This is a genomic window from Martinezella sp. CNPSo 3957 (genome assembly GCF_057784395.1).
On record NZ_JBXSOU010000004.1, the window covers coordinates 286,329 to 401,671 of the forward strand.

104 protein-coding genes, 1 pseudogene and 1 riboswitch (2 of these 106 cut by a window edge) are annotated in these 115,343 nt (G+C 59.7%); of the genes and pseudogenes, 42 read left to right on the top strand and 63 right to left on the bottom strand.

Annotation, left to right across the window (positions count from 1 at the left end):
- The 3 genes from AC13QE_RS12730 to AC13QE_RS12740 form a co-directional block, all read left to right on the top strand.
- Positions 1-133: the 3' end of an ABC transporter ATP-binding protein gene (locus AC13QE_RS12730; protein WP_488483942.1), read on the top strand. It extends 1,538 nt beyond the left edge of the window; only the last 133 of its 1,671 coding nucleotides appear in the window; its start codon lies off the left edge, out of view; its stop codon occupies positions 131-133.
- 18 nt (positions 134-151) lie between these two features.
- Complete coding sequence (gene melA, locus AC13QE_RS12735; protein ID WP_488483943.1) at positions 152-1,522, top strand: alpha-galactosidase; 1,371 nt, start codon at positions 152-154, stop codon at positions 1,520-1,522.
- A gap of 177 nt (positions 1,523-1,699) precedes the next feature.
- Entirely contained in the window at positions 1,700-2,842 is a 1,143-nt protein-coding gene (locus AC13QE_RS12740) for a fumarylacetoacetate hydrolase family protein (RefSeq protein WP_488483944.1), read from the top strand.
- A gap of 82 nt (positions 2,843-2,924) precedes the next feature.
- On the opposite strand, the gene AC13QE_RS12745 is transcribed toward AC13QE_RS12740, so the two are convergent.
- The 11 genes from AC13QE_RS12745 to AC13QE_RS12795 form a co-directional block, all read right to left on the bottom strand.
- Positions 2,925-3,401, bottom strand: a complete 477-nt coding sequence (locus tag AC13QE_RS12745) for a cyclic nucleotide-binding domain-containing protein (RefSeq protein ID WP_015343447.1) — start codon at positions 3,399-3,401, stop codon at positions 2,925-2,927.
- A gap of 53 nt (positions 3,402-3,454) precedes the next feature.
- Entirely contained in the window at positions 3,455-6,169 is a 2,715-nt protein-coding gene (locus AC13QE_RS12750) for an ABC transporter transmembrane domain-containing protein (protein ID WP_488483945.1), read from the bottom strand.
- Positions 6,170-6,405: 236 nt separating this feature from the next.
- Positions 6,406-7,566, bottom strand: coding sequence for a glycosyltransferase family protein (locus tag AC13QE_RS12755; protein WP_488483946.1), 1,161 nt, complete (start codon positions 7,564-7,566; stop codon positions 6,406-6,408).
- Positions 7,548-8,813 (bottom strand): glycosyltransferase family 4 protein, encoded by a 1,266-nt coding sequence (locus tag AC13QE_RS12760; protein ID WP_488484097.1) that lies wholly within the window; start codon positions 8,811-8,813, stop codon positions 7,548-7,550. The genes AC13QE_RS12755 and AC13QE_RS12760 overlap by 19 nt, the downstream gene beginning before the upstream one ends.
- A gap of 11 nt (positions 8,814-8,824) precedes the next feature.
- Positions 8,825-10,039, bottom strand: coding sequence for a glycosyltransferase family protein (locus AC13QE_RS12765; protein WP_488483947.1), 1,215 nt, complete (start codon positions 10,037-10,039; stop codon positions 8,825-8,827).
- A gap of 100 nt (positions 10,040-10,139) precedes the next feature.
- On the bottom strand, positions 10,140-11,315 hold the full coding sequence (locus AC13QE_RS12770; RefSeq protein ID WP_132719278.1) for an ABC transporter permease: 1,176 nt from the start codon (positions 11,313-11,315) through the stop codon (positions 10,140-10,142).
- The gene (locus AC13QE_RS12775) at positions 11,312-12,310 is read right to left on the bottom strand and encodes an ABC transporter permease (RefSeq protein ID WP_015343453.1); all 999 of its coding nucleotides are present in this window, start codon (positions 12,308-12,310) and stop codon (positions 11,312-11,314) included. The genes AC13QE_RS12770 and AC13QE_RS12775 overlap by 4 nt, the downstream gene beginning before the upstream one ends.
- Entirely contained in the window at positions 12,303-14,225 is a 1,923-nt protein-coding gene (locus AC13QE_RS12780; protein WP_488483948.1) for an ABC transporter substrate-binding protein, read from the bottom strand. Before AC13QE_RS12780 ends, AC13QE_RS12775 begins: the two co-directional genes overlap by 8 nt.
- The gene (locus AC13QE_RS12785) at positions 14,222-16,129 is read right to left on the bottom strand and encodes an ABC transporter ATP-binding protein (RefSeq protein WP_488483949.1); all 1,908 of its coding nucleotides are present in this window, start codon (positions 16,127-16,129) and stop codon (positions 14,222-14,224) included. The genes AC13QE_RS12780 and AC13QE_RS12785 overlap by 4 nt, the downstream gene beginning before the upstream one ends.
- Positions 16,130-16,289: 160 nt before the next feature.
- Complete coding sequence (locus AC13QE_RS12790) at positions 16,290-17,627, bottom strand: adenylate/guanylate cyclase domain-containing protein (RefSeq protein WP_183711483.1); 1,338 nt, start codon at positions 17,625-17,627, stop codon at positions 16,290-16,292.
- A 349-nt stretch (positions 17,628-17,976) separates the two neighbouring features.
- Positions 17,977-19,152, bottom strand: coding sequence for a DUF3095 domain-containing protein (locus AC13QE_RS12795; RefSeq protein WP_488483950.1), 1,176 nt, complete (start codon positions 19,150-19,152; stop codon positions 17,977-17,979).
- A gap of 142 nt (positions 19,153-19,294) precedes the next feature.
- On the opposite strand from AC13QE_RS12795, the gene AC13QE_RS12800 reads away from it, so the two are divergent.
- The gene (locus tag AC13QE_RS12800) at positions 19,295-19,774 is read left to right on the top strand and encodes a class I SAM-dependent methyltransferase (protein WP_015343458.1); all 480 of its coding nucleotides are present in this window, start codon (positions 19,295-19,297) and stop codon (positions 19,772-19,774) included.
- Positions 19,775-19,776: 2 nt separating this feature from the next.
- Here the strand turns inward: AC13QE_RS12800 and AC13QE_RS12805 are convergent, their stop codons facing one another.
- Positions 19,777-20,655 (bottom strand): FkbM family methyltransferase, encoded by an 879-nt coding sequence (locus tag AC13QE_RS12805; protein ID WP_488483951.1) that lies wholly within the window; start codon positions 20,653-20,655, stop codon positions 19,777-19,779.
- A 72-nt stretch (positions 20,656-20,727) separates the two neighbouring features.
- Positions 20,728-22,452, bottom strand: coding sequence for an adenylate/guanylate cyclase domain-containing protein (locus AC13QE_RS12810; protein WP_488484098.1), 1,725 nt, complete (start codon positions 22,450-22,452; stop codon positions 20,728-20,730).
- A gap of 304 nt (positions 22,453-22,756) precedes the next feature.
- On the opposite strand from AC13QE_RS12810, the gene AC13QE_RS12815 reads away from it, so the two are divergent.
- Together AC13QE_RS12815 and AC13QE_RS12820 are read left to right on the top strand one after the other, a co-directional pair.
- Positions 22,757-23,854 (top strand): glycosyltransferase family 4 protein, encoded by a 1,098-nt coding sequence (locus AC13QE_RS12815; protein ID WP_488483952.1) that lies wholly within the window; start codon positions 22,757-22,759, stop codon positions 23,852-23,854.
- On the top strand, positions 23,844-24,590 hold the full coding sequence (locus tag AC13QE_RS12820; protein WP_488483953.1) for a polysaccharide deacetylase family protein: 747 nt from the start codon (positions 23,844-23,846) through the stop codon (positions 24,588-24,590). The genes AC13QE_RS12815 and AC13QE_RS12820 overlap by 11 nt, the downstream gene beginning before the upstream one ends.
- A 12-nt stretch (positions 24,591-24,602) precedes the next feature.
- Here the strand turns inward: AC13QE_RS12820 and AC13QE_RS12825 are convergent, their stop codons facing one another.
- From AC13QE_RS12825 to pcaD, 15 genes are all read right to left on the bottom strand, one after another.
- Positions 24,603-25,040 carry a VOC family protein gene (locus AC13QE_RS12825; protein ID WP_488483954.1) on the bottom strand — a complete coding sequence of 146 codons (438 nt, stop codon included), beginning with the start codon at positions 25,038-25,040 and terminating at the stop codon, positions 24,603-24,605.
- Between the two features lie 79 nt (positions 25,041-25,119).
- Positions 25,120-25,950: an MBL fold metallo-hydrolase gene (locus tag AC13QE_RS12830; RefSeq protein WP_488483955.1), complete on the bottom strand. Its 831-nt coding sequence runs from the start codon at positions 25,948-25,950 to the stop codon at positions 25,120-25,122.
- Between the two features lie 302 nt (positions 25,951-26,252).
- Positions 26,253-26,780 carry a winged helix DNA-binding protein gene (locus AC13QE_RS12835; protein WP_112335858.1) on the bottom strand — a complete coding sequence of 176 codons (528 nt, stop codon included), beginning with the start codon at positions 26,778-26,780 and terminating at the stop codon, positions 26,253-26,255.
- 84 nt (positions 26,781-26,864) lie between these two features.
- Positions 26,865-30,491 (bottom strand): hydantoinase B/oxoprolinase family protein, encoded by a 3,627-nt coding sequence (locus AC13QE_RS12840; RefSeq protein WP_488484099.1) that lies wholly within the window; start codon positions 30,489-30,491, stop codon positions 26,865-26,867.
- Positions 30,492-30,627: 136 nt separating this feature from the next.
- Complete coding sequence (locus AC13QE_RS12845; RefSeq protein WP_488483956.1) at positions 30,628-31,020, bottom strand: GFA family protein; 393 nt, start codon at positions 31,018-31,020, stop codon at positions 30,628-30,630.
- A 136-nt stretch (positions 31,021-31,156) separates the two neighbouring features.
- Complete coding sequence (locus AC13QE_RS12850) at positions 31,157-31,873, bottom strand: ABC transporter ATP-binding protein (RefSeq protein WP_488483957.1); 717 nt, start codon at positions 31,871-31,873, stop codon at positions 31,157-31,159.
- Entirely contained in the window at positions 31,854-32,618 is a 765-nt protein-coding gene (locus AC13QE_RS12855) for an ABC transporter ATP-binding protein (protein ID WP_132719254.1), read from the bottom strand. The genes AC13QE_RS12850 and AC13QE_RS12855 overlap by 20 nt, the downstream gene beginning before the upstream one ends.
- The gene (locus AC13QE_RS12860) at positions 32,615-33,619 is read right to left on the bottom strand and encodes a branched-chain amino acid ABC transporter permease (RefSeq protein ID WP_488483958.1); all 1,005 of its coding nucleotides are present in this window, start codon (positions 33,617-33,619) and stop codon (positions 32,615-32,617) included. The genes AC13QE_RS12855 and AC13QE_RS12860 overlap by 4 nt, the downstream gene beginning before the upstream one ends.
- A 1-nt stretch (position 33,620) precedes the next feature.
- Complete coding sequence (locus AC13QE_RS12865) at positions 33,621-34,484, bottom strand: branched-chain amino acid ABC transporter permease (protein ID WP_488483959.1); 864 nt, start codon at positions 34,482-34,484, stop codon at positions 33,621-33,623.
- 91 nt (positions 34,485-34,575) lie between these two features.
- Positions 34,576-35,748, bottom strand: coding sequence for an ABC transporter substrate-binding protein (locus tag AC13QE_RS12870; protein WP_488483960.1), 1,173 nt, complete (start codon positions 35,746-35,748; stop codon positions 34,576-34,578).
- A gap of 145 nt (positions 35,749-35,893) precedes the next feature.
- Positions 35,894-36,946, bottom strand: a complete 1,053-nt coding sequence (locus AC13QE_RS12875) for a 3-carboxy-cis,cis-muconate cycloisomerase (protein ID WP_488483961.1) — start codon at positions 36,944-36,946, stop codon at positions 35,894-35,896.
- 3 nt (positions 36,947-36,949) lie between these two features.
- On the bottom strand, positions 36,950-37,564 hold the full coding sequence (gene pcaG / locus AC13QE_RS12880) for a protocatechuate 3,4-dioxygenase subunit alpha (protein WP_488483962.1): 615 nt from the start codon (positions 37,562-37,564) through the stop codon (positions 36,950-36,952).
- Positions 37,564-38,313: a protocatechuate 3,4-dioxygenase subunit beta gene (gene pcaH / locus AC13QE_RS12885; RefSeq protein ID WP_132719242.1), complete on the bottom strand. Its 750-nt coding sequence runs from the start codon at positions 38,311-38,313 to the stop codon at positions 37,564-37,566. The genes pcaG and pcaH overlap by 1 nt, the downstream gene beginning before the upstream one ends.
- A gap of 12 nt (positions 38,314-38,325) precedes the next feature.
- Positions 38,326-38,730 (bottom strand): 4-carboxymuconolactone decarboxylase, encoded by a 405-nt coding sequence (gene pcaC / locus AC13QE_RS12890; protein WP_488483963.1) that lies wholly within the window; start codon positions 38,728-38,730, stop codon positions 38,326-38,328.
- Positions 38,730-39,536 carry a 3-oxoadipate enol-lactonase gene (gene pcaD / locus AC13QE_RS12895; protein WP_488483964.1) on the bottom strand — a complete coding sequence of 269 codons (807 nt, stop codon included), beginning with the start codon at positions 39,534-39,536 and terminating at the stop codon, positions 38,730-38,732. Before pcaD ends, pcaC begins: the two co-directional genes overlap by 1 nt.
- A 94-nt stretch (positions 39,537-39,630) precedes the next feature.
- Here pcaD and pcaQ point away from each other — a divergent pair, with 94 nt between their 5' ends.
- The gene (gene pcaQ / locus AC13QE_RS12900) at positions 39,631-40,557 is read left to right on the top strand and encodes a pca operon transcription factor PcaQ (RefSeq protein WP_488484100.1); all 927 of its coding nucleotides are present in this window, start codon (positions 39,631-39,633) and stop codon (positions 40,555-40,557) included.
- 186 nt (positions 40,558-40,743) lie between these two features.
- On the opposite strand, the gene pobA is transcribed toward pcaQ, so the two are convergent.
- On the bottom strand, positions 40,744-41,916 hold the full coding sequence (gene pobA, locus AC13QE_RS12905) for a 4-hydroxybenzoate 3-monooxygenase (protein ID WP_488483965.1): 1,173 nt from the start codon (positions 41,914-41,916) through the stop codon (positions 40,744-40,746).
- 113 nt (positions 41,917-42,029) lie between these two features.
- Between pobA and AC13QE_RS12910 the strand changes: the two genes are divergently transcribed.
- A complete protein-coding gene (locus AC13QE_RS12910) occupies positions 42,030-42,917 on the top strand; it encodes a helix-turn-helix domain-containing protein (RefSeq protein WP_488483966.1) in 888 nt (295 codons plus the stop codon).
- A 3-nt stretch (positions 42,918-42,920) separates the two neighbouring features.
- Here AC13QE_RS12910 and AC13QE_RS12915 read toward each other — a convergent pair whose 3' ends face one another.
- Complete coding sequence (locus tag AC13QE_RS12915) at positions 42,921-43,676, bottom strand: IclR family transcriptional regulator (protein ID WP_132719233.1); 756 nt, start codon at positions 43,674-43,676, stop codon at positions 42,921-42,923.
- Between the two features lie 151 nt (positions 43,677-43,827).
- Here AC13QE_RS12915 and AC13QE_RS12920 point away from each other — a divergent pair, with 151 nt between their 5' ends.
- From AC13QE_RS12920 to AC13QE_RS12940, 5 genes are all read left to right on the top strand, one after another.
- A complete protein-coding gene (locus AC13QE_RS12920) occupies positions 43,828-44,535 on the top strand; it encodes a 3-oxoacid CoA-transferase subunit A (RefSeq protein WP_488483967.1) in 708 nt (235 codons plus the stop codon).
- Positions 44,532-45,221, top strand: a complete 690-nt coding sequence (locus AC13QE_RS12925; protein ID WP_183873910.1) for a CoA transferase subunit B — start codon at positions 44,532-44,534, stop codon at positions 45,219-45,221. Before AC13QE_RS12920 ends, AC13QE_RS12925 begins: the two co-directional genes overlap by 4 nt.
- A gap of 93 nt (positions 45,222-45,314) precedes the next feature.
- Entirely contained in the window at positions 45,315-46,520 is a 1,206-nt protein-coding gene (gene pcaF, locus AC13QE_RS12930; protein WP_488483968.1) for a 3-oxoadipyl-CoA thiolase, read from the top strand.
- Between the two features lie 153 nt (positions 46,521-46,673).
- Entirely contained in the window at positions 46,674-49,004 is a 2,331-nt protein-coding gene (locus AC13QE_RS12935) for a cation:proton antiporter domain-containing protein (protein WP_488483969.1), read from the top strand.
- A 120-nt stretch (positions 49,005-49,124) separates the two neighbouring features.
- Entirely contained in the window at positions 49,125-50,324 is a 1,200-nt protein-coding gene (locus tag AC13QE_RS12940) for an MFS transporter (RefSeq protein WP_132719223.1), read from the top strand.
- Between the two features lie 21 nt (positions 50,325-50,345).
- Here AC13QE_RS12940 and AC13QE_RS12945 read toward each other — a convergent pair whose 3' ends face one another.
- Together AC13QE_RS12945 and AC13QE_RS12950 are read right to left on the bottom strand one after the other, a co-directional pair.
- Positions 50,346-50,732, bottom strand: a complete 387-nt coding sequence (locus tag AC13QE_RS12945; RefSeq protein ID WP_488483970.1) for an ester cyclase — start codon at positions 50,730-50,732, stop codon at positions 50,346-50,348.
- A 33-nt stretch (positions 50,733-50,765) separates the two neighbouring features.
- The gene (locus tag AC13QE_RS12950; protein WP_132719219.1) at positions 50,766-52,766 is read right to left on the bottom strand and encodes a GGDEF domain-containing phosphodiesterase; all 2,001 of its coding nucleotides are present in this window, start codon (positions 52,764-52,766) and stop codon (positions 50,766-50,768) included.
- A gap of 196 nt (positions 52,767-52,962) precedes the next feature.
- Between AC13QE_RS12950 and AC13QE_RS12955 the strand changes: the two genes are divergently transcribed.
- Positions 52,963-53,994, top strand: coding sequence for a class I SAM-dependent methyltransferase (locus tag AC13QE_RS12955; protein WP_132719218.1), 1,032 nt, complete (start codon positions 52,963-52,965; stop codon positions 53,992-53,994).
- 23 nt (positions 53,995-54,017) lie between these two features.
- Here AC13QE_RS12955 and AC13QE_RS12960 read toward each other — a convergent pair whose 3' ends face one another.
- The 6 genes from AC13QE_RS12960 to AC13QE_RS12985 form a co-directional block, all read right to left on the bottom strand.
- Entirely contained in the window at positions 54,018-54,638 is a 621-nt protein-coding gene (locus AC13QE_RS12960; protein ID WP_488483971.1) for a DedA family protein, read from the bottom strand.
- Entirely contained in the window at positions 54,635-55,225 is a 591-nt protein-coding gene (locus AC13QE_RS12965; protein ID WP_488483972.1) for a class I SAM-dependent methyltransferase, read from the bottom strand. The genes AC13QE_RS12960 and AC13QE_RS12965 overlap by 4 nt, the downstream gene beginning before the upstream one ends.
- 95 nt (positions 55,226-55,320) lie before the next feature.
- Complete coding sequence (locus tag AC13QE_RS12970) at positions 55,321-56,676, bottom strand: sensor histidine kinase (protein WP_488483973.1); 1,356 nt, start codon at positions 56,674-56,676, stop codon at positions 55,321-55,323.
- On the bottom strand, positions 56,673-57,347 hold the full coding sequence (locus AC13QE_RS12975; RefSeq protein ID WP_488483974.1) for a response regulator transcription factor: 675 nt from the start codon (positions 57,345-57,347) through the stop codon (positions 56,673-56,675). Before AC13QE_RS12975 ends, AC13QE_RS12970 begins: the two co-directional genes overlap by 4 nt.
- 355 nt (positions 57,348-57,702) lie before the next feature.
- Positions 57,703-57,945, bottom strand: a complete 243-nt coding sequence (locus AC13QE_RS12980; protein ID WP_488483975.1) for a DUF1127 domain-containing protein — start codon at positions 57,943-57,945, stop codon at positions 57,703-57,705.
- Positions 57,946-58,410: 465 nt separating this feature from the next.
- Positions 58,411-59,970 (bottom strand): B12-binding domain-containing radical SAM protein, encoded by a 1,560-nt coding sequence (locus tag AC13QE_RS12985; RefSeq protein WP_488483976.1) that lies wholly within the window; start codon positions 59,968-59,970, stop codon positions 58,411-58,413.
- A 357-nt stretch (positions 59,971-60,327) separates the two neighbouring features.
- Here AC13QE_RS12985 and AC13QE_RS12990 point away from each other — a divergent pair, with 357 nt between their 5' ends.
- Together AC13QE_RS12990 and AC13QE_RS12995 are read left to right on the top strand one after the other, a co-directional pair.
- Entirely contained in the window at positions 60,328-61,527 is a 1,200-nt protein-coding gene (locus AC13QE_RS12990) for an MFS transporter (protein WP_488483977.1), read from the top strand.
- A gap of 369 nt (positions 61,528-61,896) precedes the next feature.
- Complete coding sequence (locus AC13QE_RS12995; RefSeq protein WP_488483978.1) at positions 61,897-63,783, top strand: MFS transporter; 1,887 nt, start codon at positions 61,897-61,899, stop codon at positions 63,781-63,783.
- 80 nt (positions 63,784-63,863) lie between these two features.
- Here AC13QE_RS12995 and AC13QE_RS13000 read toward each other — a convergent pair whose 3' ends face one another.
- On the bottom strand, positions 63,864-64,013 hold the full coding sequence (locus tag AC13QE_RS13000; protein ID WP_488483979.1) for a hypothetical protein: 150 nt from the start codon (positions 64,011-64,013) through the stop codon (positions 63,864-63,866).
- Positions 64,014-64,349: 336 nt separating this feature from the next.
- On the opposite strand from AC13QE_RS13000, the gene AC13QE_RS13005 reads away from it, so the two are divergent.
- From AC13QE_RS13005 to AC13QE_RS13020, 4 genes are all read left to right on the top strand, one after another.
- Entirely contained in the window at positions 64,350-65,831 is a 1,482-nt protein-coding gene (locus AC13QE_RS13005; RefSeq protein ID WP_488483980.1) for a sugar ABC transporter ATP-binding protein, read from the top strand.
- A complete protein-coding gene (locus AC13QE_RS13010; RefSeq protein ID WP_488483981.1) occupies positions 65,831-66,865 on the top strand; it encodes an ABC transporter permease in 1,035 nt (344 codons plus the stop codon). The genes AC13QE_RS13005 and AC13QE_RS13010 overlap by 1 nt, the downstream gene beginning before the upstream one ends.
- Positions 66,866-66,905: 40 nt before the next feature.
- Entirely contained in the window at positions 66,906-67,949 is a 1,044-nt protein-coding gene (locus AC13QE_RS13015; protein WP_488483982.1) for a substrate-binding domain-containing protein, read from the top strand.
- 74 nt (positions 67,950-68,023) lie between these two features.
- On the top strand, positions 68,024-69,277 hold the full coding sequence (locus AC13QE_RS13020; RefSeq protein WP_488483983.1) for an LVIVD repeat-containing protein: 1,254 nt from the start codon (positions 68,024-68,026) through the stop codon (positions 69,275-69,277).
- A gap of 63 nt (positions 69,278-69,340) precedes the next feature.
- On the opposite strand, the gene mgrA is transcribed toward AC13QE_RS13020, so the two are convergent.
- The 5 genes and pseudogenes from mgrA to AC13QE_RS13045 all read right to left on the bottom strand — a co-directional run.
- On the bottom strand, positions 69,341-70,384 hold the full coding sequence (gene mgrA, locus AC13QE_RS13025; protein ID WP_488483984.1) for an L-glyceraldehyde 3-phosphate reductase: 1,044 nt from the start codon (positions 70,382-70,384) through the stop codon (positions 69,341-69,343).
- Positions 70,385-70,679: 295 nt separating this feature from the next.
- Positions 70,680-72,968, bottom strand: coding sequence for a xanthine dehydrogenase family protein molybdopterin-binding subunit (locus tag AC13QE_RS13030; RefSeq protein ID WP_488483985.1), 2,289 nt, complete (start codon positions 72,966-72,968; stop codon positions 70,680-70,682).
- A complete protein-coding gene (locus tag AC13QE_RS13035; RefSeq protein WP_488484101.1) occupies positions 72,965-73,948 on the bottom strand; it encodes an FAD binding domain-containing protein in 984 nt (327 codons plus the stop codon). Before AC13QE_RS13035 ends, AC13QE_RS13030 begins: the two co-directional genes overlap by 4 nt.
- Positions 73,948-74,421 (bottom strand): (2Fe-2S)-binding protein, encoded by a 474-nt coding sequence (locus AC13QE_RS13040; protein WP_132719191.1) that lies wholly within the window; start codon positions 74,419-74,421, stop codon positions 73,948-73,950. Before AC13QE_RS13040 ends, AC13QE_RS13035 begins: the two co-directional genes overlap by 1 nt.
- 271 nt (positions 74,422-74,692) lie before the next feature.
- Positions 74,693-74,785 (bottom strand): annotated as a pseudogene (locus AC13QE_RS13045) (IS5/IS1182 family transposase); the annotation flags it as partial.
- A gap of 167 nt (positions 74,786-74,952) precedes the next feature.
- Between AC13QE_RS13045 and AC13QE_RS13050 the strand changes: the two are divergent.
- Positions 74,953-75,300, top strand: coding sequence for an NIPSNAP family protein (locus AC13QE_RS13050; protein ID WP_488483986.1), 348 nt, complete (start codon positions 74,953-74,955; stop codon positions 75,298-75,300).
- Between the two features lie 155 nt (positions 75,301-75,455).
- Here AC13QE_RS13050 and AC13QE_RS13055 read toward each other — a convergent pair whose 3' ends face one another.
- A complete protein-coding gene (locus AC13QE_RS13055) occupies positions 75,456-75,659 on the bottom strand; it encodes a hypothetical protein (RefSeq protein ID WP_112336114.1) in 204 nt (67 codons plus the stop codon).
- Between the two features lie 335 nt (positions 75,660-75,994).
- Between AC13QE_RS13055 and AC13QE_RS13060 the strand changes: the two genes are divergently transcribed.
- The 4 genes from AC13QE_RS13060 to AC13QE_RS13075 all read left to right on the top strand — a co-directional run bounded on the left by AC13QE_RS13060 (position 75,995) and on the right by AC13QE_RS13075 (position 81,189).
- The gene (locus AC13QE_RS13060) at positions 75,995-76,714 is read left to right on the top strand and encodes a CDP-diacylglycerol diphosphatase (RefSeq protein WP_132719187.1); all 720 of its coding nucleotides are present in this window, start codon (positions 75,995-75,997) and stop codon (positions 76,712-76,714) included.
- Positions 76,715-76,991: 277 nt separating this feature from the next.
- A complete protein-coding gene (locus AC13QE_RS13065) occupies positions 76,992-77,453 on the top strand; it encodes a (2Fe-2S)-binding protein (protein WP_112335900.1) in 462 nt (153 codons plus the stop codon).
- Complete coding sequence (locus AC13QE_RS13070; RefSeq protein ID WP_488483987.1) at positions 77,450-79,714, top strand: xanthine dehydrogenase family protein molybdopterin-binding subunit; 2,265 nt, start codon at positions 77,450-77,452, stop codon at positions 79,712-79,714. The genes AC13QE_RS13065 and AC13QE_RS13070 overlap by 4 nt, the downstream gene beginning before the upstream one ends.
- Before the next feature lie 125 nt (positions 79,715-79,839).
- Complete coding sequence (locus AC13QE_RS13075) at positions 79,840-81,189, top strand: c-type cytochrome (RefSeq protein WP_488483988.1); 1,350 nt, start codon at positions 79,840-79,842, stop codon at positions 81,187-81,189.
- 102 nt (positions 81,190-81,291) lie between these two features.
- Here the strand turns inward: AC13QE_RS13075 and AC13QE_RS13080 are convergent, their stop codons facing one another.
- The 4 genes from AC13QE_RS13080 to AC13QE_RS13095 form a co-directional block, all read right to left on the bottom strand.
- Positions 81,292-82,479, bottom strand: a complete 1,188-nt coding sequence (locus AC13QE_RS13080; RefSeq protein ID WP_488483989.1) for an arabinose transporter — start codon at positions 82,477-82,479, stop codon at positions 81,292-81,294.
- 213 nt (positions 82,480-82,692) lie between these two features.
- Positions 82,693-83,322 (bottom strand): ParB-like protein, encoded by a 630-nt coding sequence (locus AC13QE_RS13085; protein ID WP_488483990.1) that lies wholly within the window; start codon positions 83,320-83,322, stop codon positions 82,693-82,695.
- A gap of 151 nt (positions 83,323-83,473) precedes the next feature.
- On the bottom strand, positions 83,474-83,650 hold the full coding sequence (locus AC13QE_RS13090) for a hypothetical protein (RefSeq protein WP_488483991.1): 177 nt from the start codon (positions 83,648-83,650) through the stop codon (positions 83,474-83,476).
- A gap of 188 nt (positions 83,651-83,838) precedes the next feature.
- Positions 83,839-84,600 carry a phosphatase PAP2 family protein gene (locus tag AC13QE_RS13095; RefSeq protein WP_488483992.1) on the bottom strand — a complete coding sequence of 254 codons (762 nt, stop codon included), beginning with the start codon at positions 84,598-84,600 and terminating at the stop codon, positions 83,839-83,841.
- 203 nt (positions 84,601-84,803) lie between these two features.
- Here AC13QE_RS13095 and AC13QE_RS13100 point away from each other — a divergent pair, with 203 nt between their 5' ends.
- On the top strand, positions 84,804-85,496 hold the full coding sequence (locus AC13QE_RS13100) for a response regulator (RefSeq protein ID WP_488483993.1): 693 nt from the start codon (positions 84,804-84,806) through the stop codon (positions 85,494-85,496).
- Positions 85,493-86,722, top strand: coding sequence for an ATP-binding protein (locus AC13QE_RS13105; RefSeq protein WP_488483994.1), 1,230 nt, complete (start codon positions 85,493-85,495; stop codon positions 86,720-86,722). The genes AC13QE_RS13100 and AC13QE_RS13105 overlap by 4 nt, the downstream gene beginning before the upstream one ends.
- An 86-nt stretch (positions 86,723-86,808) precedes the next feature.
- Here AC13QE_RS13105 and AC13QE_RS13110 read toward each other — a convergent pair whose 3' ends face one another.
- Positions 86,809-87,966, bottom strand: a complete 1,158-nt coding sequence (locus AC13QE_RS13110; RefSeq protein WP_488483995.1) for a patatin-like phospholipase family protein — start codon at positions 87,964-87,966, stop codon at positions 86,809-86,811.
- 36 nt (positions 87,967-88,002) lie between these two features.
- Positions 88,003-88,749 (bottom strand): acetoacetate decarboxylase, encoded by a 747-nt coding sequence (locus AC13QE_RS13115; RefSeq protein WP_488483996.1) that lies wholly within the window; start codon positions 88,747-88,749, stop codon positions 88,003-88,005.
- Positions 88,750-88,952: 203 nt separating this feature from the next.
- On the opposite strand from AC13QE_RS13115, the gene AC13QE_RS13120 reads away from it, so the two are divergent.
- Positions 88,953-89,741, top strand: a complete 789-nt coding sequence (locus AC13QE_RS13120; RefSeq protein ID WP_488483997.1) for a 3-hydroxybutyrate dehydrogenase — start codon at positions 88,953-88,955, stop codon at positions 89,739-89,741.
- Positions 89,742-89,949: 208 nt separating this feature from the next.
- A complete protein-coding gene (ppk2, locus tag AC13QE_RS13125; RefSeq protein ID WP_132719174.1) occupies positions 89,950-90,864 on the top strand; it encodes a polyphosphate kinase 2 in 915 nt (304 codons plus the stop codon).
- Positions 90,865-90,966: 102 nt separating this feature from the next.
- Here ppk2 and AC13QE_RS13130 read toward each other — a convergent pair whose 3' ends face one another.
- Positions 90,967-91,746 carry a class I SAM-dependent methyltransferase gene (locus AC13QE_RS13130; protein ID WP_112414218.1) on the bottom strand — a complete coding sequence of 260 codons (780 nt, stop codon included), beginning with the start codon at positions 91,744-91,746 and terminating at the stop codon, positions 90,967-90,969.
- A 336-nt stretch (positions 91,747-92,082) separates the two neighbouring features.
- On the opposite strand from AC13QE_RS13130, the gene AC13QE_RS13135 reads away from it, so the two are divergent.
- A complete protein-coding gene (locus AC13QE_RS13135) occupies positions 92,083-93,366 on the top strand; it encodes a cystathionine gamma-synthase family protein (RefSeq protein WP_488483998.1) in 1,284 nt (427 codons plus the stop codon).
- Positions 93,367-93,409: 43 nt separating this feature from the next.
- On the opposite strand, the gene AC13QE_RS13140 is transcribed toward AC13QE_RS13135, so the two are convergent.
- The 6 genes from AC13QE_RS13140 to AC13QE_RS13165 form a co-directional block, all read right to left on the bottom strand.
- Positions 93,410-93,793, bottom strand: coding sequence for a YybH family protein (locus AC13QE_RS13140; protein WP_488483999.1), 384 nt, complete (start codon positions 93,791-93,793; stop codon positions 93,410-93,412).
- A 300-nt stretch (positions 93,794-94,093) separates the two neighbouring features.
- On the bottom strand, positions 94,094-96,316 hold the full coding sequence (locus tag AC13QE_RS13145; RefSeq protein ID WP_488484000.1) for a DUF1217 domain-containing protein: 2,223 nt from the start codon (positions 96,314-96,316) through the stop codon (positions 94,094-94,096).
- Between the two features lie 146 nt (positions 96,317-96,462).
- Positions 96,463-97,740 carry an ABC transporter permease gene (locus AC13QE_RS13150; RefSeq protein WP_488484001.1) on the bottom strand — a complete coding sequence of 426 codons (1,278 nt, stop codon included), beginning with the start codon at positions 97,738-97,740 and terminating at the stop codon, positions 96,463-96,465.
- A complete protein-coding gene (locus tag AC13QE_RS13155; protein ID WP_488484002.1) occupies positions 97,737-98,423 on the bottom strand; it encodes an ABC transporter ATP-binding protein in 687 nt (228 codons plus the stop codon). Before AC13QE_RS13155 ends, AC13QE_RS13150 begins: the two co-directional genes overlap by 4 nt.
- A gap of 5 nt (positions 98,424-98,428) precedes the next feature.
- Complete coding sequence (locus AC13QE_RS13160; protein WP_488484003.1) at positions 98,429-98,893, bottom strand: hypothetical protein; 465 nt, start codon at positions 98,891-98,893, stop codon at positions 98,429-98,431.
- Positions 98,894-98,967: 74 nt separating this feature from the next.
- Complete coding sequence (locus AC13QE_RS13165) at positions 98,968-100,722, bottom strand: alkaline phosphatase (RefSeq protein WP_488484004.1); 1,755 nt, start codon at positions 100,720-100,722, stop codon at positions 98,968-98,970.
- Positions 100,723-101,021: 299 nt separating this feature from the next.
- Between AC13QE_RS13165 and AC13QE_RS13170 the strand changes: the two genes are divergently transcribed.
- The 10 genes from AC13QE_RS13170 to AC13QE_RS13215 all read left to right on the top strand — a co-directional run bounded on the left by AC13QE_RS13170 (position 101,022) and on the right by AC13QE_RS13215 (position 110,144).
- Complete coding sequence (locus AC13QE_RS13170; RefSeq protein ID WP_488484005.1) at positions 101,022-101,501, top strand: Lrp/AsnC family transcriptional regulator; 480 nt, start codon at positions 101,022-101,024, stop codon at positions 101,499-101,501.
- 140 nt (positions 101,502-101,641) lie between these two features.
- Positions 101,642-102,367 carry an SAM-dependent methyltransferase gene (locus tag AC13QE_RS13175; RefSeq protein ID WP_488484006.1) on the top strand — a complete coding sequence of 242 codons (726 nt, stop codon included), beginning with the start codon at positions 101,642-101,644 and terminating at the stop codon, positions 102,365-102,367.
- Positions 102,368-102,529: 162 nt separating this feature from the next.
- Positions 102,530-103,513 (top strand): TerC family protein, encoded by a 984-nt coding sequence (locus AC13QE_RS13180; RefSeq protein ID WP_488484007.1) that lies wholly within the window; start codon positions 102,530-102,532, stop codon positions 103,511-103,513.
- A gap of 70 nt (positions 103,514-103,583) precedes the next feature.
- A complete protein-coding gene (locus AC13QE_RS13185; RefSeq protein WP_488484008.1) occupies positions 103,584-103,895 on the top strand; it encodes a hypothetical protein in 312 nt (103 codons plus the stop codon).
- A gap of 36 nt (positions 103,896-103,931) precedes the next feature.
- Positions 103,932-104,555, top strand: a complete 624-nt coding sequence (locus AC13QE_RS13190; RefSeq protein ID WP_488484009.1) for an exopolysaccharide biosynthesis protein — start codon at positions 103,932-103,934, stop codon at positions 104,553-104,555.
- Positions 104,556-104,683: 128 nt separating this feature from the next.
- A complete protein-coding gene (locus AC13QE_RS13195; RefSeq protein ID WP_132719150.1) occupies positions 104,684-105,400 on the top strand; it encodes a hypothetical protein in 717 nt (238 codons plus the stop codon).
- A gap of 160 nt (positions 105,401-105,560) precedes the next feature.
- Positions 105,561-106,883, top strand: a complete 1,323-nt coding sequence (locus AC13QE_RS13200) for a flagellar hook protein FlgE (RefSeq protein WP_488484010.1) — start codon at positions 105,561-105,563, stop codon at positions 106,881-106,883.
- Positions 106,884-107,115: 232 nt separating this feature from the next.
- A complete protein-coding gene (locus tag AC13QE_RS13205) occupies positions 107,116-107,667 on the top strand; it encodes a hypothetical protein (protein ID WP_488484011.1) in 552 nt (183 codons plus the stop codon).
- A 394-nt stretch (positions 107,668-108,061) separates the two neighbouring features.
- Positions 108,062-109,069, top strand: coding sequence for a hypothetical protein (locus AC13QE_RS13210; protein WP_488484012.1), 1,008 nt, complete (start codon positions 108,062-108,064; stop codon positions 109,067-109,069).
- A gap of 109 nt (positions 109,070-109,178) precedes the next feature.
- The gene (locus AC13QE_RS13215) at positions 109,179-110,144 is read left to right on the top strand and encodes a magnesium transporter CorA family protein (protein ID WP_488484013.1); all 966 of its coding nucleotides are present in this window, start codon (positions 109,179-109,181) and stop codon (positions 110,142-110,144) included.
- A gap of 26 nt (positions 110,145-110,170) precedes the next feature.
- On the opposite strand, the gene AC13QE_RS13220 is transcribed toward AC13QE_RS13215, so the two are convergent.
- The 5 genes from AC13QE_RS13220 to AC13QE_RS13240 all read right to left on the bottom strand — a co-directional run bounded on the left by AC13QE_RS13220 (position 110,171) and on the right by AC13QE_RS13240 (position 113,438).
- A complete protein-coding gene (locus AC13QE_RS13220) occupies positions 110,171-110,755 on the bottom strand; it encodes a DUF4337 family protein (RefSeq protein ID WP_488484014.1) in 585 nt (194 codons plus the stop codon).
- A 176-nt stretch (positions 110,756-110,931) separates the two neighbouring features.
- A complete protein-coding gene (locus tag AC13QE_RS13225; RefSeq protein WP_488484015.1) occupies positions 110,932-111,345 on the bottom strand; it encodes a curlin in 414 nt (137 codons plus the stop codon).
- Between the two features lie 173 nt (positions 111,346-111,518).
- Complete coding sequence (gene csgH / locus AC13QE_RS13230; RefSeq protein ID WP_488484016.1) at positions 111,519-111,917, bottom strand: curli-like amyloid fiber formation chaperone CsgH; 399 nt, start codon at positions 111,915-111,917, stop codon at positions 111,519-111,521.
- 69 nt (positions 111,918-111,986) lie between these two features.
- Positions 111,987-112,424: a curlin gene (locus tag AC13QE_RS13235; protein WP_488484017.1), complete on the bottom strand. Its 438-nt coding sequence runs from the start codon at positions 112,422-112,424 to the stop codon at positions 111,987-111,989.
- A gap of 261 nt (positions 112,425-112,685) precedes the next feature.
- Entirely contained in the window at positions 112,686-113,438 is a 753-nt protein-coding gene (locus tag AC13QE_RS13240) for an SDR family NAD(P)-dependent oxidoreductase (protein ID WP_488484018.1), read from the bottom strand.
- 110 nt (positions 113,439-113,548) lie between these two features.
- Between AC13QE_RS13240 and AC13QE_RS13245 the strand changes: the two genes are divergently transcribed.
- Positions 113,549-114,448, top strand: a complete 900-nt coding sequence (locus AC13QE_RS13245; protein ID WP_488484019.1) for a LysR substrate-binding domain-containing protein — start codon at positions 113,549-113,551, stop codon at positions 114,446-114,448.
- A gap of 159 nt (positions 114,449-114,607) precedes the next feature.
- Positions 114,608-114,721: riboswitch (guanidine-I (ykkC/yxkD leader) on the top strand.
- A gap of 74 nt (positions 114,722-114,795) precedes the next feature.
- Positions 114,796-115,343, top strand: the 5' portion of a protein-coding gene (locus tag AC13QE_RS13250) for a putative urea ABC transporter substrate-binding protein (RefSeq protein ID WP_015343544.1). 526 nt of this gene lie beyond the right edge of the window; 548 of the gene's 1,074 nt are visible here — the first part of the coding sequence; its start codon is at positions 114,796-114,798; its stop codon lies beyond the right edge, outside the window.

Below are 115,343 nucleotides of genomic sequence, written 5' to 3' on the forward strand. Positions count from 1 at the left end.
CCTTTGCCATCGCGTGATCGTCATGCAGCACGGCAAGATCATGGAGGAAGGGCCAGTCGAAGAAGTCCTATCGCATCCCAAGACGGCTTACACCGAACGCCTTGTCAGAGCGGCGTTCGAGGTGGCTTCATAGCATTCAGGAGATTTTGACATGACAGGCACTCCCAAGATCACCTTCATCGGAGCCGGCTCGACCGTTTTCATGAAGAACATCATCGGCGACGTCTTGCAGCGCCCTGCCCTGGCAGGAGCCAGGATCGCGCTGATGGACATCAATCCGCAGCGGCTGGATGAAAGCGCCATCGTTGCTCGCAAGCTTGCCTCGACGCTTGGCGCTCCGGCCACGGTCGAGACCTTTACCGACCAGCGCAAGGCGCTTGACGGCGCACATTTCGTCGTCGTCGCCTTCCAGATAGGCGGCTATGAGCCCTGCACGGTCACCGATTTCGAGGTTCCAAAGAAATATGGCCTGCGCCAGACGATCGCCGACACGCTCGGCGTCGGCGGCATCATGCGCGGCCTACGCACGGTTCCGCATCTGTGGAAGATCTGCGAAGACATGCTCGCCGTCTGCCCGAATGCGATCATGCTGCAATATGTGAACCCGATGGCGATCAACACCTGGGCGATCGGCGAGAAGTACCCAACGATCAGGCAGGTCGGCCTTTGCCACTCCGTGCAGGGTACGGCCATGGAATTGGCGCATGATCTCGACATTCCCTATGACGAGATCCGCTATCGTTCCGCCGGCATCAACCACATGGCCTTCTATCTCGAATTCGAACACCGCCAGCCCGATGGTTCCTACCGCAATCTCTATCCGGATCTCGTGCGCGCCTATCGCGAAGGACGCGCACCGAAGCCCGGCTGGAACCTGCGTTGCCCGAACAAGGTGCGCTACGAGATGCTGACCCGCCTCGGCTATTTCGTCACCGAAAGCTCCGAGCATTTCGCCGAATACACACCCTACTTCATCAAGGAGGGCCGCGAGGACCTGATCGAGAAATTCGGCATTCCGCTGGACGAATATCCGAAGCGCTGCATCGAGCAGGTAGCGCGCTGGAAGAACCAGGCGGAGGAATATCGCACGGCGGAAAAGATCGAGGTCAAGCAATCGAAGGAATATGCCTCCTCGATCATCAATTCGGTCTGGACCGGCGAACCCTCCGTCATCTACGGCAATGTCCGCAACAACGGCTGCATCACCTCATTGCCATTCAATTGCGCGGCCGAAGTCGCCTGCCTGGTCGACGCCTCCGGCATCCAGCCGACCTATGTCGGCGACCTGCCGCCACAACTGACGGCCTTGATCCGCACGAATATCAACGTGCAGGAACTGACGGTAAAGGCTCTGATGACAGAGAACCGCGAGCACATCTATCACGCCGCGATGATGGACCCGCATACGGCAGCAGAACTCGATCTCGATCAGATCTGGTCGCTCGTCGACGAATTGCTGGCAGCTCATGGCGACTGGCTGCCGGAATGGGCCCGCGGCAATCGCAAGGTTCAGGCCGCCTGAAGCCACTCTCCCGGCTTGCGGCCCAAAGGCCTCGCGGTGTTGCCGCGAGGCCTTCCATTTTTACCGCACCGGAGAAAATGAAAATCCAAAACGCGGGCGAATATCGCCTCGATAACCCATGGCAAAGCACCCTCGCCTGGGTTAGAAAACACACGCAGTTTGGAGGAGACGAACGACATGGCGAGCTCAGACACATTCACCACCGGAACCTTTGTCGGCCGCATCTGGCGCCCGGATGTGGAAGGCCCTTCCCTCGTCACCGTTCGCGATGGCACGCTCTATGACATCACCTCGAAGGATGCGCCGACCATGCGCGACCTGCTGGAGAAGGACGACCCGGTCGCTTTCGTGCGCGCGCAAAAAGGCGAGGCCGTCGCAAAGCTTGATGATTTGCTGGCTGCCAGGGCTGATGCCGCATCCGTCCATCTTCTCGCGCCCATCGATCTGCAGGCGATCAAGGCCTGCGGCGTGACCTTTGCCCGCTCGATGCTGGAGCGCGTCATCGAGGAGCGCGCAGCCGGCAATCCGGATCTTGCCGAAGCGATCCGCGGCAAGGTGACGGCGCTGATCGGCGACAGCCTGCGCAACTTGAAGGCCGGCTCACCGGAAGCCGCCAAGGTCAAGGCAGCGCTGATCGAGGAAGGTGTCTGGTCGCAATATCTCGAAGTCGGCATCGGGCCGGATGCGGAAGTCTTTTCCAAATCGCAGGTCATGTCCTCCGTCGGGCAAGGCGCGGATGTCGGCCTGCATCCGATCTCCAAATGGAACAATCCCGAGCCGGAAATCGTGCTTGCCGTCGATAGCCAGGGCCATGTGAAGGGCGCCACCCTTGGCAACGACGTCAACCTGCGCGATGTCGAAGGCCGGTCTGCGCTATTGCTCGGCAAGGCGAAGGACAACAACGCTTCCTGCTCGATCGGGCCTTTCATCCGCCTGTTCGACGACACCTACACTCTCGACGACGTTCGCAACGCCGATCTCGACCTCAAGGTCGAAGGCGATGACGGCTATGTGCTGCATGGCCGCTCGTCGATGAAGGAAATCAGCCGCGATCCGCTCGATCTCGTCTCGCAGACTATCGGCCGTCATCATCAGTATCCCGATGGCTTCGTGCTGTTCATGGGAACGCTTTTCGCCCCTGTCGAGGACCGCGACACGCCCGGCCAAGGCTTCACTCATAAGGTCGGCGACATCGTCACCATCTCGAACGACAAGCTAGGATCGCTGAAGAACCGCGTGCTGCTGTCGACCGAATGCGCGCCATGGACGTTTGGCGCCTCGCATCTGATGCGCAATCTTGCCCGGCGTGGATTGATCTGAAACGCCAGCTACCGAGCGCGAGGCTATAGACACGTGTCCGACACCGGCTTGTAAGCCGGAGTGCGCGCCAGAGATCAAGATCTCAATGGGTAGACATCGACTGTGGCTGGTTGAGGCGGCTGCGGACTGCGGTCAGTTCCGAGGTCGTGTGGTTGAGGCGATCTGCCAGCACGCGCATGATCTCGACGGCCATTTCCGGGAAATCGCTGAGCAGCTTCAGGAAATGCTCCTTGCTGATCTTCAACGCCTCCAGCCTGGAAGTCGCTTTCACCGTGGCTGTACGGGAGACATCGCAGAGGATGGCGATCTCGCCAACGATGGAATTGAGGTCGACTTCGGCAACCTTGATCTCGCCGGCCGGGCTATCGACGAGAATATCAGCAGTCCCTGAAAGAACAACATAGGCCGCGTCGCCTTGATCACCCTGATGAAACAGGGTTTGGCCAGCATTGTAGCTGACCCGATCGGACGTAAACGCCAAGAGTTTCAATTTTGCGGGTGCGATGCGCGAAAAAATCGGCACCCGCTTCAGCATTTCAACTTCGTCCTTCAGAAGCATGAGCTTCGATACCCCCAGTGTTCGGCCCCAGACGCCACTGTCGAGATAGGATATTACGATAACAGTTCTTTGAACATACCGTTTTTCTCTAAAAGATCGGTGGTAGAGCCGTTTTCGACGAGACTGCCGTGATCGAAAACCAGCACACGGTCGAACAATTCGGCAAAACTGGGGTTGGAGAGAACCCATATGATCGCCGGCGCATAGTCGCCGCTATGGAGTTCGCCCAGAATGGCCCTCGCGATCTGATCCTGGACGCGATGGTCGAGCGCCGGCAGTGGGCGATTGCAGATGATGTAATCGGCACGTTTCAAAAGGGCGCGACCGAGATTGAGTTTCTGGCGCTGCACGTTTGTCAAGCGCTTGCCGCCCGAGCCGACGTCGAAATCCAGCCCGATCGACAGAACGCCGTCATGCATGCCGAGACGCCCGAACACATCATACATGATCTGGTGGATGCGCTCCGGCGCATTCGCCTGCTGATGCGCGATGCGACCGAACAGCACGTTATCCATCAGGGTTGCCGACGCAGTGAAGCGCTCCGGATCGTAGCGCTCGATGACCTTGGCAAGGTCGGCTGGAATATTCTCGTAGAACTTCGCGCGCGCCTGCACGATCTTTTCCATAAGCACCTGCGTCAGGAGACCAAAGCGGTGACGCGGCTCGATATAGGAGAAGCTCAGGCGGATGATGGCCGCACGCTCGTCGTCGTTAGCCGCCTCATAGCCCTTGCCGTTCAGCTTCTGTAGTAGGGCCTCATAGGTCGGGATGTCCTCCGCCGTCATGAAGGTCAGCTGCTGGAAGAACGGATGGTCGGGCGGCAGATCCGTGAAGAGTTCGACTGCGTTTTCGGCGATTTCCAGGCCCATATCGTACAAATCGGATACCAGACCCGTTTCGTCGAATATCTGCCGGAAATAGGGATGAGCCGCCAGTTTGCGATTGGTCATCTGCGGCCGTTTCAACGTACCAAAAAGCAGATTTTCACCGACCGTCGCCTGCGGATTGTAAGCATCGAACTCGAAGGGAACCACGAGATCCTCGAGCTTTTCCTCCTCAAGCCGGGACCGCAATGCCTGCCGCAATTCGACGATGCGCGACGTCAGATCCTGGTGTGTGGCCGCATCGACATTCGAGCGCAAGGCCATGTCGAAAATATCCTGCGACATGGCGACGGCATCGAGAACCGGACGGATTGCGGAATAGATATCATCCGGCCCCGTTGCGCCGGCGGCAGCATAATCTACCCAGTCGCTATTGAGATCGAATTCCGGATTGGCCGCACGACGCGCCTCGGCCATGCTCCATTTGACCTTTGCCGCCTCATCCTCGCTATAGACGGGGGCAGCGAGTGGCGCATGCTTGAGACCATATAGGAGATTGCTGCGCAAAGTGCCGTGAAAGAAAAATGTTTCGGAGGAGGCGTAGGCGATGCGTCGCCCGATGAGGGATTCCGGCAGTTCCAGAATATCGTGGCCGTCGATCGAGATGCGGCCGCTATCCGGCCAGGTCAGGCGGCCGAATGCCTCTGCAAGATATTCGCCGCCCGCGCCGCTCTCGCCAACAATCGCCACCCTTTCGCCGGGATGAATTTCAACCGAAACGTGATCCAGCACGCGCGCACCGCTGTCATCGACGATGGTGACGTTGGTTGCGACGAGAGAATGGGTTATGCGGGCCGCCGGTGCGGGCGAAATCGCCTGGATTTTCGGATCGATCAGATGGTCGACGCTGAACTGTTCGACCACCTGGTTGTATTTCACCTGAACGTCCTGACGCGACTGATCCCAGTCGATCAGCTCCTTCAGCGGCCCTGGCAGATCCTTGTAGGCATTGATGACGGCGACGAGCTGACCGATGTCCAGGCGCCCCTGCAGCGCCAGGAAACCGCCGATCAGGTAGAACAGAAACGGCGTCACCTGAGCGAGGAAGTTATTGATGAATTTGACCAGGAACTTCCACTGGTAGAGATCGTAGCGGATCGAGAAGATCAACCCGAGCCGGTGCGCAATATCGGCGCGCTCCAGGTTCGTCGTATCGTTAGCATGGATGGTGCCGATGCCATCGACGATTTCGCCGACGCGGCCGGAAAGCTCGCGTGCCGTCAGCTGCCGCTGGCGCCCGAGTTCCAGAAGCCGCTTGCGCATGCGCGGAATGACGATCGCCTGTACGGCGACAATTGCCGCGGCGATCATGCCGAGCCAGAAATTCTGCATGATGATGAAGACGAGCGCCGTCACCGCCTGGCCGCCGAGAAGCGCCGGCTGCACGAAGGCATCGCCGGTGAAGCCGCCCATCGGCTCCACCTCATCCTTGATCATGGTGGCGATTTCGGCGGGCTTGACCCGCTTGAAATGGGACGGCGGAAACCGCAACACGCGGTCGATCAGCTCGAATCGGATACGACGGAGCATGCGCTCGCCGAGCCGCCCCTTGTAGGTATTGATATAGAGCTTGAAGAGGCCGTTGAGCACGACAAGCGCCAGAAATACCATGCTCAGTGCAACGAGCATCGACATGCGTGTCAGCTGCACGCCCTGGAAAATTTCGATGTGGCCGATGAGCGGCACATTGAAGGCGATGTGCATGAAAGTCTGCGTGTCGCCAGGATGTTCGAAACCCTTGCCCTGGATAGGCCCGTTGACGATCTGCTTCGGCAAGTCGAAGGACAGGAAGTACGGGATCATCGAGGCCGCGACGACGAGCAGTATCCAGATCTGCTCCAGCCGGGTATTCGACCAAATGTAGCGTGCTAGGCTTTTTTCCATTGCTTACTGCAGGCTTTCAAATTCAACGCCCAGCACCGGCGTGATGCCGGCACCAATGTTGCAGAGATGCGGGAAGGTTTCGTTACGGATACGTGGCCCCATATGTGAAAAGGGACGACGCCCGGTCTTCGTCCACGCTCCTCCCGATTCATCGATTTTTCGATTTATATCACAAGATTGCGGGAATCCAGGAAGATAAAACGACAGGATGTCTCCAATATCAGCCGCACAGGCGTCTACCTGCCATCACGCAGAATGGCAGATGTTCTGGCGGCACCGCCGAGATCTATATCCGGGTTGCCTGGCTTGGGGCACGATAGCGCCGTCTTCACGGCGTCGACCAGCATATCCGTCGTCAATCCTGCCTCCGGCAGGGCCAAGGCCAGCCCCAATCTCTCCAGCCGTTCGGCCCTGACGGACTGCTCCGTCTCGCCGCCGGCAGTGAAAGGGACCAGAATGGCGCGGCAGCCGGCCACCAGAAGATCACCGACCGTATTATAGCCGGCCTGCGAAATCGAAAGCTCGGCGCCACGCAAAAGGGAGGGAAAATCCTTGCGGAAGCGAACGAGCTCGACATTGCCAGGCGCATCCATGGCGAGATCGGCGTAATCCTGCTCCGGCAGGTTCGGCCCGGCAATCAAGAGCCAGCGGCGATCGCTCGCCACGCGGCTTGCCGCTTCCAGCGAGGCGCGGATGAGATCGCGACCGACAGCACCGCCGCCGGCCGAAACGACGATGTCGAAGGTTTCGACCGGTTCCGGCGGCAAAGCGGGTGCGACAAGACCTGTATAGATGATCTTGTCGGCGATTGCCTCGGTCAGGGGAAAGGTCTCCTCCAGCCGGACAAAATGCGGATCGCCGTGAACGAGCACGCCATCGAAATGATTACGCAGGAGCCCGATCGTCTCTTCGTCGCGGCCCGGTTTCTTCTGCTGCTGCAAAATATCGCGCACCGAGGTGTAGAGCCTCGGCTTCGGATCGGCTTCAGAAATGGCATCGAGCAGCGGCAGGAGCTCGAAACGCATCTGCCTGCGGCCGAAGGGAAAGGCCTCGATAACAACGACATCGGGTGCAGCCTGCCGGAAGGCCTCGAGAAGAAGATCCCGCCGGCGGGACAGAAACTCTTCGCCGACCGGCTTGCCTGACTGATCGGCGAGGCCGGAAAAACCGGCACTGCTGGCAACCACGGCCGGCAACGTCACCGAGGTGACATCCGCGCCGGGAAATCCGTTGACCGGCACGCCACCGGTGACGACCGTCACCTGGCAGCCGTCTTTCGCCAGCGCGCTGGCAATGCGGCTGGCCCGCGCCAGATGGCCAATACCGAGCAGATGCTGAACGTAGAAAAAGACCCGCAAGGGTTGGCTATGCGGGGCCGTCACGCGGATTTCCGCCATTGATCTTCTTTCTGCCATTGCGCCTCGAACAGCCCGGTCAGCTGCCGGATGCTCGCGTGATAATCGAAATGTTCGCGCACCCGCCTTTCGGCCGCCTCGCCCAGCCTGTGGCGCTGCGCCGGGTTGCGAATGGCGGATTCCAGCGCCACGGCAAGTGCCTGCGGATCCTCCGGGGGAACGACGAGACCGTTCGTACCATCTTCGAGTAGTTCGGGGACGCCGGAAATATTGGTGGAGACGCAGACAAGACGCTGGCTCGAGGCCTCGACGAGCACATTCGGCAGCCCGTCACGATCGCCGTCGGCGGCCACTCGACAGGCGAGCGCGAAGATATCGGCCTGACGATAATGGGCGAGCACCTCTTCCTGTGCCAGCGCGCCCTTCCAGGTGATGCGATCGGCAATCCCGAGCGTATCGGCCAAGACTTTCAATTTCGCCAGACCGTCACCGCCGCCGATATGAGTGAAACGCCACTTGAGGTCGCCGGGAAGCAGCGCCAGCGCCTTCAGCAGCACGTCGTAACCCTTCTTCTCGACTGCACGACCGACACTGAGAAGGAAAGCGGGATCGGAAGCGTCGCTGCCATCGCGGCCAGAATGTTCGCCGGCGAAAGGATCGAAGCGATCGAGATCCAGGCCGTGATAGCTCAGATAGACCTTGTCGCCCGCCCCGATCAGATCGCGCATATGCTCGAAACCGGTACGCGTGCAGGTCACAGTCCAGCGGGCGCGGCCGAGTTTTTCCGAAAGCTCCCAGTCGGGCGACGTCCAGATGTCCTTGGCATGCGCCGAACACGTCCAGGGGATACCGGTCATGATGCTGGCATAGGAGGTTACCGAGGCCGGCGTGTGGATAAAGTGCGCATGCAGCCATTCACCGCCGTCAGGCCATTCATGCGCCAGCACCAATGCCTGACCGAAGCGCCGCACGCGGTTCGGTGTGATATCCCGTTTGAGATCGGCCCAGAACTGCTTCAGGAGCGGCTTGAACCCGGGCTTGCCGATGCCGGCAAAGAAGGCGCGAAGCACTCTCAGCGGTTCGTCGTGCAGATATTCCGGCAGATAGACCACGCGCGCCTTGATCTCGTCATGGACAGGATGGCGCTTCTTATCAGTGGGTTTGCGCATCGAGATCAGCGTCAGGTCGAAGCCAGCCTTCTCCAGGCCGAGCAGCTCTTGCGCAATGAAGGTTTCCGACAGGCGCGGATAGCCTTTCAGGACCACCAGTATTTTCTTCCGCATCGACAGGTTCCGGTGATCTACTCGGCAACGATCGATAGCGGCGTGTAGCGCTCGCGGTCATCGAACCATTCGCCGATGGTGTGCGAGATATGCACGAGCCCCTCGAGGCGCATATCACTGTTGCTCGCCGAGGGCGGCGCCCGGTTCGGCAGGCGCTTCAAGGCAGCTGCCAGCTGCTTCGGATCGGCCGATTCTTCCGGCAGCAGCATGTCGACGAGGCCGAGCTCGCTTGCCCGCTGCGCGCGGATGAGCTGCTCCTCGCGTGGCCGCGTCCGCGGAATGATCAGCGCCGGCTTGTCGAAAGACAGTATTTCGCAGTAGGTGTTGTAACCACCCATAGCCACCACCGCCTTGGCACCGGCAATCAGTTCTTCCATCTTGTTGTCGAACTCGATGACGTGCAGACAGTCGATCTTGCCGGCGCGCTCCAAAAGCTGGCTGCGCTCCTTGGCCGGCATATAGGGGCCAAGTACGATCAACGTCTTCTGCGTGAGAGAACTATCCTCCTCGAAAGCGGCGATGACGTCGCTCACGAGATCGGCGCCGTCGCCGCCGCCGCCTGTTGTCACCAGGATATAATCCTCGTCAGGCACATGTTCCGACTTCGTGCCCAACGTGGAAACGCTGCGCTGTAGAAAGCCGACGAATTCCATCTTCCGGCGCACGCCGGAGGGAACATCGAGGCCGACGAGCGGATCGTGAAAGTCCGGCGGGCCATAGACCCAGACGCGATCGTAGAATTGATCGATCTTCTGCAGGACGTTGTTCTTCTTCCATTCGGCTTCCAGCAGGTGTGGCGCATCCATCACGTCGCGCATGCCGAGAACGAGCGTGGTGCCGCGCGCCTTCAGATAGGTCAGCGTCTCTTCGACCTCACCTTTCAGCCCCAACGGCTCCTTATCGACAATGAAAACGTCGGGCTGGAAGGTTTCGGCCGTGTGGCGAATGATCGATTGCCGCATCTTCAGCGTTTCCTGCAGCGCGACATGGCTCGCCATAGACGTGTATTCACCGTCGCGCAGCTTGATGACGCTCGGCACTTTGACGAAATCGACACGGGCGCGATAATCGAATGCCCCGGCGATCGTTGCGCCGGATATGATCAGCACGTTCAGGCCGCGATAGTCCTCAACAAGCGCATGGGCAATCGTTCTGCACCGCCTCAGATGGCCGAGACCGAACGTGTCATGGCTATACATGAGGATTCGAGCATCTTCTAAGCGCCGCTTCATAGGCAAAACCTCTGGGGGTGAAAGTTATACGCGGTATGTCGACAAAGGACATCCGCGGGCCGCTTCTCGAATTGCAATCCTGTCTTCGCCGTTCACCCTGCTATTTGTAGGGATCGGCGGCATCGCGCAAGCCGTCTCCTAAAAAGTTGAACGCCAGAATGATCAAAATCACCGGGATCATAGGAAAAAGGAGCCATGGATAGAAGGCGATGACGCTAACGCTCCTTGCCTCGGTCAGCAAAATACCCCAGCTCGTGATTGGCGGGCGAAGCCCCAATCCAAGAAAGCTAAGTGCGGTTTCGCCGAGAATCATGCTCGGAACGGAGATCGTTGCCGACGCAATGAGATGCGACATGAAGCCGGGAACGAGATGCCGGCCGATGATGCGCGGCGTGCTGGCGCCCATCAATTGCGCAGCGAGAACATAATCCTCCTCGCGCAAGGACAAAAGCTTCGAGCGCACGGCGCGCGCAAGACCGGTCCAGTCGAGAATGCCGAGAATGATGGTGATACCGAAATAGACGATGATCGGGCTCCAGCTCACGGGCATGATCGCCGCCAGCGCCATCCACAACGGCAGGCTCGGCAGCGATTGCAGCACCTCGATCACGCGCTGGACGAGGAGATCGAAGAGACCGCCGTGATAGCCCGCCAGACCACCGATGACGATACCGAGCACGAAGCTGACCGCAATGCCGATCAGCCCGATGGTCAGGGATATGCGTGCGCCATAGATGATGCGCGACAGCACGTCGCGGCCCAAACGGTCCGTCCCAAGCAGGTACATTTGTCCGCCGACCGCAGGACAGACCAGATGGACGTTCGAATCCACCAGGCCCCAGAAGCGATAGGCGTCGCCGCGACAGAAGAAGCGGATCGGCTGCACATCCGAGGGATTATCGATATAGACCCGGCGCAGCGTATCGATATCGAGCGTCATCTTGCGGCCGTACACGAACGGTCCGACAAACTCTCCGTTGTTGAAGAAGTGCACCGCCTGCGGCGGCGAATGGATGTAATCGACATTGCGGGTATGCAGCCCGTAGGGGGCGAGGAACTCGGCAATGACGATCATGCCATAGGCCAGCAGCAGGAAAATGCCTGACGCAAGCGCAAGCTTATGCTTCTTGAACTTCCACCACATCAGCTTCTTTTGCGAAGCCATGTAATAGCGCTGCTGGCCGGCCGACATAGCCTCGAACTGATCCGGATCGAAATCCGCGCTCGAGACATAATGTTCCAGGGGGGCGCCGGGTTTTGGCAGGGATACGCTCACTTTGTGCTCCTGCCTTGCAAGCGGATGCGGGGGTCGAGAAAGCCAAGAGCGATGTCCGAGATCAGCACGCCGATGACGTTGAGGAAGGCGAGGAACATCAAGAACGAGCCGGCGAGATACATGTCCTGGCTCTGCAGTGCGCGGATCAACATCGGGCCGGTCGTCTCCAGCGACAGTACGATTGCCGTGATCTCGGCGCCCGAAATGATCGACGGCAGGATGGAGCCGATATCGGCAACGAAAAAGTTCAGCGCCATGCGCAGCGGATATTTCACCAGCGCCTTGAGGGGATGCAGCCCCTTGGCCCGCGCAGTGACGACATATTGCTTCTGCATCTCGTCGAGCAGATTGGCGCGGAGGCGGCGGATCATGCCGGCCGTTCCGGCCGTGCCGACGATGATGACCGGGATCCAAAGGTGCGACAGGATCGAACGCGCCTTTTCCCAGCTCATCGGTTGCGAAAGATACTTTTGATCCATCAGATGCCCGATCGACACGCCGAACCAGACATTGGCGAAATACATCAGGATCAGTGCCAGCATGAAATTCGGAATGGCGATCCCGAGCAGACCGAGGAAAGTCAGGCCGTAATCGCCCCAACTATATTGATGGGTTGCCGAATAGATGCCGATCGGAAAAGCGATCAGCCAGGTCAAAAGGATTGTTGTCATCGAGACGAGGATTGTCAGCCAGAGCCGGTCGCCGACGACATCCGATACCGGCAGCTGATATTCGAAGGAATAGCCGAAATCGCCGTGCAGCATGCCGCCGGCCCAATGCAGGTATTGAAGCGGCAATGGCTGGTCGAGCCCGTATTCGTGGCGAAGATTCTCCATATCCTGGAGATTGGCGGTGTCTCCCTGAGCGCGCAGTTCGGCGATCTGGCTGTCGAAGAAGTCTCCCGGCGGCAGCTGGATGATGGTGAAGACCAACATGGAGATGATGACCAGGGTCGGGATCATCACGGCGGTGCGCCAGAGGATATATTTAAGCATTCCGGCGATCCTCCTTCATCCAGAAGGTGTCCGGCATGTACACGCCGAGCAGGCAGGTCGGGTCGAAGCCGTACAACGCCTTTTCCGGTACATTCTGCATGCTGGCCGAATGCGCAATCGGCTGCAAAGTCGCGTTGACCAGACCGATGGAGAAGACTTGATCCGTATAGACCTTCAGCATCTTGTGCCAGATTTCGGCACGCTCGAATGAGGAGGCGGCCTCTTCCCATTCGCCTAGCAGCTTGATCAGCTCGACGGCTTCCGGCACATCGGGAGCCACCCCTTGCGTCTGGCGCGACAGATAGTACATGCCCCAAAGCGGCCATTGCATCTGGTCGCTGGTCGTCGGCGCCAGCTCGCCAGGATTCATGTCGGCCGTCGCCACACCATTATCGAGGCCGTACCATAACGACATCAAAATGCGGCCACCCATGGCGCGACTGCGGAAAACATCACGTTGGGATACGCGGATGAAAAGCGCGATGCCAATCTTGCGCCAGTGATCGGTCACCAACTCGAGCACGTCGGAATCGAGCGTACTTTCGCCAGGGGTCTCAACGGTAATCTCCATTCGCCGACCATCCGACAGCAAACGGACACCGTCTTCATCCCGCTTGTCCAGGCCGACAGCATCCAACAGAGCGTTGGCCTGATCCGGATCGTGCTCGATCCAGGCGGAGGCATATTCAGGTTTGAAAAGCGGACTGTCGGGCAACACCGTGTTGGCGCTTGCCGTGCCGAGACCGTAGAACACGGCCATGTTGATCTCGTGACGATCGATCGCAAGCGACAGCGCTCTGCGCACCCGAACATCGCGCAAGAGATCGCGCCAGACTGCATCGGCGCTATTCAGATTTGGGTACAGGGCAACGCGCGATCCACGCGCCGCCTTCCAGAGATCGACCTTGATCTTGCTCGGATCGCGCCTCTCCGCCTCCTTGAGGAACGTATAGTCGTTGAAGTCTATGCCGGTCGCCTGAAGATCGCTTTCCCCCGCGCCGGTTTTGGCAGCGATGATCGCCGAAGAACTGATGTTCAGGATCACGCGGTCGATATAGGGCAGCTGCCGCCCGTTCTCGTCAACGCGATGGAAATAGGGGTTGCGTTCGAATACGAACTGCTCGGCCGGCGGCGCTGTCGTGTTTTTCCATGGGTCGAGTACCGGCAATTTGGGATTTTCAGGCCGGTAGGAGCGGCCCATCTTGATATGCAGATCCTGCCATTTCTTCACGCGGCTTTCCTTCATCAGCGAGGAAAGGCGAATGTTGTCCTGGTATTTTTTGTGGAACTGCTTGAGATAATGTGCCGGCCCGGCGATGACGAGCGGCTGGGGGGCAGCCAGGATCGGCAAGAAATTCGGGTTGGGATCATCCCAGGAATAGCGCACCGTCAAGTCGTCGAGCAACTCGAAACGCGGCAGGCTACCGTGCGGGCGCAGCTCCAACGCACCTCCACCGGGCGTTAGCTCCTTGTTGAGGATAACGTCTTCCCACCAATACCGGAAATCATGGGCCGTAAATGGCTGCCCGTCGGACCATTTATGGCCCTCGCGCAGCTTGAAGGTGAACACCATATCGTTGACGGTGGAAAAGGATTCCAGAATATCCGGCTGAAGCGTCAGCGTGCTGTCATAACCAACCAGGCGGGCATAGCCATAGATGGTCATGAGGCGGATGTCGTTCTGGCTGCCGATGAGCGTGCGCACGGAGCCGCCGTAACGGCCCGCCACGCGGCCCATGCCCGCGACGTTGATGACGCGGGGGAACTTCGGCAGACGTTTGGCGAGGTGCGGCATCTGGCCGGCCCTCAGCCAATCGGCGAGGTATTCCGGCTCATTGTCGACATCGGCCGCCAGAACAGGCTGCGGCAAAACTGCGGAAGCCATCAGGCCAAGGAACGTACGCCGGCCGATCATTTGCGCAACTCCTGAGCATCGACACCCCGGCGCACGCGCACGAAATGTCCGCCGCCCAAATCCGCATAGGTGAGCTCCCCGTCGGCACCGTCCGAAAATTGCGGCCCCCATTTCTGCCGGGCAGCAGGGCCTTCGCTGTTCAGGGCGGAAAAATCCAGCGGTCGGTCGAGATCGGGAAACGGAACGGCGGCGAGCAGAGAACGCGTATAGGGATGGACGGGGGCGCGCAGAATGACCTCACGCGGAGCGATTTCGACGATGCGTCCTCGCGCCATGACGGCTATGCGGTCAGCCATGTAATCCACCACTGCGAGATTATGCGAAATGAACAGATAGGTCAGACCGAGCTCTTTCTGCAGATCCTTGAGAAGGTTCAGGATCTGCGCCTGAACGGACACATCGAGCGCCGAGACGGGCTCATCGAGGATCAGAAGCTTTGGTCCAAGCGCCAATGCGCGCGCAATTCCGATACGCTGCCGCTGGCCTCCGGAGAAGCTGTGCGGATAGCGGCTCAGATAGTGCTTGTCGAGCCCGATCGCCTGCATTAGTGCCGTAACCTTCTCCTTGCGCTCGTCGCTGTCGCCACGCCCATGGATTTCCAAGGGTTCGCTGAGGATGTTGCGGATGGTCATGCGCGGAGAAAGCGAAGAGACCGGATCCTGAAAAACCATCTGAATCTTCGTGCGCAGATCCATCAACTCGTCGCCCTTGACGGCAAGCACATCGATCTTGCCGCTGCCGTCGTCGAAGCTGACGGAACCGCTATCGGCAGTGACACCCCGCATCAGTATCTTGCTGACGGTGGTCTTGCCGCAGCCGCTTTCCCCAACCAAGCCAAGACATTCGCCGCGGCGAATGTCGAAACTGACATCATCGACCGCACGGAACTTCGTGCCATCGCGCCGCCCAAACAATCCGCCGGCCTTCGACGTATAGGTCTTGGTCAGATTGCGCACACTGAGCAGGACATCGGGCGCGGCGCCCGCAGCCGGCACGCCGCCGCCGATAAGCTTCTTCTTGCCGGAAAAGGTGCCGAGATTGACCGGAACGTCCCGCAGGGACTTCAATCTTTCTCCCGGCTTCATATCGAAATGCGGCACCGCCGACATCAGCGCCTTCAGATAGCGATGCTGCGGCTGGCGAAAGATCGTCTCGACCGGGCCTGCTTCCATGATCTCGCCGTGATAGATGACCACGACTTCGTCGGCCATATTCGCGACAACGCCGAGATCATGGGTGATCAGCAGCATCGCCATGTTGAACGTCTGCTGGAGATTGCGCAGCAGGCCGAGGATCTGCGCCTGAATGGTGACATCCAACGCGGTCGTCGGCTCGTCGGCAATCAGGAGCGCCGGGTTGCAGATCAGCGCCATAGCGATCATTGCACGCTGGCGCATGCCCCCGGAAAGCTCGAAGGGATACATGTCGAAAGTTCGAACCGGGTCCTGAAAGCCGACGAGATGCAGCATCTCTTCCGTCTTTTCACGCTGCTCGGCTCTGCTGGTATCTGCGCTATGAATGCGCAGCGCTTCGCTGATCTGGTTGCCGACCGTATGCAACGGCGACAGCGAGGTCATCGGCTCCTGGAAGATCTTTGCCATGCGTGCGCCGCGCAGCGCGCGGATAGCGACTCCGTCACGCGGCAGCTGGAGAATATCGGTGGTCTTGCCGTCGAGCGGATCGGTGAAGAGAATCCGTCCGGTCGCCTTCGCCGCCGCCGGAAGAATGCCCATAATCGATTGGCTGATGATCGATTTGCCGGAGCCGGATTCGCCGACGAGCGCCGTGACCTTGCCCGGAAGCACCCTCAAGCCGGCATTTTTGACGACGCGCAGACTATCCCCGTAGAGGGAAAACGAGACGTCGAGGTTCTCGATACGCAGTAGATCAGTCCCTGACGCCATACATATTACTTCCCGCTCACATGACCTTTGTGGCCTTATGCGGCACACTAACGTAGGCCATAACGGGTGTCTAGCTGGTCAAAGCGATGCGGAGACTGTAAAAAAACTGTCGCCTTTCCAGTGATATATCGGCTTATGCTGAAGCGTAAGGCATGTGCCGTCACGGAGCGAGGTTTTCGACTTGAAGACGGCCCTCGAACTTCTTGGCATCCCTGTGCAAGAGAATAACCTGTTCGGCCTCGGAGAGGCCGTCGGCCGCCGTCTCCTGAAAGATCTCCAGCGCACTGCTGGCTGCCGCCGCGGCCTTCGGAGAGACGACTGTGAAGCGCTGGCGCACGCCGCGCAGCTTTTCTTCTCCCAGCGTCCCCCATTCGCAATCGGTGTAACTTGAGAAAGCCTGGCTCGCGACGACCTCCGTCGAATATTTCTTGGTCAGCGACTGCAGCCGCTCGACCTCGTTGACCGCCGCGCCAAAGGCCGAAAAGGTCAGCCGGTCCTTCAATCCGACATTGCCGAACATGACGTTGCCGACATGCAGGCCGATCCCGTAGCGCACCTCGCTCAGATTACGCGACTGGCGATCGCTGTTGAGCGCGGCAACGCGGCGCTGCGCTTCGAAAACAGCCGACAGCGCGGCTTCGCACGCGACCTTGGATGGGTCCTTGTGCCGGCCGCACGGATAGACCGCCAGAAAACCGTCGCCGAGAAAGCTCAAGATCTCGCCACCGTTGCGGTTGAAAGGCGCAGCAATCGCATCGAAGAATTCGTTCAGCGTATCGATATAGGCTTGGCGCCCTTCCTTTTCGGCAAAAACTGTGGATTGCCGCATGTCGCCCATGACGAGCGCTGCTCGGATCGTCTCTCCATCGCCTCGGCGGATTTGGCCGTTTAGCACGCGCTTCCCTGCATCGCCGCCGAGATAGGTGGTCAGCATATTGTTGGCGAGCTTGCCGAGAACAGCCATCTTGGCAGCCATGGCGAGATGGTTCTGCATGCGCATCAACGCGCCGATCATATCCTCGCTGAAACCACCGATATTATCGGTGGACCAGGAGCCCATCATGCCCTGCATCGAACCAGCCCCGAAGGTCTGCACGAAGGCCATGTAGTCGGTCACCTTCTCCTTGCGCAGGTCCTCGAAGATCGGAAACTCGACCGCGCCGTCACTGTCGATCCGGCGACGCAGGTGCTGAAGATTGTTGGAGAGAAGATAATAATAAGGGCTGCGCATGAAGCGTTCCGGCTGCTCATTCCCGTGCCGGTAGCCCTCGATCGTCAGACCGCCACCCCGACGCCAGGTGAAGCCGAGCGCGTCATAGAGCGGATGAAGCATGGAGAAGGTCAGATGCACGCGCTTGAGCGGCATCCCGGTGGCGGCCATACGTTCGCAGAAACCGCGAACGACGGTTTCCAGGTTCTCGCCCGTCAGGGCGGCCTGCGTCAGCCATTCCGCAACTTTATCGATAAGAATATCAGAGACACCCGAATTGATTGCCATTATTCCCACGGCCCATCCTGCAATGCTTGATGCCTCCCCCGCCTATGGCGTACCGTCGATTTCGTCGGCATCCGTATCCGGGACTTCCAGCCCATCGTCAAAGACTGAAAGAAGCATCATGCGACGGCACCGACACGTTCCATTGCCACCTTGGATCGTGCAGGCACCCAAAATATCGACTGTATTTCCTCACACCCCGCACATGACATGCGGCAGAACGACAGCCGCCACAACCAACGACTCTCGTTTTGTTCTCATTGAGATAAGGCGCATATTCAGCTGACACAATGGGCAAAAAACAAATGGATCGATAAATTTGCGACTGCAGCCCTGCGCGCCGCGGATGAAATCATTCGCCCGCGGCAAGCGCGGGCGGCCGCTTTCCCCGCAACGCCATGGCTGCCATAGCATACCCCCCGCTCGCCCCATCGATGAAGTGCATATGGTCGCGCATGAGAGGCGTCGGAACGAAACAGGTCATCAGCGCACTGTCCTGCCGATGCAGACCGAAGCGACACACGCCTTCTGCCTCTGCCTGGCGTAAGCGTGCCTCGATACGTTCGAGATGTTCGGCGTCGACATCGATAGTCATTTTCAGACCGTCATCGAACTTGCGGAAATCGGAATTCGCAGCGAGATCGCGCCGATAGGCCTTGGCATCGAAGAATGCTGCCCTTACGCGGAACTTGTCGAGGCTCCAGAGCAGGATGACCTGGGCGTCGATAAGAAGCTTGCGCCACCAGCGATTGGCCGGAGCGGCAAGAGCCCGGGCTTCGATATCGACACCATCGAACCTCAATGCTGGCGTCGGGCCTTCGACCGGTACGGGGTGGCTGTCGCGGCTCTGCTCTGCAGAGATGGCGATGATGTCGGCGACCAATTGCTGAAACTGCGGACCGTTTCCATCCTCGCCGGCGATGGCGATGATGGAGATGATCTCGCCATTTTGCGCCTTTATCGGATTCCAGCGGCAGGAAAGCCCTGTTAGATCGGGCTCCGCCTTTTCCGGCGGCGCTTCGACGATGAAGCGTCCTTCCTTCATCTGCCGTTCTGCCCAGCTCGTGCCGCCACCCGAAAACATGGCGTAGGAAACATGGTCGTTTGGGTTGAAACGCGCGACCTGCACGTCGAACCCCTCGTCGCGGATGGCGGCCATCGGCACCAAGGCGGTGCGCAGATCGAGCTGCAGCTCTTCCATCACCCAGCCCCGCACCGCTGAAAGCGCCTGCCGCGCCCGCTCCTCGCCGGAGGGCGGGACTGCCACCAATGCGCCATCCCCGCCGAACGCGAAGGGATAATCACCTCGATCCAAAGCGTTCAGCACGGCGGAAATCACGCTGGCGCCGGCCATGTTGACCGACTTGTAATGACCCGCGGCAATCGCCTTTGTCGAGCTGACGATGTCGGCGATCGCAATCGACCAATCACCCGGCAGGGGCTGATAGTTGGCGCTGTCGGTCACACCCTCGAAACGGGTGAAACCCGAAAGCTTGTGGAAGAAATCATCGTTGGACGGCTCGGCCATGATATCCCCCTTCTGTGAGCGCCGCGACAATCTATCCCTACAACAAATGCGTCGAAAAGCCAGCGGGTGGTCGACGCCGCGATGCCCGCCATGCTAGGCCACGGCGGAAGAGGCATAGAACGCCAAGGATATTTCAAATACGATGAGCCGCCTGGATAGTTTCATTCGCCGCCTCAGTGCGCAGCGCGACATTCTCAACGCCGTTGCCGATGAGGTGAAAACGCTCGACGGCCCGGTGCTGGAGCTTGGCCTCGGCAACGGCCGCACCTTCGATCATCTGCGCGAACTCTTCCCCGATCATCGCATTGTCGCATTCGACCGGACGGTCAATGCCTATGGTCCTTCCATGCCGTCGGCCGAAAACCTTGTTCTCGGTGAGATCAAGGACACGGCGAGAACTTTCATCGGCGCCAACGCCTCGCTCGCCCATGCCGATATCGGCACCGGCTATGAAGACAAGGATGCGATAACATTGACCTGGCTGCCGGAAATCATGGCTGGCGTGCTGGCATCGGGCGGGCTTGCGGTCAGCGGCCTTCCCCTCGACCATCCGGATCTCGCTGTGCTGCCGCTGCCCTCAAGCGTCAAGGACGGGCGCTATTTCATCTATCGGCGCAGATAGGATCAGCGCAGAAACAGGACGTCGAACTGTTCGCCCGCCACCGGCAGTTCGACCACCTTCATGATCCGCTCGCCGCTTTCGAAGAAGGCGAGACATTCGCTATAGTGCCGGGCAAGATCGACAATGAAGTCTCTGGTCTGATCCTTGCCGTAGAAGGCCGGTGTGAATTCCATATAGAGCGGCACCTTGCGGGCCATCAGCACGCCCATCGAACGGCAGGCAACCGGCTCGTATCCCTCGATGTCCATCCAGATCAGCCCGACATCGGCGGGATCGACGCCTGCCTGCAGCAGGATATCGCCGACCGGCCGGACGGGCACCGAGATCTTCTCGTCGGTCGGACTTTGCCGCAGCGCGCTGCTTTTGCCATGGTTCTTGTGATTGAGATAGAAATCGAGCTGACCCTCGCGATCGCCGGCGGCGCAATTGACCGCAGTCACCATTTCCTTCAGGCCATTATCGGCAATATTGACCGCCAGCAGGCGAAAATTGCGCGGGTCCGGCTCGACGCTGACGATGCGGTCATAGGCGCCGCTGAAGGCAAAATAGCAGGTCTGCGTGCCGATATTGCCGCCGAGTTCCAGGAGCGCCGATCCCTTGCGCAACAGGCCGTGTTCGCGCAGGACGCTCAGCAGGCGATCGACATGGTCGCGCTCGAAATGCCCTTTGCGAAAAACCTTGCGGCCGATGTAGTCGGCCGGCGAGAAACTGAGGATGTGATCGCCGCAATCGACCGTCATCATCTTCACGCGGGGGCCGATCGCACTGACAAGGATATCCCGGCCGAGCCTGGTGTCGAACAAGCGCGTGGCGATCGCGTCCCGCTTGCGGCGAAAAGCTCGCTTCCAGTATTTTCGTGTGAGAATCTTGGCGTCAAACATGAGCGCCATCTCTACACCGGCGCCATTCCGTTGCAAACGGACAAGGGCGACGCCGCCGCCACTCTCTGAAAATCAGGCAAGGTGCGCGCTCGCCTCTTTCGAAACGATATAGACTCGCAAGGGCTCACCGCGGCCTCTGACGGCAATCTCGCGGCTTTCGGTGCTGGCGACATCGGCTTCCGAAAGCTGCGCCACCGGCTCCGAAAAGACCAGCGCGGCGTTGAATTCCTTGGCGACGCTTTCCAGACGGCTGGCGACATTGACGGTATCGCCGATCGCCGTCACGTTCTTGACGGTGCCGTATCCCATCGAGCCCACGACTGCGAGGCCGGTATGGATGCCGATGGCGATTTCGAGCGGGGCAGCCAGGTCATCAGCCAGCTCGGCACTGAGCTTGTCGATCTCGCGGATGATCGCGGCGGCCGCCTTCAGGGCCTGCCGATTGGCCTCTTTCGGGGTTGCGCGAAGGCCGAAGAGCGCCATCGCGCCATCGCCGATGAATTTGTCCAGCCGACCGCCATTTTCTTCGATGATGCGGCCAACGATGGCGAAATAGCGGTTGAGCAGAAAAACGATGTCGAAGGGCAGCCGCGATTCCGTCAGCGAGGTGAAATGGCGTAGATCGCAGAAGAATACGACGATCTCGCGCTCGCGGCCGGGACTTGCGGCCTGCGTGTAGACCGGGATCGCCGCCTCGGCCATCGGCGTCAGCAATGGCACCACGCTGACATTGCCGGTCGGGCGCAGCTGGCAGGCAAGCCTGACATCCGGCGTGGCGCCGATACGGTTCAAGGTCTTCAGCTCCAGCGGCTCGGGCGGCGGCAGATTTTCGGCTCCCTCGATGATCTGCACGCGGCAGGTGGAGCATTGCCCCTTGCCTCCACAGACCGAATAATGGGGAATGCCGCCAAGACGGCTTGCCTCGAGCACGCTGAAACCGCGTGGTGCATGGACGATTTCCCCACCTGCGTAACGAATGGCGACCTGATATTGCCGTTCTCGCAGTCTGCGATGCGCTCGGAAGGCAAAAAGAACGGCGATCGACAGACTGAAGGCGCCATAGAATCCGGCGCGGTAAGGCCACAAGTCTTCCGCCATCTTACCGCCGGGCGCCGAGCCTGTTTCGCCAAAGCTTCGTACGTCGCTGTAATAGCCGCCTGGATAGCCGCGCTCATCCTCCTGGGCGACCTCATGCGCCACCGTCTTGCCCATTGCGGCAAAGCCGAGCAAAGCGAGAATCGGCAGGACGATGGCAAGCGACAGCATGACGGGCGCGATCGCCATATACCAACGCCGGTAGCGCAGCCAGAAATGAACGCCGATGCATCCGTGAAGCCAAACGATCAGGAGGACGAACGACTGGCGCATCCCATTGAACGGCGAAGTCACCCAGAGGGTGCGCACGATCGCCTTATAGGTGTCGTGATAGCCGTAGACCTCATGAACGATGCGTGTCGCAACGATATGGTCGATCAGCAGGAGGGGGACCAGGAGACCGGTAACGATCTGGAAAGCCTCGCCGGCGGGCATGACGAGCGTCCTGCGCTTGTAGAGCATTCGCAGCACGAGCAGGATATGCAGGATCAGCGCCCCATAGAGCAGCACGGTTCCGACCGGATTGCGCCAAACCGCCATGAACCAATGTTGCGCATGCTCGGCCATGCCGAGCGAGATCAGGCCGAGGGAATGGTTGGCCAAATGCATGATGACGAAAGCAAAAACGATCAGACCCGAGCCGAGACGCAGCTTTCGCACGAGGCGATCGGTCATGATTGGCTTTCTTGCCTCTATGGTCATCAAACCCAATGTATATTGCCCGTTCACAACTGATCCGAAAACGGTTATCGCCTATTCATCTACAGCGCCGCGCGTCAAATATGACGCGCAAAGGTCGCTGTAGCACTTTTAACCTGCTGCATAGTTTTATCCTCAAATCGATTCCGATTTAAGGAATTATGCAGTAGCCGCAACGCCGCATGCTGTCGAGGATGCGGCTTTTTGAAGCAGGGATCTTATTGTCACGCAACCGGTCGGAATTCGGGCAATCCTTTCACGATTCGGGTTCCTGCCATCACTTAATCGTCAACCGTGTGACGACATCATGAAAATCGCCTTTTACGCTCCCTTGAAGTCACCTGCCCATCGGGTCCCATCCGGTGACCGGCTGATGGCGCGCCAGATCATCGCAGCATTGAAGATGGCGGGACATCAAGTCGAAGTCGCTTCCGAATTGCGCAGCTTCACGCCCACTCCGGACGCCGGCCCACGCGTGGAGATCGCCCGGCAGGCGAAAAGTGAGGCGGAGCAATTGCTGGAGCAGTGGCGGGATACGGCACCGCCGGATCTATGGTTCACCTATCATCCCTATTACAAGACACCCGATCTCATCGGCCCGTTCGTCGCCAGGAGGCTTAATATCCCCTATGTCACGGCCGAGGCTTCCTACTCCCGCCGTCATGACGAGACCGGCTGGCACGAGAACCAGCGCCTTATTGCCGATGCGGTAAGGCTGGCCGCCGTCAATCTGTGCTTCACCGAGCGCGACCGGATCGGTTTGCTCGATGCAATTCCCGAGAGCCGTTACGAGCGCTTCCCGCCCTTCATCGATACCGCGCCCTTTGCACGCTCCTTCGCCGATCCGCGACGGCTGATTACGGTGGCGATGTTGCGCAGGGGCGACAAGTTCGACAGCTACGCCATGCTGGCAAGTGCGCTCGATCTCATCCGCGATCAGGATTGGACCCTGACCATCATCGGTGATGGGCCGATGCAGGCCGAGGTCAGGTCGTTATTCTCCGCATTTAGCGAAGACCGCATCATCTGGCGCGGAGAGCGCTCTACCGCAGAGATCGCGCAAGAGCTGGCAACCGCCGGTCTCTACGTCTGGCCAGGCTGCAACGAAGCCTATGGCCTAGCCTATCTCGAGGCGCAGGCAGCGGGCCTGCCCGTCGTCGCGCAGGCGACGGCCGGTGTGCCTGAGGTGGTGATGGCGGACAAGACAGGCCTTCTAACAGCGGAGGGCGATATCGAGGCCTACGCCAACGCCATCGCTCGGCTTTTGAACGATCAGAACCTGCGGCAGACCATGGCAGACGCAACCTATGACTTCGTGCATCAGGAGCGTTCACTGCCCGCCGCATCGAAGCGGCTGGAAACCATTCTTCGAAAATATCTGGGAGACACCTATTATGAGCGATAGAGCCGATTGGCAGCCCCTGCGCGACGAGCTGCAGCGATGGAGCGAGGCCGGACGAAAGGTGAAATTCTGGTTCCGCGACGACGACGCCATCGAGCCGACCCCTGCCCTCGACCGGCTTCTATCGCTTGCCAATCGTTTCGACGTGCCGATGGCGCTTGCGATCATTCCGCAACCGACGGGCAAGGCACTCGCCGAACGGCTGGCGGGCGAAAGCCATGTCACCGCCACCGTGCATGGCTGGACCCACCAGAACTATGCGCCTGACGACACCAAGAAGCAGGAACTCGGCCTGCACCGGCCGCAGGCGGCCGTGCTCGACGAGTTGCATCGCGGTTTCGATAAACTCGAAGCTCTTTATGGCAAGCAGTTCGTACCGCTGCTGGTGCCGCCGTGGAACAGGATCGACGATGCGCTGCTGCCGCATCTCGCCCCCTTCGGCTATCGCGCCGTCTCCGTCTTCGGATTGGCAAAACTGGCCCCTGTCGGCTTGATCAACACGCATGTCGATATCATGAGATGGCACGGGGTGCGCGGCGGTCTACCGCATGCCGAAGTGATCGGACGTCTCGTGGAAGAGCTCCGGATCCGCTTCGACGGTCACGACGAACCGATCGGGGTGATGACGCACCATCTCGTCCATGACGATCTCGCTTGGGATTTTGTCGAGACACTGTTCGAAGAAACGGCCGACCATGCCGCCATCGAATGGCGGCCAGTCGGCAACTTCGTATACTAAAGCGCATTGCACTCAGCTGAGTTCCTGGGCAAGCCCGATGAGGAGCCCTTCAGGCCCGCGGATATAGCAGAGGCGATATGCGTTGCCATACTGGACGACTTCGCCGACGAGCTGCGCACCGCGCATGCGGAGCCTTTCAAGGGTGTCGTCGATGTCATCCACGGCAAACATGACACGGAGATAGCCCAAAGCGTTGACCGGGGCGTTGCGATGATCCGCGACGACAGGCGGCGCAAGGAAACGGGAGAGCTCCAGCCGGCTGTGGCCGTCCGGCGTTCGCATCATGGCAATTTCGACGCGCTGATCGCCGAGCCCGGTGATACGCCCGGCCCACTCTCCCTCAATCGTCGCCTGCCCTTCCAGCTCAAGACCAAGCTCGCGAAAGAAATCAATCGTCGCTGCCAGGTCTTCGACGACGATTCCGACATTGTCCATCCGTTTGACGGCCATGCTTGCAACCTCCCGAAAGTCGTTCCAGTCTACGGGGTGTGGCCCGGTCTAACGACGGACGCTTGCCGCCAAACGTATCTCAGAGCTGCAGCGATTGTCCGTCAAAGGCGAAGAACGCTTCAGGGAAGCTCTTCTGCGCATCGTGCTGCATGTCATCCAGTTCGCTGTCGGTGCGGCCGGGCGCATGGTGGAACATGGCAAGCCGCTTGGCACCGGCCTTCTTGGCGAGCTTGATGCCCTCCTGCCATGTAGAATGGCCAAAACCGAGATATTTCTGCATCTCCGTTTCGAGATAGGTCGCGTCGTAGATGGCAAGGTCTGCATCCGCCATCAGCTCAAGCGCGGCCTCGTCGAGTTTGCCTGCCACATGCTCGGTATCATAGACCATGGCGATCACCCGGCCCGCCCATTCGATGCGATAGCCGATACAGCCGCCGGGATGGTTCAGCCTCGTCGTATGGATGACGATGCCCGGATGCGGCTTCAACGTATCGCCGGCGGCGAAATCGCGGAAATTCATCGTCGCACGACAGATGTCGGGTTCAACAGGAAACCACGGCGGCCGCATGAACTGGCCGATCAACTGCCGCGTCGTCGTCTTGCCCGCCAGATGGCCCGACCAGAGATCGACGCTGACGCGCGGATCGTAGATCGCGTTGAAGAAAGGCAGCCCGATGATGTGGTCGTAGTGGGAGTGAGTGAAGAAGAGATCGATATCGCGGACCCCTTCCTTGGCAAGCGAGCCGGCCGCTTCGCGCAAACCCGTTCCGGCGTCGAATAAGATATGCCTGCCCGCATGCCGTAACTCTATGCACGACGTATTACCGCCGTACCGCTCAAATTCCGGTCCCGATACAGGGATGCTTCCCCGCACGCCCCAAAATTTCAGCTCAAAACTATCGTTGTTCATGGAAGTTTTTACACCATTCCCCTTTCGGTCAAAAAAAGCACACTTTTGCTATCGTGCGAAGCCAGCAATTTCTAAAAGTCGCGCAGTGGTAAAAACTGGATCTCATCGGTCGGCCGACATAGATCGTTGAACGGATTGCCGCCAACGGATCGCACAGACCTAATATAGGTATGAAATGGCAGAATAGATAAGAGGCGGGAATTTGCGTGTGACGCCGGCGACCCAAATTATATTAGCGCTCAATGAAAAGCGAACCTTGGGTAGAGCAAAGAAGATTTGGAAGAAACTTGGGCGCCTTTATCTTACAGCGTCGCGGCCGACCGTGCGGCCTGTTCGTAATAGCCGGACAATGCCCTGAGATGCGAGGCGATATCGGAGAGGTCATCTTGCGAGAGACCCGATACTTTCGTCGCCTCGACAAGCAGCCGCTCGCGAATTTCGGTATAGCGCTTCAGCGCGTCCAGGCCCTTGTCGGTGACCCGGATGGTCTTTTCCTTGCCGGCCTTGCCGCTTTTGACAAGACCTGCCGCCTCGAGCTTCTTGATGGCGTAATTGGCGACATGCGTGTCCTCAATGTCGAGGACGAGGCAGAGATCGGCAAGCGTTTTCGGCCGGTCGCGATGCCGCACGGAATGGATGATCAGGATCTCGATCGGCGAAAGGCCAGGCACGCCGGCCGCCGCCATGCAGCGCACCAGCCATCGATTGAAGGCATGCGAAAAGAGGATCGACCCGTATTCCAGCTCCGACAGGGCCGGCGAGCTGCCGCCGGCCAGATGGGCCGACGATACGATCAATTCACGCCGTTCGCTCTTTTCCTCGGACGTCACCTGAAACTCCTTCGAACCCGGATCAAGGCCCTGCAGATCAACAGGCCGAGCGGTCAATTGCCGCTCGGCTCCAACATTAGATTCCTATTCACTCCGCTTTCCGTAGCCACCGCCGGTGGGGGTGACGACGGTAAAGGCCTCGCCCGCTTCGAGCACGGTATGGGCCGAACCGATCAGCTCTTCGACCTTGCCATCGTTGCGGCGGACATAGTTGCGGCCGGTCTGGCCTGCCTCGCCGCCCTTGACGCCGAAGGGCGCTACGCGCCGATGTCCCGACAGGATCGCGAATTCCAGCTTTTCGCGTGTGCGGATGGTGCGCTGCGTGCCGTTGCCGGCATTCCACTTACCGCGTCCGCCAGAATTCGGGCGAATGTGGAAATCTTCCAGCACGACCGGGAAACGCGTCTCAAGGATTTCAGGATCGGTGAGACGCGAGTTGGTCATGTGTGTGTGAACCGCGTCCGCACCATTGAAGCCCGGTCCCGCCGGCGCACCCGAGCAGATCGTCTCGTAATATTGATAGGCGTCGTTGCCGAAGGTCAGATTGTTCATCGTACCCTGGGCAGCGGCGAGCGCCTCGACAGCGCCGAACAGGCAGTTGGTCACGGCCTGGCTGACCTCGACATTGCCGGCGACGACGGCCGCCGGATATTTCGGCGTCAGCATGGTGCCTTCGGGAATGATGATCCGGATCGGCCTCAGGCAGCCGGCATTCATCGGAATATCGGCCTCGACTAGCACGCGGAACACATAGAGCACGGCGGCCCGCGTCACCGGCTGCGGCGCATTGAAATTATCCGGGCGCTGCGCGGATGTGCCGGTGAAATCGACCGTCGCCTCGCGCTTGTCCTTGTCGATCGAGATCTTGACGACGATCTTGCAGCCCTGATCCATTTCATAGCTGAATTCGCCGTCGGACAGACGATCGAGGACGCGGCGCACGCTTTCGGCGGCGTTGTCCTGAACGTGACCCATATAGGCGTCGACGACATCTTCACCGAAGTGAACGATCATCTTCTTCAGCTCGGCGACGCCCTTCTCGTTGGCAGCGACCTGGGCCTTGAGATCGTTGATGTTCTGCGCCAGCGTGCGCACCGGATAACGCGCAGCCGTCAGCAGTTTGGTAAGTTCTGCCTCACAGAATCGGCCGCGATCAAGCAGCTTGAAATTGTCGATATAGACGCCTTCTTCCTCGATATGGGTGGCAAGCGGCGACATCGATCCCGGCGAAATGCCGCCGATATCGGCATGGTGGCCGCGGCTGGCGACCCAGAAGCGGATCTTCTCACCCGCATCGTCGAAGACCGGGGTGCAAACCGTCAGGTCGGGCAGATGCGTGCCGCCATTGTAAGGCGCATTGATCAGGAAGACGTCGCCCGGATGAATGACGGCGTTCTCGCGGATCGCGGTTGCGACGGATGCATCCATAGAGCCCAGATGAACCGGCATATGCGGCGCGTTGGCAACCAGATTGCCTTCCGCATCGAAGACGGCACAGGAGAAATCCAGCCGCTCCTTGATATTGACCGAATAGGCGGTGTTCTGCAGCGTCATGCCCATCTGCTCGGCGATCGACATGAAGAGATTGTTGAAGATTTCCAGCATGACGGGATCGGCCTTGGTGCCGATGGCACTGCGCTCCGGTAGCGCCTTGATGCGCTTGAGGACGATATGATCCTTGACCGTCAGCTGCGCCTGCCAGCCGTCCTCGATGACGATCGTCTGGTTCGGCTCGATGATGATCGCGGGGCCGGTCACGGTCTGGCCGGGCTTGATCGCCTGGCGCAGGACGACGGCCGCATCATGGCTATCGCCGTTCGAGTAGAAGGCGGTGCGCCTTGCCGCTTCAGCTTCACCTTCGGCGCTCGTCTCCAGCTCGACTGCGATATCGGCCGCAGCGCCGCCGATCGTTTCGATCTCGACGGCCTCCACGACCAAAGGCTTGTCCTCGGCAACGAAGCCGAAGCGGCGCTTATGCAGGGCCTCGAACTGACTGCGCAGCCGTGATGGAGCGTCGATTTCCGGGAAGGTCGTCTCGACCGCCAACAAGGTATCGGTGCCGGCATAGCGAATGTGGGCGCGCTGGACCGTCTTGATGTCGGCCGTTGCGACGCCCTGCGCTTCCAGTTCGGGCACGCATTCGCCGCGCAGTTCGCTGCCAAGCGCTGCGATAGCTGCTGGCGCGGCATCATCGAGGGAAACACCCAGCGCCTTTTGACGCGTTGCGCGGATATCGGCAAGCCCCATGCCATAGGCGGAGAGAAGGCCGGACATCGGGTGCAGAAGGATGCTCTTCATCCCAAGCGCATCTGCGACCAGGCAGGCATGTTGCCCACCGGCGCCGCCGAAGCAGTTGAGCGCATAGCGGGTGACGTCGTAGCCGCGCTGCACCGAGATCTTCTTGATTGCCTCGACCATGTTGGCAACCGCGATGCGGATGAAGCCGTCGGCGACGTCTTCCGGGTTGCGGCCATCATCGATTTCGGCTGCGAGCGCTGCGAACTTGGCGCGCACCGTCTCGACGTCGAGCGGCTGATCCTGGTTGGGTCCGAAGATCGAGGGGAAGAATTCCGGCAGAAGCTTGCCGGCCATCACGTTCGCATCGGTGACGGCCAGCGGGCCGCCATTGCGGTAGCAGGCCGGGCCTGGAAAGGCGCCAGCCGAATCTGGACCGACGCGGAAGCGATCGCCATCGAAATGCAGGATCGAGCCACCGCCGGCCGCAACGGTATGGATGAGCATCATCGGCGCACGGACGCGGACGCCGGCCACTTCCGTTTCAAAGGCGCGCTCATATTCGCCGTCGAAATGCGCCACATCCGTCGAGGTGCCGCCCATGTCGAAGCCGATGACATTGGCAAAGCCCGCCTGCTCGCCTGTCTTTGCAAGGCCAACCACGCCGCCAGCCGGACCGGAGAGGATGGCATCCTTGCCCTGGAACATGTCAGCGGCCGTCAATCCGCCTGACGACATCATGAACATGACGCGCGCGCCTGTGCGCTCGACATCGAGTTCATCGCAGACCTGGTGGATGTAACGGCCGAGCACCGGCGAGAGATAGGCGTCGATGACAGCCGTATCGCCGCGGCCGACAAGCTTGATCAGCGGCGAGACCTCATGGCTTACCGAGACCTGTTCGAAGCCGATCGATCGTGCGATCCGCGCTACCGCGGCCTCATGCGCCGGAAATTTATAGGCATGCATGAAGACGATGGCGACGGAGCGATAACCCCTAGCGAGAAGGTCGCGCAGAGCAGTTTCCGCAGCCTTTTCATCCAGAGCCAGTTCGACAGTGCCGTCGGCAAGCACGCGCTCCTCGATCTCGACAACATCTTCGTAAAGCGCTTCCGGCTTTACGATCTCGGTCGCGAAGATCTTCTTGCGCTCCTGGTAGCCGATGCGCAGCGCGTCCCGGAAGCCCTTCGTCGTCACCAGAGCAAGGCGCTCGCCCTTGCGCTCGAGCAGCGCATTGGTGGCAACCGTCGTGCCCATGCGGACCTCACCGATCGCACCTTCAGGAACCGGCTCGCCCTTGCCGAGACCGAGATGCAGGCGGATGCCGTGGACGGCCGCATCGCGATAGGCCTCGGGATTTTCCGAGAGGACCTTGCGGGCGTGAAGAGTGCCAGACGGATCGCGCCCGACGACATCGGTAAAGGTGCCGCCGCGATCGATCCAGAAATCCCAACGACCCGAAATATTCTCCGACAAACCCGCCTCCAGCAGAACGACGTCAACAACGATGATAATATATCGATAAATCGTCAACGTTTTATCGTCAACATGAATCTCGATACCCGTCGCCGTGGACGATTTTTGTCGGCATAACGCTTACGGCGAGCCCGACCTATTCCTCGAAGCGGCCCGTTCCCTCGCGATCGTGATCATATCGTCTTGCTAGCGGAAACGGCGGCAGCCAGGATTCGCGGCGGACGGTCCAGAGTTCGTAGGTCGGCCTCAACTGATCGGGAGCATCGAGAGACCCGAGGTTCACTTCGATTTCGTCCGCGCTTCGTGAGAAAACAGACGAGCCGCAGTGAGGGCAGAAAAATCGGCCGGCATAGTCGCGTGTTTCGCCTTCGATCGTCACCGCATCCTCGGGAAAGATTGCGGAGGCATGGAAAAGCGCGCCATGATGCTTGCGGCAGTCGAGACAATGACAAATGCCGACACGATAGGGGCGCCCCGACGCGACGATCCGCACCTTGCCGCACAGGCAGCCGCCGGTAAATCGGTCCATCTTGCACCTCCTCAGAAACAAGCAGGCGGACTGTCTACGATAAACGGAACAGTCGCCGCAACCGCAGGCGGCTGGTGAAAGCATAGCGTTTCATTATAAGGCCGCACTCCATTGGAATACAGCCGGAGTGGATGCGCTAATGTAGTCCACCGACGCCGAGCAGACGCTCGACCGCACCATGATCCGCAGCCAGAGCCTCGGGCGTCCCCTTCCAGGCAAGCCGACCGCGCTCCAGAATGATGACATCGCTGGCAAAATCGAGCGCGCTCTGGATGCGCTGCTCCACAAGCAGGATCGTCATGTCGCCTGATTTGGCAAGCTTGGCGAAGGCCGTCATCAACTCCTCGCAGATGACGGGCGCCAGCCCCTCCAGCGGCTCGTCGAGAAGCAGGACTGAGGGGCGGCCGAGGATCGTTCGGGCGGTCGACAGCATCTGCTGCTCGCCGCCGGAAAGCTGGCTGCCTAAATTTTTGCGACGCTCCTTCAGGCGCGGGAACATGTCATAGGCTTCCTGCAAAGCGCTCTTCGGCCGTTCCTTCAGCCCAACGGAGAGATTTTCCTCCACCGTCAGCGTCGGAAAAACGTCGCGCGTCTGCGGCACATAGCCGAGGCCCTGATGGGCGCGGCGGGCGCTTGGTAGGCCGGCGATATCGGCCGAGCCCAGCCGGATGCGGCCATCATAGCGCCGGGTCTGCCCGGCGAGCGTGGCAAGCAGCGTGCTCTTGCCCATGCCGTTGCGACCGAGCACGGCAAGCCGGCCGCCGGCCGGCACGGAAAAGGAAACCCCTTCCAGCACCCGCGTCGGCCCGTAGCCGGCCGACAGGTTTTCGACTTCAAGCGGCGTGGCCGGCATTGGCGTAGCTCCCAAGATAGGCTTCGCGCACCCGCGCGTCCTGCGTCACGTCTTTCGGCGAACCATCGAATATGATCGTGCCGGCGGCGAGCACGACCACGCGCTTGGCAAAACGGAAAACGAGGTCCATGTCATGCTCGATCATCAGCACGGCGAGATCTGCCGGCAGATCGGCCAGTGCCTGCTCGATGCGGCCGGTATCGCTCTGCGGCACGCCGGCGGCGGGCTCGTCGAGCAGAAGCACCTTTGGCTTCAAGGCCATGGCGACGGCGATTTCCAGAAGCCGCTGTTGGCCGTAAGCAATCTCGCTGACCTTGCGATGCGCGAGAGATGCGAGACCGAGCGTGCCGAGTAACTCCTCCGTCTCGGCCATGACATCGCGCATGGCGAGGAAATTGCCGAACATGCGACCGGAGCGACCCGTCCGCTGCAGCACCGCCATGCCGACATGCTCGGCCGGAGTCATATCCTGAAACAGCCGCGTCACCTGGAAAGAACGCACCAGCCCGCGCCTGACACGGCCGATGGCATCGACCTTGTTGACGCTCTGACCCCCGATGCGGACCTCGCCGGAATCCGCTTGCAGATTGCCCGTGACGAGATTGACGAAGCTGGTCTTGCCGGCGCCGTTCGGGCCGATCAGAGCGACGCGATCTCCCGGCGCCATCGACAGGCTGACATTGTTCGTCACCGTCAGGCCGCCGAACGCCTTCTTCAGATTGCTGACCTCGAAAATCGCACTCATGCCCGCGCCTCCCGGCGGCGGGCCACATAGGCGGCGGCCGTACCGTAAATACCCTTGGGCGCGAAGAGAACGACGAGGATCAGCAAAGCGCCGACGATCGTCAGCCAATGGAAGGGATTGGCGGCCGAGACGTAATCCTCGAACAGCATGAAGATCAGCGTGCCGACGAGCGCACCGAACAGCGACCCGGTGCCGCCGAGCACGAGCATGACAAGTGCCTCGGCCGATTGCGTGAAGGAGAGGCTGTCGAGGCCCACGACCTGCGTCGAGATCGCATTCAGCGCGCCGCCGATACCGGCAACGGCGCCGGAAATCATGTACATCTTGATCAGCGTCACTTTCGGCGATGCACCCATGGCGCGGATGCGCAAGGGATCCTGCCTGATACCGCGGCAGAGCATGCCGAAGGGAGAACGGACGAGAAAGCGCAAAAGCACGAGTGCGATCAGCAGCAGTGCCACGCCGTAAAGATAGGCCGTATGCCCATAGAGATCGAACTCAAAAACACCGAACAAAGGATCGGCCGATATGCCCGACAATCCATCGCTGCCACCTGTCCAGCTCGATGCCTTGTTGGCGAACTCATGGAAAAGATAGACCAGCGCGATCGACAGCACGAGTTGCGGCAATCCATGCGCTCTCAGGATGACGACGCCACAGATCAGGCCGGCGGTGGCTCCGGCGACGATGCCAGCAAGTGTCATCAGCAAGGGATCGTTGATGCCATAATGGGCCGATGCGATGCCGGCAGCGTAGGCGCCGGCACCGAACAGCGCTGCATGGCCGAGGGTCGCCACGCCGCAATAGCCGGTGACGAGATCGAGCGAGAGGACAAGAAGGGCGATCGCGATCAGCCGCGTGAGAAGAGCGAGGTTGTCCGGAAAAAGCAGGTAGCCGGCGGCAGCCACGACGATGATGACCGCTACCGCGACCAGGTCTTGCCCGAATGTACGATGTCTGGTCACGGTCGGCGCGGCCTCTCTTTCAAGGGTCAAAGCCATGTTACTTCATTCTCCCTGCAAAGCCGCGCGGGAAGACGCAGACAATGGCGATGACGGCCAGATAGAAGAAGAATTCCCCATATTCCGGCATGAGGTAACGGCCAGTCGTATCGATGCAGCCGAGGATGAGGCAGGCGAGAAGCGCGCCGGAAATCGAGCCCGCGCCGCCGACGGAAACGACAACGAGGAACGTTACCATATAGCGCAGGGCATAATAGGGTTCGACCGGTAGCAGCTCAGCACCCACGACCCCACCGAAGGCCGCAAGCCCGACGGCAATGGCGAAGCTGACCGCATAGACCACTTCCGTCCTGACGCCGAGAGCGGCCGCCATTGCTGCATTATCGACCGAAGCGCGCAGCTTCACGCCGAAGGAGGTCTTCTCAATCGTGTACCACAGCGCCAAAGCAACGATGAGGCCGCAGACGATCGCGAAGATGCGATGGGTGCCAATGGTACGGAAGCCAAGGTCGACAGAGCCTTGCAGGCCGCCCGGCAAGGGAACGGTCTTCAAAGTCGGGCCGAAGACGTAGTTGGCAATGCCGATGATGCAGAAGGTGATGCCGATCGTCATCAGAACCTGCGTCAACTCGGGCGCACCATAAATGCGCCGATAGAGCAGCCGTTCGATCGGGATGGAGATGATGACGGTGCCCACCACCGCCAGCAATACGGCGGCAGCATAGCCAAGGCCAAGATCGTGCGCGGCGTAGGAGGCGATATAACCGCCGATCATGGCAAAGGCACCATGGGCCAGATTGACGACGCGCATCAACCCCATCGTGACCGAGAGGCCAATGGAGATGACGAACAGCACCATCCCGTAAGCGAGGGCATCGACTGCTATGCTGAGCACGGTTTGCATTGAAATTGCTGGTCCGGTTGTTGTTGCGCGGCCGCTGTCGTCACACCCCTGATTGGAGGCTTCCGATCAGGGGTTGGAGCTTCAGGAGCGCTTACTTCGCAGCGGCAAGGCCGGGATCGCCCTGCTTCTCGAAGGTCTGGATTTCCTTGTTGTAGTATTTGCCGTCATCGCCCTTGGCGACCTCGCGCAGATAGATGTTCTGCGTGATATGCCGGCTTTCCGCATCGATGGTGACTGGGCCGCGTGGGCTGACCCAAGACAGGCCCTTCACGGCATCAACGGCCTTCTGCGCATCCTGCTTGCCGCCAGTCGCCTCGATCATCTTGTAGATGACATGCATGCCGTCGAAGGCGCCGACGGCCGGGAAGGTCAGCTCGGCAGGATTGCCGATCGCCTTGCCGGCAGCTGCGACGAAGGCCTTGTTTTCGGGCGAGTCATGCGAAATCGAATAGTGGAAGGTCGTCTGCATGCCGAGCGCCGCATCGCCAAGCGCCGGCAGATCGGATTCCTGCGTCAGGTCGCCAGGCGCGAACAGCTTGATGCCGGCCGCCTTCAGACCGTTCTCGTTATAGGCCTTAACGAAGCCGAGCGTCGTCGGGCCGGAGGGCAGGAAGGCGAAGACGCCTTGCGCGCCGGAATCCTTGATCCGCTGCATGATCGGGCTGAAATCATTGGTCGAGAGCGGCATACGGATCGCCTGGACCACCTGACCGCCCTGCTTCTCGAAACCGGCCTTGAAGGCATTTTCGGCATCGACGCCCGGACCGTAATCGCTGACGACGGAGATAACCTTCTTCACGCCGGCATCAAAGGCGACCTTGGCGATCGGCGTCGAGGTCTGCCAGGTGGTGAAGGAGGTGCGCACGACGAGCGGGCTCTTGGTGACGATCGCCGAGGTGGCGGCATTGAAGATCACCATCGGCACATTGGCCTGCTTGAGGATCGGCGTCACCGCCATCGCATCCGGCGTGAAGTAGAAGCCGGCGAGATACTGCACCTTCTCCTTGACGACGAGCTCCTGGGCGAGCGACTTCGATTGGGCGGGATCGGCCGCGGGCAAATCTCGGTAGATCACCTCCACCTCGTCATTGCCGACCTTCTTGCCATTGACAGCCATATAGGCGTCGATGCCGGCCTTGAAATTCTTGCCCTGCAGCGCGAACGGACCGGAAAACGGACCGATGACACCGACCTTGATGGTATCGGCATAGGCAGCGCCGCCAAGGGCAACGGCCGCAATGGCGGCCAAGACAAACCGTTTCATTTTTCTCCTCCCGGCAGCCGTCTTTTTAAGCCGCCCTTGATCATTCAAATTCTGATCATCGCCAATTTCTCATGTGAAATGGTGATGTAAAATGAAATAAAACCTTGCTTCCATACCGTTTCAGTTATGAATGGCGACGAATATCCTACTCGGCTGCCGTTCCCAAGTGCTTGATCGAACCGACCAGCTGCAACGCATGACGCAATGAGGCTGCCGTCGCCACTACCATAGGCGGCAACAGCAGCCATTCCAATGTCCAGGCGGCACCGGAGCGCTCCTGCTCGTGCACGAGCGACTGGTGAATGCCCGAAAGCTGCACCGCATTGAAGCGGGCAAGCGTGACCAGCGTTTCGGCCGCGACGGGGTTCTGCTTGTGCGGCATAGCCGAGGAGCCGCCGCCGCCGGCAAGCTCGATCTCGTCGCCCGCCTGCGCCAGAAGGGCAACATCCTGGCCGATCTTGCCGAGGCTGCCCGAGATCATCGATAAGAGCCCGGCAAGCTCAGCAATGCGCCCTCTCTGGCTTTGCCATTGCGGCTCGTCCGTCAGGCCAAGCGCTTGTGCCAGCGAACTCCTGATTTCCACCGCCTGCGGCCCGAATTTTTCCAGCGTACCCGCCGCCCCACCGAACTGCAGTGGGAAACTCTGCTGCGTCAGCCGATCGCGATATTGATCGAGCGGATGACGCCATGCTTGCAACCGATCGGCGACGGTGATCGCGATCGCCGCCTGCATTCTGGTGTGGCCCATGAGCCTGTTCGATCCGAAACGCTCATCCAACTTGGCGAGCGCGGACGATACGGCAAAGAGGCGGCCGCTCAGGATAAAGGCGACCGCCTTCAGACGCATCATCAAGCTGGTGTCGATGACATCCTGGCTGGTGGCGCCGAAGTGGACATGTTTGCCTGCATCCTCGCCGACCGCCTTGCGCAGTTGCCGAACAAGATCCGGCACGACGACGCCATCCGATGCCGTTGCCGTCTTCAGGCTGGGCAGGTCAGGCTCGAAATCCGTGCAAACCTCCACGATCCGCCCAGCCGCCGCTTGCGGGATCAACCCATGCTGCGCCTCGACCTCGGCAAGTGCCGCTTCGAAGGCCAGCATGGAACGAATATCGGCCTGGGCCGAGAAATAGGCCGCAATCTCCTCGTCACCGAGGAGGCCGGACAGGAACGGGTGATCGAAGGGAGAAACGCTCATGGCCTATATATCGAGGAAAACCGTTTCCTTGTCGCCCTGCAAATGGACATCGAAGGTGTAGACGGAGCCTTCCTTCGCGGCAATCAGCGTCGCGAGGCGATCCCGATGCTCGATGCGCGCCAGCAAGGGATCTTCAGCATTGGCTGCAACCTCTTCCGGAAAATACATCCGCGTGTGCAGGCCGATATTGATCCCGCGCGCAACGATCCAGACGGTGATATGCGGCGCCATCTTGCGGCCGTCCTTGAAGGGAACACGGCCGGGCTTGATGGTTTCGAAGCGGAAAACGCCATCGGTGGAATTGGTCGGGCAGCGGCCCCAGCCGGTGAAATTCGGATCGGCCGTGCCGCGCAGCTCCGATGGGCTATTGTACAATCCGGCGCTGTCCGCCTGCCAGATTTCGAGGACGGCATCCTTGACCGGCGCTCCAGCGCCATCGAGAACCCTGCCCGTCACCGTGATGCGCTCACCAAGCGTCTTGTCATTGACCATGACGGAGCCGAGGTCCGTTTCGTAGACGCCGCCGATTTCGCTGTAATTCGGCGTCAGGCCGATATGGACGTAAGGCCCTGCCGTCTGCGACGGCGTTTCCTTGAGGTAACCGAGATCCTGTACCATCAATTGCCCTCCAGCCGGTTTTCGAACAGGGTCGAACGGCGACCGCGCAGCACGATATCGAATTTATAGGCGCGGGCATCCATCGGGATCGTATTACCCCAGTCGAGCGGCGCAATCAGCTGCTCGATCGCCTGTTTGTCAGGGATCGTGCCGACGATCGGACATTTCCAGATCATCGGGTCGCCCTCGAAATACATTTGCGTGATCAGCCGTTGCGCAAAGCCATGACCGAAGACGGAGAAGTGGATATGGGCCGGGCGCCAGTCATTGACGCCGTTCGGCCATGGATAGGCGCCGGGGCGAATGGTGCGGAAAGCGTAGCGGCCCTCATCATCGGTGATGGCGCGGCCGCAGCCGCCAAAATTCGGGTCGATGGCGGCGAGATAGGTTTCCTTCTTGTGGCGATAACGCCCACCGGCATTGGCCTGCCAGAATTCGAGCAGCACGCCCGGCACCGGCCGGCCGCGTTCGTCGAGCACACGGCCATGCACGATGATCCGTTCACCGATGGCGCTTTCGCCGGGCTTGGCGAAATTATGGATCAGATCGTTGTCGAGCTCGTTCAATATCGAATGGCCGAAGACCGGTCCGGTGATCTCCGAGATCGTGCCGTCGAGCGAGAGCAATGCGCGCTGCGGCGAGCGCAGTACGGAGGTCTTGTAGCCGGGCGAAAATGCCGGCGGATGCCAGGCGCGGTCCCGGGCGAAAAAGGCGCCCGTTTCGGGCTTGCTGTTGCTTCTATCGGACATGTCTGCCTCGTTTCATGCCGCCCGTTCGGCGTCCATCTGTTCGAAAACCTGCTTGGCGATCTTGATCGCATGGTTTGCTGCCGGCACGCCGGCATAGATCGCCACATGCAGAAGCGCCTCGCAGATGTCCTCGCGCGTCGCGCCGGTGTTACGCGTGGCGCGCACGTGCATGGCCACCTCATCATCCTGACCGAGTGCGGCCAGAAGCGCGATCGTCACAATGGAGCGCTCGCGCCGGCTGAGCGTCGGGCGCGACCAGACGTGCCCCCAAGCCGCCTCGGTGATCAGCTCCTGGAAAGGCTGGTCGAACTCCGTCACAGCTTGCTGGGCGCGATCGACATGATCATCGCCGAGCACGGCACGGCGTGTCGCCATGCCCTGCAGATAGCGCTCGGACGGCGCGGTAGGGTCATTCATCAGGCTTGTTCTCCACGCAGGACGACATCGATGAAGGCACGGATGACTTCGGTCAACGCCTCGGGTTGTTCGACGCAGGGAATATGGCCGGCGTCCTTGATGACTTCATAGCGCGCATTCGGAATGAGCTTGGCCGTCGACAGTACCAGTTCCGGCGGGGTCGAGCCGTCCTGATCGCCGACGATGCAAATGGTGGGCACGGCGATCTTGGCCGCGGCTTCGGTCAAATCGGCATCGCGAAGGGCAGCACAAGTGGCGGCGTAACCGGCGACCGGCTGGCGGATCAGCATGTTGCAATAGCCGGCGAAGGCGATGTTTTCCGGACGACGGAAGGCCGGCGTGAACCAGCGCTCCATGATGGAATCGACGATGGATTCAATGCCATGTGCCTCGACCTGCTCGATGCGGGCATTCCAGCTGTCGGCCGTGCCGATCTTCGCAGCGGTATCGCAGAGGATCAGCGCTCTCACCAGATCCGGACGCCGCTGATAGAGCGACTGCGCAATCAGCCCACCAACCGACAGGCCGCAGATAATGGCATTCTTGACTGAAAGGAAATCGAGCAGGCCGGCAAGATCGGTCGCATGATCCTCGATGGAATAGGGCATCTGGCCGAGATCGGAGAGACCATGGCCGCGCTTGTCGTAAAGAACGATGGCGAAATCGCCGGCGAGCCGCACGATCACATCCCGCCAGATCCGGAAATCGGTGCCGAGCGAATTGACAAAGACAAGAACCGGCTTGTCGGCGGGGCCGCCAATAATCTGATAGTGGATCGTGACGTCGTTGATGCGGGCAAACTGCACTGGAAATCTCCTCGACCATGAGATTGGATGTATAATCTGGTTAGGTAAAATGATATTTCTTTGCCCTACGATAACTCCAAGGTTATGAATGAGCATGCTCGACGCGCGCATCAAGTTCCGCCATCTGCAGACCTTTGTCGAGGTTGCGCGTCAGAAAAGCGTGATCAAGGCAGCCGGACTGCTGAATATCAGCCAGCCGGCAGTGACGAAAACGATCCGCGAACTGGAAGAAGCGCTTGGGGTCGCCGTCTTCGAGCGCGATGGGCGCGGCATCCGCATCACCCGCTACGGCGAAGTCTTTCTCCGCCATGCCGGCGCGGCACTCACCGCCCTCAGGCAGGGGCTGGATTCCGTCTCGCAGGAGCGTTCCGGTGAAGCGCCACCGATCCGCGTCGGCGCGCTGCCGACGGTCTCGACGCGGATCATGCCGCGGGCGATGGACCTGTTTCTCAAAGAGGAGACCTGGAGCCGCATCAAGATCGTGACAGGCGAGAATGCCGTGCTTCTGGAGCAATTGCGCGTCGGCGATCTCGATCTGGTCGTCGGCCGATTGGCAAGCCCCGACAAGATGACCGGTTTTTCCTTCGAGCATCTCTATTCCGAACAGGTCGTCTTCGCCGTCCGGGCCGGCCATCCGCTGCTATCCGACAGGCAATCGCTGTTTTCCGATCTCAACCTCTATACGGTCCTGATGCCGACGCGCGGCTCGATCATCCGACCTTTCGTCGAGAGCTTTCTGATAGCCAACGGCGCCGGCGGATTGCCCAACCAGATCGAAACCGTGTCCGACTCCTTCGGCCGCGCCTTCGTGCGCTCCAGCGACGCCATCTGGATCATCTCGGCCGGCGTCGTTGCCGGCGATGTCGATGACGGATTGCTGGCGCTTCTGCCGATCGATACCAGCGAGACGAAGGGACCTGTGGGTTTGACCATGCGCACCGACGCCATTCCAAGCCTGCCCCTGTCCATCCTGATGCAGACGATCCGGGAAGCAGCAAGCGAGGTCGCCAAGAAGTTTTGAGGCGGCTTAGAAAACTGAAAATGCCCCTCACCTCAGCCCTCTCCCCGTTTTGACGGGGAGAGGGGGCGACAGTGCCAAACCCCTTCGCCCCGCGTGCGGGGAGAAGGTGGACTCGAACAGTTGAGCGAAGCGAAACTGGGAGAGGACGGATGAGGGGCTTACCTATCCATAGGCGATTGACCCGCTTCAGAACGGCAGGCCCACATAATTCTCAGCGAGCGCCGTCGAGGCTGCGCGCGAATGGGTGAGATAATCGAGCTCGGCTTCCTGGATCTTCTGATCGAAATCATTTGTCTCGGGAAAACGATGCATCATCGTCGTCATCCACCAGGAGAAGCGCACCGCCTTCCAGACCCGGGCGAGCGCCCGATGGGAATAGGCCTCCAATCCGGCATTCGAGCGATCCTGATAATGCTCGGCGAGGCCCGAAAACAGGTAATACACGTCGCTTGCCGCCAGATTGAGCCCCTTGGCACCGGTCGGTGGCACGATATGGGCGGCATCGCCGACGAGGAAAAGGCGGCCGAAACGCATGGGCTCGGCCACGAAGGAGCGCAGCGGCGCGATCGATTTCTCGAAGGACGGCGCGGTGGTCAGCGCCTCGGCATGATGGGCCGGCAGGCGGCGGCGCAATTCATCCCAGAAGCGATCGTCGCTCCAGTCCTCGACCTTCTCGTCGAGCGAACACTGAATGTAATAGCGACTGCGTGTCATCGATCGCATGGAGCATAGAGCGAAGCCACGGGGATGGTTGGCATAGATCAGCTCGTGATTGACGGGCGCCACCTCCGCCAGCACGCCGAGCCAGCCGAAGGGATAGACCTTCTCGAAATTGCGGATCGCCTTTTGCGGAACCGATTTGCGGCTGACGCCATGGAAGCCGTCGCAGCCGGCAATGAAATCGCAATCGATGCGATGCGAAATGCCGTCCTTCTCGTAGGTCAGATGGGGCGTATCGCCATCGAAGCCATGCGGCTGGACGTTGGCGGCGCTATAGATGGTTGGAGCGCCGCTTTCCTCGCGGCGGGCCATCAGGTCGCGGGTCATCTCCGTCTGACCGTAAATGACGACCCGCTTGCCCCCGGTGAGGCCGTGAAGGTCGATGCGATGATCGCGGCCGTCGAAGGCGAGCGAGAAACCATCATGCGGCAAGCCCTCGGCATGCAAACGTTCGCTTGCCTTCGCCTGATCCAGCAACCGGACGGTGCCTTCTTCAAGAACGCCGGCGCGCACGCGGCCGAGAATGTAATCCTTGCCGACGCGATCGAGAATGACGTTGTCGATACCGGCCTCCGTCAGCAACTGGCCGAGCAGCAGGCCGGACGGCCCGGAACCGATAATGGCGACTTGAGTGCGCATCGTCTCCTCCCATGCGTCTATCTTGCTTCAAGTCTCTTCAGCGCGAGGCGAGTCCGCAATGGACATTTCGGTCATGAAATTGCACAAATCGAACACGGCGAGGGAGATGGGCCATGACAAAGACTGTGCCGACCTATGAACTCTATGGCGAAAATACCGGCCGAAAGCCGGATTTTTGGCTGCATTGCGAGACAATTCCCTCCCGCAGCAGCCTTCACCACTGGGAAATCCGTGCGCACCGGCACGAGAGCTTCTTTCAAATCTTGTACATCGATGCCGGTTCCGGCGACGCCATCTTTGACGGCGTTGCGCATGCTTTTACGCCGCCCGCCGTGATTACAGTTCCGCCACGGCTCAATCACGGCTTCCGCTTTTCGCGGGATATAGACGGTTTCGTCATCACGGTGTTGATCTCGCATCTGAAGGCATCCCCGGGCGATCGCAGCCGACTGGGCGCATGGCTTGCCGAGCCGCATCTGACTTTGCTCGACACTCAAAACGAAGACGCGGCGTATGTCGCCAAGACGCTAAAACGCCTGGGGGAGGAATTTGCCAGCCATCGCAACGGCCGCAACGACTTGCTCGATGCCTATCTGACCTCGGCCTTACTGCTGATGGCGCGCATAGCCCAAAAGGCTGAAGAAGGATCGACGCCGGGCGACGAGAGCGAGCGCCGCATGGAGATGTTGCAGGGCCTCATTCAGCGCCACTTCCGTTCACATAAGCCAGCCGCCTTCTACGCCAAAAATCTCGGCATCTCGCCAGCCCATCTCAGCCGCATTGTTCGCAGCAAAACCGGGCACGGCGCGCACGAGCTGATCACGCGCAAGCTGCTGGACGAAGCCAAGCGCGAACTGGTCTTCACCTTCGCCACCGTCCAGGAAATCAGCTATCGCCTCGGCTTTGCCGACCCCGCCTATTTCTCCCGCTTCTTCGTCAAGCAGACGGGACAGACCCCGCGCGCCTGGCGGATCGAGGAGCGGGAGAGGCTGGGAATGTGATGGTTACGGCAACACCAACCGCAGCGCCTTCTGCGTCTCCTTCAGCAGCGGCAGAAACCGCTCCGCCATGTCGGAGGCCGCGACATAGGCAGCCGGTGCGCCGATATTGATCGCCGCCACGGTCTGGCCGCGGTCGTTTTCGACCGGCACGGCAATTGAGCAAAGGCCGATTTCCAATTCCTGGTCGATGACGGCATAGCCCTGCTCCCTCACCCGGCGGAACTCCGCCATCAATTCCTCCGGGTCTGTCTTGGTGTTCGGCGTGTTTGCCTTGAGGTCGGTTCGCCCAAGCACGGAGCGCGCCTCGCCTTCCGGCAGCGCTGCCAGCAGGACGCGGCCCATCGAGGCGCAGAAGGCCGGAAGCCGGCTCCCGGGCGTCAGGTTGATCGACATCACCCGGCGCTGCGAGGCGCGAGCGATATAGACGACCTCCGTGCCGTCGAGCACTGAGGCGGAGGCATTCTGCCCGGCGCGCTCCGCAAGCTGATCGAGATGCGGCTGGATGATGGTCGGTAGCGGCGTCGCCGCCAGATAGGCATGACCGAGCCTGAGGATCTTCGGCGTCAGCGTGAAGAACTTGCCATCATAGACGGCGTAGCCGAGTTCGGAGAGCGTCAGCAGCGAACGGCGCACCGTGGCGCGATCGAGGCCGGTCAGCTTCGATGCCTCGGCAATCGTCAGACGCTGCCGCGTCTCGCCGAAGGCTTCGATAACTTTCAATCCCTTGGCAAAGCCGCTGACGAAATCCGTTTCGCGCATTTCAGATCCTCAATTTCGGCCCCATTTTGTGCGATATACGAACAAATGTCAAATATCGCACAAATCGATTGCCGTCCAGCCCATGCTGATCTATTCGAAAGGAAGAGGACGGGCGTCATGGTCCGCCCGCATGGCAAGTGGGAGTTTCCGCATGGATAAGACAATCGCGAGCACAGCAGCCGCCGTCTCGGACATCGGCGATGGTGCGACCGTCATGATCGGCGGCTTTGGTGGTTCCGGCGCGCCGATCGAACTCATCCATGCGCTGATCGACAAAGGCTCGAAGAACCTGACCGTCATCAACAACAATGCCGGCAACGGGCATATCGGCATCGCTGCGATGATCGACGCGGGCATGGTCAGGAAGATGATCTGCTCGTTTCCGCGCTCATCCGATCCACGCGCCTTCACGGACCGCTATCTGGCCGGCGAAATCGAGCTGGAGCTGGTGCCTCAGGGAACTCTTGCAGAACGCATTCGCGCCGGCGGCGCCGGCATTCCGGCCTTTTACACCCCGACCGCCTATGGCACCGAGCTTGCCAACGGCAAGGTCATCGCAGAATTCGACGGTCGCCACTATGTTCAGGAGCGCTGGCTCAAGGCCGATTTCGCCATCGTCAAAGCTGCAGTCGGCGATGTGCAGGGCAATCTCATCTACAACAAGGCTGGCCGCAACTTTAATCCGCTGATGTGCATGGCAGCCGCCAGGACGATTGCACAGGTCTCGAAAATCGTTGCCGCCGGCGAGCTCGATCCCGAACATATTGTTACCCCGGGCATCTTCGTCAACGGCGTCGTTGAGGTCGCCGATCCGCAGCAGGAAGAAAATCTCATTCGAGCCGGAGTGGCCTACGTATGACCATCGACACACGCGAAGACATCAAGCTCTCCAACGCACAGATCGCCTGGCGCGCAGCTCAGGATATCGAAGATGGCGCCTATGTTAACCTCGGCATCGGTTTTCCGGAAATGGTCGCCCGCTACCAGCCTCCGGGCCGGCAGGCGATCTTCCACACCGAAAACGGCATCCTGAATTTCGGCGAGCCGCCGGCGGAAGGCGAGGAAGATTGGGATCTGATCAACGCCGGCAAGAAGGCCGTCACGCTGAAGCCCGGCGCCTCCTTCTTCCATCACGCCGATAGTTTCGCCATGGTGCGCGGCGGCCATCTGGATGTCGCGATCCTTGGCGCCTATCAGGTGGCGCAAAATGGCGACCTCGCCAACTGGCGCGTCGGCTCGAAGGGCGTGCCCGCCGTCGGCGGGGCAATGGACCTGGTTCATGGCGCCAAGCAGGTTTTCGTCATCACCGAACATGTGACGAAGGACGGTAAGCCGAAACTGGTGGAGGCCTGCACCTTCCCTCTGACCGGCGTCGGCTGCATCACGCGCATCTATACGAGCCATGCGGTCATCGACATTGGCAAGCAAGGTTTCGTCGTCCGTGAAAAGCTTGCCGCCATGACGATGGACGAGCTGCAGGCGATGACCGGCGCGCCGCTCCACATAGACCGTCCCGTTGCCGACCTCGTCGTGCCGAAGCTCTGAAGCCTGTTGCGATCTTTCAGACTCGCGCGCGATGCTTTAAGCTTATAATATTTCGCAAGCCGCTTTTACGCAACATGCCGTTGGGAGAAGACCATGACCGAAGCCTTCATCTGTGACTATATCCGCACGCCGATCGGCCGCTTCGGCGGATCGCTCTCCTCGGTTCGTGCCGATGATCTCGGTGCGGTGCCGCTGAAGGCGTTGATCGAGCGCAACGGCTCGGTCGATTGGGAAGCCATCGACGACGTGATCTATGGATGCGCCAACCAGGCGGGCGAGGACAATCGCAACGTCGCGCGCATGGCAAGCCTGCTGGCCGGCCTGCCGATTTCGGTGCCCGGCACGACGATCAACCGGCTTTGCGGCTCGGGCATGGATGCCGTCATCGCGGCTGCCCGCGCCATCCGCGCCGGCGAGGCTGATTTGATGATCGCCGGCGGCGTTGAGAGCATGTCGCGCGCGCCCTTCGTCATTCCCAAGGCCGAAAGCGCCTTTTCGCGCAATGCCGAGATCTACGACACCACCATCGGCTGGCGCTTCATCAATCCCGTGATGAAGAAGCAATATGGCGTCGACTCCATGCCGGAAACCGGTGAGAACGTCGCCGAAGATTACAAGGTCAGCCGCGAAGATCAGGACGCCTTTGCCGTTCGCTCGCAGGCAAAGGCTGCCGCAGCGCAGGAAAGTGGCCGGCTTGCCAAGGAAATCACGCCGGTCATGATCCCGCAGCGCAAGGGCGATCCGGTTATCGTCGGCAAAGACGAGCATCCGCGCGCAACCTCGATGGAAGCGCTCGCCAAGCTTGGCACGCCCTTCAAGAAGGAAGGCGGCACAGTGACGGCCGGCAACGCCTCCGGCGTCAATGATGGCGCGGCCGCGCTCATCATTGCGTCTGAAGCAGCAGCTAAAAAATATGGCCTCACGCCGATTGCCCGCATCCTTGGCGGGGCGGCCGCCGGTGTCCCTCCGCGCATCATGGGCATCGGCCCCGTACCGGCTTCGCGCAAGCTCATGGCCCGCCTCGGCATGCGCCAAGAGCAGTTCGACGTCATCGAATTGAACGAAGCCTTCGCCTCGCAGGGACTTGCGGTATTACGCGAACTCGGCATTGCCGATGACGACGCGCGCGTCAACCGTAATGGCGGCGCCATCGCGCTCGGTCATCCGCTTGGCATGTCGGGCGCGCGCATCACCGGCACGGCCGCCCTGGAGCTCAAGGAAACCGGCGGGCGCTATTCGCTTTCCACTATGTGCATCGGCGTCGGCCAGGGCATCGCCATTGCGCTGGAACGGGTCTGATCGTTCCGGCTTGCCCATGTTCCGCCGCCGGATGCGCGGCGGACCATGCCCGCTGCCGAGTGCGCGATATTAGCCTGCGACGGCGGCGATCAGCGATGATCTGGAACGGCAAAGGCTCTGGCGCGTTTTCCTGCTGCTCAGTGGGATCAGTCCATGCCGTCACGCCAGAACGTTTCGAAACCATTTTCGTCAAACGCCCTTATCATTCTCATCATCATCACCCCGTTGCTGTCGATGGCGCAATCCGCCTTCGCAGCAGAGGGGCAGAAAGCCAGCCACCCTTCGGAAGGGCTGTTCCTGATCCAGATCATTCTGCTTGTCGTATCGGGCAGGCTGCTCGGCGAATTGATGGTGCGCATCGGCCAGCCATCGATCATGGGCCAGATCATCGCCGGCATCATTCTCGGTCCCTCCCTTTTTGGCCTGATCTTCCCGCATGCACAGGCGAGCCTTTTTCCTTCGGAGGGCGCACAGAAAAGCATGACCGATGCGGTCGGCCAGCTCGGCATTCTCTTTCTCCTGCTGCTTGCCGGCATGGAGACTGATCTCGGTCTTGCAAGACGCCTGCGCAAATCCGCGGCCGGCGTCTCGCTGACCGGTATCGTCATTCCGTTTGCTGCGGGATTTGCCTTGGGCGAGCTCATCCCCGACGCCTTGCTTCCCGATCCTCAAAAGCGGTTGGTCACCTCTCTCTTCCTGGGCACTGCGCTTTCCATCTCCTCGGTGAAGATCGTCGCTTCCGTGGTTCGCGAGATGGACTTCATGCGCCGGAACATCGGCCAACTGATCGTCGCCTCCGCCATCATCGACGATACGGTCGGATGGGTCATCATCGCCATAACGTTCGGCCTTGCAGAAAAAGGCACGGTCGATCTCACGACGCTCGCGACCAGCGTCATCGGCACATTGGCCTTCATGGCCGTCAGCTTCACGATCGGTAGACGGGCGGTCTTCGAAATCATCCGCTGGACCAACGACAATTTTCGCAGCGACCTGCCCGTGCTCAGCGCCATCATCGCAATCATGGGTACGATGGCTATCATCACCAATCTCATCGGCGTCCATACGGTGCTCGGCGCCTTCGTTGCCGGCATTCTGGTCGGAGAATCGCCCATTCTCACACGTCAGATCGATGTGCAGCTTCGGGCTTTGACGACGGCTCTGTTCATGCCGGTCTTTTTTGGACTGACCGGTCTGCAGACCGATCTCACCGTGCTTGCCGACCCTTCCATCCTGCTGCTGACGGCCGCTGTCGTGATCATAGCGAGCGTCGGCAAGTTCGGAGGCGCTTTTGCCGCCGCCAGGTTCGGCGGCTATTCGGCCTCGGAGGCCCTGGCGCTCGGCTGCGGCATGAATGCACGGGGATCGACGGAGGTGATCGTCGCGACCATAGGCCTGTCGGTCGGCGTGCTGGACGAAAAACTCTTTTCCGTCATCGTCGCCATGGCCGTCATCACCACGATGGCTATGCCGCCGACGCTGCGGTGGGCGCTTGCCCGCCTCCCGCTGCGTGAGGAGGAGCGCAATCGTCTGGAGCGCGAACAGTTCGAAAGCGAGAGCTTCCTCGGAAATTTTGAGCGCATCCTGCTGGCTGTCGACGGTTCGCAAAGCAGCCGCCTGGCAACCTGGATAGCCGCTTTCTTCGCGGTGACGCGCAAGATGCCCGTCACGGTGATGGATGCACGCGGAGCCGATGAAACTCCAGACGCGCCCGGTGCTATGGGAGCCTTGCATCCAGCGTCGCACGCCAAGACAATCGCCGAAGATCTGCGCCAATACGCCACCGATCTGCTTGCGTCCGCGCCACCGGAGCAGAACCTGGCTGGCGAAGGCGATATCCATGTGACAATCCGAGAAAAGAGCGACAAGCTCGAAACCGTACTCGAAGACGTCTCGGATACAGGCCACGATCTTCTCCTGGCGGGCATCGAACCCTCCATGGGAGACGATGGCCGCTTTGGCCCGTCGCTGCAGGTCATGACATCGGCGTTCCAGGGAACTCCGGCGATCATCACGGCACGCGGCCCGCTTCCGAAGCATCCGGGCGATCTGCGGATATTGCTTCCCGTCAGTGGCACCGAGCGCTCCATCCGCGCTGCTGAATTCGGGCTCGCGATCGCAAAGGCGGCAAACGCCCATTGCGCGCTGCTATTAATCGTCGAGCCGCGCCGCGCCAGCGCTATTCCGCGTATCAGCGACCGAGGCAACGACCATCGGGATATTTTGAATAAGGTCGGCGCCATTGCAGATTATTATGGCGTGCAGATCGAAAAGGTCGTTCAGCAAGGACCCTCGCCGGAGCTCTCGATCCTGCGGCATGCGCGCAGCGGCGGATATAATCTGATCGTGCTCGGCGTAAGCAAAAGAGCCAGTGGCAGCCTGTCATACGGAAGCGTCGCCGACACGGTGCTGCAGACCGCCGACAGATCCTGCATTTTCATCGAAACCGATCTGGCCTCCTCCTCGCCGGCAATTCGCGAATAGGCCGACCATCAGCGGTGGGATGAATCAGGAGAATCAATGAAAGACATCAACGCTATTCATTTTTCCTATGCTACCCCCTAGTCCATATTGGCCGGCAATATGATTTGACCGAGCGCACCGATGTCCGACCTTGCCCTTTCGCGGGACCACGAAGAAGCCGATACGCGGGAGGGATGGAAGGTCGTTGCTGCGACCCATGTGCTCACCGCCGTGACCTTCGGCGCCGCCTATTCATTCTCCGCCACCTTGCCGGGGCTTGCCGCGGAGTTTAGCGCCTCTCGCGGCGAGATCGCCCTCGTCTTCTCCATCTCCGCATTCCTCTTCTACTCGCTCGGCGCGATTGCCGGGCCGCTTGCCGACAGATGGTCGCCGCGCAGCCTGGTTCTTCTGGGACTTGCGGCCATGATCCTCGGCTATATCGGCGCCAGCCGCGTCGGGTCTCTCGTGTCGCTCTATATCTGGTACGGCTTCGGCGTCGGTCTGGGGATCGGCCTCTCCTATGTTCCAGCCCTTGGCGCCGTACAATCCTGGTTTATCCGCAGACGCAGCCAGGCATCCGGCGTCGCGACCGCCGGAATTGGCCTTGGCACCTTGGTGCTGCCCTTTGCGATCGGCCAGGCGCTCCCCTTCATCGGCTGGCGCGGCTGCTTCATCGCGCTTGCGTGCCTATTTGCCGCCTTCGGATTGCCGGCCGCAATGCTCATCCGCAAAAGGCGTGACAATCTGGATCCATCTCGGAGTCGAGCGGACAAGCATGCAAATGCTGCCATATGGCGGGACGGGCGGTTCTATCTTTTCTATGCCGTGCTTGTTCTGTCGTCGTTTTGCACTTTCATTCCCTATGTCCATATCGTTGCAGCAGCCCAGGACATGGGTCTCTCGCTGCAAGACGGAACCACTCTTGTTGGTCTTATTGGCGTCGGCAACGTGGTCGGGCGCTTTTTCCTGGCCGGGCTCGGCGATCGCTTCGGCCGGCGCCGGCTATTGGCGTCTCTGACATTTGCCGTCGCCGCGTCCTTTGCTCTCTGGGCATCGGCATCAGGCATGATCCAGCTGGCGTTGTTCGCACTGACGTTCGGCATGAGCTATGGCGGCTGCGTCGGCCTTTATCCCGCTGTGGCGGCCGATCTGTTCGGGACGCGCAATATCGGCGCCGTCATCGGATATCTCTATACGGCGGTCGGTATCGCAGCCTTGATCGGACCGACGGCGGCCGGTTTTATTTTCGACCATACCGGCAGCTATTCCGGCCCGATTATCGCAAGCGGCCTCGCCGCTTTTGCGGCTGGTTTCATGGCACTGCGCCTTGGGCACGAATAGCACCATTGTTGGCAGTGATTGTCAGAGCTGGGCTGCGATGGCGGCCTTGTCGATGATTGACCAGACGTGCCGAATTCGTCCATCCAGAAACTCATAAAAGACATTCTCAGCGAATTGGACCCTTCTGCCGTTCACCGCCATGCCGAACAACAGCCCCGTCGGTCTGCAATCAAATTGCAGGCGACATGCGACACGCGGCGGCTCGCAGATGAGCAGAGCGATATCGAAATGAAGATCGGGGATGGCGCGAAAATCACCTTCGAGCATTTGCCGATAGCCTGACAGCCCGACATAAGCGCCATTATAGCACACGTCTTCATGGACGAATTTGCGCAGATTCGGCCAATCCTGCCCGTTGAGACAGGCAATGTACCCTCGATAGATCTCGGAAAGGTCGGTGCTTGCCATTCCATTACCCTCGGCTGGGTGACAGCCGGTTTCTCAGGCAGTCGCCTGCAGACGGCGGTGGCCGGCATTCCTCATTGCAATCGGATGCTTGAGCGCCGGTGCCGGTCGGCCGATATGGTATCCCTGAACGGCGTCGATGCCAAAGGATTTGACGAGATTGAGCTGCTCTTCATCTTCCACGCCTTCGACCAGGATGCGGTGACCGCGATTACGCACCAGGCCGATAATATCCTCGAGCAGAATCTTTGCGCCGTCGTTGTTTGCCGCATCATGCAGGAAGGATTTGTCGATCTTGACGGTTTCAAACTCCATCAGGCGAAGCCATGACAACCCGGCAAAGCCTGTGCCGAAATCATCCAGCCAGAATTTGATGCCGAGCTTCTTCAGATCCTGGATGCTGTCGAGCACATCCGGGCGTATCTCCATGTCGACGCCCTCGGTGATTTCGAACGCAACCCTATGACCCGATACACCCGTTTCCGCCAGAATGGCTGCGACCTGCGCGGCGAAGCCGGGGGCGCGCAGCTGGATCGGGGAAACATTGATGCTGACGGTGTCGACGATGTCGCGGGTGAGCAAATCGCAGCATGCTCTTCTGATTGCCCAGTAACCGAGCTCGATAATGGCGCCCGTACGCTCCGCGACAGGAATAAAGACAGCCGGCGAAGAATTCGACCCATCAAGCAGCTGCAGACGCATCAGAGCCTCATAGGCGCCGATCTCTCCGGTCCTGAGATATTGAATCGGTTGATAGACCAGCGAAACGAGATTTTGCTGAATGGCGATCTTCAGGATCGCCGCGATGTTTTCGCCTGCATCACCACCGGGCAGCTCGTTCGGATCGAAGATCCGCGCGCAATTGCGGCCGCTCGCCTTCGCGGAATAGAGCGCGCGGTCGGCCTCATTGATCACATTCTCCAGCTTTGCACCGGCGAGATCTCTGGTAATGGTCGCGCCGACACTAACAGTGACATGCCGGAAACCGTCCAGGCGCTGGGCGTGGACGATATCGAGAGCTTCGATCCCCTGGCAGATCGCCTCCGCCAGCGCCAGCGCATCCGAGCTGTTCTCCAGATCGAGAATGACGATGAATTCCTCACCGCCGTAACGCCCGACCGTCGCCCCCAGTGGCGCGACGATATTCGACAGCGCGTTGGCAACCGTGACGAGACAGTGATCGCCCTCCTGATGGCCATAATAGTCATTGTACTTCTTGAAGAAGTCGACATCGACCAGAAGAATGGCAAAAGGAGCGCGATCTTCGCGCCAACGATCCCAAAACTGCTTCAGCCTTATGTCAGCGGCTCTTCTATTTTCCATTCCAGTCAGGGAATCGGTAATGGAAAGCCGCAGAAGCGCCTCGCCACGCTCCGTCGCCTGCTGCTGCTGCAATTCGGCTTCCCGCGCATTGAGGAAGACGTTGAAACGTTCCTTGTTCAATTTCCAGTTCACATAGGAGGTGAACACGAAGCAGCAGAGATAGAAGGTCGTAAAGGCCAGGCAATAGGCGGCGCTGTAGTGAAATTCCATAAGCGACAGCAGGAAAAAGGCGAAGATCAGCCCCGACGAGGCAAGTGCAAGACCGAACTCGAGACTGAAGAACAGGTTAACGCCCATCATGAAGATGGCGCCGAACGCGGCGTAATAGGAGAATGCTTCCGCATTCGTCGTCTGCAATGCCGGCAGCAGCCACACGACATATCCGAGGACGACAGCGGCCGCACAGGTCGCCTCCAACTCGCCGGCACGACGCTGACGGGAAAACTGGATTTCCAGCACCAGAAGCGAAAAACCGCCGATCAGAAACCGTGCGGGAATCGTCACATGCGAGACATCCGGAATGAAGACCAGATCCGTGATGAGGAATAGGACATAGACGGGCACGGCAAGCCACAGACCGCTGCGAGCCAGGGCGCGCCGCGCATCGTTGCTATAGGCTTTGTAGAGCACACGCAGCTCATCGGGATGATCCGTGCCCAGAGCAGCACTCCGGCCAAGTTCGCTTCCTCCCGACAATTGACGCATGCTCATCATCACCCGAGTTAGCCGAGACTTCATGTCCACCGCGTTACCTTTGCGTCGCTCGAATGAACCAATCGCTCGCTTCACCACGGCGGCCAATTTGATCCGTTTGATAACGACAGCGTTGACGCAGCGACATTAACAAAACCATAGCGCTCAATTTTTATCTGAGATATGGTTTGCGGAGTGTTCACGGAATGATTTAAAATTGAAACAATTTCAAACCGCTCTCGATGGCTTCAGCCTCGTTACCTCCCAGTCCATCTCGGAACATACGAGATCGTCGGGTAACAACATTGCAACCGATCAAATAAAGGAGGGCGAGGCCGAACTCGCCCTCATTCTCTCCCTCACGCAACAGGCGTTCGAAGCAAACGCGCCCGTTCCAGGCACCATGCAAGCCTTGACGGAGCGTCTGCAGGCGCTGAAAAACAAGACGACACCCCTGACCTGGGCGCATCTGGCCTCGGTGGCGCAGGGACATCCCGTGTCGTCCTACCTGCTGCAGGACCCTCTGACGCGATGGTCTTTCGAAAAGCCGCGCGGCTATAGCGGGGACGCCTATCTGCTGGATTTCATCTATGAACATCCAGCCGTTGCCGCACAGGTGGCGGAAGCTTCGGCGCTGGGCGCAGAAGTTTACGATTTCACCCGGCGTGCAGCATCCGCCGTCGCCGTGCGCGAAAGGCGCGAGATCCTGGCAGCCCATGTCGATGCGGTGGCGGAGGCGACGGATGGCGCCGAAGTCCTGGCAATCGCGGCCGGCCATCTTCGCGAAGCCGAGCTCTCCCAAGCTCTGCAGAGCGGCAGGCTCAAGCGCTGGGTCGCACTTGATCAGGATCCGGTCAGCGTCGGGACGGTGGCCTCGGCCTTCCATGGCAGCTGCATCGAAGCGATCAACGGCTCCGTTCGCACCATTTTGGGACGCGCGCAGAAGCTCGGCACGTTCGACTTCATCTATGCAGCCGGCCTTTACGATTATCTGGCCGAAAGCGTAGCCGTACGTCTGACGGAGCGCTGCCTGCAGATGCTGAAGCCCGGCGGCAAGTTCCTGCTTGCGAACTTCGCCAAGGATATCGGTGTCGAAGGTTACATGGAAACCTTCATGAACTGGCCGCTGATCTGGCGAACGGATGAGGATGTCCAGTCGATCATCGACAAGGTCAAGCACCCGATCGCCGATGTTTCTCTGACACGCGGCGAAAACGGCGGCGTCATATACGCCGTTCTGACCGTATAGCCGACCGCAAGCGTGATAGCCGGCTAAGCCTCACTGCGGCTTGGCCGGCAAAGTCGCAGCAGCGCAAGCACCAGAAGATTGACCAAGATGATTGCTGCGATAGCGGCAGGCGCTGCTGTATCTGGCGCCAATATCTGTTGACGCAACAAATAACCCGATACCAGAAACGGCGTATTCCAAATCAATGCGCCGCAGAATGTCGCGATGGCAAAGCCGGACGCCGGCACGGCGAGCACGCCTGCCGGCAATGCCATATAGGCGCGAACGACAGGCACAAGCTGACCGAAGAACGTGGCCCGCACGGGATAACCATGATAATTGCGCTTCAGGCGCAGATACCAATCTTCTTTAATCTCCAGACGCCGGGTCATCCTCAGCACGAAGAGGTCGCCACGCTCAGGTCCCAGCCAACGGCCTATTCCATACCAGAACAGCGAACCTGCCATTGAACCGGCAGCGGTAACGGTGATCACTGCGGGCAGATCAACCGGGTGGGCGATGCCCAGCATGCCCAGCATCAAGAACAGGGCGATCGAAGGCAGGATGGGAATAAGCTTCTCGATTGCGGAACACAATGCAAGGCCGAACAGCCCCCATGCCGCCAGATCGGGCAGAGCATCCATCAGATAGGAGGAGCCGCTCATGTGGCAGCGGCCGGAGAATTTATCGGCCTGCGGCGGACGATCTTATAGACCCTGGCAGGCGGAAAGTTGCGCAGCACCTGGCCCTGCAGTGTTGCCTTGAAACCAAACCGGTCAAGCAGGCGATGCGGTATCGGACAGCGCAGGCCATAGGTGAACTGATAGAGCGCCCCGCCCTCGCGCAGTCTCGCCGAGACCGCGGTCAAAATGGCAATGACCGTCTTCGGCGACATGTTGAGCAGCGGCAATCCGCTGATGGCACAGCCAAACTGCTCTCCTTCCGGCAAGCCGTAAGCATCAAGCCGTGCAGCATCGGCGCAGATGACACGGGCATCAGGAAACCGCTGGCGAAGCAGGCTGGCAAAACTATCAGCGGATTCAATCAGCGTAATATCGCTTTCGCATATGCCGCGTGCGAGAAGGGCTCGTGTGAACACTCCCGTGCCCGGACCAAGCTCCAGAACCGGTCCCGCCGCAGGACCGATTTCGCTTGTAATCAGATTGGCCAGCACCGGACCGGAGGGGGCGATCGCTCCCACCATGCGCGGATTGGTCAGCAGAGTTCGCAAGAATAGTGATGTGTTTGACATGTGTTCCCGCCAATAGGCCTCAGGAGATTCGCCTGTACGACAGGCTTTTCCTAGGAGGAGCCGATTGCGAGAACATTGCATCGGGAGCCGATAGGCTATTCGGCCATCGGAAAGCTTAATCTGAAGGCCGCGCCACCCGTCGGTCCATCGAGGACACAAATCTTTCCGCCATGGAGCCTGGCAATTTCCTGAACGAGGTTCAGCCCGAGGCCGAATCCCTTAGTGCGTCCCTGGAGACGATGAAACGGCTCGAAGATGCGGTCGCGTTCCTCCTCCGGGATACCGCTTCCTTCGTCGCTTACGGTGATGCCGGTGGCGCGAGCGACATGGACGGTTATCCTGCCACGGCGGCCACCATGCTGGATCGCGTTCTGTACGAGGTTAGTAACGGCCCGCTCGATGGCCATGCGATCGCCAAGGACTTCCACGGCCTCCTCTTCCTTGATGAAGCAGGGTTCGTAATTGGCGGCGATCGCGAGCGCCGCCAGTTCTGAAACGACGTGCTCCGCGACCTCTACGAGATCGACCGAAACCGGCTCGAAACGGTGATTGAGGCGCTGAAGATCGAGGAACTGCTCGGCAAGCGTCGCAAGGCGGACAGTATCTTCGAAGAGCCGCTCCTTTAAAGGGCCTGCCGGCAGGCCATCGAGACGTGCCTGCAGGATCGCGACAGGGGTCCGCCATTCATGGGCAAGGTGGGAGAAAAGACGCTTCTGCCGCTCATAGCCTTCGTCCAGCCGCCTCAGCGCATCATTGACGGCTTCGACAAGCGGCAGGATTTCGCGCGGGACATCGTCGACCGGCAGCCGCGTCCCCTGGCGATTGATATCGATCTGCCCAGCGCGGGCAACGGCGGAATCCAGCGAGGAAAAAGCGCGGCGAACCACGAGCGGTGCTGCAATCATCGTTGCGATCGCCGTAACGATCAACAGCGGCAGAAGGGCGCTGAAGAAGACGATGCCCACGGCTCCAAGGATGCGGACCGTTGACACGCTGCCATCCATGCCCGTCAAAACCTGGATCTCGCCGGCCGGAGACGAAACCCATTGCATCCGGGCAGCAGGCACGGTGCTGCCGCCGAGATTGCTGCCGAAACGGGCCTGTCCGATACCGTCGAGCGCAGCGCCGAACGCTGCATAGGCCGGCGGCACGTTTCCGTCTTTGATCGTGGCGCCGCTGCGATCGCGCACGACGAACCAGAGACCTGGCAGGTTCTCGCGCCGCGCCAGAAGCGCCGGTGTTTCCGTGAGTACAAGGGCGCCATTCTGATCGCGGTCAATCGACTGGGAGATGGCATCGATGGTCTCGTCTTCCGGCTGAAGCGAGATAAAGCTGCCGGTCGCCCACAAGGCGGCGACGATCAGCACCGCAAGCAACGAGAGGAAGATCGCCTGCAGGAATGACAGGCGCGATACGAGACGCCATCGCAGGGAAGGCTGGCTTGCGCTCATGATTTCAGTCTCATCAGATAGCCGATGCCGCGAACGGGATGGATCTCCAGGCCGGACTCCACGGAGGCAAGCTTGCGACGGAGACGGGAGATATGCGCATCCAACGTATTCGACTGGATATCTTCGCTGAACCCGTAAACGGCCTCTTCCAGAGCATGGCGCGGCACCGTGCGGCCAAGCCGGCGCGCAAGAGCCTCGAAGACCAGAACTTCCCGGCGCGGCAATTCGAGCCGCTCGCCTTCAATCAGGATATCGTGGCAGCCGAAGTCATAGGACAGCCTGCCGAAATTCACCACCTCGGTCCGCAACTCGCCGGGGCGTCTCAGAATGGCGCGCAATCGCGCCAGCAGTTCTTCCACGGCAAATGGTTTGACGATGTAATCGTCGGCGCCGGTATCAAGACCACCGATGCGATCGCCGAGATCGCCGCGCGCCGTCAACACGATGACGGGCGTATCGATACCGGCAGCCCTCAGCTTTGGAATGATCGACAAGCCGTCTCCATCCGGAACCTGCCGGTCGAGAAGAATGACATCATAAGGGAGATTTATCGCAGCCTCTTCGGCATCGACCAGCATCGACACGTGATCGACGATGGCATCGCGAGCCTGCAATGCAGCGCTCAGCGCCGCAGCCATTTCCGGCTCGTCTTCTAGTAACAAGATCCGCAATGAACCATCCCCCAAATGGAACGACTGCATTGCATAAGCGGATTGCGGGAAGATTGCGACTCTATCCGGGCTACACTCTATTATTCATTGGAATTCGGACCGATATGCTTGCCAGCATACGAAGATCTCGGCCAGTTCGGCTTTCGACGCCAGTTAGGTCGCAGGGGAAGGCATCGCCTCCCCCTGCGATATCCGCCGTGCGGCGGCCGATAGGTAAGCTACAGCGAACGGAGCGGTGAACACACCACACAAATGGTTTCCCGTCCGCCGCAATTTCGCAGCCGTCCCGCCATTCTCGAACCAACAGAGGTCAAGAAGGACGAGCAGTAAAGTGTCCATCTGCATCAAGCCCACCTCATTTTAGGCGGCTCACATGCAACGCCAGCAAGCTGCGATAATCCAGCCCTTCCTCACGTTCGGGAAGGCCGATATCGCGAAGCTGATAATTCGATAATCCGGATACATCCTCATAGATCTGCCGCCGTTTCCAGGCGACAAACAACAGGGCACGTACAGTCCTCCAGGCACCGAATTTCTGGTACAGTTCATCGACCGTTGCCATCAAACTCTCGGCAACTATAAATTGTGAATGAGTCATCGTTTTTCCTGGCGCAATCACGCGACCAGGTCCTCTTGAAGCTTGACCGGCTTCAGGAGCGGATGCGTCAACGACGCACCAAGTCATTCCCTGGGCAGATCATATAGGTTTAATGGGAAAACGCCTAAACGGCGACAGATAAAGCTCTTTAAAGCTTTAATTATAGAGTCGTCGGGCAGTTGGTGCAGCACACACCAAGGCCATCGACTTCATTCCGCCGGAGACGTATGTAAACATATGTGGATTATGCATGTCACGCCTCCTTGTTCGATTTACGGATGAGCGTAATAATACGCAAGATCCGGAAATCGGCAACCCCACAATTTCGAATTGCAAATATCTGACGCAATATGTTGCAGCGAAGCAACAGTGGCAACGATGTCAAAGCGGCTGCTGACGCACTGTCAGTAGGCTGCCTCAAGGCAGGCTGCCGATAACCAAACTTACTGAGTTCAAAACTCTTCGCTAGAACGAATTGACGATACCGCCCCCGGTGCGCATCTGCTGCACCATGATATGGGCGTGGTAATGCATGGCGCATTTGATCGCGTAGATTTGCAGGACGACGGGAGAGCGCCGATGCCGCAGGAGATTGAAAAGCCGTGCACGGTAAGTGGCGCGCAGATCCGCCTCCTTCACCCCGCGCATTAGCCGGAGGAAAATCCCGACCGCCTCGAGCGCCCATGTCGCGTTGAGCGCCAGCAAACGCAGCGGGTGGCGGCGTAGGTGGCGTAAGCGGGTACTTTCCGGTTCGATACGCGCATCGATGTAAAGCGCATCCAGCCGATCGAAATAGGCGGCCGGCTCATGCAGATCGCTCAAGACCGAAAGATATCCGTCCCGCAAGGTCTCGCGCGAGAGCTTGAGCGGGATGACATTGGTGCCGTAAGCGGGCGGATCGTCATGATCGAGACGGCCTTCCTTAGCGAGACGTGTATAGAGCGGCGTCTTCGGGATCGCCGCCAGCATGCCGATCATGGCGTTGACGATGCGCGCATCCCTGATGAAGACCCGCTGCGCATCGAAAATGGTCGCGTCATCGCTGTCGAAGCCCAGGATCATGCCGCACCAGACTTCCATGCCGGTCTGCTGGATCGTGTGGATTTTCTCCAGCATCGTCCCGCCCTTCCGCAGGTTCTGCAGCTTCTTGGTTTCGCGCAGAGCCTCTTCGTTCGGCGTCTCGATGCCGATGAAGACGGTGCGGATATTGGCATCGACCATCAGCTGCATCAGTTCGGCATCGTCAGCAAGATCGATCGATGCCTCCGTCAGGAACGTCATCGGGTAATGATGGCGCTCCTGCCAGGCCACGACATCGCGCAGCACTTCCTTGATCGCCTTCTTGTTGCCGATGAGATTGTCGTCGACGATAAAAGCCGTATCCATTCCGGAAGCGAGCAGGGCCTCCATCTCGGCGACGATCTGTGTACTGGTCTTGATGCGCGGCTTGCGGCCGAACACCACGATGATATCGCAGAAATCGCAGGTAAACGGACAGCCGCGCGAGAACTGGATGCTGCCAACAGCATATTCGTCCATCTTCAGGAGATCGAAGCGCGGCACGGGCACCTTGCTCATATCCGTCTTGTCAGCCTGTTCATAGCGCCGGGCATGATGGCCTTCCTGCCATTCGGCCAGGAATTTGGGCCAGGTCTCCTCCGCCTCGCCGATGAAGGAGACATCGACGAGGTTGCCGAAATAATCCTCCTTGACCGTAACCCAAGGTCCGCCGACGACGGTGAAACAGTTGCGTCGTTTGAGCTCGGTCAGGATTTCCGTCATACGAAAGCGCTGGACGATCATCCCCGTCAGCGCAACGATATCGGCCTGCTCGCACAGGCCGTAGTCTATCGGCTCGATATTCTCGTCCACCAGAGTGACGGTATGTTCGGCCGGCGTCAGCGCCGCCAGCAAAGGCAGGCAGGCCACCGGAAGGTTGGCCTTCACATCGAACAGCGGCAGAGCGTGCTCCATGCCCCAGTAGGAGGTTTCGAAACGCGGATTGATGATGACGATATGAGCCATTGAATGGTCCGCTCCATGATATGAAGATCTGGTTCGGTATTGATTTGAGCCTGTATGTCATTTGCAGCTGCATGCGCCGCCTTCCGGCTGCGAAGCAGGGTCTTCCAGCATCAAGGCGGATGTCTTAGCAGCCCTATATGAGCTCAGGATTAAATTCGGGATGCTGACGACGCCATTGCCTCCTGGCGATCCCGTCGGCAGGTACTCATAAACATGGTTTGCGATGCCGATAAAAATTTTTACGGCGGTAATGTCGAAATCGTCCCGACGCAATCGTCTTTATTCCAGACAGCCGCGAAAGGAGATTATTCGATCTTTCGCGCCTTGAGCTGAACCGGATGAAGGGAGCTGCAAAAAATGAGTTCGTCCTATCGTTGGGTGATCGTTGGCGCCGGTGCGCTGATGACCTGCGTTGCGCTCGGCGCGATGTTTTCCCTGGCAATCTTCCAGGTGCCGATCGCTGCCGATACAGGCTGGTCGCATGCCGGCATCGCCGCAGCCATGACGCTGAATTTCCTGACCATGGGCCTCGGCGCCTTTGCCTGGGGAGCCGCAAGCGATCGCTTTGGCATCCGCATCGTGGTTGTGATAGGCGGGTTGCTGCTTGGACTGGCGCTTGTCCTGGCAAGCCGGGCGGGCTCGCTTCTGCAATTCCAGCTGACCTACGGCATTCTCGTCGGCCTTGCCGCCAGTGCCTTCTTCGCACCGATGATCGCGGCGACAACCGCCTGGTTCGACAAGGGCAGAGGTCTTGCGGTGTCCCTGGTCTCTGCCGGCATGGGCGTCGCACCGATGACGGTGTCGCCTTTCGCCCGCTACCTGATTTCGGCTTATGATTGGCGTTTTGCCATGCTTGTCATCGGCATCATGGCGTGGATTCTGTTGATTCCGGCGGCGCTGCTGGTGCGGCGAGCACCTGTCCTTGCCGAAACCACCCGCACAGATGGGCAAAGAGAAGAGCAGAGTCTGCCGCTCGGGCGGATCTTCCGCTCGCCGCAATTCCTCGTGCTCGGTGCGACCTTCTCTGCCTGCTGCGCAGCCCATTCCGGGCCGATCTTCCACATGGTCAGTTATGCCACCATCTGTGGTGTGGGGCCGATGGCCGCCGTCAGCATCTATAGTGTCGAGGGCCTTGCGGGTCTTGGCGGTCGTCTCCTTTATGGGACGCTGGCGGACAGGCTCGGTGTGAAACCGGTGCTGGTCGCCGGCCTCCTGGTGCAGGCGGCGGCACTTGCCACCTATCTGCTGGTCAGCGAACTCGGCCAGTTCTATGCGCTGGCGGTCGTCTTCGGCAGCGCCTATGGCGGCGTGATGCCGCTTTATGCCGTGCTGGCGCGCGAATATTTCGGGCCGCGCGTCATCGGCACCGTCTTTGGAGCGGCATCGATGCTCTCAAGCATCGGCATGGCCGCCGGACCTCTGATCGGCGGCTGGATCTTCGATACCTTCGCCAACTACTCCTGGCTCTTCATCGGCTCTTCGATGGTGGGGCTGGGGGCGGCCGCGATCGCGCTTGCCTTTCCGCCAATGCGGCGCCTGCAGCTGCAGCCGGCTTAAAACAAGCCGAAAACGGCCCGAATCCGCTTCTGTTAACCGTGCCGGGTGCGTCATATTTCGCCGCGCCCGGCAGCGCTTTTCACGGCGACAAGCCCCTGCCGTTACGCTGGGCGATGACACATTCATATTTCTTGACACTTACACACAGATTTCCATAAGCGACAGCGGTTGTAGCCTTGCAATTTTCAATTTTTGGCCAACACTCACATATGCATCAGGTGCGTGATCTTCTGGGGGAGGAAATCAGGAGAGCACCCACTGGCGCGACTTTCCGCGCCCATCGGCAGGAAAGTCCTGCGTAATGTCATTATGGGGGACATGACACGGGTCTTTTGACCATGTCCCTGGTGCAATTGGGAGGATTGATTCATGGCATCCACGTCCGTGGCCGAGACGACGAGTCGAGGCATGACCAGGGAAGAGAAGAAGGTCATCTTCGCCTCCTCCCTTGGAACCGTGTTCGAATGGTACGATTTCTATCTTTACGGTTCTCTGGCCGCCTTCATCGGAACGGCCTTCTTCAGCGACTATCCGGAAGCAACCCGCAATATCTTCGCTCTGCTCGCCTTTGCCGCAGGCTTCCTCGTGCGGCCGTTCGGCGCCCTCGTCTTCGGGCGCATCGGCGATCTTGTCGGGCGTAAATACACGTTCCTCGTGACGATCCTGATTATGGGTCTTTCGACCTTCCTTGTCGGCGTCCTTCCCGGATCGGCGAGCTGGGGTTTCGCCGCGCCTGTCATCCTGATCGTCCTTCGCCTGCTGCAAGGTCTGGCGCTCGGCGGCGAATATGGCGGTGCTGCAACTTATGTCGCCGAACATGCGCCCGACAGCAAACGCGGCTATTACACCTCCTGGATCCAGACGACTGCGACGCTCGGCCTGTTCCTGTCGCTGATCGTTATCCTGATCGTTCAGAATGCGCTGGGTAAGGAGGCTTTCGCGGCATGGGGCTGGCGTATTCCCTTCCTTCTCTCCTGCCTTCTGCTCGCCATCTCCGTCTGGATCCGGCTGTCGCTCAGCGAATCGCCGGCCTTCAAGAAGATGAAGGAGGAGGGCAAGGGCTCCAAAGCTCCACTCTCTGAGGCCTTCGGCCAATGGAAGAACGCAAAAATCGCCCTCATCGCCCTGCTCGGCCTCACCGCCGGCCAGGCGGTCGTCTGGTATGCCGGCCAATTCTACTCCCTGTTCTTCCTGCAGAACGTGCTGAAGGTCGATGGCCAGTCCGTCAACATCATGATCGCGATCGCGCTTCTGATCGGCAGCGGCTTCTTCGTGGTCTTCGGCTGGCTGTCCGACAAGATCGGCCGCAAGCCGATTATCATGGCGGGCCTTGCGCTGGCGATCCTCACCTATTTCCCGCTGTTCAAGGCGCTGACCCACGCCGCTAACCCCGCCCTCGCCCAAGCGGAGCAAACCATCCGCGCCACGGTGACGGCTGCTCCTGGCGATTGCACTTTCCAGTTCAATCCGGTTGGCCTCGCCAACCAATTCAACAATTCGTGTGATATCGCCACGTCCTTCCTTTCGAAATCGTCTGTGCCCTATACAATTGCCGAAGGTCCCGCCGGGCAACCGGCGAAGGTCCAGGTCGGCGACGCAACCATAACCTCCTACGACGCAACGGCGGCAGGTGCCGGGACAGCGGCCAAGAGCGCGGCATTCACGCATGACATGAACCTTGCTCTGCAAAAGGCCGGCTTCCCTCTGGTGCGCGACCCTGCCAAGGTGCCGGACGCCAAGCTCGACGCCTTCATCGCCGCCAACCCCGAACTGGGGCTTGACGCGGCGACCGTGCGGTCGGGCGACAAGACAGTCACCCCGGTTGCGGATCTCGTCAAGGCGAAGCTTCTGACGGCGGATCAGGCCGGTGGCGCAACTGATATGCCGGTCTACACCATCCCCAAGGGTGGCGCTTTCAAGGTGGTTGCCGATCCCTCAGCCATCAACTGGCCGCTGACCATCCTCATCCTGACCATCCTCGTCATCTATGTGACGATGGTCTACGGCCCGATTGCTGCGATCCTGGTGGAGATGTTCCCGACCCGCATCCGCTATACGGGCATGTCGCTGCCCTATCATATCGGCAATGGCTGGTTCGGCGGCCTGCTGCCGGCAACGGTCTTCGCCATGAGCGCCGCCAAGGGCGATATCTATTATGGCCTCTGGTACCCGATCGCGATCGCTGCGATGACCCTTGTCATCGGCCTAATTTTCGTTCGCGAAACCAAGGGCGTCGATCTGAACAGCATCAAGTAATCGCATAGAGGCCCGGCGTTCACATACAGAACGCCGGGCCTCTTTCTTCGCCTTATCCATTTCTGATCGAAGCTCGAATCTCAGCTTCCGCAAAGAGCGTGCAGCAGCACTACAAGCGAAAAGAGAACCATCAGAGCTGCCAGAAAATGCTGCAGGATCGACCAGATGCGTTTGGTCGCGGCAAGGCTTGGCCGCGTTGCGAAAGAGGCGAGATAAAGCACTGTATCCATGAAAACCCCTGGCGAATGTTTCCGCAGACGCGATGTGAACAACTCGCCATCGCGGAAATTACTGATATTTAATGGCTTTATATTGTCTACAAAATTAGTGGATTAAAGGAAGGGTTTTTCGGCTCTCTCGAAATTTCAGACAAATTAAACTCCCCGGTGACAGGCCTGGACAAGACTTGCACGGTCTCGCCGCCCACCTATCGAGACTCGAATGGAGGCGAACCAAAGCGCAGAAAAAATTTATTCTATAGATTAAATAAACAAAGCAAGGCTTGTCCTTTTAATTGAATGCCAGTGGCTTACGAGTACCGCTGACAATCGGTGACCCCTTGCCCCATGACCTTGCTGGATGCCCAAAATCTTTCTCTTGCCTTCGGCTCGACACAGGCTCTGGCTGGAGCGTCTCTGACCGTCGATCGCGGCGAGGTCGTCGCGCTGATGGGAGCCAACGGCGCGGGCAAGTCGACGCTGGTGAAAATCCTGTCGGGCATTCATCGCGCCGATTCAGGTAGCATCCTATGGAACGGAGCGGATTATCGGCCCGAAAGCCCGGCCGAGGCAACGGCGCGGGGCATCGTTACGGTGCATCAATCGACCGATGTCGTCGGGATCGCCGGCCTTTCGGTCGCGGATGCCCTGCTGCTCAACCAGTATGTTGACGGACGCCAGCCCTTCTTTCTGTCGAAACGTTCAGTGCGGCGGAAGGCGGAAGCAATCCTATCGGAAGCCGGCTTCGACCTGCCACTCGAGCGCGATTTTGGCGATCTGGGCACGGCCGACCGGCAGATGGTCGCCATAGCCCGCGCCCTTTCCAATCAAGCGCAGCTGCTGATCCTGGATGAGCCGACCGCAAGCCTCTCTGCGCGCGAAACGGCCCGGCTTTACGATATCGTCCGCCGGCTGAAGACCCGCGGCCTGGGCATTCTCTATATCTCGCACCGTACGGCCGATCTCGATGCGCTCGCCGATCGCGTTGATGTCCTGCGGGGCGGCCGCAATGTCGGTGCCTTCTCGCAGCCGATCGACTTCGACGTCGCCATCGAAACCATGATTGGCCGCTCTATGAAGGCGGCTCGCCCACATCGCCGTGAACAATTCGACCGGGCCATACTGGAACTTCAGGGTGTCCGGCTGCTTGCCGACAGCCCGCCGATCGATCTGAGGCTCCATGCCGGCGAGGTTGTTGCCATTACCGGCGTTCTCGGCGCCGGCAAGAGCCGGCTTCTGTCGACACTTTTCGGCCTTGAGCGCTTTGCCTCCGGCACGGCACTCCTGGACGGCATTGCATTTCAGCCCGGCTCACCCGCGGATGCAATCGCCCGCGGTGTCGTCATGGCCGCCGCTGACCGCCATCGCTCTTCTCTCATGCCATCGGACTGGCCGGGAGAGAGTATTGCGGCAACGATCAGCCTGCCGCATCTGAAACATTGGTATCCGTCGGGCTTCCTGTTTTCCGGGCGGGAAAGTCGCGAGGGAGAAAAGGCCATCCGGCGCCTCGGCATCAAGGCCCCCGGTCCGGAGGCATCCGTCTGGTCGCTTTCCGGCGGCAATCAGCAAAAGGTCGTACTCGCCCGCTGGGAGGCGGAGCCAAGCCGGCTCATGCTTCTCGACGAGCCATTCCAGGGGGTCGATGTCGGCGCCCGCCAGGACATTATCGCGGCCATACGCGCCCACACCGACCGCGCCACACTGATCGCGACATCCGATCCGGAAGAGGCGCTCGAAGTCGCTGATCGGGTGCTGTTGATGGAACATCATGGTCTCACAGACGTCGCTGACGCGGCCGCAGGCGACCGACAGAACAAGGGATATGCCTGATGAGTGAAGGTACCGCAGAAATCCCCGAACAGGTCAGGCCAGCAAGCAATACGGTTTCACCGCAGGAGTTCGTGCGGCGGGGGGCGGTATTTCTCCTCCTCCTTGCCCTCGTCATCATCTTCAGCTTCGCCCAGCCGGCCTTCATCAACATCAACAATCTGATGAGCATCCTGCAAGCAGTTTCGGTTGTTGCCATCATCGGTGCCGGCGTCACGGTGACGCTCGCCATCGGCGGCTTCGATCTTTCCGTCGGCGCGGTGGCTGCCTCCAGTGTCATGGCCGCGAGCTATGCGATGATCGTATGGGGTCTCAACGCCTATGAAACCGTGCCGCTGGTGCTTGCCTTCGGCGCGATCGTCGGGCTTGCCAACGCCCTGCTGATCGTCAGGCTCAAGGTACCGGATCTGCTGGCGACGTTGGCCACCATGTTTCTCCTGACGGGGCTGCAGCTGATCCCGACGGCGGGGCGCTCGATCTCGGTCGGCCTGATCCTTCCCGACGGGACGACGGCGTCAGGCAGGGTCGACCCCGCCTTTTTAACGATCGGACGATCGAGCCTGTTCGGCATCATTCCCTTTCCCGTCATCCTCATGCTGATCGTCGCGCTCGCGCTCTATGTGCTGACCGAGCGTACGCGTCTTGGTCGCCTTCTCTACGCCACCGGCGGCAATGAAGCGGCGACACGGTTGGCCGGCGCCAATGTCGCCCGTCTGAAGACCTTTGCCTATGTGCTTTCGGGCACTCTCGCCTCGCTGGGCGGCATCATCGTTGCCGCCCGCGTCGGTCGAGGAGACGTTTCCTCGGGTGCCTCGCTGCTGATGGATTCCGTCGCAGCCTCGCTCATCGGCTTTGCCGTGCTGGGACTGCGCCGTCCGAACGTTCTCGGCACGACAATCGGCGCCGTCTTCGTCGGCGTGCTCCTGAACGGCCTGACGATGCTGAACGCGCCCTATTACACGCAGGATTTCATCAAGGGCGCCGTTCTCGTCGGTGCGCTCGCACTTACCTATGGGATCAGCCGCGGCAAAGCGTGATTCCGCCATCCGTCCCAACTCAACACTCAATGGATTTTCAATGATCAAATTATTCAAAATCATCGCTTCGGCCGTTGTCGCCGGCTCGCTTTTCATGACCACGGCATCGGCGGCGGGACTTAGCGGCGCGCCCGCTCCTTTCGACAAGAGGACCGTCAATATCGCCGTCATCAGCTTCCTTGGCAGCGGCGACTGGCTGCAGGCCTTCGAGGCCGGCGTCAAGCGGCAGGCGGATGCGCTTGGCGTCAACCTCACGGTCTCGCAGGCCCGCAATGACAACGATACCCAGCGAAACCTCGTCGAGCAGGCGATCAATCTTGGTGTCGACGGCATCATCATCAACAATGGCCGTCCCGAGGTCCTGAAGGATGTCGCGCAGAAGGCGCTCGACAAAGGCATCAAGGTGGTCGCCTACGACGTCAACCTCGACAATCCGCAAATTCCGCAGATCGAACAGAGCGACAAGGATATGGCCAAGCTCGTGCTCGACCAGGCTGTGAAGGATAAGGGCGATGGCTTCACCGGCGGTGCCGTCTATGTCGCGGGCTTCGCGCCGCTCGACCGTCGCTATGCCGTGTGGAAGGATTTCATCGCCAACCACAATCTCAAGGAAAAGGCCGTTTGGGGCGTGGTCAATGACACCGTTCCCGCCTCCGTCGCCGATCAGACAAAGGCCGTCCTGCGCGCCAATCCGGATATTTCAGTGATCTTCACGCCATGGGATGAATTCGCCAAGGGCGTGAAGCTCGCCATCGACGAGCTCGGCCTTTCCGGTCAGGTGAAGATCTATGGAGTCGACACCTCGACCGCCGATATCCAGCTGATGGTCGAGCCGGACAGCGCCTGGGTCGTGACCGCCGCGACGAACGCTGCCGTCGTCGGGGAAGTTTCCGTTCGCGCCGTTTCGCTCGCCATTGCCGGCCAGTCTCCGGGCCGCTCCGTTCTCCTGCAGCCGACGCTGATTACGCGTGACGATCTCATCAACAACAAGATCGGCACGATCGAAGAGTTGCAGCAGAAATTCCCGGCCTTCCTGAAAAGCGATGCCGCGACGGCTGCCTGGATCCCGACGGCCAAGAACTAAGGCTTACCAGCCGCTTTCACAGGGGCCGCCGTCAAAGGCGCCCCTCTTTACTCTGTTTATGCATGAGAAGACCCATGGTGTCGACCGAACTGCCCAAACCCGACTTTGCCCGCAACATGACACTGATCGGCCATAGCGATATCGGCGGCCGTGGCGATGGGCTGCAATTGATGGTTCATCGCGGCTACGCCTATGTCGCCCATCCCTGGTCTCAGGGCTTCTCGATCGTTGACGTTCGCGACCCGAAAAGCCCGAAGACGGTCAAGTACGTGCCGGCGCCGGCCAATAGCTGGAACATCCATCTGCAGACACATGACGACCTGTTGCTGGTCATCAATGCGCTCGATCTCTTTGCCGACGTGGAAACCTTCACGGACGAGAAGGCCTACTACACGCAGTCCGTCGGCGAGACAGTCGCCTCCAGAAAGCGTGAGCGCGCCTGGACCGCCGGCATGAGCGTGTTCGATATTTCCGTTCCCGACAGGCCGCGCAAGATCGGCCAACTGGATGTCGAAGGCGTCGGCTTTCACAGGCTTTGGTATGTCGGCGGCCGCTATGCATATGCCTCGGCGCTGCTCGACGGCTTTGCCGACTATATCTTCGTCACCATCGACATGGCCGATCCAACCAGGCCCGAACTTGCCGGCCGGTGGTGGCTTCCCGGCATGAACAGGGCGGCGGGAGAAACGCCTGATTGGGGCGACGGCAAGCGTTATGCCCTGCACCATGCACTCGTCCATGGCGACACCGCCTATGCCTGCTGGCGAGATGGCGGACTGACGCTCCTCGATATCAAGGATCATTCCGCCCCTCGGCTCATCAAGCACCATAACTGGTGCCCGCCCTATGGCGGCGGCACGCATTCGCCGCTGCCGCTTCCCGGCCGCGATCTTCTTGTCGTGGCGGATGAAGCCGTGCTGGACAATGAGGAAGACGGCCGGAAACATACCTGGATCTTCGACATCCGCGTGCCCGAAAATCCGATCAGCATCTCGACTTTCCCCATCCCGACCGAAATCGACTACACGAAGAAGGGCGGCCATTTCGGCCCGCACAATCTGCATGAAAACCGGCCCGGCTCGTTCGTCTCCGAGACGCTGATCTTTGCGACATGGCAGAATGCCGGTATCCGTGCCTTCGATATTTCCGACCCCTATCGTCCGGTCGAAACGGGCGCTCTCGTGCCCGCGGGACCGACTGTCATGACCGACCGCCGTCCCGGCCGGCCGAAAGTCATCCAGTCTGCCGACGTCTTTGTGGACGCCGGGGGTCTGATCTATGCGACGGATTACAATGCTGGACTTGAGATCATAGAATATGGCGGCTGACGCGAGAGCTTAGCTCCCGCAAAAGAGATCTGCCCGTTGGTTCGGGCAGATCCTTCAATTGTATCAGACGGCCTCGTCATGCGAGGGCTTTTCCCAAAGATTGATACCGCCTTCGACGGCATAACGATCGATCTCCGCGAGTTCCTCGGGGCTAAACGTGAGGTCGTTCAGGGCGGCCACGTTTTCCTCGACCTGACGCGCCGAGCTTGCACCGATCAAGGCCGACGTCACGCGCGGATCCCTAAGAACCCAGGCGATCGCAAGTTGGGCAAGCGACTGGTCGCGACGCTTGGCGATCTCGTTGAGCGCCCGGGCGCGATCGATGTTTTCCTCTTTCAAATGCTCCGGACGCAGGAAGTCCCCGCCCGGCCGGTTGATGCGGGCATCCTGCGGAACGCCGTTGAGATACTTGTTGGTGAGCAAGCCCTGGGCGAGCGGCGTGAAGGCGATGATACCGGCTCCGACTTCGTCCGTCGCGGCAAGCAAATCCTTCTCGACCCAGCGATTGAAGAGATTATAGGCCGGCTGATTGATCAGAAGCGGCACCTGCCGCTCCTTCAGGAGTGCTGCGATTTCACGCGTCTTGTTGCCGGAATAGGACGATACGCCGACATAGAGCGCCTTGCCTTGCCGGACCGCCTGAGCAAGCGCATCGGCCGTTTCTTCCAGCGGCGTCTCCGCATCGAAGCGATGGGAATAGAAGATATCGACATAATCGACGCCGAGCCGGGTGAGGCTCTGGTCAAGGCTGGAGAGCAGCGCCTTCTTCGATCCGCCGCCTCGGCCATAGGGACCCGGCCACATCTCCCAGCCGGCCTTGGACGAGATGATGAGCTCGTCGCGATAAGCGGCCAGATCCTGTTTCAGGATATGACCGAAATTGATCTCCGCGCTTCCCGCCGGCGGGCCGTAATTGTTGGCGAGATCGAAATGCGTGATGCCGAGATCGAACGCCTTGAAAAGGATCGACCTTTGGACATCGAGGGGCGTCGTATCGCCGAAATTGTGCCAGAGGCCGAAAGAGATGGCGGGCAATTTGAGGCCGCTTCGACCAACACGGCGAAAATGGGCCGAGTCATAGCGTTCCGGATCGGGGCGGTAGGTCATGATTTTTGTCTTTCTGTCGATCAAATTGGTGCGGGTAGCGATACGGGGCACAGAATGGCAGAGAGGCATTCGATGAGAAGCCAATCCATATTTTTTATCGACGAAAGAAGAGAAGTTTTTTCCAGCGCAATGAGGTTGCTAATCGAGCGCCTCGAGAACCGCGCCGATCTCGTTTCGGCATTCTCGCGAACCGCACAAAAATCTGCGGTCGCCCATTCCTTTCCACCGGAACTGGGGGAACCTCGAAGCATTCGAGCCGCATGCTTTACGCAATGCGGCTCGAACCTGCCTGCCCTTAGAGCAGCTTTTCCAATGTGATCGGCAAGTCGCGAACGCGCTTGCCCGTGGCATGGAATACGGCGTTGGCAATCGCCGGCGCCACGCCGACGATACCGACCTCGCCGACCCCCTTGCCGCCAAGTGCCGAGGCATTGAAATCCGGCACACCGACGGAGATCACCTGGATATCCGGAATGTCGGAATTCGTCGGCACGAGGTAGTCGCCGACATTGTTGTTGACGGTTCGTCCGTTGCGCTGATCGATCAGGCCCTCTTCGAGAAGCGCCTGGCCGATGCCCATGATAATGCCGCCCCGCCACTGGCTTTCGACCAGCTTGGGATTGTAGAGGCGGCCGCAATCGAAGGCGGAGACCATGCGGGAGACACGCACCGTACCGAAATCCTCGTCGACCCGCACTTCGGCGAAATGGGCGCACCAGCTGTGCATGGAATAATCGCCCATGGTCGGCCCTTGAACTTTAGCCATGGTGGTCCAGGCCTGAAGCTGCTCCTGTGCGTTCGCACCGTCAGGCAGGGTGTTGCGCCGGACCTCGATCTCCTCACGTTTCAGCGCGGACATCAGTTCCGCCAGCGTCAGCGATGGCGTCTCGCCGCGCGGTGCTACGATGCGCCCCTCGGCGAAATTCAGCGTGTTCGCGCCCGTCTCGCGGAAGGGCGAGTTGGCATCGCTGAGGGCAAGGCCGATGAGTTCGTCGCGGGCCGCGACCGCTGCTTTATGGACGGCACCCATGATCGATCCGGCCAGCATCGAGCCACCAGCGATCGCTGAGCCCGGCAGGCGTGAATCACCGAGATGGACGTCTACCTGATCGACCGGAATGCCGAAGACTTCCGCAGCGCTCTGGGCGAGGATGGTATAGGTCCCCTGCCCCATGTCGATGGCGCCGCTGACAACCTCGACCCGGCCGTTCCCGAGAATGCGGATCATCGCCTCGCTCGGCGCCCGGATGACCGGGAAGGTGCCGCAGCCGATGCCCCAGCCGATCAGCGTCTTGCCGTCGCGCATCGAGCGCGGCGCGTGGCTGCGCCGCGCCCAGCCGAAGGCTTCCGCACCTTCCGTCAGCGCCTCGCGCAGCCGGCGTGTCGACCACGGTTTGCCGGACTGATAGTCGTGATCGGCATAGTTCTTCAGCCGAAGCTCAAGCGGGTCCATGCCGAGCTTGTAGGCCAGTTCCTCGATGGCGCATTCGATGCCGTAGGCGCTCGGGTTTTTGCCGGGACCACGCAGGGCGCCGGGCGTCACGCTGTTGACCGGCACGACCCGATGCTGCGAGGAGAAGTTCTCCACCTTGTAGAGGATCGACGTTGCCGCCCCCGTCTGCTCCGGCCAGTCGGCATCGAGCGAGGTTTCGCTGGCGCCGCGATGGACGATCGCCTGTAGGATGCCATCCTCCGTCGCGCCAAGCGCGATCTTCTGTCTGGTCCCTGCGCGTCCGCCGTAGCTCGTGAAATTCTGCGGGCGGGTGACCGCAAGTTTCACCGGCCGACCCAGCTTTCTGGCGGCCGCGACAGCCACCGCGCCATAGGCAAGCGGCTGCCCCTTGGAGCCGAAACCACCGCCGATAAAGGGCGAGATGATCCGGACATTCTCATAGGGCATGTCAAACCATTCGGAATACATGCGCGCCATGCCATGCGACCACTGGCTCGGCTCCCAGATGGTCAGCTGGTCGCCATCCCATTTCGCCGTCAGCCCGTGCGGCTCCATCGCGACGTGATATTCGCGCGGAGTGGAATATTCCGCTTCGATCCGCACCGGGGAAGCGGCAAGTGCAGCCTCGGCATTACCCCAGGCAACCGAGAGCGGCTCCATGAGCTTGCCCTCGCCGGCATTCGGATCGTTGAGATCGGCGACGTGCTTGCTCTCTTCATAGCTGATGCGCACCAGCCTGGCGGCTTCCGTCGCCAATTCCCGGCTTTCGGCAATGACGGCGGCAATCGACTGGCCGTTAAACTGCACCTCCCGCGGCAGCGGATAATACGGGCCGTCGGCAGGCTTGTTGCCGCCCCAATCAGCCGAAAGCTTGAGACCGAGATCGTCCTCCGGCGTCAGCACCAGCAGCACGCCCTGGATCGCAAGTGCTGCCGAAGCATCAACCTTGATAACGCGGCCAGCCGGAATCGTGCTCTGGATGAGGACGGCGTAGGCGGGGTTTTCGACCGGATATTCCAGGGCATAGGTCGCCGTGCCCGTCACCTTCATCTTGCCTTCGAAGCGCGACTGACGACCGCCGACCGTACCGTCGGAAGCATCGCCATGTTTACGGGGTTCCATCATGGTCATGCGAGACCTCCCACTTTGAAAATGGCGCGGGCAATGACGCGCGGCGCAAGTTCGATCTTGTAACGGTTGCCGCCATGATCGACGACCCCCTCCATGGCCAACCGGCTGGCTTTTTCGACGGCTTCCGAGGTGAGCGTCTTACCGATCAGCGCTTGCTCCACATTGCGTGCCCGCCAGGGCTTGGTGGCGACCCCGCCGATGGCAACGCGAATATCGCGGACCGTCCTGCCGTCGGCTTCAAGCTCGAGGCCGACTGCGGCACTCGCGGCAGCAAATTCATAGGACTGCCGATCGCGGATTTTGAGGTAGGTGGAGTTCCGGGCAGCGGCGGAGGCTGGAATAGTGACAGCGGTGATGATCTCGCCGCGCTGCAGGACGGTTTCCTTGTCCGGCGCATCGCCCGGAAGGAGGAAGAAATCATCGACGACAACTTTGCGGCTATCCGTCTCCACCACGGCATCGAATGCGACCAGAGCAACCGCCAGGTCGCCGGGATAGGAGGCGATGCAGGCCTCGCTCGTTCCAAGCACGGCGTGATTGCGAGTCACGCCGCCGATCGCCGAACAGCCGGAACCGGGATTGCGCTTGTTGCAGGCGGGAAAGGCGCCGGGATCGCGGAAATAGGAACAGCGCGTGCGCTGCAGGAGATTGCCCCCGATCGTCGCCATGTTGCGGAGCTGCGCCGACGCCGCCAGAGACAAGGATTCGGAAACGGCCGGGAAAGCTGCGCGGATATCCTTGTGATCGGCGACTTCGCTCATCCTGGCAAGCGCGCCGATCGTTGCACCATCGGCGGTAACGGTGATGCCGCTCATGCCGGAGAGATGAGTAATGTCTATGACGGTATCGGGCTCGCCGACACCGCATTTGGCAAGATCGAGCAGCGTCGTTCCGCCTGCAAGCAGCAGGGCGCCGGCCTGTTGCGCCGCCTGGGCAGCCTCCGCCGTCGATGTGGCACGCAGATAGGAGAAGTTTCGCATCATGCCACCTCCGCGGCCTGGCGCACCGCCGCAACGATGCTGTTATAGGCCCCGCACCGACAGAGATTGCCGGACATATATTCGCGGATTTCCGAATCCGAGCCGGCATGCCCTTCGCGAATGCAGGCAACCGCCGACATGATCTGGCCCGGCGTGCAATAACCGCACTGGAAGGCGTCCTGCTCGATGAAAGCCGCCTGGACCGGATGCAGATCGCCGGCTTCGCCAGTGAGCCCCTCGATCGTCGTGATCTCGCGACCTTCGGCCTGTGCAGCCAGCGTCAGACAGGATAGCACGCGCTTACCGTCAACATGGCAGGTGCAGGCGCCGCATTGCCCCTGGTCGCAGCCCTTCTTGGTGCCGGTGAGGGAAAGATGCTCACGCAGCGCATCGAGCAGCGTCACACGTGGCTCGATATCGAGTTCGTGGCGCTGCCCGTTAATGTCGAGCGCGATATGGATGGTTCGTGTCATGATAAGCTCCTGCCATCGTCACGAAGATGAGACCTACGAAATCTAGTAGAAACTCTTCGTCGGTCTACCGGTTGCTGTGGGTTTCTTTCAGGAAGACGGGGCCGATGGGATTGTGCTGCCACGGTCGGCTCTCATCTGAATTGGGAAGCAGAGGACACCACGAATAAACGGAGGCGCCTCCGTTTAAATTAATGCCTGGCTTGTTTTCGTCAAGCCCCGACAGAGGGGCAAATCTTGAACCGATCGGAGGATGAGAAGAGCCTCTGCTGCTTGTCCTACGTCGCCCACCACTGCATGCCGGCGGAATCAGGGGATCGATCAGCGCCCATTCCCGGCCCATAAAATCACTTGAAACATGAAGCCCGCTTCAGTTATGCTCAAATCGAGCAATAGTAGAGCACATCATCGAAAACGCCGTTTTGTTTCAGCACCACAAGGAATCACAACCCGCTGTTATCGCTCAACTAGTTTTAAGTCGGGCTCGCAGGGACATGCTCGGCCTGTTCTGAATTCACCCAAGGAGGATTTTTCATGATCCATGAAATGCGCATCTATACTTGCTTGCCCGGCAAGCTGCCAGCGCTCCAGGAGCGCTTCGAAACGGCGACACTGGCGATCTGGAGCCGGCTCGGCATCCGCCCCCTCGGTTTCTGGACGACGATGGTCGGGCCCTCCAGTAACGACCTCATCTATTTCCTCGAATGGCAATCGCTGGAGGAGCGCCAGCGGAAATGGGCGGAATTCGTGGCTGATCCGGCTTGGAAGGAGGCTCTGGCAAGGAGCGAGACGTCGGGCCCGATCATCGCCAATATCGCCAGTTCGATCCTGCAGCCGACTAGATTCTTTCGCCCCTTTATCTCCGTCGAGGCCGATGGCTGAAGACGAGTAGAAAATTGGTCGATGAGATCTACGTCAAGATCCGCGGTGCGATCGCCAGCTGTGGAGAGGATGCGGCAGCTATCGAGAGAATCAGAAAGCCGGGACATGCCCGGCTTTCAAAAATCTTTTCGACGCGCGCGCCTGCTGCTTTCCAGTCAGCCGTTCTGATCGCTGCTATTGTCGGCAGCCGGTTCCTGTTCTTTTTCCTTCAGCACGTCCGTCAGCTTGTTGACGCCTTCAAAGCCGGCGACGGCAGCGGCGGCCTTCGTCAGGAAACCGGCATTCGGGTCGACAGCCTCAACGGCCTCATCGGCAGCCACGGCACCTGCAACTTCTTCAATCAGCTTTCCGATACCCATTTCAAGCTCCTGATCGTTTTGTGTCAGCCGCAAATTGCGGCGATCGAGCGTTGCGAACACCTCGCAGCGGATGTTCAAAGGCCATTGCGAACGACCTCATCCCCTCCGGGTGCGAGACATGGACTTCCCCGGCTTCTGCCATTTAGGCAACCAAACTGAAAGCGGCCTTAGCCCGAGATGAAGCGAAGCTGATATCACGCAATCTCTACGGCACGCGCCTGCCCGCATTTGACACTTGCCGCCGTCAAGCCGTCACATCAGCCTAATAGGCCTGTGCTAAATCCTCCGGAATTTCGGACAATGCCAAACCGTTTGAACCTGGGAAATTTCCTGCCATGACATTCTCGCGCCGCGTCACGGCTCTTGCCGCATCCTTCCTCCCCTTCCTTTTCGCGCCGGCCTTCGCCGACTCCGACGTGCTCTGGAAGATCGTTCATGACAAGTGCGTGGTGCAGACTGCACCCTGCCTTTCGGTGAATACGGCCGAGCACTACGCGATGCTGAAGGATCTGCGGGGCGTTGCGCAAGTTCTGCTGATTCCGACCGATAAGATCACTGGCATGGAGAGCGCGGCACTCCTCGATCCTGCAACGCATAACTTCTTTGCCGATGCCTGGGCCGAGCGAGCCGATGTCGATGTCCGACTGCCGCATGCGCTCCCGCGCGACGGCCTCAGCCTGGCCATCAACGCGCAGCAGGCTCGTTCGCAGAACCAGCTGCATATCCACGTCGATTGCCTGAGCGCCGATGCACGGGCAGCCCTCAAGGCCGATGCCGACCAGATCGGCACCGACTGGGCACCCCTTCCCGATACCATCGCCGGCCACAAGTTCTTGGCGGTCCGGGTTAAGGGCGAGACACTGGGCGACTTCAATCCGTTCCTGGCGCTCGCCAAGACATTGAAGGACCCGGCGAAGGAAATGGGCGATCACAATCTCGTGGTTGTCGGCGCCAATTTCGCAGACGGCCCCGGTTTCATTGTCCTCACCGATGTCGCAGTGCCCGGCATGGGCGGCGAGGACGTGCAGGATCACAGTTGTGCGATTACGCATTAAAATCAACATATTATGGCTTAGGGTCAGGGCCGCATCGATCACCTCTTCGATCCGGCAGCCTCCCTTCGCGCGAGCGAAATGAGCCTGGAAACCGGATTTATGAATCCGGTTTCTAACGTCTATCGCGTTTCACATACTAATCTTTTTGATGCGGTCGGTTCAGTGTTATAGTCCGGGTTGTGAGCCTGAGCTATGCGTCATCCGTTCGTTGAGCATCCAGATCATCGAGCAGCACCGGCAATGAAGGTTCGCGATCGAAAGCCTCAGGAGGCGCCTCATGAATCTTCAAATCAATAACCAATCCTACCAAGTCGATTCGGAGGGAGATACGCCGCTCCTCTGGATCATCCGCGACGAGCTGGGCATGACCGGCACGAAATATGGCTGCGGGCTGGCACAATGCGGTGCCTGTTCCGTTCTTGTCGATGGCGAAGTGGTGCGCTCCTGCGTGACGCCGCTCGACAGCGTCGCCGGCCGCCAGATTACGACGATCGAGGCGATCGAGGCGGACCCGGTTGGAAAGCGTGTTGTCGCTGCCTGGGTCAAGCATCAGGTTCCGCAATGCGGCTACTGCCAATCGGGACAGGTCGTGGCAGCGACCGCACTTCTCAAGCAGATACCCAATCCTTCCGATGACGAGATCGCTGCGGCGATGATCAATCTCTGTCGATGCGGCACCTACAACGCGATCAAGACGGCGGTCAAAGATCTCTCTTCCAAGGAAGGAGAAACGCTATGACCGAAACCAGCCGCAATCTCGTTCCCGAAGATGAGTTTCCCGCAGGATCCCCGGTCAACATCTCACGCCGGCACTTCCTCCTGACATCAGCCGGTGCCGCCGCGGGTGCATTCGTGCTTGGTTTCGGCGTTCCGGTTGGCCGCGCGCGAGCCCAGCAGGCGGCAAGCCCAATGCCTCCAGGCACTCGCGTTCCCGCCTTTCTCGAAATTCGCCCGGACAGCACCATCCGCTTCATGAGCCCCTTCGTCGAAGGCGGGCAAGGCGTCTTCACTGCGATGGCCCAGATCGTCGGCGAGGAACTCGATGCAGATCCGAAAACCTTCGTCGTCGAAAACGCGCCCACGGGCAGCGACTATCTGGTCGTGCATGGCCAGATGCGCATCACCGGCGGCAGCATGTCGGTGCGCACCAGCTATGAGACCATGCGCCGGCTCGGCGCGCTCGCCCGCAACATGATCCTGCAAGCCGCCGCCAAGCGCCTGGATGCGCCCATTACCGAACTGACCACAGAGCCGGGCCGCGTGATCCATGCCGCATCGGGGCGCAGCCTTGCCTATGGCGACATAGCGAGCGAAGCATTGGATCTGCCGGTTCCTGCCCCTGAGAGCGTGGCGCTTCGGGACCCAAGCAAATTCCGCTGGATCGGCAAACCGGTCGAACGGCTGGATATGCATGACAAATCAACTGGTAAGGCAGTCTACGCCATAGATTGCAAGGTTGACGGCATGTTGCATGCCGCCGTCCAGCACGCTCCTCGCCTCGGCCTAACCATCGGCAAGATCCGCAACGAAGAGCAGCTCAAGGCAATGCCGGGTGTTCATTCCGTCCACAGCCTGCCCGGCGCTGTTGCAGTCGTCGCCGAGCGCTGGTGGAATGCCAAGCGGGCAGCCGAGGCCGCTCAGGTCGATTGGCGCGAGCCCGGCTCGGACGCCAATCCCGAGTTCCGCTATATGCCCGCCGATTTTTCAACCACGGCTTTCAACGACAAGCTCGCCAACGAACCGGGCAATGGCAAGGAAGCGGAGAATGTCGGCGATATCGCCAAGGCTTTCGACGGCGCCAAGACAGTCGTTTCCGCCACCTATAGGAGCCAGTATCTGCATCATGCGCAGCTGGAGCCGCCATCGACCCTGGCCCGCTTCAACCCGGACGGCAGTCTCGAACTCTGGATGCCCAATCAGGCGCCCGAGCAATTCCAGGCCGACATCGCCAAGCTGACCGGCCTCGATCCATCGAAGGTGATAATCCACAGCCCCATCCTAGGCGGCTTCTTCGGACGGCATTTCCTGTATCCATCGGCCAACCCCTATCCGCAGGCCATCCAGCTTGCAAAGGAAGTCGGGCGGCCGGTCAAGCTCATCTGGAGCCGCGAGGAAGAGTTTCTGCGCGATCCGATGCGTCCGATGGCGGCAGTGCGCTTCCGCGGCGCACTCGACGCCAGCGGCATGCCGGTGGCACTCGAGGCCATCAGCGCTTGCGAGGGTCCGACGGAAGGCGTTTACGGTCATAAGGAGGATTCACTCGATCCGACAGCCCTGGAGGGCCTTGCCGGCAAATCCTATGCAATCCCGAACTACCGCATCGCGCAGATCTACGTCAAAAACCCGACGACGCTCGCCTATTGGCGCTCTGTCGGCAATTCCATGAACGACTTCTTCTACGAGACGTTCCTGGACGAGCTGGCGGACAAGGGTGGGCAGGACCCCTATGAGCTGCGCCTCAAGCTGCTGCAAAAGAACGAGCGGCTGAGCAATCTCCTGAAAGCGGCCGGCGATCTCTCCGGCGGCTGGAAGCGGGGGCCCTTCACGGCAGACGACGGTTCGCGGCGCGCGCGCGGTGTGGCGATGGCCTCTCCGTTCGGTAGCCATACGGCTGCGATCGCCGAAGTGTCGATCCGCAACGGCCAGGTCGTCGTCCATGACGTCTGGGAAGCGATCGATCCCGGCAGCATCGTCAATCCGGCAATCATCGAAGCTCAGGTCAATTCGGCGACCGCACTCGGCATGTCGCAGGTGCTGATGGAGGAGGCCGTCTACAAGAACGGCGAACCGGTGGCGCGCAATTACGACCTCTATCCGATCCTGCCGCCGGATCGCATGGCGCGCGTTCACGTCCGCATCGTCGAAAGCGGGGCGGAAATGGGCGGCATCGGCGAGCCGGGCCTGCCAGCCATCCCGCCTGCGGTCGCCAATGCGGTGTCCACGCTGACGGGCAAGCGAATACGCAGCATGCCTCTCTCCAACTACACCTTTGAAAGCTGAGGCGCGGCACTCGCTGCGCCAAGCACATATCCGGCTCTCGGCTCATTTCTGGTCCGAGAGCCGGCTTGGTCGGCTTCCGCCTGACAGAATACGAAATCCCGAAGCAAAGACATGAGGGCACCCTCTTGAAGAAACTTCTTCTGGTTCTTCTCCTGATTATCGTGCTTGTGGCCGGCGGCGTCGCATGGTTCGTAACCCGCACGCCGGCATCTCCCTTCGACAATGTCGCCGCGATACAGGCGCCCTCGGAGGACCTGCTGCAGCAGGGCGAATATGTCGCGCGCCTCGGCGACTGCGTCGCCTGCCATAGCACGCCGAAGAGCGCTCCCTTCGCCGGCGGGCTGGAAATGGGGACGCCGCTCGGCTCCATCTTCACGACCAACATCACTCCAGACAAAGAAACCGGGATCGGCAACTATACGCTTGCCGATTTCGACCGTGCCGTGCGCCAGGGTGTTGCACGCGACGGGCATCGCCTCTATCCGGCTATGCCCTATCCCTCCTATGTGAAGATGAGCGACGACGACATTCGTGCGCTCTACGCCTATTTCATGAATAGGGTCGAGCCTGTGAAGCAGGCGGACAAACCCTCCGACATCAAATGGCCGATGAACATGCGCTGGCCTCTGGCGCTCTGGAACGCGGTCTTCACCGAAGGCGGCACCTATCAGCCGAAAACGGCCGGCGATGACCAGTGGAACCGTGGCGCCTATCTCGTTCAGGGGCCTGGTCATTGCGGCAGCTGTCATACGCCGCGCGCCATCACCATGGCGGAAAAGGCGCTGGATGAGAGCAGTCCACTCTATCTTTCCGGCGCCCTTCTCGACGGCTGGTATGCACCGAGCCTGCGTGGCGACCCCAATACCGGACTTGGGCGCTGGAGCGAGGACGATATCTATGCCTTCCTCAAGAACGGCAGGAACGGTCATGCCGTGGTCTTCGGCTCGATGGCAGATGCCTTCAACAATTCGACGCAGTTCATGAATGATGACGATCTGAAGGCGATAAGCCACTACCTGAAATCCCTGCCCGGCGATCCCGCCCGCGACGGCACCCCCTGGCAATATGACGAAGGTACCGCCCAGAACGTATCGCTTTCCAACCGCGAGCAGATTCCCGGCGCCCAGACTTTCGTCGCCAAATGCAGCTTCTGTCACGGCGTCGACGGACGCGGAAAGCAGCAATGGATACCGCCGCTCGCCGGCTCTGCCGCGTCGCTTGCGAAGGAAAACGCTTCCCAGATCAATGTAACGCTGAACGGTTCCAGCCGCGTCGTGGCGAACGGCATTCCGGACGCCTATCGCATGCCTCCATTCCGTCAGCAGCTTTCGGACCAGCAGATTGCCGATGTCCTGACATTCGTGCGCTCATCCTGGGGAAATCACGGCGGAGCGGTTTCGACAAACGATGTGAAGGCATTGCGCGAGCATACGGATCCGGCCAGCAGCAGCCCGATCATATTGCAAATGCGATAGTTTCCCACCGGGGCCTGGCCGTTACCGGCGACAAAGGGGCGCATCGCGCAACGTCACGAAGCGTTTATGCGGTCCCTGCCGGCAGCAGGAACCGCATATCATTCAGTTGAATGCGACGGTGCGTATTCTGCGGAGCGAGAGCGCGATCAACAGGCCAGCGATCGCAGCGGCAGTGCCCGCCAGGAAGACGCTGCCATAGCCGGCCCGGTCGGCCAAAAGGCCGGCAAATGGCCCGGTCAGCCCGTAGGCGAGGTCCTGAAAGGCCGAGAAGCCGCCAAGCGCCGTGCCGCGCAGATGCGGCTCCACCCGCCGGACGACCTCGCGGCCGATGGAAGGATAGATCAGCGAGCATCCGAAACCGGTCAAAAAGGCACCCGCCAGGGCGAGCATGGGATCGGTGGCACTCCAGATCAACAATTGGCCTACCGCTTCGACGGCCAGTGACCCGAGCGCGACCGGTAAGCCACCGATACGATCAGGCAGATGGCCGAAGAACACGCGCACCAGAACGAAGCCGACGCCGAAGGCGGTCAAGCCCAGCCCAGCGTAGTTCCATCCCTGGTCGAGGAAATAGAGCGTGAAGAAGGCGCCGATGGCGCCAAAGCCTATCCCCTGAAGGCACACGATCGCCCCATACAGCCAGACCCTGCTGACGATATTCCAAAATGGCGGGCGCTGCTCACCGGGATGCGGCGCAACGCTGGGAACCCTCCAGATCGCCACCAGCCCGAGGAACGGCAGGACGGCGCTGATCGCCATCGTCCCGGCAAAGCCGAACCGGCTGAACAACATCAACCCGATCGGCCCGCCCACCGCAAGCGCTCCATAGATGGCAGCGCCGACCAGCGCCAGGACCCGGCCCGAACGCGCCGGGCCGACGAAACCAATGCCCCAGGCGATGACGCCGACGGCGACCAGACTTTCGCCCAGCCCCAGAGCCAAGCGTCCCAGAAGGAGGAGCAGGAAGGATGGCCATGGCATGTGCGCCAGCAGGCCGGCGGCCAGAGCCGTCAAAGCGCCGGCGACATAGAATGCAAGCCCCTGTGCCACCGCGACCTTGGCGCCGTGGTGGTCCGAGAGCCCACCGGCATAGCCGCGCGTGAGGATCGTCGTCAGAAAGGCGATGCCGACGCCGAGCCCCGCCCAGACATTGCCGAGCTGCAGTTGTCCGCTCACGTAAAGCGGTACGATCGGAAACGAGATGCCGATGCAAAGATAGGAAATGAAGAGAATGGCGCTGAGCAGCATCAGCCGGCCGCGCGCCTGATCAGGTGTCGATTGAAAAGCCATGATAATCTCCAGGCTTTTCCTCGATCGGCGAAGGCATAAAAAAACGCACTCCGACCGACGAGGATCGTTGAGTGCGTTGCTTGACGTCAAACGCTTACGGCCAGCAAGGCTGGCTGCATCTGCAATATGCGCTTGCTGAATCAGAGTCAATCCGAGCTCGCGAAACTGAGCGGTCGGCCAACGAAGCTTCAGGCTTGCGAGATCGGTTCAGAGTTATTCGGCGACCGGGCCGCACCAGCCGGGCAGATAATCGGCATCCTTGTGCTTGGCAAGATCATGCGCCTTTTCCACCGCGGCCTTGAAATTCTTCTCTAGATCTTTGCGCTTGATGCGGCGGCGCAAGAAATCTGCCCAGAGAAATTCGCTGAACGGCGTCGTGTCCTTGGCATAGCCGCCGACATGCCGCAGTTCGCCAGCCAAAGAGCGATAGGGATCGTCGATCAGATCCTTGATGCTCTTCGGGATGTCTTCATAGCCACGACGCTTCCCCTCTTCGTCAAAGGGATGCATCCAGTCATGACAGTCCATGACGAACCAGAAGGATTCCCGGTCAAGTCGCGAAAGATCGGCAACCGTCGTGACGAGAACATTCTTCACCCCTTCCTCATAAAGCGCGAGCGAAAGATGGTGATGATCGATGACATAGTATTGGCCCCGCGGTCCGCGAATGGTCGGCACCATGTGATTTCCGAGGAACTCACCGGCCTTGTCGCCCGCGGCTTCCGCCTTGAGGCGCCAAGCCTTACGCTTGGCCTTGACCTCGCGCATGCCGACGGTGATCTGGGTGGGTCTCAATTCTTCGATGGGAACTGGATGCAGGATCGGTTCGCGCAGCGTAACCATTTGAAAGCTCTCCGCAAAGGCAGGACCATCCGAGCCTAGCATAACCGGCCGATCCGGCAAGGTCGGCGCTATATGCTCGTCGGCAAACTGTATCGGCTGAAGGCGAACCTGCCGTGAGAAGCACAGCTCATGTTCGGAGATTCATTGCCTGTCATGCGGCTTTCTTGATCACCGTAAACTGCGAACGCCTGTAGAAGGCCAGCATTTCCCGCTCGAAACTCTCGACGGCAAGTAGGACCCACGGCTCGTAATGGTCTTTGCGGGACCGCATCCTGCGTCGGCCATCCATGTCGAGCATTCCCCGCAACGCCCAATCTACCAACCCCATCCCATCACTCTCACCCTGACCAGGTCCATTCGCCGTCCGCCTTACCGGCCTCGATCGCGTTCGGCGGCATGGCGAACGCTAAATAGGTAAACGCTGATCGAAGGAAAGGTGAAGAAACGTTGTGTTAAGGTTTGTAACATCCGTTTGCTTGGAACTGTCGCATTGCGGAGACACCCTGGCGATAGGGGTCACCTGAACATAAGGCGCGTGACGTAGCGATCGATGGCCCGCGAATTCGCGCCGATCCAGCGCCAGATCATGGCCATGGCGAACATGGTCAAAAGCCAGCCGAGCATGACATCCGACAGGAAATGAGCACCGAAGATCACGCGGTTGAATGCCACGAACAGCGAGCATGGCACCATGATCGCCGCGGCAATCCATCTGCGCCGTGCAGGCACGAGAATCAACAGGGACAACGCCGCCGCAGCCGCGGCGGCTTCACCGGAAGGAAAGGAACAATTGCGGCTGCATGCCCCAGAAAACTGCCATACCGGCGTAAAGTCGGCCTTGCCCCCGAATTCGATCAGGTCACGGGGGCGTACACGTCCGATTGCGACCTTCAGTGTCTGCACGATCAATAGCGGCCCGGCGGCAAAACTCAGAAGCACGAACAATGGCTTGTGGGAAGGGCAGAACCGCAGTCGCCGCGGCAGGAAGACATGCAGAACCACGGTGACAGCCATGGCGCCGACAATATAGGGCTGGCTTTGGCGAGCGATGTCCCTCACCGCTTTCAGCCAGGGATTCTCCACCAGCCAGAAAGCATGCCCATGGGCAAACAAGCGCGCGACCGCCAGATCGAGCTTCGGAAAAACCACAAAGACGAAGCTGGTCCAGACGATCAGCATGCCGATAACAGCCAATTCGCTATCCGCAGTTGCCTGCAGCGGACGCGGCCGCATTTGACCGGAGCCGGCGCTCCAAGAATTTGATGCAAATTTCCACATGCCATGTCTCCAGAGGCGGAACGGCGCCAAGCTGAAGCCCGATTGTCAAGGAATGGCGAAGATCGCATGAAGGCTCTGTTCAGAGTCGGCCATCGGACGATCGGAAAACTGTTTGGAAATTGCGGAAGCGGGCTTAGTCCGCAATAGTAAGGTTCGGGCGACAAAGTCGAACGGAAAAACGGAAGAAGCACAGGGCGCTAGGGGTGGATAACAGTCTCGTTCTTATTGTCGAGGATGAACCAGCGATCGCGCAGATACTCGAGGGCTATCTGACGCGGGACGGCTTTCGCACGGTTCGCGCCGGCGACGGCGAAACCGCGCTGCAGCACCATGCGCTTTTGAAGCCGGATCTCGTGCTGCTGGATGTTCGTTTGCCAAAACTGAACGGCTTCGGCGTGCTCGGCCGCCTGCGCCAGGCCGGCTCGACGCCGGTCATCATGGTCACGGCCGTTGCTGACGACATAGACCGCCTGAGCGGGTTGCGCCTCGGTGCCGACGACTACATCGTCAAGCCGTTCAACCCGCAGGAAGTCGTCGCCCGCGTCAGAGCGGTCTTGCGCCGGACGCAGGGCGAGCGAGCAGAAGCCATCAAGCGCTTCGGCGCGCTGGAGGTCGACTTCGGCAGCTATACGGTCTTCATCAACAAGGATGAGCGCCGTATTGCATTGCCGCTGACGCTCAGCGAATTCCGCATCCTCGCCTATATGATCCGCCATCCCACCCAGGCTTTCGCGCGTGCCGATATTCTCGATGCCTGCCTGCCGGAAAGCGATGCTCTGGTGCGGACCGTCGACACGCACATTTCCAATCTCAGGCGCAAACTGGAGGAAATGGGGCAGATCGGCTTCTTTCCTGCCGTGCGCGGCATCGGCTATCGCTTTTCGGACCCGAGATGAAGAAACCGAGATTTCCCAGCGCGCCGCTTGCCACGCTCACGGCCGTCGTCATCACGATCATGCTGCTGCTCAGCGTCGGCCTCACCTATGTGGGGGTCAACTGGTACGCGACCTATCTGGAGCAGGGTATTAGCGATGCCCTGCCACCGCGAGCCGCAACAGCCTACAAGATGCTGAGCGAAAACAAGATCCCCGATGGGGATTCGCTCAAGCTGCTTGTCGAACATCTTAATTCGCTGACGGAGCCGACGGATCTCAAGGTGCAGCTTTCCGTGCTCGTCTTCGGCCTCATGTCAGCGCTCCTCTGCGCCGTGATCGGCGTCTTCCTGGCGCGTCGGCTCACACATCCGCTCGAAGAGCTCACCTCTGCCGCCGAGGGCCTTAAATCGGGCGACTTCTCCGTCCGCGTCCCCGCCTCCTATCGAAGCGCCCGCGAAGTCGCGAGCCTTGTCGAAACCTTCAACGCTCTTGCGACCAGCCTGGAGACGATGGAGGAACGATTGCGTTTCAACAACATGGCGGTTGCACACGAGCTGCGGACGCCGTTGACCATCCTGCAAGGATCATTGCAAAGCATGCTCGACGGCGTATTTCCAATGGACCGGAAAATCATTTCCGATCTCCTCCTGCAGGTCGAAGGCCTGGGGCGGGTTGTCGAAGACCTGCGCACCCTGTCGCTCGCCATCGGCCAGAAGCTGGTGATCGAGCGCCAGCGCATCGACACATCGCGATTGGTCGAGACTGTCATCGCCGCGGCAAAGCCCATGCTGGAAGCCAGCAGGATGCAGGTGGAAACGGAGCTGAAACCCGCCTGGATTTCAGCCGACTCTCCCCGTATCCGCCAGGCTGTATTGGCGCTTTTCGAAAATGCATGCCGCTACGCTGCAGAGGGCGGCTCGCTGCGATGCGAAACCGAACAGGTCGCGGACGATAGCGTCATCATCCGCGTTCTCGATCGCGGCCCGGGATTTCCGCTGGATATGGATGCCGTCGCGGTTAACCCGTTCTGGCGTGGCGACCCCTCGCGTTCGCGCGCGACCGGCGGCACCGGACTGGGGCTATCCGTGGTGCAGGCAATCGCGCTTGCGCATGGCGGGCACCTGGAATTCGCAAACCGGCCGGAAGGCGGCGCGATGGTGTCAATCCATTTGACGGACAGCACGCCAGGAGAAACACATGGTTTCGATGAGCTGGAAACAGCCTCCCGCCAATGCGGGCTTTGTTGAGCAAAACCATCGCGGCCGGGCGGACCCTGAAAATCTCTCCGGACCGGCGCAATCGTCTGCGGTAGCGATCTAGCGCAACATTGACCTCAGGCCGGATCTTCCCGGTGTAAATCGTGGATAGCGACGGCGTCGTCGGTAAACGGCGGCAACAGCCAGTCGGTATGGCGCAGCGTCCGCTTCGTATCCTCGAGGCCCATATCCCAGTGCTCTCGCATCGAGGTGCCCGAAAACTCGTAATCCTTGGCGTGACCTTCGTAGTTCTTGTGCTGATAGATCAGGTGCACAATGTTGACGACACCGGCATCGGAATAATCGGCGATCAGTTCTTCCTCTTCCGCGGTCAGCTGATCCCTGGGGACACGCTTCAGCGCACCCAGAAGCTTCATCTTCAGTCCATGGATGCGCTTGAAATTATCGGTGTTCTGCCGCGTGCGGCTCGAATACATGATGTCTTTATGGCGTGAAAGGACATCTGGCATGCTGCGCGGCAGGACGCCGCGCGCGCTGAACAGATCGACCTGGAAGACCAGCGAACTGCGGTCTTCTTCCTGATCGAGCAGATATTGCAGCGGCGTGTTGGAAACGATGCCGCCGTCCCAGTAATATTCGCCCTCGATGCGGACGGACGGAAGTGCGGGCGGCAGCGCGCCACTTGCCATGATGTGCTCGGGGCCGATGCGCATATTGTCGGTGTCGAAATAGACGAAGTTGCCGGTGCGGACATTCACCGCACCGACGCTGAAGCGCTTCTTGCCATCGTTCAGCACGTCGAAATCGATCAGCATTTCCAGCGTCTTCTTGAGCTCTGCCGAGTCATAGAAGCTGGTGGCACCTTCCGCACCCGGCAGCTCCAGCCAGGGATTGGGAAAGCGCGGCTTGAAGAAGCCGGGCTGGCCCATGGTCATCGTCATCCACGAGCTGGTGCGGTTGCGGATATCGCGAAAGAAATCACCTTCGGGCGTATAGGCCCAGATCTTGCGGCCGGAGATGATCTGCCAGAATTGCTCCAGACGCTGCAGCCGCCGACCAGGCTCGTTGCCGGCGATGATCGCGGCATTGACCGCGCCGATCGAGACGCCGGAAAGCCAGGTCGGCTCGCATCCCGCTTCGGCAAGCGCTTCGTAAACGCCAGCCTGATAGGCGCCGAGCGCGCCGCCCCCCTGGAAAACCAGGGCGACGCGATCATATTGAGCGGCAATTTCCGGGATAGTCGGGGCTGCGGCCTTGGTGTTTCGTTCAAGCACGATCCGTCTCCAGCATGAAATAGCAATGAGGTTTGGTTATCTGCGCTCTGCGAGATAGTCGTGAACGACTTCGCCGAGGCCGAGCGTCAGATCGGCGGTGAAATGAACTGCGGAAACCACTTCCAGCACAGGCAGCCGTGCGACGTCGGCCATGACATGCGGCCGAAGATCGAGGGCAGCCGGCGAAGTCCAGGCTTCCTTGATGGCGATATCGGTCAAGTAGTAGCGCACAAGCTCGCAGATGCGCGGGGTGGCGTCGACATGCGGCACGATCTTGATCAGGAAGTTAGGTTCCGAGAGAGCGGACAGAAGCGGTCCCTGGTCGATCGGCTTGTGCTTGTAACCCATCGTTCCCGTGGCGCAAAGGACGCTGCCATAATGCAGCGTGCCGACGATGACCTCGCCCTCGTTGACGATCTTCGGGCTGGCAAGCTTCTTCGGAAAACCCCAGATCTCGCGGCCGCCGGTGATCGGCGCATCGTCATCCAGATACATGGAGTGGACATAGCCGCCCTTTTGTCCGCGATAGGTTACCGGGATCACCTGTCCGGTCTCGGTATAATCGCCGAAGCCGGTGGAATCGGGCATGCGGATGAATTCGTATTTCACCAGCGGCTCGTCGATTTCGAGCGGCGCGGGCACGACGGCCTCAAGCGCCTCGCGCGAGGTGCGGTAGGTGATGATGATATATTCGCGATCGAAGAACCGATAGGGCCCTGGAGGATAGGAGGGATTGGTCAGCGGCATCGCATAGGCATGCTTGAGAATGTCTTCGACCTTCATCGTATCTTCCGTCGTTGGAGGAAATCGCCGGCACCGGAGCGAAAACTTGCACGGTTGCATGACAGTGAAGTGTCAGGGGACGAAAGCCCACGGCTCACTGCAAATTGCACTGTTATCAAAGCGACATATCGGGCTGGCAGTGTGCGTTCACGTTGAGCATTTCCCTTACCCAACCATGTCACAAAGATTGCAGGAGTAGCATCATGGGTTCGTTGACTTCGAAGAATGCGCTGGTCACCGGTTCGACGAGCGGTATCGGGCTTGCGATCGCCCGTGCCTTTGCCGCTGAAGGTGCGAATGTGACGATCAACGGCCTTGGCGATGCCGATGCAATCGAAAAGGAACGTGCCGCAATCGAAGCCGATTTCGGTGTGAAGTGCCGCTATTCAGGCGCCAATATGATGAATGGCGAAGAAGTGACATCCATGGTGCGCGAAGCCGAGGAAGCCTTCGGCAGCCTCGATATTCTCGTCAACAATGCCGGCATCCAGTTCGTTGCCCCGATCGAGGAATTTCCTGACGACAAGTGGGAAGCGATCATCCGCATCAACCTGCTTGCAGCCTTCTATGCCATCAAGGCTGCCATCCCCGGCATGAAGGCACGCAAATGGGGCCGCATCATCAACACGTCCTCGGCGCATGCTCTTGTCGCCTCGCCTTTCAAGTCTGCCTATGTTTCGGCCAAGCACGGCATTACCGGTCTCACCAAGACGATCGCACTGGAAGCCGCCCAGAACGGCGTGACCGTCAACTCCATCGCGCCCGGCTATGTCTGGACGCCGCTCGTCGAGAAGCAGATCCCCGAGACGATGAAGGCGCGCAGCATGACGGAAGAGCAGGTCAAGCATGATGTGCTGCTCGCCGCCCAGCCGACGAAGGAATTCGTGACCGTCGATGAAGTCGCAGCCATCGCCGTCTTCCTCTGCGGCGATGCCGCCAAGCAGATTACCGGCACGACGCTTTCCGTCGATGGCGGCTGGACCGCCGAATAACACCGAAGCCACAGCCGGCACATGCTTGGGCAGCGTGCCGGCTTTCTGCGGCCCTTAGAGCCGGATGATTTAGGTCGAGTCGACCTAAAATCTGAATCCGCTCTAGAATCAAAGAAGTAGAGCGTGATGTCGTCCGAAAACCGCCAACACTTTCGGCATCACGCTCTAAGCTGCAGCATCAACATGAAAACAGAGCAGGAGGCGCACAATGACCGATGAAACCCAGGACCCACTCAGCCGCATCAAGGATGAGATCGTCGACAGCTTTGACGAAGAGCTGGAGATGCAGCTCGAAGAGGACCGGCTGGACGAGTTGGTCGCAGAGGGCCTTATCGGCGAAGGCGAAGCGGCGCTCGATCGCCGCGTCTATTTCCGCGAACTCTTTCGCCTTCAGCACGAGTTGGTGCGCCTGCAGGATTGGGTGCAGTACAAGAAGCTGAAGGTCGTCGTACTGTTCGAGGGCCGAGATTCCGCCGGCAAGGGCGGCGCCATCAAGCGTGTCACCCAGCGCCTCAATCCGCGCGTCTGCCGCGTGGTCGCACTGCCGGCTCCGACCGAGCGCGAGCGGCATCAATGGTATTTCCAGCGCTACGCCGCCCACCTGCCGACGGCAGGCGAAATGGTGCTGTTCGATCGCAGCTGGTATAACCGTGCCGGCGTCGAGCGCGTCATGGGCTTCTGCTCGCCTGAGGAGCTGGAAGAGTTCTTCCGCTCCGTGCCGGATTTCGAGCGCATGCTGGTTCGCTCCGGCATCATCCTGCTGAAATATTGGTTCTCGATCACCGACGAGGAGCAGGAATTCCGCTTCAACATGCGCATTCAGGACCCACTGAAGCAGTGGAAGCTTTCGCCGATGGACCTCCAGAGCCGCGTGCATTGGGAAGAATACACCAAGGCCAAGGAAGAGATGTTGGAGCGCACCCATATTCCGGAAGCGCCGTGGTGGGTCGTCCATGCCGTCGACAAGAAGAAAGCGCGCCTCAACTGCATTGCCCATCTTCTGGGCCAGATCCCCTACGAAAGCGTACCGAAGCCGGAAATCGTGCTGCCGGAACGCATGCGCAATGCAGATTATCACCGTACGCCGGTACCGCCGGAAATGTACGTGCCGGAAATCTACTGATTAAGACCGATGAGGGGTCCGCCTCTGGCGGCCCCTCTGAAGAATTACTTGAAAAACGAAATCGCTCTCACTCCACCGCCAGCAAGCCGGGCTGGCTCAAGGTCAGGCTGGGCGATAGGCCCATTCGGATATGGCACCCAAGCCCAGCCGCCGCAAGAGCTCATAGGCAACCCTCCGGTTGATGGGATCGTGCAGCCTGAGGACTTTCGAGCCAAGAAAATCCATCTCGGCATGCTCGAACGGCAGGAGATGTCGTGCCCTGCCAAGCGCGGCCCGATAGAACTCATGAAAATCCCGCCGGCAGACGTAGGTCTTATACTTCGTCATGCAGAAGGCGGCAAAGGTATCGCTGTTTCTGCGCAGAAAATCGGAGACGCCGACCGTCACCTCCGGCCAAGCCGGATTGAAGGTGTCGTCGAAGGCGATGATGCCGTGATCGGCCAGTACGCTCTTCGCCAACCGGCTGTCGGCAACGATGTGGCGAAGCAAATGTCCACCATCGATGCTGAAAAAACGAACCTGCCCAACCCTGTCGATGATGGCCTGCGGATCGAGCCCGGTGCTATCGCCTGTTATAACGAGGTCCTCATCAACGGGAATGCCCAGTGATCTTCCGTTGTCGAGAAAGCGTTGATATTGCGCCCCATCCGCTTCTATGTCGAAAAGATCGATCGCAAGCACATTGTCGTCGGGTGCACTGATCTTACGCAGCAAAAAATAGGACCGCCCGTAATAAACCCCGATTTCGGCAAGGCCGCCGTAAAGTTTCTCCTGTCTTTGCTTTTCGATCAACGACAGGAAGACAAGCGCATCCGGTGGATCGATATAACCATCGATTTTCTGAAGATCGCGAAACACAAATTTTCGAACGCCCGATTTCAAATGTAAACCTCATTGGTTTTCTTCATGCATTTCGCCTCTGAGCCTGCTCATCGGTTAGGACCGGTCGATCAAGAAACGCCCCATTTCTGCGAGACCGCGACAGCGAAGCCGGAAGCTCTCGAAAATTGGGGTAGTACGGCGTCAAGGCGAGCGCCACTCACGGATATAGCGACCTTTCTGTCGTATTCCGGATAGCCATGCGCTGGTTGGATAGTTCCGACCCATATCGAGTTCAGCGCCGAAGCAGCATCGTAGATGATGACGAATAGCGAGCTGGCACCCTAAGTGATGTATAATGTGAGTCTAAAATTCACATCATCGGCCGAGGAGACCGTCATGACTGCGCCGCATCCGTCCAAAACGCATATCGGCAACCACCCCCTCCATCCCGAAACACAGATGCTGAATTACGGCTATGACCCTGAGCTCTCCGAGGGCGCGGTCAAGCCACCGGTTTTCCTGACCTCCACCTTCGTCTTCAAATCGGCCGAGGACGGGCGTGATTTCTTCAACTATATCTCCGGCCGCACCGAGCCGCCGGCCGGCACGGGGGTCGGCCTCGTCTATTCCCGCTTCAATCACCCGAACAGCGAAATCGTCGAGGATCGTCTTGCCGTCTATGAAAAGGCGGAAAGCGGCGCGCTGTTTTCCTCCGGCATGTCGGCCATCGCGACGGCCCTTCTCACCTTTACACGCCCGGGCGATGCGATCCTGCATTCGCAGCCGCTCTATGGCGGCACGGAAACGCTGGTCGCCAAGACATTCCTCAATCTCGGTGTCGCGGCCGTCGGCTTCGCCGACGGTGTCAACGAAGGCTCGGTGACGGCAGCTGCCGAGGAGGCCATGGCCAAAGGCCGTGTCTCGGTCATTCTCGTGGAAACGCCTGCTAACCCCACGAACAGCCTCGTCGATATCGCGATGATCCGCCGCATTGCCGATGCGATCGGCAGAAAGCAGGGACACACGCCGATCATCGCCTGCGACAATACCCTGCTCGGCCCGGTCTTCCAGCGGCCGATCGAGCATGGCGCGGATATTTCCCTCTACTCGCTGACCAAATATGTCGGCGGCCATTCCGATCTGATCGCCGGTGCCGCACTCGGCTCCAGAGCCATCATCAAACAGGTCAAGGCCCTGCGTGGAGCGATCGGCACCCAGCTCGATCCGCATTCCTGCTGGATGCTCGGCCGATCGCTGGAAACGCTGCAGATCCGCATGGAGCGGGCAAACAGTAACGCCCGGGCGGTTGCCGATTTCCTGCGAGACCATCCGAAGGTCGAGCAGATCCACTACCTGCCCTATATCGATCCATCTTCGGCGACCGGCCGCACATTCGCCGCCCAGTGCACCGGCGCGGGCTCCACCTTCTCCTTCGACATCAAGGGCGGCCAGCCGGCATCGTTCAAATTCCTGAACGCGCTCCAGATCTTCAAGCTCGCCGTCAGCCTCGGCGGCACGGAATCGCTGGCCTCCCATCCTGCCACAACGACGCATTCGGGCGTACCTGTGGATGTACGCCACCGCATCGGCGTGCTGGAATCGACGATCCGCCTGTCGATCGGCATAGAGCATCCAGACGACCTGATCGCCGATCTGGCATCCGCGCTCGAAGCCGCGTGACGGAGATCTTACGGATTTACGACACGGATGAACGCTGCAACGATCAGCTATGCACGGTCAGAAGGTTCGCATCCCGCGCAAGGCGCCACCGGCCGTCGGCCTCCTTGCGCAGAAGAGTGAGTGTGTAACCCGATTGTTTGATGGCATCAGCGTCGGGCGATGTCATCGTGATGTCGATATGGTTGCGAATGAAGGCCCAGTCGCCCAGCACCCGCAATTCGACGATCTCGCTGGAGCCCTCCATCTTTATGCCGTCCTTGCCCTTGGAGGCTGCGGCGAAAGCTTGCTTGCCAAACGGCTCTCGGCCCGGCACCATGAAGACGACATCATCGGTCATCAGCCCCAAAACAGTTGCCGTATCGCCCGCTTTGCTTGCGGCGATCCAGGTTTCCACGACTTTGCGGATTGCCTTTTCATCCTCCGTCATTCCTAAATCTCCTCCATAGGCAGCGCCGCATTGCAACAGCGGCTGCGTTTCAACTCATGAGGCGAGGACTATTGGACGGAGAAAGTCTGCACCATCTATGCCCAATCATCCGGCCTGCTTTCAATATCCGGATTAATAATGTAGCGCGCTCCGTCATGCCGGACATAGCAGACAGCGGGCCTTCCTTGCCGCAGACGAACCGGCCTAATCCAACCCATCCTTGGGCTCGGCGGCGCGCAGGCATCGCTAAGCTCGCGCTGCCGGCGCCGGCCCGCTCCAACAAGGCAAGCGCGGAATATCCTATCGCGACCTGAGCTGGGCAATCGAGAGCATGAGGTCCGCGCTCATGCCAACTCCGGAGCCACGTGTGAGAATGGCTGACGCGGGTGAGGCGGTGCTCCCGCCATTTGCCGCATCAAAAACGGCCGAGAAGCGCTTGAGCAGCTTGTCCACCTTCCCAGCATCGTGCAGATCCTTGACGGGGAATAGTTTTTCCAACATCGCTGCCTGGCGGGTCACATCCATGTTCGACATGGATGCGGGCAGCGAATACGTCGTCTTGATCACATTGTAGAGCGCAGGATCCGACATGATATCGTAGACGGAATTGACCTGCGGCGCCTTGCGCTGGAAATAGAGGGCGAGGCGGACGCCTTCGTTGGAGTCGCCCTGTTGCGATTCCAGGGTCTGATGAAGATAGAGATCGTTGGTTGCCAGACGCGCGCCCTTGTTCTGTCCCGCCTCGATCTTGGCCGTCGTCAGATTTCCCTTGGTATCGAAGTTGAAGACGTTCACCATCGCCTTGAAGCGCTGGCCTGCCTGCGTATTCAAAAAGCCTTTGGCATCCTCGGGATCCGCGGTGAAGGCCTTCTTCAAGGTAGCCTTGTCGACCGACTTGGGATCGATATTGTTCGCAACGAGGATAAACTCCGTCAGCTTCTTGTCGGCCAGGAGATCATCGACAGTCTTGATCTTGACGATCGACTTGCTGAAATCGGTCGCCGCGTCTTTGGCATCCTTGACCGCCTTGTCCCGCATTTCGCCGGTCAGTCCGAAGGTCTTCGACTTGGAATAGGCTAAGATCAAGCTGTTGATCGAAGTCTGCGACAGCGCCGTGACAGGCGCCCGCAGATTGCCTTTGCTGTCAAAATTGTATGCCTTGGCAAGCTCGACGAACCTGCTGTCTTTCAGCGAATTGACATAGCTCTTGCTGTCATAGGGATCGCTCTCCAGGATCTTGCGCAGCTGATCTCTGGAGACCTCATTCTTGCCGATCCCAAAGGCGCGAAGCGCCATATCTTCCACAGTGGGAAGATCCTTGCTCTTTATGTCATTGGCGGCAAAGAAGTCCGCGATCGTCTTTATCTCACCAACCGCGGTCTTGTAGTGTTTCTCGGCATCGGTGAACAGAGCCTGCTTCGCACCCTTGGCCTCGGTCAGATATTTGGTCGAGATATCGTCGATGGCCTGCGGCGTCTGTGCCGACTGACCGGCCGGCAGCGTTCCGTCGGATGCAAACTGGAAATGCGCGACCATATCCGCCATTCCGGTCAATGCGGCATAGTCGGAATTCGTGAAGACTAGGTTGAACTGGACCGGGGTGAGCTTGGGATCGAGGTTGAATGCCGTCTTGATATAGGAAAACAGCCTGTTGTCACCAGTGATCTCGCTGAGCGACCGAACTTTCGTGATTGCCTGGCGATAGTAGTCGTCATTGCTGGTGGCCGCAGCCGGTGTCAGCAGGTTCGGAACCATGCTGTCATAGCGCGAGATCATGGCTTCCTTTTGCTGCGTTGTCTGGGCAGTCGCGCCGGAAAGCGTTCCATCCGCATTGAAGCCGAACTGCGACGCAATCAGCTTATATGTCGCCTGGATCGATGCGGAAGTCTGGGCTGATGCGGAAGAGAAGTTGCTCGCCGTGTTAACGAAGCTGTTGGGGTCGTTGACATCGCTGGTCAGAACCGACTTCAGGAACGTTTTTGATATATTGTCGGGGCTCAAGCCGTGCGCCCGCAGAATATAGTCCGTCATCCTGCTGCTGTTGACGATATCATCGACATTCGACACCTTGTCGATCCAGGTATCGTAGAACTTACTTTCCTTCTTGGCCAAGGTGGTTTCATTGGCGAAGGATTGCTCATAGAGCCCGATCGTATCGGTCTTCTGGGAATCGCTTTGAGCGGATTGATTTTTCGACGCGCCGCCAAAATTGAAAGCGGCGGCAAATTGCCGATAGCGGCTGTCCGTCAGCTTGTTTGCAAAGCTGCTCGTGTTGCTGAGATCACTCGTCAGAACCTTTTTCATGAAGGCTTTGGCGTAGGTCATATCCTCCAGGCCGTAGGCTTTCATCGCATAGCTATATAGCTTGTAGTCGTTCAGAAATTCGTCGACATTCTTAACCTTGCCGATATGCGCATCGTAATATTGCTGATCGCTTTTGACCGTCGCCTGTTTGGCGATGCCGGCCAGCGTCGATGCCATGTCCTTTGTCGCGGACACGTAGCCGAGATACGTCGAAATCATAGATCGCCCCCACAGCGCAGTTCACTAGTATTCGCCCCGCACGAACTATCGCAACCAGACCTTGCGCGAGGCTATATCGGCAATCAAAACGTCACATAAGCCTACGGGAAAAGAGCGGCCAACCGACGCGCTTTTGACCGCTGCCGTCAGGCGCGGAGCGCCGCAGCGGGACTGGAGCGCAAGGCACTGACCGCCGGGACGACGGAGATGATCGCCGCAACAGCCGCGAAACCTCCGACAAGCCATAGATCGTCGAAGACGAAGCCAACCGGCAAATGCACCGCCGTCGAAGCCGCAAGTCTCGCAGAGATCGTCAGTGCCGCGAGATAGCCAAACGCAATGCCGAGCGCGATGCCGGCGGCAAACAGAATGAAGAGCTCACCCCAGACAAGCGTGACGATCGAGCGGACCGGCGTTCCGAGCGCCCGCAAGGCACCGATCTGCCGCCGCCTGGATCCGACATGCATGATGGTGACAAGCACGATGGCGGCAATGACGATCGCTTGCGTCCCGAGCGCGATCGCCAGAAGCAGACTGCGGGCATCGCCGAGCGTCGCGTAGAGTCTGGTCAACACCTCCGCGGGAAAGACGCCAAGGGTCGTGCCGGTGCGGTATTCCTGCCTGAGGCGATAGGCATCGGCAATCGTCTTCGGCTTGACGAGAACGGCGGGCACGCCAGGCGTCTGCGCGTCGAAATGCTCATCCAACGGCGCATCAGCGTCGATATGCCCGTGTTCGTGGCCTTCATCACGATCTTGTTCCGGATTGGCCGCGCCGTGCGCATCTGCTTCATCGCCATCATGGTTGTGATGTTCCCCGCCATGCATGCCGTGCAACTGCCAGACCGCCCGGATCGGCACGAGGATCGCGCGGTCCCAAGCGGTTCCCGTCGGCGCCATGCGGCCTGTGATCTTGTAGGCGATGGCCGTATGGGTTTCGCCGCCTGCCTCAGCCGTACCGTGCATCGGCTTGACTTCCGCACCGGTCGACAAGGCGACATCGGAGCCGACAACCGCTTCGCCGAGGTGTGCAAACATCGCACCTTGCGAGAGGGATGGCGAAAGGGACGTGATCAGGCCTGTGGTTGTGCCGACGATCGGATGCCCGTAGGCAGAATCGCCAAAGCCGACGGGTGCGGCCAATTCGACACGTGGATCGTTGGCAAGGCGGGAAAGAACGGCGCCGTCCATCAGCGGCAGCGGCGCGGGCTGCAGAAAGACGGCGGAAAGCGCCAGCTGCGTCTCGCTGCCTGCGGCTCCGACAAGCAGATCGAATTTCTCAGCGGCGCGGGCGCTACCGAGACGGACGGCCCGCTCCTGCAGCGTCACGGTCACGCTCAGCGCGACCGACAGGGCAATCAGCACGACGACAGCCAGCGCCCCACTCCAGAAACGCCTGAGATCGGCAAGGATGAAGGTGATCATTGCGCGGCCACCTCTTGGCTGTCTTCCTCGATGCGCCCGCTTGCCAGATTGATGCGACGACCAAGACGCGCAGCGAGCGCTGTGTCATGCGTGACCACGATGAGCGTCGTCCCTTCTTCTGCCGACAATTGCAGCAGCAGCTCTGCAACCTCGTTACCTGCCTGGCGATCCAGGCTAGCGGTCGGCTCGTCGGCGACGATGACGCCCGGACGCGACAGCAGTGCGCGGGCAACGGCAACGCGCTGCATCTCGCCGCGCGACAAGGTTTCGATCTTTTGCTGCGGCCGGGCGATACCGGTCACCGCCAGCAGATAAAGCGCTCGTTCCCGTTCGCTGGCCGCAAGGCGCCGGGTCAGCTTGATCGGCAACACGACGTTCTCCAAGGCGGACAGTCCGGGAAACAGATGAAAATCCTGCATGACAAGGCCGATATTGCGGGCGCGAAAGGCGTCGCGCCGGCCGGCGGAGAGGCGCGTGATTTCCGTTCCGCTCCAGGACACGCTGCCATCCATGACGTCTTCCAGCCCGGTAATCGCATTGACGAAGGTGCTCTTGCCCGAGCCGGACGCACCCGTGATCGCAAGCCGACCGCCCGCTGGCAGATGGAAGAGGTCGATGGAGAGAACCGGTGCGGCAAGGCCGGGGAACTGCATCCTCAGGCCGGAAACATCGAGAGCGAGCATGAGGATCAGACAGTCCTGAACGAGGCGTCCCTGAGACGCAGCTGGCTGATGAAGCCGGTTTCGGGGTCGGTCCACGAACCGAATTCCAGCACGCCGCGCGCCATGATCGACGCGTTGTACTGCACGAATGTCTGCTTGGACGAGAGATAGACGACCACGATATTATCTGGCCAGTCGGCATCGGAAGAGCAGAAGGGGCAAAGCGACATCGGGATTTCCGTGAGCACGAAGAAAGCCGCCTCCGCCTTCAAGGGCGGTGCCATGAAGCCATTGATGGCGACGTCCTTGCCGCTCGACTGCTTGACCTTGTCGGAAAATTCGAGCCCCAGCGGACCGAAACTCTTGTAGAGCTCGCCGAAGCCTAGTTTCTCCGAGGCATTGGCACGTACCGCAATGCCCATGACAGGCAAGGCTGCGGCGGCGGCCAGAAAGTCTCGACGATTGATGGTGGCGATCTGATGCTTCGACATCGCGTACCCTCATAAAAATGGAGAAAACAGGCGGTTTCGACACCGCCTGCCCTATTCACATGGCCTGTCAGGACTTACATCTTTTCGGTGCCGAGAGCGAAAGTATCGGCCAGCACGCGGTAGACATCGCTCTGTTCCATGTAACCACGGAAGCCTTCGGCACCGGGGCCAGCTGCCTGCAGCACGACATCGTCGACGGCGTGGACACCGCTATCCTCATCCTTCGGAAGATTGCCCTGCACGAAGACGGCACCGGGCACATCCTTGTAGGCTTCGTTGGCGACATATTCCTTCTTCTCGTTCTGGATCGCCGGAACGAAAGGACCATCGAGCTTCGGACGGAAGGTCTCGTAGTGATCAGGGCCGTTATTGGCGGCCATGAACAGGCGACGCGAAACGTCGACGCGGTCCGGATAGCCGTCGCCATCCTTGTCCTCATAGTTCGGGAAGCCGGCCGCCGCATAGGTGCCGACCTTCTCGCGCATTTCCGTGCCCGGCTTGTTATCGTCGACAGTGCCGATGATCGAGACGCCATGCGTGTGGTCGCCGGTGACGACAACAAGCGTATCCGAGTTCTTGGCCTGGAACTCGCGGGCGACGGCAACGGCCTTGTCGAACTCGATCGTATCGACCAGAGCGCGATCCCAATCCAGCGGATGGCTCATCTTGTCGATGGAGGCACCCTCGACCATCAGGAAGAAGCCGTCCGGGTTCTTGGAAAGCTTGTCGAGCGCGACCTTGGTCATATCGACAAGGCCAGGCTGGTTCGGGAACTTGTCGACGGTGCCCTTCTTGAGGAACTCACGATCGAGCGTGACGTCGAGATTGCCGGTGTGGAACAGGCCGAGCAGCCTGTCCTGGTTCGAGCCGGCAGCAGCCGCCAATTCGTTCTTGTCGGTCGCAACGGCATAGCCGGCATCCTTGAAGAGCGCGATATAATCCTTGTCGTCCTTGCGCTTGGAACCAGGCACGCTTTTCGCCAGGAAATAGGCCGAGCCACCGCCGAGCAGGACATCCGGCTTGACGTCATACATCATGCCGACGATATCGGCCTTGTCGCCACGCTTGCGGGTGTGGGAAACGAGTGCTGCCGGCGTCGCATCCTCGACTTCGGCCGTGGTCACAATGCCGAGCGACTTCTTGCCGGTGCGGCGCAGGGCCTCGCCGATGGTTTCGACCTTGGGATCGTCGAGGCTCGCCGGCGTGCGGTCGGCATAGACGCCGAGGGCGTTCACGGCCGACTTGTGGCCGGTCATATAGGCCGACATGGTGTTGGCGCTGTCGGTGGCAATGGCTGACGTCGAAGACGTGCCGATGAAGGCAACCGGCGGGATGTCGTCCATGGCGAGGCGGCCGTTGGCCTTGCCTTCGGTCATGCCCTTGGACATGAGGCGGGCGCCGGTGCGATGCGCAACCGAGAGACCATCGCCGAGCAGGAAGATGATGTTCTTGGCTTTCGGCGTCGCCGAAGTGCCATAGACATCCCAATTGACGGATTTCTTCTCGTCGCCAGCAGCAACCTCGACCTTGTACTGGCCAGGCTTTGCGAGCTTGACGCCACGCAGGATCAGGGCAGATCCGAGAACCTTGTCCTCAGCACCCTTCTCCTCGGCGACAAAATCGGCCGCCTTGCCGAAAACCGCATCGTAGCTTTCGCCGTTGACCGTGACCTTCACGTCTTCCGGCTTCACGACCTTGCTGAATTCCACCTTGAAATCGAACGGAGAGCCGGCGAGTACCGTTGCCCGGTCCAACGGATAGACTGTCGCTGCATGGGCTGCGCCGGACATTACGGTCGCAGACATCATGGCGAGAAGAAGTTTACGCATTTATACCCCCTGCGTTTGGTTGCTTCCCGCTCCCCACATATAAAAGCCAGATGACAATCATGTAAAAGAAGGTCAACTTTCTCAACCGCTAATTCCAAAACAGAAACCGATAAGCAATCCTGATTGTATGCGCCGCACCTAAAATGCTGCGCACACATGCAAACGGTCCTGTCAATTCGTCGTCATCCGCAATCCAGTGCCATGCAAGCTACACCGATCGTAGTGAGTGAAAACTTGCCATCTTTGCCGAAAGAGCAAATATTACGCACGTTTCGTGAGGATTTTGAGGATTTTTCGCAATGGAAGAACAGCTCGATAAACTGGATCTACGCCTGCTGGAGGAGCTTCAGAAAGACGGCAGACTGACAAACAACGAACTGGGTGAACGCATCGCACTATCCCCTTCGCAATGCTCGCGCCGCCGCACACGGCTTGAGGCGGAGGGCTATATTCGTAGCTACCAGGCTAACCTCGACCGGCAGAAGCTAGGGCTGGACATGCTCGTGGTCATTTCGGTGACGCTCGCCACTCATAATCGCGATAATGCCCGCCGGTTTTCGCAGCTCATCAACGGTCTGCCCGAGGTGCTGGAAGCCTATGCGTTGACGGGCGAAATGGACTATCACCTGAAGGTCGCCACTCGCGGGCTTACCGATCTCTCCCGCTTCGTCAACGACGTGCTGCTTCCGCATGAATCGGTCCAGCACGTGAAGACGGCGATCGTGCTCGATACCCTCAAGACCTTTGAGGGATTTCCGGTTCATTTGCCGCACGGCTGATATGGCGAAGGCGCTTGGCGGTCACCGCTACGCGGCCGTGCCCTGTCGAGCGTCAAGGGCTAGTTTTGAGGGGTTGCTTTCTGCGCATACAGCCCTTCCAATCATACCAAAGACAATCTCCTTGGCGAGGACCGGCTTGCATGACCACGGATGTACAGACGCGGCATTTCGAAGAATTTGCCGAAGTCCTGCTCAGATGCAATCATCTGTATCATCCCAGCAACGATTCCATCGCCTTGCGCAATGCCGTCGAAAGCAGGCGCCAGATAGAGATATTCGACTATAGCCGCGCCGCCGATGCCTTTATGCGTGCATTCGGGATGCGGAACTCCCTGAAATGCCTGCGGGCGCTCACCAGTCTCGAGGCAACTGTTCACAAGTATAGAAGAGTATGTGATCTCGGCTGCGGCTCCGGCGCTTTCAGCCTTGCCTTTGCCTATCTCGCCGGCAATCCCGAGCTTCAGCTTCACGGTCTGGACATATCCGAACATCAGCTTTCTCTCGCCCGGGAACTAATATCGGCTGCCGGACTGCCTGGGCGTTTCCAGTTCGAGCAACGAAACCTGCCGGCACCGATCGGCTATATTCCCGACCTGACGATCTCCTCCTACTGGTTCTGCGAAAATGAGCACGTTATCGCCGACGCGGAGCTTTTCAGCCTCATGGCGGGACGGGAGATGCTTGTTGTCGATTATGAAAAGATAATCGACCGCATCGCAACCTGTCTTCCAAAAGGATTCCACATCCTCGGGCGGCACAGCGGTCACGTCGAAATTCCCCCCGCCCTGGCGGATTTCGTCGCACAGGAGAGGGCAAGCGTTTACGGCATTCACATCGGTCGGGCCACGGATGAGACGGGCAAATGATGTTGCCGCTCTGCCGCAAAATGCGCGCAAGCCCCTTGAAAGGCAAACAGTCGTTTCCCAGCTATTGGCCAACCCGCTGGTCCGGGCCCCTCTGGTGAGAGCCGTCGGCGCTCTTGCGATGTCGGACCGTTTCCGACACCGCGCCGACAGGGGTTTTCTCTCATGGAAACGTCTTTGCTCTTCGTCGAGTGGCTGGGAAAGCCGCTCTGGATGTGGATGAGCTTCCTGACGCTCGTCATTGCCGTCCTCTCTTTCGATCTTGGCGTCCTGCATAGGGAAAACAAGGAGATCAGCGTCCGCGAGAGCATCAAGCTGTCTGTCCTTTATATCACCCTTGGCCTCGCCTTCGGCGGCTGGGTATGGTGGTATCTCGGCGCCGATTCCGGCCTTGCCTATATGACGGGCTTCGTCGTCGAAAAAACGCTGGCTCTCGACAACGTCTTCGTTATTGCCCTTATCTTCGCCTTCTTCGCCGTGCCCCGCTTCTATCAGCACCGCGTGCTCTTCTGGGGCATTCTCGGCGTCATCGTGCTGCGCGCGATCATGATCGGCGTCGGCGCGACACTGGTGGCCGAATTCTCGTGGCTTCTCTATGTTTTCGCGGCCTTCCTTATCATCACCGGCATCAAGATGCTGGTCGTGAAGGATGCCGAGCCGGATGTGTCGAAGAACCCGCTGGTGCGCTTCATGCGCAGCCGCTTCAACGTCACCGAAAATCATCACGACGAACGCTTCTTCATCAAGCAGCCGCATCCGCAGACCGGTAAGATGGTCTGGTTCATCACGCCGCTTTTCATGACGCTCGTGCTGATCGAAGTAGCAGACGTGATCTTCGCGGTGGATTCGGTTCCCGCGATCTTCGCCATCACCACCGACCCCTTCATCGTCTACACGTCGAATATCTTCGCGATCCTCGGCCTGCGTGCCCTCTATTTTGCGCTCGCCGCCATGATCCATCGCTTCCAATATCTGAAGCCGGCGCTCGCCATAGTGCTCGTCTTCATCGGTTCGAAGATCTTCGTCGCCGATATGCTGGGTCTGGAAAAATTCCCCGCCGCCCTCTCGCTCGGGATCACCTTCGCCATCATCGCAAGCGGCGTCGGCTGGAGCCTGCTGAAGACGCGCGACAAGGCCGAAAGCGCCTGATGCCATGGGGTGCCCGCACTGCGTGGCACCTCCCTCCCCGCTTCGAACAGTTTTCCGACAAGGTGCAAATATGATCTCCAATCTCCTCGCAGCCCTTTTTGCAACTTTCGCCCTCGGTCCTCTGCAAGCCGAGATCGAGCGGCACGCCGTTGCCGCCGGTCAGCCGGCCGAGACCCTCAGGCAATCGCAAGCATGTCTTTCGTCCGAAGTCCCTGCCCTGGCGCGGCGCGCCTCCGAAGACACCTTCTTGACGATTTCCACTATCGTCGGCCTCTCGACCGGCTGGAGCAGCCCTGCCGATCTGCTCGACAAAAGCAATCCGGACTGTGCGCCCGTCATCAAGCTCATCCAAGGAAAGGGGGAGGCTGCCGATGAAGCCTGAGGCTACATCTACATCAGCCACATCCGGTGACGTCGGATGACGCAACAGACGGCTGGCACCACGCGGCATGACGGTACCGCATCGGCTCGGCTGCGCGACCTGGCCAGGCTCGCCCATGAGCAAGGCGGCATTTCGGTGGGTGAAGTGCTCTGCGGCCTCGGGCACACGAGCACGGCCTTCACCATTCTATTTCTCTCCCTACCCGCCCTCATCCCGATACCGGGGCCGTTCGGCGTCGTATTCGGCAGTGCGCTTGCCCTGGTGGCGGCGCAGATTGCAATCGGTCGCCGGACCATATGGCTGCCGGCCTTCCTCAGCCGGCGCAGGCTTTCGCCATCAATCGTGGAACTCATCGTGCGTTACAGCGCGCCGATCCTCGCCAGGATCGAGACGGTCGTTCGTCCTGGACGGCTGGCCCTTTTTACGGGCGCAACCATGCAATGGCTGCTCTCGTTCCCGATATTCCTGCTGGCGATTGCCATTGCCTTGCCAATCCCGCTCGGCAACTATCTACCGGTCGTTGCCCTCGTGGCGATCGCGGTGGCCCTGATGGCGCGGGATGGCCTGATGATCCTGGCGGCGCTGTTCGTCTCCGCTCTGGCTTTTGTCGCCACGGCGGGCCTTATTCGGATGGCCGTCACCGGTCTGAACGCAATCTGATCATAGAGGTGCCTCCCCAATATTTCGGGTCTTGCCAATGGCGGCGGGCCTGCCATTTATGCCAGCGACATATTTAACAGCCATAAGGCCTCGGCCGTAAAATCAAATCCGCCGGAGGATTTCAGCGCATGCCATCAAAGCCCCCGTCATTCGTCCGTATGATCACTCTCGGCAGTTCCCTCGCTATTGCCCTTGGCGCGCAGACGGCGATCGCGCAGGAGACGGCAGCTGTTTCTCCGTGGCCCGACACGCCGACCTCGCGTTTGGAAGCGCTGGCAATCCTGCAGACACTGAATGCCGATCTCCTCAGCAATGCCAGCGCCACCCTGACACTCGATCGTTGGTGCGCTGCGCATAAGCTTGCCCCGGAAGGCTCGAAAATCGTTGCACAGCGCGTGCGCGGCCAGGACAAGCCTGCCGGTGCTGAAATCCGGAAACTGCTGGCGGTCGGAGCTGACGAGCCTGTCGCCTATCGCCGCGTGCGCCTCGCATGCGGCGATCGCGTGCTGTCGGAGGCGGATAACTGGTATGTGCCGGCAAAGCTTACGGCAGATATGAACAAGGCCCTTGAAACGAGCGACGTCGCCTTCGGTCGGGCCGTTCAGGCCCTTAATTTCTCCCGCACGAATCTGTCGGCAAAGTTGCTTTGGCCGCCTCTCCCGCAAGGTTGGGACACCGGTGTCGATCTCCCGCCATCCGCCGGCGCGCCTCTCGCCCTGCCTCCGTTTCTTCTCGAACATCACGCCGTATTGAAGCTGCCGGACGGCACGCCGTTCAGCGCGCTGATCGAAAGCTATACCAGCCGCGTGCTGGACTTTCCTGCCCCGCATCTGCCCGCGCAATAGGCACGGTCCGCGACTTAACAGCCTCGCCGGAATTCAAAGCTCCGCCGCACGCCGATTATCGAAGCGGAAAACTTTTCTCGACTTTACAACACAGGAAAAAGCCAGTTTCACACAAGTCACCCTCGCTATCGTGGCGGCATCAGCAACGTGCGAGGAACCAATGAGCATCTTTGGTAGCATGAAAACGTCCGTTTCAGGCATGAACGCGCAAGCAAATAAGCTTAGCACCGTGTCGGACAACATCGCGAACGTCAACACAACGGCCTACAAGTCGGCAACGGCCAGCTTTTCGTCGTTGATCCTGCCCTCGGGCGGCGGCAATTACAATTCCGGTAGCGTCGAGACGAACGTCAGCTATTCGGTCTCGCAGCAGGGCGATGCCATATCCACCTCGTCGGGCACCGACCTGTCGATCCGCGGCGCCGGCTTCTTTGTCGTGCAAGGCGCTGACGGCAAGACGGTTCTGACGCGCGCGGGTGATTTCACCCCCGATGCCAATGGCAACCTCGTCAATTCCGCCGGCTACACCCTGATGGGTTATTCCTACGCCTCCGGCGCGCCCGCCGTCGTCGTCAACGGCTTCGATGGCCTCGTGCCGATCAACGTCAACCAGAGCGGCCTTGCCAACTCACCCTCGACCTCAGGCAGCTTTACCGGCAACCTGAATTCGGGTGCTGCGGTTGCTACCTCGGGCCTCCCGAGCGGGAACACTGCGCCGGTTACAGCCGATACCCAAAAGAGTTCGGTCGTTGGCTATGACAAACTCGGCAACACCGTCATGTACGATATCTATTATACGAAGACGGCGGATGCCAAGCCTGCGGTCGCTGCTAATCCTACCGCTACGCCACCGATCGCGGGGAGCCCGGCGACATCAGGCACATGGGAAGTCGCCGTCTACCGCAACGCCGACGCGGCAACGGGTACCGGTTCGTCCTTTCCCTACTCATCTGGCCCTGTTGCGACAAGCACGCTTACCTTTGATCCTAACGGGAACATGCTAAGCGGCGGCAGCTTTACGATCACCGATCCGAAGACTGCCGGGTCGATCGCAATGGATCTGACCAAGATGACCCAGAAAGCCTCGGCTTTCGCTTCCACCGGGTCCACCAATGGGCAAGCAGCTGCACCCGTCACCGGCGTGACGATCGACAAGAACGGCGTCGTCTACGCCAACTATGCGAAAGGCGATCCGAAGGCGATCTATCAGATCCCGCTGGCAACCGTTGCAAGCCCGGACAAGCTGACGCTCATGAGCGGCAACGTCTATCAGGCGAATGCCGATTCCGGCGTTACCGTCACGAGCTTCGCCAACAGCAACGGCCTCGGCTACATCCAGTCCAACTCGCTGGAAGCATCGAATGTAGACCTGGCCGGCCAGCTCACCGACATGATCCAGGCGCAGAAGAGCTACACGGCCAATTCCAAGGTCTTCCAGACGGGCGCCGACCTGCTGGACGTGCTGGTCAACCTCCAGCGCTAAGCTTCGCGCCGATCGATCACAAAAGGGCCTCCTATGGGGCCCTTTTCTATTTCGCCTTGATGCGGCGGCCGTGAGCAGCTGCACCCCCAGCAATATGCAAGGTTTTCTCCGCATCACAGGTTGAGCAGTTTAATCTTCATTCCGTTGGATAATGATCCAAACTCCACGGAGTTGAGAAGTAAGAGTTCCTTTGGGCATGCGTAATAGTCTTCTACGCAGCACGGGGGGCGTGATGGTAATCCTGGACGACGGTTTCTTCTCAAGCTTCGACTGTAGCCATCGCATGGCTGCGATATTCCTCAGCAGTTTTCTGTTGCAGACAGCCATCGTCTCCAGTTTTGCCGCATTAGTTCGCAGGCCGAATCGTTATGGACCTGTGATCGAAATGCTCGACGAAGGTCCATTCTTCACGCGCCGGCGTTTGATCATATGGGCAGTCTGGGGCGTGATCTTCGCGATAGTTTCGGGGATATCAGCCTCTCTGCGAACGGTGACTGCGGTTCTGCTGGATTCGACGACGATTGTCGAAACAAGCTGTATCGGACCGTTTGCAAGTGCGTACCGGCTCGATCGCGCGCAGCTGAACATAACATTCGGTCATGATTCCGAGTGGCTCACGAAGCGGCCATTAGAAAGTGCCTATCTGACGCTTAACCAAATCGACAAGCCGCGACCGATATTTATCCACCTCAAGGGGCGGCCGAGCTCGAAAGAGTTGGAGGAACTGGCACCGGAAGCAATGGCGGAATATGCCCGATATCGGTCGAGCCACTGGTTTCGCTAGCAGTTTTTGTTCTAATGCATTTCCCGGAAGCTTCACACACTTTGGCGGGAATTGCCGTAGAGGCCAATGCCAACCGCCTGCCGAGGAGAAACTATCGATCCTGGCATCGCATTTCGTTGCGTATCGCTCGCCCGAAGTCCGCCATATTTGCGCCGCGATCGCTGAAGAATGCTGACGCAAACCGGCAGAGAAAATGAATCGCAGGCACAGAATTTTCCTAGTCAGCAGAGATTCCCGCGCCTGTTAGGGTCTCGTTCAGCAAAGCAGCGCACAAATATGATTTCTGGATTCGAGCGCATGACAGCCGGGCTTGTGGGGCAGGCTCGCTGTCAAAATCGCTTTAGCCGGCAGCGCCGGGTGTAGATCCAGGATATTTGATAGGAGAACCATTTCCGTGCGGTTGAGATATGCCCTTCGAAGCGTCGCCCAGATGCTCAGCCTTTGCTCCCTCGCCCTCGTCATCCCCGCCACATCGCAATCACTGGCAGCGACCCGGCAGCCGGATATTCCGGCATGGCTGGGCACCTATGTCGGCGCCGGTGACGGGCAGATTGCCCTACCGGTCCTGCAGAGAGCCCGTACGCTCTACATGCGGAAAGTGAGCGAAGGCGCGGTCAAAAATCCCTGCTACTTCGCCATGGACGCCACCCGTCCGAACACGCCGAATGACGGCAAGTCGGCAGGCCGCTTCTATATCGTCTGCGAAGCGACTCAGACCTTTCGTGTCGTCTCATCGGGCCATGGCAGCGGTCGCGATCTCAAAGGTGTTGCCGATTTCGGTAATGGCCGCATGTGTGCGAAGAACTTCGGCAACGCGATGGATTCCAACCTGACGACGGGCGGCTCCTATGTGACGGAAGAGACGAAGACGACCTTCAAGGGTTACTACAAGCTCTCGCAGGCGAAGGAGGTCGCCTACCTTCGCACCTTCCTCCAGTTTGACGGCGAGGGAGAAACCGCCAATGCGCGGCAGCGGGCCATCGGCGGACATGCGGCCGCCAAGGTCGCCGGCATTTGCATGAAGAAAGACCCGCAGAGCCCCTATGCCAACCGGGACGGATATGTTCCGCTCGGCAAGCTGGTCGAATATGCCGGTGGCCGCAGCGACGGCTGCACAAGCTGGTCCGCCTCGGATGCCAATCAGATCATCTCCATGGTGAAGGACAATCCGACGACGCTTTACATCTATCCCGAATCCTCGGACATCAAGGCGGTTGCCAAGGCCGTTGCGGCCGGACATTCCCCTGCCCAATCCGGATTGTACTGGAACGAATCCTGCCTGAAGGAAATCGGCACGCCCAAGTTCTGGCCCAAGGAGACCCTCGAGCCGATCATCGTCCAGTATAAGAAGGACCATCCCGCACCGCCTGCCCGGCCGATCCCGATCTGCGATCAGCAGTGAGTCTCGTGAAGGCAAAGTCCGGAAATTCGACAAGCGACGGTCGGTCGTCGCCGCAGTCTTCAAACGAGGCGAGAGCTCCTCGCCACACTGCAGGGAGTGACCACGAGAGATGCTAAGTGTTTTCCCGGTGCCGCAAGAGGATAAAAAGGGCAAGCCGCAAGCGTTAGCAGACGCTATATGGATCGACCTCCTGAGCCCCACCGGCGCCGAGCTGAGGGAGGTGGAAGAAGCCGTTGGTGCTCCTCTCCCTTCCCTGGGCGCTCTCAGTGAAATCGAAACGTCGAGCCGGCTGAGAAATCAGCATGGCGTGCTCTATATGAGCACGCCATCGGCCGCCCGACATCCGGAGGGAGCCGACACAACCCCTCCTATCGGCTTCGTTTTATCTGCGCATCGCCTCGTCACAGTCCGGTTTATGACATTGCCGGCGGTGGACGCGGTTGCGGCCAGCTTTGCCGCACAGGATGCGCCGACATCGAGCCTTGAAGTGTTCACCCTGCTCTGCGAGGACATCGTCGACCGCGTCGCCGATGCCCTTGAGCATCTGGCAGGAGAGCTCAACGGCCTTTCAACAAGCGCCTTTCGCGCGGAGGATCCTCGCGGCCACCATGCAGCCCGTGCCAACAAGCTGCTGCGAGCACAATTACGCCAGGTGGGGCGTCTGGGAGACCGCCTCTCCGAGATTCGAGACGGTCTGCAGGGTCTCGGACGTGTTGTGACCTATACGGAACAGCAAGCCAAGAGCTGGTCGGAAGATCTCGAGCCGCGTCTGCTAGGGCTATGCCGAGATATCCACTCGCTCGTGGATTATGAAGAGCAACTTTCCAACAAAGTCCAGTTCGTGCTGGACGCTCTGGTCGGATTGATCGGCATCGCTCAGAACGACATATTCAAGGTTCTGACCATCGTGTCGATCGCGGGCATTCCCCCAACCCTCATTGCCGGCATCTACGGCATGAACTTCAAGAACATACCCGAATATGATTGGGCTTGGGGATATCAATATGGTTGGGCGGTCATCATATTGAGCACCGTCATCCCACTGGTTTGGTTCAAGGTGAAGGGCTGGTTTTGACGTAGCGTTTGACGGCGAAGGCTGAATTACCCCGCGACCCAGGCCCATAATAGAAGCGTGCCACCCACAAGACCCAGAGCCGCGGATCCCCACCACGCCGGGCGCCGGCGGGTCAGGGCTGCCACCGCACCCAATGCGATTGCCACCTGCAGCATGGCGACCGCGTAGGCGTAGTAGTGATGACGATGAATAAGGAGATTGGCTTCCTCATCCTTCTCATCCCGCATTTTTTCAAGTTCATTAGCTGCAGCGCTGATTGATTTTTCTTCATCCGCATATCGCCGGCTCGTTTCATCAAGATCCGGCGGCACCGGTTTGCCTTGCGCGGCGAGCAGCTCAATCTGTGATTTGAGGATCGCGGCCTTGATACCTTTCGCCTGATAATAAGCCCACTGATCGGAGGCTTGGGCCTGCTTTTGAGCCGCTTCGGTCTTCAAAGCCAGCGCCTCGTTGATCGAGCCTCCCGCTAGAAGGGAGCCGATTGCCGCGAGCGCGGCAAAGAACGCCGTCGTCAGAGCGATGAAACGCAGCAGCGAGGCGGATTTCCGCTCGATCTCCTCGTCGATAGCTTCGCGCAACTTATCGGTATCAACCTCGATCTCTTCAGGCATTGTGCAGCTCAAAAAGTAGAATAATCGGATGCATATTCTTGCATGAATCTTTGCAACTGAAACGGGCTGAAAAGAGATTTCCCCTACATGGCCCAATTCCAGAGATAGAGAGCCTGACCGGAGTTCGATGGATGAGCACTACTCTCGATCTGCTTTAGATTGCCTTATTAGATTACTTACCAGCCATAGCTGAAGGTAGCGCCAATACCGTTATCGCCATCCTGCACCACGTTGGTTTCCGTATTTCGCCCGTATTGGAAAATGCCATAGGCATTGTTATTGCCATTCTGCTGCAAGGTCGCGGAATGGCCATTGCCCCGTTGCTGGATGAAGCCGACGTTACCGCGGCCAGCCTGAGCGATGCCGGCCGCATTTCCCCGTCCCAGCTGCCGGATATCGGCGCCCTTCAGATCGCGGTAGAGCGAATAGACCCGCAATCCGGTGGAGAAAATATTGGCATCCTCGGCATTATCCGGCGCGAGGTTGAACGAGATCCGGCCGCCAGCATAGGCCGGGGCGTCCAATGCCACCTGCCCCAGGGTCCCGGCAAGAAGGGTGACGGTAAGGATCTTAAACACGTTGCGGGTCATCCTGATCTCCATGTGTCGGCTGCCTTGGCCGATGATCAACTCTCGCATTTCGCGGCTGAACCAATTCGGAATTACCCGTTCAGTTCTCGTTCAGTCATTTCAGGCTGATGGAAAACAAAAGGGCGCCGGAGGTCGGCGCCCTTTTGGGGAATTAGCGGGGTTATGTAGGCCGATCAGTCGTCGCCGCTCTGCTTTGTGCAGCTGAAACTCTTATTTCCGATCACGACATCCAGCGTCGCCTTGTATTCCGTTCCTTTGGAGTCGAGCGAAACGGAACTGAGAATTGCTGCCTGTCCCGCCTTGGCGTCGAAATCGCCACTTTGGTTGATGGCGGAACTTCCACCGTTTCCGGCTTTTTCGACATGGAAAGTGTAGGTCCCGCCGACATGCTTGTCGGCGTGGACGAGCGCATCCAGTCTCACCATACCTGCTCCAGGCGTTGCCTTGATTTCGCAAAGCTGCGCCCCGTCGGATTGATTGGCCGCAGTCATGGCCGCTACGGCGCCGACGGGAAGCAGGACCAATGCTAGAATCGCCATCAGGTGGCGCGGATATTTGACGTTATTTGCCATGGGTCATCCTCCTAACGGCCTGCAGTTGAGATCCTGGTGTCTTTGTCGTTGCGCAATCGTGTCCGTGCCTTAAGGGCATGCCTGGACGAAGGCCGCGACATTGCCGTTACCGCCCTGGCTGACATTGGCGCTGCAACCATGACCGACCTGTACGCCGGCCGCGATATTGCCATTGCCGTCCTGCGTGAGGATGGTCGTATGGTTGGAGCCGAACTGACCGATGCCGGCTACGTTGCGGTTGCCGTTCTGATAAGTAGCGCCATAGTTATCGTTACCTTCCTGACCGACCGCCGAAAGATTGTGACGACCATATTGATGGCCGATGATCCGGTTGTAGCCACCGTTCTGATAGGTTCTGATCCGGTTTCCGTATCCTTCCTGAGCACCGCCTGCGGAGTTCGACCAGCCATATTGTTCGATACGCACATCATTGGCCATGGCGGGGGCTGCGGCGGTGATGCCGACGAGTGCGACGAGTGCGGTTGCAATGATAGACGTGCGGATCATGACTATGTCTCCTGAGGCGGATAAGACCGCGGTTGAACGTCTCTCTTCTAGAACCTGTCCTTGGAACGGAAGCTGAAGGCACCATTCAGACAGCATTCATTCGCAGAAATCCGCGCCCGGATCGTCGAGGAGCGAGCGCGCCATGCCATAGCGACACCGCTCCAACGATCGGACTCAGGCCTGTAAAACGTCTTCAACGGGCGGAGACTAATCAAGCATCGTTGCGATGCCTGACGTGGTCGTTCTCCCTGCGATCATGCCTTAGATCTGGGCTTGACCGCCGTCGATAAAGAGTTCGATACCGTTTATGAAGGAGGCCTCTTCGGATGCTAGGAAGAGGACTGCGTTGGCGATCTCCTCGGGCTGCCCGATGCGGCCGGCGGGAATGAGGCTCGCGAGGTAGTTCTTCGTGTTCTCGGCGCTCTCACCATTGCCGAAGAGTTCGTCGAGACCGGCTGTTTCGGTGACGCCGGGACTGACGGCATTAACGCGAATGTGGCGATCCTTGAGATCGAGGATCCAGTTGCGAGCGAAATTACGCACGGCGGCCTTGGTTGCCGAGTAGACGCTGAAGGCAGGTGTGCCGGAGATGCTCGTAATCGACGAAGTGAGGACGATCGAACCGCCATCGCGCAGGAGCGGCAGCGCCTTCTGAACGGTGAAGAGCGTGCCCTTCACGTTGGTGTCGAATGTCTTCTGATAGTGTTCTTCGGTAATCGCGCCGAGAGGCACCATCTCGCCGCCGCCGGCATTCGCAAAAACCACATCGATGTGCGAATGCTCCTGCTGAACAGCATCATACAAGCGGTCGATATCGACAAGCTTGCTCATATCGGCCTGCACACCTTTGACACGGCCGCCGATCTGCCGAATGGCAGCATCGAGCGCTTCCCTGCGCCGGCCCGTGATGAAGACCGCAGCTCCTTCCTGGGAGAAAGCTTTTGCTGTGGCAAGGCCAATGCCGCTCGTGCCGCCGGTTACAATCACAACCTTGTTTTCGAATTTCCTGCTCACTGTCATGCTCCTTTGTTGCGGCTCGTTGCCGTTGAGAAGAACATGCCAGCAGAACGATGCTGCAAATAGCAGGCAGATTTGATACTCATCGTTCCAAGTGGAGAACGACGATGCGATCTGACCTCAACGATCTATTCTACTTTGCCGAGGTCGTCGCCCATGGTGGGTTCGCTGCCGCGGGACGAGTTCTGCGCGAGCCGAAGTCGAAGCTGAGCCGGCGGGTTGCGGGGCTCGAGGAACGGCTCGGAGTACGGCTGATTGAAAGATCGAGCCGCCGCTTTCGGGTGACCGATATCGGCCAATCCTTCTATGAGCGCTGCAAGGCGATGCTGGCGGAAGCCGAGCGCGCCGAAGCCCTGGTGGCCGAAGCTCAATCGGAGCCACATGGCCTGATCCGTATGAGTTGCCCGACAGGACTGGTCGAGCCGATCTCCGCGCTTGTGATGCAATTCCTGGCACGGCATCCGAAGGTGCGCCTGCAACTCGTCGCGATCGATCGGCCGGTCAACCTCATCGAGGAACGGATCGATGTCGCGCTTCGGGTCCGAACATCGCTCGATGGCGATGCGTCGCTGACCATGAGGTCGCTCGGAAATTCAGTCCGGATTCTCGTCGCAAACCCACAGGTCGCCGCCCGCATCCACAGCCTCAATGACCTGTCGATCCAACCGACGCTTTCGACGACGGATGACCAGAGTGAGGTCAATTGGTTTCTCGAGACGGAGGAGGGCCAGACGCACGTGTTTCGCCATGAGCCGAGAATGGGCTGCGCCGACTTTACTGCCGTGAGGGCAGCCGCGCTTGCAGGCCTGGGCGTCGCATTGTTGCCCGATCATACTTGCCGGCAAGCGCTCGATCAGGGCGAACTCGTGCGCGTATTACCAACCTGGCGCGGGGTGAAGGGATTGGTCCATATTGTGTTCACGACGCGCCGCGGTCTTCCGCCAGCGGTCCGCAGTTTCATCGATAGCCTCGCTGCCGGTTTTCCCAAGGATGCACTGGTACGCTAAGGCAATTCTCAGCCCTGCGCCAAGTCGAACGCACCCGTAAATATGCACACTGTTCATGCAAATTTTTCTGTTGCTTAATTTTTCACCAGAATCGCAACACCCTCTCAGCAACGAAATCAATAGGTTACGATCTGGCACGCTGCTTGCTTCATATTTTTCTGAGTTGGTGGCTAGGGTTCCGGCGCTTCACATGGAGCGTGGCTGGTCCGAGAGCCACCACCGGCTGGGGGAGAAATCCCACCGGATGCACGGCGGGATAAAAGCCCGGGAGACCTCGTAAGCCAAGGGATTGGCGGCGCGATGGTCTTTGCCGATCCCTTTTTGACAAAAGCAAAAGGGGAATTTCAATGCAGACTTTTTCGAAAATCCTTTCCGTTACAGCCCTGTCCGTTTCGCTGGCCCTCGGGCTCGGTTCCGTCGCCAGTGCTGCGCCGAAGACCAGCTTTAAGGTCGCCTGGTCGATCTATGTCGGCTGGATGCCCTGGGGCTATGCGAGCGATCACGGCATCGTCAAGAAATGGGCCGATAAATACGGCATCAATATCGAGGTCACCCAGTTCAACGACTATGTCGAGTCGATGAACCAATATACGGCCGGCGCCTTCGATGCCGTGACGCTCACCAACATGGACGGCCTGTCGATTCCCGCGGCTGGAGGTGTCGATACGACGGCCGTCATCGTCGGCGACTTCTCGAACGGCAATGACGCCGTCATCCTCAAGGACAAGACGAGCCTTGCCGACATCAAGGGCCAGAACGTCAACCTCGTCGAATATTCCGTTTCGCACTATCTGCTTGCCCGCGCCCTCGACAGCATCAAGCTCAGCGAACGCGACGTGAAGGTGGTCAACACCTCGGATGCCGATATGGTCGCAGCGTACAAGACGCCTGACGT

What these genes read in the sequence shown, in the direction of transcription:
- melA (WP_488483943.1), top strand. Translation starts at nt 152, where the DNA reads ATGACAGGCACTCCCAAGATCACCTTCATCGGAGCCGGCTCGACCGTT.
- AC13QE_RS12740 (WP_488483944.1), top strand. Translation starts at nt 1,700, where the DNA reads ATGGCGAGCTCAGACACATTCACCACCGGAACCTTTGTCGGCCGCATC.
- AC13QE_RS12745 (WP_015343447.1), bottom strand. Translation starts at nt 3,401, where the DNA reads ATGCTTCTGAAGGACGAAGTTGAAATGCTGAAGCGGGTGCCGATTTTT.
- AC13QE_RS12750 (WP_488483945.1), bottom strand. Translation starts at nt 6,169, where the DNA reads ATGGAAAAAAGCCTAGCACGCTACATTTGGTCGAATACCCGGCTGGAG.
- AC13QE_RS12755 (WP_488483946.1), bottom strand. Translation starts at nt 7,566, where the DNA reads ATGGCGGAAATCCGCGTGACGGCCCCGCATAGCCAACCCTTGCGGGTC.
- AC13QE_RS12765 (WP_488483947.1), bottom strand. Translation starts at nt 10,039, where the DNA reads ATGAAGCGGCGCTTAGAAGATGCTCGAATCCTCATGTATAGCCATGAC.
- AC13QE_RS12775 (WP_015343453.1), bottom strand. Translation starts at nt 12,310, where the DNA reads ATGCTTAAATATATCCTCTGGCGCACCGCCGTGATGATCCCGACCCTG.
- AC13QE_RS12780 (WP_488483948.1), bottom strand. Translation starts at nt 14,225, where the DNA reads ATGATCGGCCGGCGTACGTTCCTTGGCCTGATGGCTTCCGCAGTTTTG.
- AC13QE_RS12785 (WP_488483949.1), bottom strand. Translation starts at nt 16,129, where the DNA reads ATGGCGTCAGGGACTGATCTACTGCGTATCGAGAACCTCGACGTCTCG.
- AC13QE_RS12790 (WP_183711483.1), bottom strand. Translation starts at nt 17,627, where the DNA reads ATGGCAATCAATTCGGGTGTCTCTGATATTCTTATCGATAAAGTTGCG.
- AC13QE_RS12795 (WP_488483950.1), bottom strand. Translation starts at nt 19,152, where the DNA reads ATGGCCGAGCCGTCCAACGATGATTTCTTCCACAAGCTTTCGGGTTTC.
- AC13QE_RS12800 (WP_015343458.1), top strand. Translation starts at nt 19,295, where the DNA reads ATGAGCCGCCTGGATAGTTTCATTCGCCGCCTCAGTGCGCAGCGCGAC.
- AC13QE_RS12805 (WP_488483951.1), bottom strand. Translation starts at nt 20,655, where the DNA reads ATGTTTGACGCCAAGATTCTCACACGAAAATACTGGAAGCGAGCTTTT.
- AC13QE_RS12810 (WP_488484098.1), bottom strand. Translation starts at nt 22,452, where the DNA reads ATGACCATAGAGGCAAGAAAGCCAATCATGACCGATCGCCTCGTGCGA.
- AC13QE_RS12815 (WP_488483952.1), top strand. Translation starts at nt 22,757, where the DNA reads ATGAAAATCGCCTTTTACGCTCCCTTGAAGTCACCTGCCCATCGGGTC.
- AC13QE_RS12820 (WP_488483953.1), top strand. Translation starts at nt 23,844, where the DNA reads ATGAGCGATAGAGCCGATTGGCAGCCCCTGCGCGACGAGCTGCAGCGA.
- AC13QE_RS12825 (WP_488483954.1), bottom strand. Translation starts at nt 25,040, where the DNA reads ATGGCCGTCAAACGGATGGACAATGTCGGAATCGTCGTCGAAGACCTG.
- AC13QE_RS12830 (WP_488483955.1), bottom strand. Translation starts at nt 25,950, where the DNA reads ATGAACAACGATAGTTTTGAGCTGAAATTTTGGGGCGTGCGGGGAAGC.
- AC13QE_RS12845 (WP_488483956.1), bottom strand. Translation starts at nt 31,020, where the DNA reads ATGGACCGATTTACCGGCGGCTGCCTGTGCGGCAAGGTGCGGATCGTC.
- AC13QE_RS12850 (WP_488483957.1), bottom strand. Translation starts at nt 31,873, where the DNA reads ATGCCGGCCACGCCGCTTGAAGTCGAAAACCTGTCGGCCGGCTACGGG.
- AC13QE_RS12855 (WP_132719254.1), bottom strand. Translation starts at nt 32,618, where the DNA reads ATGAGTGCGATTTTCGAGGTCAGCAATCTGAAGAAGGCGTTCGGCGGC.
- AC13QE_RS12860 (WP_488483958.1), bottom strand. Translation starts at nt 33,619, where the DNA reads ATGGCTTTGACCCTTGAAAGAGAGGCCGCGCCGACCGTGACCAGACAT.
- AC13QE_RS12865 (WP_488483959.1), bottom strand. Translation starts at nt 34,484, where the DNA reads ATGCAAACCGTGCTCAGCATAGCAGTCGATGCCCTCGCTTACGGGATG.
- AC13QE_RS12870 (WP_488483960.1), bottom strand. Translation starts at nt 35,748, where the DNA reads ATGAAACGGTTTGTCTTGGCCGCCATTGCGGCCGTTGCCCTTGGCGGC.
- AC13QE_RS12875 (WP_488483961.1), bottom strand. Translation starts at nt 36,946, where the DNA reads ATGAGCGTTTCTCCCTTCGATCACCCGTTCCTGTCCGGCCTCCTCGGT.
- pcaG (WP_488483962.1), bottom strand. Translation starts at nt 37,564, where the DNA reads ATGGTACAGGATCTCGGTTACCTCAAGGAAACGCCGTCGCAGACGGCA.
- pcaH (WP_132719242.1), bottom strand. Translation starts at nt 38,313, where the DNA reads ATGTCCGATAGAAGCAACAGCAAGCCCGAAACGGGCGCCTTTTTCGCC.
- pcaC (WP_488483963.1), bottom strand. Translation starts at nt 38,730, where the DNA reads ATGAATGACCCTACCGCGCCGTCCGAGCGCTATCTGCAGGGCATGGCG.
- pcaQ (WP_488484100.1), top strand. Translation starts at nt 39,631, where the DNA reads ATGCTCGACGCGCGCATCAAGTTCCGCCATCTGCAGACCTTTGTCGAG.
- pobA (WP_488483965.1), bottom strand. Translation starts at nt 41,916, where the DNA reads ATGCGCACTCAAGTCGCCATTATCGGTTCCGGGCCGTCCGGCCTGCTG.
- AC13QE_RS12910 (WP_488483966.1), top strand. Translation starts at nt 42,030, where the DNA reads ATGACAAAGACTGTGCCGACCTATGAACTCTATGGCGAAAATACCGGC.
- AC13QE_RS12915 (WP_132719233.1), bottom strand. Translation starts at nt 43,676, where the DNA reads ATGCGCGAAACGGATTTCGTCAGCGGCTTTGCCAAGGGATTGAAAGTT.
- AC13QE_RS12920 (WP_488483967.1), top strand. Translation starts at nt 43,828, where the DNA reads ATGGATAAGACAATCGCGAGCACAGCAGCCGCCGTCTCGGACATCGGC.
- AC13QE_RS12925 (WP_183873910.1), top strand. Translation starts at nt 44,532, where the DNA reads ATGACCATCGACACACGCGAAGACATCAAGCTCTCCAACGCACAGATC.
- pcaF (WP_488483968.1), top strand. Translation starts at nt 45,315, where the DNA reads ATGACCGAAGCCTTCATCTGTGACTATATCCGCACGCCGATCGGCCGC.
- AC13QE_RS12935 (WP_488483969.1), top strand. Translation starts at nt 46,674, where the DNA reads ATGCCGTCACGCCAGAACGTTTCGAAACCATTTTCGTCAAACGCCCTT.
- AC13QE_RS12940 (WP_132719223.1), top strand. Translation starts at nt 49,125, where the DNA reads ATGTCCGACCTTGCCCTTTCGCGGGACCACGAAGAAGCCGATACGCGG.
- AC13QE_RS12945 (WP_488483970.1), bottom strand. Translation starts at nt 50,732, where the DNA reads ATGGCAAGCACCGACCTTTCCGAGATCTATCGAGGGTACATTGCCTGT.
- AC13QE_RS12950 (WP_132719219.1), bottom strand. Translation starts at nt 52,766, where the DNA reads ATGATGAGCATGCGTCAATTGTCGGGAGGAAGCGAACTTGGCCGGAGT.
- AC13QE_RS12960 (WP_488483971.1), bottom strand. Translation starts at nt 54,638, where the DNA reads ATGAGCGGCTCCTCCTATCTGATGGATGCTCTGCCCGATCTGGCGGCA.
- AC13QE_RS12965 (WP_488483972.1), bottom strand. Translation starts at nt 55,225, where the DNA reads ATGTCAAACACATCACTATTCTTGCGAACTCTGCTGACCAATCCGCGC.
- AC13QE_RS12970 (WP_488483973.1), bottom strand. Translation starts at nt 56,676, where the DNA reads ATGAGCGCAAGCCAGCCTTCCCTGCGATGGCGTCTCGTATCGCGCCTG.
- AC13QE_RS12980 (WP_488483975.1), bottom strand. Translation starts at nt 57,945, where the DNA reads ATGACTCATTCACAATTTATAGTTGCCGAGAGTTTGATGGCAACGGTC.
- AC13QE_RS12985 (WP_488483976.1), bottom strand. Translation starts at nt 59,970, where the DNA reads ATGGCTCATATCGTCATCATCAATCCGCGTTTCGAAACCTCCTACTGG.
- AC13QE_RS12990 (WP_488483977.1), top strand. Translation starts at nt 60,328, where the DNA reads ATGAGTTCGTCCTATCGTTGGGTGATCGTTGGCGCCGGTGCGCTGATG.
- AC13QE_RS12995 (WP_488483978.1), top strand. Translation starts at nt 61,897, where the DNA reads ATGGCATCCACGTCCGTGGCCGAGACGACGAGTCGAGGCATGACCAGG.
- AC13QE_RS13000 (WP_488483979.1), bottom strand. Translation starts at nt 64,013, where the DNA reads ATGGATACAGTGCTTTATCTCGCCTCTTTCGCAACGCGGCCAAGCCTT.
- AC13QE_RS13005 (WP_488483980.1), top strand. Translation starts at nt 64,350, where the DNA reads ATGACCTTGCTGGATGCCCAAAATCTTTCTCTTGCCTTCGGCTCGACA.
- AC13QE_RS13010 (WP_488483981.1), top strand. Translation starts at nt 65,831, where the DNA reads ATGAGTGAAGGTACCGCAGAAATCCCCGAACAGGTCAGGCCAGCAAGC.
- AC13QE_RS13015 (WP_488483982.1), top strand. Translation starts at nt 66,906, where the DNA reads ATGATCAAATTATTCAAAATCATCGCTTCGGCCGTTGTCGCCGGCTCG.
- AC13QE_RS13020 (WP_488483983.1), top strand. Translation starts at nt 68,024, where the DNA reads ATGGTGTCGACCGAACTGCCCAAACCCGACTTTGCCCGCAACATGACA.
- mgrA (WP_488483984.1), bottom strand. Translation starts at nt 70,384, where the DNA reads ATGACCTACCGCCCCGATCCGGAACGCTATGACTCGGCCCATTTTCGC.
- AC13QE_RS13030 (WP_488483985.1), bottom strand. Translation starts at nt 72,968, where the DNA reads ATGACCATGATGGAACCCCGTAAACATGGCGATGCTTCCGACGGTACG.
- AC13QE_RS13035 (WP_488484101.1), bottom strand. Translation starts at nt 73,948, where the DNA reads ATGCGAAACTTCTCCTATCTGCGTGCCACATCGACGGCGGAGGCTGCC.
- AC13QE_RS13040 (WP_132719191.1), bottom strand. Translation starts at nt 74,421, where the DNA reads ATGACACGAACCATCCATATCGCGCTCGACATTAACGGGCAGCGCCAC.
- AC13QE_RS13050 (WP_488483986.1), top strand. Translation starts at nt 74,953, where the DNA reads ATGATCCATGAAATGCGCATCTATACTTGCTTGCCCGGCAAGCTGCCA.
- AC13QE_RS13055 (WP_112336114.1), bottom strand. Translation starts at nt 75,659, where the DNA reads ATGGGTATCGGAAAGCTGATTGAAGAAGTTGCAGGTGCCGTGGCTGCC.
- AC13QE_RS13060 (WP_132719187.1), top strand. Translation starts at nt 75,995, where the DNA reads ATGACATTCTCGCGCCGCGTCACGGCTCTTGCCGCATCCTTCCTCCCC.
- AC13QE_RS13065 (WP_112335900.1), top strand. Translation starts at nt 76,992, where the DNA reads ATGAATCTTCAAATCAATAACCAATCCTACCAAGTCGATTCGGAGGGA.
- AC13QE_RS13070 (WP_488483987.1), top strand. Translation starts at nt 77,450, where the DNA reads ATGACCGAAACCAGCCGCAATCTCGTTCCCGAAGATGAGTTTCCCGCA.
- AC13QE_RS13080 (WP_488483989.1), bottom strand. Translation starts at nt 82,479, where the DNA reads ATGGCTTTTCAATCGACACCTGATCAGGCGCGCGGCCGGCTGATGCTG.
- AC13QE_RS13085 (WP_488483990.1), bottom strand. Translation starts at nt 83,322, where the DNA reads ATGGTTACGCTGCGCGAACCGATCCTGCATCCAGTTCCCATCGAAGAA.
- AC13QE_RS13090 (WP_488483991.1), bottom strand. Translation starts at nt 83,650, where the DNA reads ATGGGGTTGGTAGATTGGGCGTTGCGGGGAATGCTCGACATGGATGGC.
- AC13QE_RS13095 (WP_488483992.1), bottom strand. Translation starts at nt 84,600, where the DNA reads ATGTGGAAATTTGCATCAAATTCTTGGAGCGCCGGCTCCGGTCAAATG.
- AC13QE_RS13105 (WP_488483994.1), top strand. Translation starts at nt 85,493, where the DNA reads ATGAAGAAACCGAGATTTCCCAGCGCGCCGCTTGCCACGCTCACGGCC.
- AC13QE_RS13115 (WP_488483996.1), bottom strand. Translation starts at nt 88,749, where the DNA reads ATGAAGGTCGAAGACATTCTCAAGCATGCCTATGCGATGCCGCTGACC.
- AC13QE_RS13120 (WP_488483997.1), top strand. Translation starts at nt 88,953, where the DNA reads ATGGGTTCGTTGACTTCGAAGAATGCGCTGGTCACCGGTTCGACGAGC.
- ppk2 (WP_132719174.1), top strand. Translation starts at nt 89,950, where the DNA reads ATGACCGATGAAACCCAGGACCCACTCAGCCGCATCAAGGATGAGATC.
- AC13QE_RS13135 (WP_488483998.1), top strand. Translation starts at nt 92,083, where the DNA reads ATGACTGCGCCGCATCCGTCCAAAACGCATATCGGCAACCACCCCCTC.
- AC13QE_RS13140 (WP_488483999.1), bottom strand. Translation starts at nt 93,793, where the DNA reads ATGACGGAGGATGAAAAGGCAATCCGCAAAGTCGTGGAAACCTGGATC.
- AC13QE_RS13145 (WP_488484000.1), bottom strand. Translation starts at nt 96,316, where the DNA reads ATGATTTCGACGTATCTCGGCTACGTGTCCGCGACAAAGGACATGGCA.
- AC13QE_RS13150 (WP_488484001.1), bottom strand. Translation starts at nt 97,740, where the DNA reads ATGATCACCTTCATCCTTGCCGATCTCAGGCGTTTCTGGAGTGGGGCG.
- AC13QE_RS13155 (WP_488484002.1), bottom strand. Translation starts at nt 98,423, where the DNA reads ATGCTCGCTCTCGATGTTTCCGGCCTGAGGATGCAGTTCCCCGGCCTT.
- AC13QE_RS13160 (WP_488484003.1), bottom strand. Translation starts at nt 98,893, where the DNA reads ATGTCGAAGCATCAGATCGCCACCATCAATCGTCGAGACTTTCTGGCC.
- AC13QE_RS13165 (WP_488484004.1), bottom strand. Translation starts at nt 100,722, where the DNA reads ATGCGTAAACTTCTTCTCGCCATGATGTCTGCGACCGTAATGTCCGGC.
- AC13QE_RS13170 (WP_488484005.1), top strand. Translation starts at nt 101,022, where the DNA reads ATGGAAGAACAGCTCGATAAACTGGATCTACGCCTGCTGGAGGAGCTT.
- AC13QE_RS13175 (WP_488484006.1), top strand. Translation starts at nt 101,642, where the DNA reads ATGACCACGGATGTACAGACGCGGCATTTCGAAGAATTTGCCGAAGTC.
- AC13QE_RS13180 (WP_488484007.1), top strand. Translation starts at nt 102,530, where the DNA reads ATGGAAACGTCTTTGCTCTTCGTCGAGTGGCTGGGAAAGCCGCTCTGG.
- AC13QE_RS13185 (WP_488484008.1), top strand. Translation starts at nt 103,584, where the DNA reads ATGATCTCCAATCTCCTCGCAGCCCTTTTTGCAACTTTCGCCCTCGGT.
- AC13QE_RS13190 (WP_488484009.1), top strand. Translation starts at nt 103,932, where the DNA reads ATGACGCAACAGACGGCTGGCACCACGCGGCATGACGGTACCGCATCG.
- AC13QE_RS13195 (WP_132719150.1), top strand. Translation starts at nt 104,684, where the DNA reads ATGCCATCAAAGCCCCCGTCATTCGTCCGTATGATCACTCTCGGCAGT.
- AC13QE_RS13200 (WP_488484010.1), top strand. Translation starts at nt 105,561, where the DNA reads ATGAGCATCTTTGGTAGCATGAAAACGTCCGTTTCAGGCATGAACGCG.
- AC13QE_RS13205 (WP_488484011.1), top strand. Translation starts at nt 107,116, where the DNA reads ATGGTAATCCTGGACGACGGTTTCTTCTCAAGCTTCGACTGTAGCCAT.
- AC13QE_RS13215 (WP_488484013.1), top strand. Translation starts at nt 109,179, where the DNA reads ATGCTAAGTGTTTTCCCGGTGCCGCAAGAGGATAAAAAGGGCAAGCCG.
- AC13QE_RS13220 (WP_488484014.1), bottom strand. Translation starts at nt 110,755, where the DNA reads ATGCCTGAAGAGATCGAGGTTGATACCGATAAGTTGCGCGAAGCTATC.
- AC13QE_RS13225 (WP_488484015.1), bottom strand. Translation starts at nt 111,345, where the DNA reads ATGACCCGCAACGTGTTTAAGATCCTTACCGTCACCCTTCTTGCCGGG.
- csgH (WP_488484016.1), bottom strand. Translation starts at nt 111,917, where the DNA reads ATGGCAAATAACGTCAAATATCCGCGCCACCTGATGGCGATTCTAGCA.
- AC13QE_RS13235 (WP_488484017.1), bottom strand. Translation starts at nt 112,424, where the DNA reads ATGATCCGCACGTCTATCATTGCAACCGCACTCGTCGCACTCGTCGGC.
- AC13QE_RS13245 (WP_488484019.1), top strand. Translation starts at nt 113,549, where the DNA reads ATGCGATCTGACCTCAACGATCTATTCTACTTTGCCGAGGTCGTCGCC.